The sequence below is a fragment of the Enterovibrio norvegicus FF-33 genome, assembly GCF_000286835.2.
Taxonomy (GTDB): Bacteria; Pseudomonadota; Gammaproteobacteria; order Enterobacterales; family Vibrionaceae; genus Enterovibrio; species Enterovibrio norvegicus_A.
Map to the genome: position 1 here is coordinate 3,058,312 of NZ_AJYD02000038.1, position 87,320 is coordinate 3,145,631.

At 46.9% G+C, this 87,320-nt stretch carries 85 protein-coding genes, 2 tRNA genes and 1 pseudogene (1 of these 88 running past the window's edge); 43 read left to right on the plus strand and 45 right to left on the minus strand.

Annotated features, from left to right (window positions below; all coding sequences use genetic code 11):
• Positions 1–767, minus strand: the 5' portion of a protein-coding gene (locus A1OO_RS21605) for a flagellin (RefSeq protein WP_016960118.1). The gene continues 376 nt to the left of window position 1, outside the view; only the first 767 of its 1,143 coding nucleotides appear in the window; the start codon lies at positions 765–767; its stop codon lies beyond the left edge, outside the window.
• A 479-nt stretch (positions 768–1,246) separates the two neighbouring features.
• Here A1OO_RS21605 and A1OO_RS21610 point away from each other — a divergent pair, with 479 nt between their 5' ends.
• Positions 1,247–3,346, plus strand: a complete 2,100-nt coding sequence (locus A1OO_RS21610) for a tetratricopeptide repeat protein (protein ID WP_017004415.1) — start codon at positions 1,247–1,249, stop codon at positions 3,344–3,346.
• Positions 3,347–3,473: 127 nt separating this feature from the next.
• Here the strand turns inward: A1OO_RS21610 and A1OO_RS21615 are convergent, their stop codons facing one another.
• Positions 3,474–4,688: a sugar efflux transporter gene (locus A1OO_RS21615; protein WP_017004416.1), complete on the minus strand. Its 1,215-nt coding sequence runs from the start codon at positions 4,686–4,688 to the stop codon at positions 3,474–3,476.
• A gap of 209 nt (positions 4,689–4,897) precedes the next feature.
• Between A1OO_RS21615 and A1OO_RS21620 the strand changes: the two genes are divergently transcribed.
• Positions 4,898–5,782 (plus strand): AraC family transcriptional regulator, encoded by an 885-nt coding sequence (locus tag A1OO_RS21620; RefSeq protein WP_016960115.1) that lies wholly within the window; start codon positions 4,898–4,900, stop codon positions 5,780–5,782.
• 71 nt (positions 5,783–5,853) lie between these two features.
• On the opposite strand, the gene flgL is transcribed toward A1OO_RS21620, so the two are convergent.
• The 14 genes from flgL to A1OO_RS21690 all read right to left on the minus strand — a co-directional run bounded on the left by flgL (position 5,854) and on the right by A1OO_RS21690 (position 19,251).
• Positions 5,854–7,047, minus strand: coding sequence for a flagellar hook-associated protein FlgL (gene flgL / locus A1OO_RS21625; RefSeq protein ID WP_016960114.1), 1,194 nt, complete (start codon positions 7,045–7,047; stop codon positions 5,854–5,856).
• 11 nt (positions 7,048–7,058) lie between these two features.
• On the minus strand, positions 7,059–8,936 hold the full coding sequence (gene flgK, locus A1OO_RS21630) for a flagellar hook-associated protein FlgK (protein ID WP_017004417.1): 1,878 nt from the start codon (positions 8,934–8,936) through the stop codon (positions 7,059–7,061).
• A gap of 159 nt (positions 8,937–9,095) precedes the next feature.
• The gene (locus A1OO_RS21635; RefSeq protein WP_017004418.1) at positions 9,096–9,581 is read right to left on the minus strand and encodes a hypothetical protein; all 486 of its coding nucleotides are present in this window, start codon (positions 9,579–9,581) and stop codon (positions 9,096–9,098) included.
• Positions 9,582–9,637: 56 nt separating this feature from the next.
• Entirely contained in the window at positions 9,638–10,633 is a 996-nt protein-coding gene (flgJ, locus tag A1OO_RS21640) for a flagellar assembly peptidoglycan hydrolase FlgJ (protein WP_017004419.1), read from the minus strand.
• Positions 10,634–10,636: 3 nt separating this feature from the next.
• The gene (locus A1OO_RS21645; RefSeq protein WP_016960110.1) at positions 10,637–11,728 is read right to left on the minus strand and encodes a flagellar basal body P-ring protein FlgI; all 1,092 of its coding nucleotides are present in this window, start codon (positions 11,726–11,728) and stop codon (positions 10,637–10,639) included.
• A gap of 26 nt (positions 11,729–11,754) precedes the next feature.
• Positions 11,755–12,540: a flagellar basal body L-ring protein FlgH gene (locus A1OO_RS21650; RefSeq protein WP_017004420.1), complete on the minus strand. Its 786-nt coding sequence runs from the start codon at positions 12,538–12,540 to the stop codon at positions 11,755–11,757.
• Positions 12,541–12,569: 29 nt separating this feature from the next.
• Positions 12,570–13,358: a flagellar basal-body rod protein FlgG gene (gene flgG, locus A1OO_RS21655; protein WP_016960108.1), complete on the minus strand. Its 789-nt coding sequence runs from the start codon at positions 13,356–13,358 to the stop codon at positions 12,570–12,572.
• 16 nt (positions 13,359–13,374) lie between these two features.
• Entirely contained in the window at positions 13,375–14,124 is a 750-nt protein-coding gene (locus A1OO_RS21660; protein ID WP_017004421.1) for a flagellar basal body rod protein FlgF, read from the minus strand.
• A 209-nt stretch (positions 14,125–14,333) separates the two neighbouring features.
• Positions 14,334–15,641 carry a flagellar hook protein FlgE gene (gene flgE, locus A1OO_RS21665; RefSeq protein WP_016960106.1) on the minus strand — a complete coding sequence of 436 codons (1,308 nt, stop codon included), beginning with the start codon at positions 15,639–15,641 and terminating at the stop codon, positions 14,334–14,336.
• Between the two features lie 21 nt (positions 15,642–15,662).
• A complete protein-coding gene (locus tag A1OO_RS21670; RefSeq protein ID WP_016960105.1) occupies positions 15,663–16,415 on the minus strand; it encodes a flagellar hook assembly protein FlgD in 753 nt (250 codons plus the stop codon).
• A gap of 17 nt (positions 16,416–16,432) precedes the next feature.
• Positions 16,433–16,849 (minus strand): flagellar basal body rod protein FlgC, encoded by a 417-nt coding sequence (gene flgC, locus A1OO_RS21675; protein WP_016960104.1) that lies wholly within the window; start codon positions 16,847–16,849, stop codon positions 16,433–16,435.
• Positions 16,850–16,852: 3 nt separating this feature from the next.
• On the minus strand, positions 16,853–17,248 hold the full coding sequence (gene flgB / locus A1OO_RS21680) for a flagellar basal body rod protein FlgB (RefSeq protein ID WP_016960103.1): 396 nt from the start codon (positions 17,246–17,248) through the stop codon (positions 16,853–16,855).
• A 236-nt stretch (positions 17,249–17,484) separates the two neighbouring features.
• On the minus strand, positions 17,485–18,312 hold the full coding sequence (locus tag A1OO_RS21685; RefSeq protein ID WP_016960102.1) for a CheR family methyltransferase: 828 nt from the start codon (positions 18,310–18,312) through the stop codon (positions 17,485–17,487).
• Between the two features lie 3 nt (positions 18,313–18,315).
• Positions 18,316–19,251, minus strand: a complete 936-nt coding sequence (locus tag A1OO_RS21690) for a chemotaxis protein CheV (RefSeq protein ID WP_016960101.1) — start codon at positions 19,249–19,251, stop codon at positions 18,316–18,318.
• A gap of 68 nt (positions 19,252–19,319) precedes the next feature.
• On the opposite strand from A1OO_RS21690, the gene flgA reads away from it, so the two are divergent.
• The 3 genes from flgA (at position 19,320) to A1OO_RS21705 (ending at position 20,919) form a co-directional block, all read left to right on the plus strand.
• On the plus strand, positions 19,320–20,081 hold the full coding sequence (flgA, locus tag A1OO_RS21695; protein WP_241819221.1) for a flagellar basal body P-ring formation chaperone FlgA: 762 nt from the start codon (positions 19,320–19,322) through the stop codon (positions 20,079–20,081).
• A gap of 85 nt (positions 20,082–20,166) precedes the next feature.
• Entirely contained in the window at positions 20,167–20,478 is a 312-nt protein-coding gene (gene flgM, locus A1OO_RS21700; protein WP_017004422.1) for a flagellar biosynthesis anti-sigma factor FlgM, read from the plus strand.
• A gap of 9 nt (positions 20,479–20,487) precedes the next feature.
• Positions 20,488–20,919 carry a flagella synthesis protein FlgN gene (locus A1OO_RS21705; protein ID WP_017004423.1) on the plus strand — a complete coding sequence of 144 codons (432 nt, stop codon included), beginning with the start codon at positions 20,488–20,490 and terminating at the stop codon, positions 20,917–20,919.
• Between the two features lie 216 nt (positions 20,920–21,135).
• On the opposite strand, the gene A1OO_RS21710 is transcribed toward A1OO_RS21705, so the two are convergent.
• Positions 21,136–21,564, minus strand: a complete 429-nt coding sequence (locus A1OO_RS21710; protein ID WP_016960097.1) for an LPP20 family lipoprotein — start codon at positions 21,562–21,564, stop codon at positions 21,136–21,138.
• A 17-nt stretch (positions 21,565–21,581) separates the two neighbouring features.
• On the minus strand, positions 21,582–22,217 hold the full coding sequence (locus A1OO_RS21715) for a FlgO family outer membrane protein (RefSeq protein ID WP_016960096.1): 636 nt from the start codon (positions 22,215–22,217) through the stop codon (positions 21,582–21,584).
• 204 nt (positions 22,218–22,421) lie between these two features.
• Between A1OO_RS21715 and A1OO_RS21720 the strand changes: the two genes are divergently transcribed.
• A complete protein-coding gene (locus A1OO_RS21720; RefSeq protein ID WP_016960095.1) occupies positions 22,422–23,555 on the plus strand; it encodes a flagella assembly protein FlgT in 1,134 nt (377 codons plus the stop codon).
• Between the two features lie 80 nt (positions 23,556–23,635).
• Positions 23,636–23,711: transfer RNA gene (locus A1OO_RS21725), tRNA-Arg, on the plus strand.
• Between the two features lie 111 nt (positions 23,712–23,822).
• On the opposite strand, the gene A1OO_RS21730 is transcribed toward A1OO_RS21725, so the two are convergent.
• Entirely contained in the window at positions 23,823–24,860 is a 1,038-nt protein-coding gene (locus A1OO_RS21730) for a porin (protein ID WP_016960094.1), read from the minus strand.
• A gap of 730 nt (positions 24,861–25,590) precedes the next feature.
• Here A1OO_RS21730 and A1OO_RS23855 point away from each other — a divergent pair.
• A complete protein-coding gene (locus A1OO_RS23855; protein WP_241819222.1) occupies positions 25,591–25,767 on the plus strand; it encodes a hypothetical protein in 177 nt (58 codons plus the stop codon).
• Positions 25,768–25,839: 72 nt separating this feature from the next.
• Here the strand turns inward: A1OO_RS23855 and gltX are convergent, their stop codons facing one another.
• Positions 25,840–27,264: a glutamate--tRNA ligase gene (gltX, locus tag A1OO_RS21740; protein WP_017004424.1), complete on the minus strand. Its 1,425-nt coding sequence runs from the start codon at positions 27,262–27,264 to the stop codon at positions 25,840–25,842.
• 235 nt (positions 27,265–27,499) lie between these two features.
• Here gltX and A1OO_RS21745 point away from each other — a divergent pair, with 235 nt between their 5' ends.
• Positions 27,500–28,186 (plus strand): YccT family protein, encoded by a 687-nt coding sequence (locus A1OO_RS21745; protein WP_016960091.1) that lies wholly within the window; start codon positions 27,500–27,502, stop codon positions 28,184–28,186.
• A 207-nt stretch (positions 28,187–28,393) separates the two neighbouring features.
• Here the strand turns inward: A1OO_RS21745 and A1OO_RS21750 are convergent, their stop codons facing one another.
• Together A1OO_RS21750 and ligA are read right to left on the minus strand one after the other, a co-directional pair.
• Positions 28,394–29,572, minus strand: a complete 1,179-nt coding sequence (locus tag A1OO_RS21750; RefSeq protein WP_017004425.1) for a porin — start codon at positions 29,570–29,572, stop codon at positions 28,394–28,396.
• A 532-nt stretch (positions 29,573–30,104) separates the two neighbouring features.
• Positions 30,105–32,117 carry an NAD-dependent DNA ligase LigA gene (ligA, locus tag A1OO_RS21755; protein ID WP_017004426.1) on the minus strand — a complete coding sequence of 671 codons (2,013 nt, stop codon included), beginning with the start codon at positions 32,115–32,117 and terminating at the stop codon, positions 30,105–30,107.
• Between the two features lie 162 nt (positions 32,118–32,279).
• Here ligA and A1OO_RS21760 point away from each other — a divergent pair, with 162 nt between their 5' ends.
• From A1OO_RS21760 to A1OO_RS21785, 6 genes are all read left to right on the plus strand, one after another.
• Positions 32,280–32,741: a hypothetical protein gene (locus A1OO_RS21760; protein WP_241819223.1), complete on the plus strand. Its 462-nt coding sequence runs from the start codon at positions 32,280–32,282 to the stop codon at positions 32,739–32,741.
• A 127-nt stretch (positions 32,742–32,868) separates the two neighbouring features.
• On the plus strand, positions 32,869–34,683 hold the full coding sequence (gene secD, locus A1OO_RS21765; protein WP_016960087.1) for a protein translocase subunit SecD: 1,815 nt from the start codon (positions 32,869–32,871) through the stop codon (positions 34,681–34,683).
• Between the two features lie 2 nt (positions 34,684–34,685).
• The gene (gene secF, locus A1OO_RS21770; RefSeq protein WP_016960086.1) at positions 34,686–35,582 is read left to right on the plus strand and encodes a protein translocase subunit SecF; all 897 of its coding nucleotides are present in this window, start codon (positions 34,686–34,688) and stop codon (positions 35,580–35,582) included.
• A gap of 333 nt (positions 35,583–35,915) precedes the next feature.
• The gene (locus A1OO_RS21775) at positions 35,916–38,027 is read left to right on the plus strand and encodes a protein-disulfide reductase DsbD family protein (protein ID WP_017004427.1); all 2,112 of its coding nucleotides are present in this window, start codon (positions 35,916–35,918) and stop codon (positions 38,025–38,027) included.
• Complete coding sequence (locus tag A1OO_RS21780) at positions 38,020–38,589, plus strand: protein disulfide oxidoreductase (RefSeq protein ID WP_017004428.1); 570 nt, start codon at positions 38,020–38,022, stop codon at positions 38,587–38,589. The genes A1OO_RS21775 and A1OO_RS21780 overlap by 8 nt, the downstream gene beginning before the upstream one ends.
• 298 nt (positions 38,590–38,887) lie before the next feature.
• Entirely contained in the window at positions 38,888–40,456 is a 1,569-nt protein-coding gene (locus tag A1OO_RS21785) for a lytic polysaccharide monooxygenase (RefSeq protein WP_017004429.1), read from the plus strand.
• 84 nt (positions 40,457–40,540) lie between these two features.
• Here the strand turns inward: A1OO_RS21785 and zipA are convergent, their stop codons facing one another.
• Positions 40,541–41,542 (minus strand): cell division protein ZipA, encoded by a 1,002-nt coding sequence (zipA, locus tag A1OO_RS21790; RefSeq protein WP_017004430.1) that lies wholly within the window; start codon positions 41,540–41,542, stop codon positions 40,541–40,543.
• A 266-nt stretch (positions 41,543–41,808) separates the two neighbouring features.
• On the opposite strand from zipA, the gene cysZ reads away from it, so the two are divergent.
• The 5 genes from cysZ (at position 41,809) to crr (ending at position 46,652) form a co-directional block, all read left to right on the plus strand.
• Entirely contained in the window at positions 41,809–42,570 is a 762-nt protein-coding gene (gene cysZ, locus A1OO_RS21795; protein ID WP_017004431.1) for a sulfate transporter CysZ, read from the plus strand.
• Positions 42,571–42,772: 202 nt separating this feature from the next.
• Positions 42,773–43,741: a cysteine synthase A gene (gene cysK / locus A1OO_RS21800; RefSeq protein ID WP_016960080.1), complete on the plus strand. Its 969-nt coding sequence runs from the start codon at positions 42,773–42,775 to the stop codon at positions 43,739–43,741.
• Positions 43,742–44,058: 317 nt separating this feature from the next.
• Complete coding sequence (locus A1OO_RS21805; RefSeq protein WP_016960079.1) at positions 44,059–44,316, plus strand: HPr family phosphocarrier protein; 258 nt, start codon at positions 44,059–44,061, stop codon at positions 44,314–44,316.
• 56 nt (positions 44,317–44,372) lie between these two features.
• Positions 44,373–46,100 carry a phosphoenolpyruvate-protein phosphotransferase PtsI gene (gene ptsI / locus A1OO_RS21810; protein ID WP_017004432.1) on the plus strand — a complete coding sequence of 576 codons (1,728 nt, stop codon included), beginning with the start codon at positions 44,373–44,375 and terminating at the stop codon, positions 46,098–46,100.
• A 42-nt stretch (positions 46,101–46,142) separates the two neighbouring features.
• Entirely contained in the window at positions 46,143–46,652 is a 510-nt protein-coding gene (crr, locus tag A1OO_RS21815; protein ID WP_016960077.1) for a PTS glucose transporter subunit IIA, read from the plus strand.
• A gap of 75 nt (positions 46,653–46,727) precedes the next feature.
• Here the strand turns inward: crr and A1OO_RS21820 are convergent, their stop codons facing one another.
• From A1OO_RS21820 to A1OO_RS21840, 5 genes and pseudogenes are all read right to left on the minus strand, one after another.
• Positions 46,728–49,175, minus strand: coding sequence for a beta-mannosidase (locus A1OO_RS21820; RefSeq protein WP_017004433.1), 2,448 nt, complete (start codon positions 49,173–49,175; stop codon positions 46,728–46,730).
• Positions 49,176–49,486: 311 nt separating this feature from the next.
• Positions 49,487–50,386, minus strand: coding sequence for a Dyp-type peroxidase (locus A1OO_RS21825; protein ID WP_017004434.1), 900 nt, complete (start codon positions 50,384–50,386; stop codon positions 49,487–49,489).
• A gap of 123 nt (positions 50,387–50,509) precedes the next feature.
• Positions 50,510–50,905: a hypothetical protein gene (locus A1OO_RS21830; protein WP_017004435.1), complete on the minus strand. Its 396-nt coding sequence runs from the start codon at positions 50,903–50,905 to the stop codon at positions 50,510–50,512.
• Positions 50,902–51,381 (minus strand): DUF2919 domain-containing protein, encoded by a 480-nt coding sequence (locus A1OO_RS21835; RefSeq protein ID WP_017004436.1) that lies wholly within the window; start codon positions 51,379–51,381, stop codon positions 50,902–50,904. Before A1OO_RS21835 ends, A1OO_RS21830 begins: the two co-directional genes overlap by 4 nt.
• Before the next feature lie 171 nt (positions 51,382–51,552).
• Positions 51,553–51,873: pseudogene (locus A1OO_RS21840) on the minus strand (heavy metal-binding domain-containing protein).
• 123 nt (positions 51,874–51,996) lie between these two features.
• On the opposite strand from A1OO_RS21840, the gene A1OO_RS21845 reads away from it, so the two are divergent.
• The 3 genes from A1OO_RS21845 to A1OO_RS21855 are packed head-to-tail and all read left to right on the plus strand — an operon-like array spanning position 51,997 to position 53,156.
• Positions 51,997–52,338, plus strand: coding sequence for a DUF2956 domain-containing protein (locus tag A1OO_RS21845; RefSeq protein ID WP_016960071.1), 342 nt, complete (start codon positions 51,997–51,999; stop codon positions 52,336–52,338).
• Positions 52,339–52,355: 17 nt separating this feature from the next.
• On the plus strand, positions 52,356–52,796 hold the full coding sequence (locus A1OO_RS21850) for a DUF1499 domain-containing protein (protein ID WP_017004439.1): 441 nt from the start codon (positions 52,356–52,358) through the stop codon (positions 52,794–52,796).
• Entirely contained in the window at positions 52,797–53,156 is a 360-nt protein-coding gene (locus A1OO_RS21855) for an MmcQ/YjbR family DNA-binding protein (RefSeq protein WP_017004440.1), read from the plus strand. It begins immediately after the preceding gene.
• A 38-nt stretch (positions 53,157–53,194) separates the two neighbouring features.
• Here A1OO_RS21855 and A1OO_RS21860 read toward each other — a convergent pair whose 3' ends face one another.
• Together A1OO_RS21860 and A1OO_RS21865 are read right to left on the minus strand one after the other, a co-directional pair.
• Positions 53,195–53,476 (minus strand): winged helix-turn-helix domain-containing protein, encoded by a 282-nt coding sequence (locus tag A1OO_RS21860; protein WP_016960068.1) that lies wholly within the window; start codon positions 53,474–53,476, stop codon positions 53,195–53,197.
• A gap of 200 nt (positions 53,477–53,676) precedes the next feature.
• Positions 53,677–54,027 carry an ArsR/SmtB family transcription factor gene (locus tag A1OO_RS21865; protein ID WP_017004441.1) on the minus strand — a complete coding sequence of 117 codons (351 nt, stop codon included), beginning with the start codon at positions 54,025–54,027 and terminating at the stop codon, positions 53,677–53,679.
• 197 nt (positions 54,028–54,224) lie between these two features.
• Here A1OO_RS21865 and A1OO_RS21870 point away from each other — a divergent pair, with 197 nt between their 5' ends.
• From A1OO_RS21870 to A1OO_RS21890, 5 genes are all read left to right on the plus strand, one after another.
• Positions 54,225–54,575 (plus strand): ArsC family reductase, encoded by a 351-nt coding sequence (locus tag A1OO_RS21870; protein ID WP_016960066.1) that lies wholly within the window; start codon positions 54,225–54,227, stop codon positions 54,573–54,575.
• 24 nt (positions 54,576–54,599) lie between these two features.
• A complete protein-coding gene (gene dapE, locus A1OO_RS21875) occupies positions 54,600–55,736 on the plus strand; it encodes a succinyl-diaminopimelate desuccinylase (protein ID WP_016960065.1) in 1,137 nt (378 codons plus the stop codon).
• Entirely contained in the window at positions 55,733–56,404 is a 672-nt protein-coding gene (locus A1OO_RS21880) for a M15 family metallopeptidase (protein ID WP_017004442.1), read from the plus strand. Before dapE ends, A1OO_RS21880 begins: the two co-directional genes overlap by 4 nt.
• Before the next feature lies 1 nt (position 56,405).
• Positions 56,406–56,618: a DUF2897 family protein gene (locus A1OO_RS21885; RefSeq protein ID WP_017004443.1), complete on the plus strand. Its 213-nt coding sequence runs from the start codon at positions 56,406–56,408 to the stop codon at positions 56,616–56,618.
• 212 nt (positions 56,619–56,830) lie between these two features.
• A complete protein-coding gene (locus A1OO_RS21890; RefSeq protein WP_016960062.1) occupies positions 56,831–57,934 on the plus strand; it encodes a phosphoribosylaminoimidazolesuccinocarboxamide synthase in 1,104 nt (367 codons plus the stop codon).
• Between the two features lie 79 nt (positions 57,935–58,013).
• On the opposite strand, the gene bamC is transcribed toward A1OO_RS21890, so the two are convergent.
• Entirely contained in the window at positions 58,014–59,039 is a 1,026-nt protein-coding gene (bamC, locus tag A1OO_RS21895) for an outer membrane protein assembly factor BamC (protein ID WP_017004444.1), read from the minus strand.
• Between the two features lie 18 nt (positions 59,040–59,057).
• The gene (gene dapA, locus A1OO_RS21900; protein WP_016960060.1) at positions 59,058–59,936 is read right to left on the minus strand and encodes a 4-hydroxy-tetrahydrodipicolinate synthase; all 879 of its coding nucleotides are present in this window, start codon (positions 59,934–59,936) and stop codon (positions 59,058–59,060) included.
• 358 nt (positions 59,937–60,294) lie between these two features.
• On the opposite strand from dapA, the gene bcp reads away from it, so the two are divergent.
• Positions 60,295–60,765, plus strand: coding sequence for a thioredoxin-dependent thiol peroxidase (bcp, locus tag A1OO_RS21905; protein WP_016960059.1), 471 nt, complete (start codon positions 60,295–60,297; stop codon positions 60,763–60,765).
• 89 nt (positions 60,766–60,854) lie between these two features.
• Here bcp and A1OO_RS21910 read toward each other — a convergent pair whose 3' ends face one another.
• The 3 genes from A1OO_RS21910 to A1OO_RS21920 all read right to left on the minus strand — a co-directional run bounded on the left by A1OO_RS21910 (position 60,855) and on the right by A1OO_RS21920 (position 63,710).
• Positions 60,855–62,339, minus strand: a complete 1,485-nt coding sequence (locus tag A1OO_RS21910) for an FAD-dependent oxidoreductase (RefSeq protein WP_016960058.1) — start codon at positions 62,337–62,339, stop codon at positions 60,855–60,857.
• Between the two features lie 108 nt (positions 62,340–62,447).
• Positions 62,448–63,530: an AI-2E family transporter gene (locus tag A1OO_RS21915; RefSeq protein WP_016960057.1), complete on the minus strand. Its 1,083-nt coding sequence runs from the start codon at positions 63,528–63,530 to the stop codon at positions 62,448–62,450.
• A gap of 12 nt (positions 63,531–63,542) precedes the next feature.
• Positions 63,543–63,710, minus strand: coding sequence for a sulfurtransferase TusA family protein (locus A1OO_RS21920; RefSeq protein WP_017004445.1), 168 nt, complete (start codon positions 63,708–63,710; stop codon positions 63,543–63,545).
• Positions 63,711–63,948: 238 nt separating this feature from the next.
• Here A1OO_RS21920 and A1OO_RS21925 point away from each other — a divergent pair, with 238 nt between their 5' ends.
• The 4 genes from A1OO_RS21925 to A1OO_RS21940 are packed head-to-tail and all read left to right on the plus strand — an operon-like array spanning position 63,949 to position 66,824.
• A complete protein-coding gene (locus A1OO_RS21925) occupies positions 63,949–65,406 on the plus strand; it encodes a M48 family metalloprotease (protein ID WP_016960055.1) in 1,458 nt (485 codons plus the stop codon).
• A gap of 56 nt (positions 65,407–65,462) precedes the next feature.
• Entirely contained in the window at positions 65,463–65,813 is a 351-nt protein-coding gene (arsC, locus tag A1OO_RS21930) for an arsenate reductase (glutaredoxin) (RefSeq protein WP_017004446.1), read from the plus strand.
• On the plus strand, positions 65,813–66,394 hold the full coding sequence (wrbA, locus tag A1OO_RS21935) for an NAD(P)H:quinone oxidoreductase (protein ID WP_017004447.1): 582 nt from the start codon (positions 65,813–65,815) through the stop codon (positions 66,392–66,394). Before arsC ends, wrbA begins: the two co-directional genes overlap by 1 nt.
• A gap of 16 nt (positions 66,395–66,410) precedes the next feature.
• On the plus strand, positions 66,411–66,824 hold the full coding sequence (locus tag A1OO_RS21940; RefSeq protein WP_016960052.1) for a DUF2069 domain-containing protein: 414 nt from the start codon (positions 66,411–66,413) through the stop codon (positions 66,822–66,824).
• A gap of 80 nt (positions 66,825–66,904) precedes the next feature.
• Here A1OO_RS21940 and A1OO_RS21945 read toward each other — a convergent pair whose 3' ends face one another.
• On the minus strand, positions 66,905–68,086 hold the full coding sequence (locus tag A1OO_RS21945) for a DUF2066 domain-containing protein (protein ID WP_016960051.1): 1,182 nt from the start codon (positions 68,084–68,086) through the stop codon (positions 66,905–66,907).
• Between the two features lie 210 nt (positions 68,087–68,296).
• Here A1OO_RS21945 and A1OO_RS21950 point away from each other — a divergent pair, with 210 nt between their 5' ends.
• Positions 68,297–69,538, plus strand: a complete 1,242-nt coding sequence (locus tag A1OO_RS21950; RefSeq protein WP_026023989.1) for a uracil-xanthine permease family protein — start codon at positions 68,297–68,299, stop codon at positions 69,536–69,538.
• A gap of 90 nt (positions 69,539–69,628) precedes the next feature.
• On the opposite strand, the gene upp is transcribed toward A1OO_RS21950, so the two are convergent.
• Positions 69,629–70,255: a uracil phosphoribosyltransferase gene (gene upp, locus A1OO_RS21955; protein ID WP_016960049.1), complete on the minus strand. Its 627-nt coding sequence runs from the start codon at positions 70,253–70,255 to the stop codon at positions 69,629–69,631.
• A gap of 179 nt (positions 70,256–70,434) precedes the next feature.
• On the opposite strand from upp, the gene purM reads away from it, so the two are divergent.
• Together purM and purN are read left to right on the plus strand one after the other, a co-directional pair.
• A complete protein-coding gene (purM, locus tag A1OO_RS21960; protein ID WP_016960048.1) occupies positions 70,435–71,478 on the plus strand; it encodes a phosphoribosylformylglycinamidine cyclo-ligase in 1,044 nt (347 codons plus the stop codon).
• Between the two features lie 2 nt (positions 71,479–71,480).
• Complete coding sequence (gene purN, locus A1OO_RS21965; protein ID WP_017004448.1) at positions 71,481–72,116, plus strand: phosphoribosylglycinamide formyltransferase; 636 nt, start codon at positions 71,481–71,483, stop codon at positions 72,114–72,116.
• Between the two features lie 111 nt (positions 72,117–72,227).
• Here purN and A1OO_RS21970 read toward each other — a convergent pair whose 3' ends face one another.
• Entirely contained in the window at positions 72,228–73,043 is an 816-nt protein-coding gene (locus A1OO_RS21970; protein WP_017004449.1) for a class II glutamine amidotransferase, read from the minus strand.
• A gap of 22 nt (positions 73,044–73,065) precedes the next feature.
• Positions 73,066–73,644, minus strand: a complete 579-nt coding sequence (gene lpcA / locus A1OO_RS21975) for a D-sedoheptulose 7-phosphate isomerase (protein WP_017004450.1) — start codon at positions 73,642–73,644, stop codon at positions 73,066–73,068.
• A gap of 287 nt (positions 73,645–73,931) precedes the next feature.
• On the opposite strand from lpcA, the gene fadE reads away from it, so the two are divergent.
• Entirely contained in the window at positions 73,932–76,382 is a 2,451-nt protein-coding gene (gene fadE, locus A1OO_RS21980; protein WP_016960044.1) for an acyl-CoA dehydrogenase FadE, read from the plus strand.
• Positions 76,383–76,510: 128 nt separating this feature from the next.
• On the opposite strand, the gene A1OO_RS21985 is transcribed toward fadE, so the two are convergent.
• Positions 76,511–77,794, minus strand: coding sequence for a TIGR03503 family protein (locus tag A1OO_RS21985; RefSeq protein WP_016960043.1), 1,284 nt, complete (start codon positions 77,792–77,794; stop codon positions 76,511–76,513).
• 11 nt (positions 77,795–77,805) lie between these two features.
• Positions 77,806–78,534, minus strand: a complete 729-nt coding sequence (gene dnaQ / locus A1OO_RS21990; RefSeq protein WP_016960042.1) for a DNA polymerase III subunit epsilon — start codon at positions 78,532–78,534, stop codon at positions 77,806–77,808.
• A gap of 51 nt (positions 78,535–78,585) precedes the next feature.
• Here dnaQ and rnhA point away from each other — a divergent pair, with 51 nt between their 5' ends.
• Complete coding sequence (gene rnhA, locus A1OO_RS21995; protein ID WP_016960041.1) at positions 78,586–79,053, plus strand: ribonuclease HI; 468 nt, start codon at positions 78,586–78,588, stop codon at positions 79,051–79,053.
• A gap of 4 nt (positions 79,054–79,057) precedes the next feature.
• Here the strand turns inward: rnhA and A1OO_RS22000 are convergent, their stop codons facing one another.
• Positions 79,058–79,654, minus strand: a complete 597-nt coding sequence (locus A1OO_RS22000) for a methyltransferase domain-containing protein (RefSeq protein WP_016960040.1) — start codon at positions 79,652–79,654, stop codon at positions 79,058–79,060.
• A gap of 163 nt (positions 79,655–79,817) precedes the next feature.
• Between A1OO_RS22000 and gloB the strand changes: the two genes are divergently transcribed.
• Both gloB and A1OO_RS22010 read left to right on the plus strand, forming a co-directional pair.
• A complete protein-coding gene (gene gloB, locus A1OO_RS22005) occupies positions 79,818–80,576 on the plus strand; it encodes a hydroxyacylglutathione hydrolase (protein WP_017004451.1) in 759 nt (252 codons plus the stop codon).
• Between the two features lie 72 nt (positions 80,577–80,648).
• On the plus strand, positions 80,649–82,211 hold the full coding sequence (locus tag A1OO_RS22010; RefSeq protein WP_026023992.1) for a lytic transglycosylase: 1,563 nt from the start codon (positions 80,649–80,651) through the stop codon (positions 82,209–82,211).
• Positions 82,212–82,276: 65 nt separating this feature from the next.
• On the opposite strand, the gene A1OO_RS22015 is transcribed toward A1OO_RS22010, so the two are convergent.
• Positions 82,277–83,182, minus strand: coding sequence for a LysR substrate-binding domain-containing protein (locus A1OO_RS22015; RefSeq protein ID WP_016960036.1), 906 nt, complete (start codon positions 83,180–83,182; stop codon positions 82,277–82,279).
• 217 nt (positions 83,183–83,399) lie between these two features.
• Between A1OO_RS22015 and focA the strand changes: the two genes are divergently transcribed.
• Positions 83,400–84,854 (plus strand): formate transporter FocA, encoded by a 1,455-nt coding sequence (focA, locus tag A1OO_RS22020; RefSeq protein ID WP_026023993.1) that lies wholly within the window; start codon positions 83,400–83,402, stop codon positions 84,852–84,854.
• A 34-nt stretch (positions 84,855–84,888) separates the two neighbouring features.
• Here focA and A1OO_RS22025 read toward each other — a convergent pair whose 3' ends face one another.
• On the minus strand, positions 84,889–85,728 hold the full coding sequence (locus A1OO_RS22025) for an endonuclease/exonuclease/phosphatase family protein (protein WP_017004453.1): 840 nt from the start codon (positions 85,726–85,728) through the stop codon (positions 84,889–84,891).
• A gap of 195 nt (positions 85,729–85,923) precedes the next feature.
• On the opposite strand from A1OO_RS22025, the gene A1OO_RS22030 reads away from it, so the two are divergent.
• Together A1OO_RS22030 and A1OO_RS22035 are read left to right on the plus strand one after the other, a co-directional pair.
• Positions 85,924–86,451: an HPP family protein gene (locus A1OO_RS22030; protein WP_017004454.1), complete on the plus strand. Its 528-nt coding sequence runs from the start codon at positions 85,924–85,926 to the stop codon at positions 86,449–86,451.
• Between the two features lie 3 nt (positions 86,452–86,454).
• A complete protein-coding gene (locus A1OO_RS22035; RefSeq protein WP_017004455.1) occupies positions 86,455–86,871 on the plus strand; it encodes a universal stress protein in 417 nt (138 codons plus the stop codon).
• A gap of 290 nt (positions 86,872–87,161) precedes the next feature.
• On the opposite strand, the gene A1OO_RS22040 is transcribed toward A1OO_RS22035, so the two are convergent.
• Positions 87,162–87,238, minus strand: a tRNA-Trp gene (locus A1OO_RS22040).
• Positions 87,239–87,320 lie beyond the last annotated feature (82 nt).

The window sequence follows — 87,320 nt, forward strand, 5'->3', positions numbered from 1 at the left end:
TTGCCTTGCAGCTTCTCTTCCGCAACAAAGATTTGCAACTGACCATCGTCATCGACAGACGCAGTGACCATTTCATCCGATTGACCGTTAATAAAGGTAGCGACTTCTTCGATGTCATCACCCGCTTTAGTATCAATCGACAGGTTAATGGTGTTACCCGATTTCGTGGTAAAGGCCATGGTGAGGGTTGCCGCAGCAGCAGAAACTTCCCAGCCCGCTGATTTACCAGAGGTGCCCGTGAATTCAGTGCCGCCCATGCGGTAATCGTCTGCACGAATACTGGACAACCCCATGATAATTGCTTCACCCGAATCTGAACCGATCTGGAATGACGCCTCACCAAACGAGCCATTTAAAAGACGACGACCACCAAATGCAGTGGTTTCAGCAATACGATTCAATTCGTCTTGCAGCGCAGATACTTCTTCTTGTATCGCAATTCGTTCTGAGCCACCATTCGCACCGTTAGCGGATTGCAGTGACAAATCACGCATACGTTGCAGAATATTGGTCGATTCCTGCATTGCACCTTCAGCCGTTTGCGCAATGGAAATACCATCGTTAGCGTTTCGCATAGCGACATCTAAGCCACGGGTTTGGGCAATGAGTCGGTTTGAGATCTGCAGACCAGCAGCATCATCTTTTGCGCTGTTGATTCGACTACCAGACGACAAGCGTTCCATCGACGTATTGAGATCATTTGTCGATTTGTTCAGGTAACGCTGCGCAGTCATCGCAGACACGTTGGTGTTAACTGTTACACCCATTTTGCTCTCCTTTGACTTTCGCATACTTTGCGAAACAGCCTACCCGCGACAAATAAATCCGATTGCTTAGCGGGACCAGCCTTCAGTTCGTTATTAGGGACGCATCAACCAATGTGATACTTTCTTGCTCAACCTAATACAAATAGTGTGCCAATATTAAAAAGTAATATTATTCAATAACTTAAGAAAGACCACTGATAAACACGTTGCTTGGGCGGCAAGATTTTTATCTTTTATCAATTGAAAAACGGCAATTCGCCGCCCCCACAATCCTGCCTGTTAATCTCATCACGCAACCATCTTGTTGGATTGATTAACAAAAGATATCACCTCACTAATGAGCGCTATCAATCAAAAACAATCAACCGCTCAAAAATGAAACAAACACACTTATAGTTATAGGCAATAGGCACGGTATTTGCTGCATTTCCTGCAATCGCCTGATGCGACCAAATGCACCTACTCTAAATGGATCCATTATGACAAACACCTCCCAACCTCAAGGTAATACATTGACGCTTGAACAAGCTTTTGAGCACGGTGTTAACTTGTACCAACATCAGAAAAAAGAGGAAGCCAGAGAGGTGTTTGAGCAGATTTTGCAGAAAGCGCCGAATGCCGTTCCTGCGCTGCAAGTGCTTGCTGTGCTTGATGTCGAACAAGGCTGTTGGCAAGAAGCACTGCGAAAACTCGATGCCGCACTCGACATAGAACCGGGAGAGGGCTCTCTGCTTTTTGATAAGGCACAGGTATTAGCGCAACAAGGCATGAATAAAGACGCGCTTGAAATCGTCGACAGTTTATTGGCGGTTGCCCCCGAGCATCAAGAACTGCTAGCCATGCGGCAACAGCTTACCGCCGCGACCGGTAATGTAGGAGAGAGTCGACGCACGGCAAAATATCACGCCAATGTGCGGTCACAAACGGCAAATGCCATCGATGCCGAAGTCGGCGAAACATTAACCCTTGCTGAGCAAATGCTCGCGTCGGGCAATAAAGAACAAGCCAAACAACTTTATCAAGCCGTAGTCAGCGTCGCTGGCGAGCAGCCAAAGGCGCTACTAGGGTTAGCAAAGCTTCAACTTGGCGAAGAAAATTTCGCCCTGGCAAGGCAAACCCTACGCCGTGCATTTGATGCGGAACAGTCTGATACCGAATTTTTCATCTTACTCAGCCACAGTGAAATAAAACTGGGGGAATACAAAGCCGCGCGTGATGTTTGTCGCCAAGGTCTCAAACACTGGCCAGATAATGCGTTGCTTTGCCGTTTATTGGTTCAAAGCTACGAAAAAGAAAGCAATTGGCTAGAGGCTTATCGCGTTGCGCTTGAGAGTATTCGCCTGCATTCACAAGATGCTGACTTGCGATACCGTTTAGCCACAGCGAGCTTCAATTTACTACGTTCGCGCCATAACTTCACCGCAACCGCCATTCTTGATTGCCAAAAACATATCGAACAGGCAGCAGCCATTGCCAGTGACGAGAATAAGCAGCGACTTTCACTCTATCTTGCGGAAATCTTTTGGTACAAAGGCGAAGCATTAGCATCAAAGCAATTACTGGAAGCACACATGAGCCGCTTCCCTGATGATATTGAAGCAGGCTTTAACGCCTGTTTTGTCTATCGCACCTTAGAAGAGTGGGATAACTATTACCGCACCAATGAGTTGGGCTTGGCCTGCGGTCGTCGTTTACGTTACCAAGGTGCTTTGCCGCAATGGAATCTTGATCGACCAAAAGATGACATCGTGTTAGTTATGCCAGAACAAGGCGTGGGTGATGAAATTCTCTACTTTCACAATCTCAGGCTGGTGCTGGATAACTGCAAAAAAGTCTATGTGGCATGCGACCCTCGCCTTGAGCCAATCCTAAGTCGCGCTTTTCCAGAAGCGATCATCGTGCCGATTAAGCGTATCGATCACCAAGATATCGATGTACCCAAAGAGGTGATGGATAGCATCACCTCCTGGGTGGCGGGCGGCAGTTTAGCGGCGATGTGTTACCAACAATTTGGCCGTCATGTTTATCAAGCGGGTTATGTGAATTTGAATACCGACGTGAAAGGCATTTGGCAGAATTGTCTCGATGCTATTCGCTCTGAAAATCCAAACAAGCCATTGATCGGGCTTTGTTGGCGAAGCGGTCTCGCTGCCGCCACACGGAACATGCATTATCTGATTGCCGATGAAGTGGCACATCTGGTTAAACAATTCCCTGATGCTCTCTTTATCAACCTTCAATACGGAGACTGCACCAAAGAACTGAACAAGATTGAAAAGCTCTCGGGCGTTCGTGTTGTTCAGTTAAACGGTTTGGACTTACGCGACGATTTTGAGGGTACAGCAGCTGTGATTGATGGATTGGATGCAGTGATCACCGCAGGTACAGCAGTACATCGAATGACCACCGCCGTCGGCACACCTTGTCATGTTTTCTTCGCAGGCAAAGAAGACTCAGACTTTTCGGTGCCACAAGCACTGTATTGTGACAATGAATTTGGCTACTTCTATCCACCGATGATGGAAAACAAATATCCGCTCATTGAAGCGATGGCGGCACATATTAAAGCCCGTTTTTAAGCGAGTTTAAAAATCCATCGTGTCTATATCCTAGCAACCTCAATGTGCTGGATATAGACCAACAAAATAGGCCAGCAAATGCTGGCCTCTTTTTGATTGTCATTTCGAGGGTTTTACCACTCGTGACTTAATGCCCTTCCAACGCAATATCAGGCGGACACGCTGGTCGCTTTTCTCTTACAGACAACAACAGCAAGGTTAATGCCGCGACACCTGCTAGCATCATCGCAATCATTACTGATTGATAATCTTGCCACTCGGCAATAACACCCACAGTAACGCTCGACATCAGGCTAGCCAATAATATGCCGTTGTTAAATAGCGTCGTAGCGAGCCCCAACTGACGCGGCATTTTATTTTGAATGACCACCATACCCAGACCAGCACTGATACCCACTGCGATACCATTGAGAATCTGAAGAGCATACATTTGCCACAACACTTGTGTACCAAACAACAAGGTGTAGAAAATACATGCTGCTGCTGCGCCAAATACCATCAACCTTTGCGGCGCAACCTTTGCCGCCCAAAGTCCGGCCAACACCATCACGGGAATTTCGACAAACGCGGCAAGACCAAGCAACTGACCCGCAATAGAACCTGCCATTTCCAGCTCTTTTGTCACATAAAGCGGAATCGTGGTCACATACATATTATTCGCCCAGAACAGCATAAACACGGCACCTAGATAGAGAGGAACCCCTTCTATTTTGCGCCACTTCTGCTGCGACTCAACGATAGCATCTTGTTTTTCAATTTTGACCGTCGGATACATGAACCACACAATCAGCACGGATATCGCCATCATTGATCCCGCAAACAAGAACGCGCCATTAAAGCCGTATGCGTCTTTGATGATGAACGCGAGCGGCGGGCCAATAACCCACGACAGCGACATCATGGCGCGCATCAATGATAAAAACAGCGTGCCATTATCACCAAGATACTCATCAGCATATTGGCGTCCCATGGTGAAGTTTTGTGGCATTGCCGCAGCGGTAAAGCTAGCAATTAAAACCATCACCAAGAGCGCCAGATAGTAATTTCGGATAAACACAAACAGCGCCATCACGATGATGAATGCCACTTGCGACCACATAATGATTTTGCGTCGATCCCAGCCCTGATCTGACAATTTGGCAATACGTTGTGACACCAACACACCGCTTAAAATTGATACGGCAAGGAATATCCCCATTTGTAATGGCGACGCGTTAAGTCCATCTACGACATAAATTCCTGATAACGGATAGAAAAAGCCACCGCTTAGGCCTGAGAACAGACTTACCAGCAAGTAACTAAGCGGAGCTTTTTGCGTTAAAAAACGACCATAGTTTTTCATTTATGTCTCTCGCAATAAAATATTACGGTTCTTGATTTGTTTATGAAGCAATTGGAGCAAGTTTAAGGATAAATATGCACTTCATGTGATAGCTATCAAGCAACCACTGATACTATTCATTCATAATCTTCCAACTAGCTGACAAGTTAACTAGAACTAGCGCTGATATACTCAAGTGGCTTTTCAATAACAGAGAGTGGAGAGGCGAAGTGCGACCAACCATCGAGCGTATCAATAAAGCCGTGAGCCCTTCTTGGCATTTTGTCGATTACCTGTGCGATCATGCGATCACAGGAACGCATTGCGGTTGGCACTATCACAGCGAAATTGAACTCGTGCTTTATCACGACCCTCACAAGGTCTCTCCCGGAAAAACCGTTCTGGATGACTATGTGGGCGAAGCGACTCATGGTTGCGCCTACCTTATCGGCCCTGGTTTACCGCACATGGTCACACGATCTTCAACGGCCACGCCCGAACGAGCCAGTAGCTCCCATGTGCTATGGCTTGATCAAGCTTGGCTTCAATCCTTGGTAACAACGGTGCCGGAGCTGTCGTCCGTGAGTGATTTATTGGTACGCGCACACAAGGGAATAAAACTGTCTGCTGCTTGTGCAGACGCATTGTTTCCTTTGATGAATGGCACGCCGCAGCTCAAACCCTCCGCACAATTTTTGCGAGTGGTCGAAATCCTTCTGCTGCTTAGTGAAGATAAAATGGCGCAAGCCGTGACATCTCGCCCGCTGTGTTTTTACGTCGCAAAAGAAACGCCCGTTATCGACAAGCTGGAAAAAGCGCAGCAGTTTATCGCCGACCATTACAACACGCAAATTTCTGTTGAAGACATCTGTAGGCATCTGCATGTGAGTGAAAGCTCACTCTACCGAATGTTTGAAAAACACTTTGCGGAGAGCTTTTCTGATCACTTAAAAAACTATCGACTCGGCAAGGCATGTGAATGGTTGGTGCGGTCAAATACGTCGGTGTCAGTGGTGGCGGAGCGCGTAGGATTCACTAATTTGTCGAACTTTAATCGCCAGTTCAAAACGGCAAAAAACATGACGCCGACTGAATTTCGGCGTTTGTTTAGATAATGGAATAGGAAATAGCTACTTCTCGCGACCCGCTCCTGCGCGCCTTACTTTTACCGATAAGACTAAACACATTAGATATAGTTAAACAGCGACAAATCTTTCGTTTTGGAAAACGCTTGCTGCGATGCTTTCAGTGCAAGCAGGTTTTCATTCATGTCGATCACTGCCGTGGAATAATCCAAATCTTCCATCGTACCCAGCGAGCGGTTGAGTACCAATTTGAAATCTTGGTGCATGCTTTCCTGACGATCAAGCGTCGTCAGGCGCGTACCCACTTCGGAGCGGGCTTTGTTCAAATGCTTAAATGCAGCAGAAAATTGCTCTGTGACCTGATGCAGTTCGGCGGTCGCAGACGCATCAAAAATGCTTTCACGGGACAAATCGATGCCTTTTTTAAACGCGTCAAACACATTGAACGTGTCCTGACGTTCTAGCGCTATCGTGTCGCCATCTAACATCTCACCTTCAAAACGCATGGTCAGCGTGCCAAACTCAACGCCAGTTTGAGGATCATACATACCCGTGCTGACCACGTTGCCATTTTGCATCAGTTCATATTGCGTTTGCCCATTAGCGTCAACGTTGAAACTCACCGCATACTCAGAAATATCGGCATTATTGGTGTTCGTTGCGCTGGCCAACAGCAGCAAAGAACCGCTTTCCAACTCATATTCAGGCTGATAATCACCAAATGGATTTTTAATTTCCATGAAGACCTGATCACCCGGATCGCTGGTTTGAACTTCTACCGCAGGGGCAACTTGTGCGGTGCGATGATAACTATCGCCCGCGTAACGAACATCACCTGAGCTGTCTCGATAAAACGGCTGTTTACTAGATTGAGTGCCTGCAAACAAAAAGTTGCCGGACTCATCTTTTGCGTTCACCAAGTTCATGAAGTTGTCGTACAGGCCTTTCAAATCTTGACGGTGTGCGGTTCGATCATCGTCAGACAAAGAACCGTTAATCATTTCCATGGTTTTTCGTTTTGCGCTGTCGGTCAATTGCTCTGCGTCATCAATGGCAATTTCAGCACGAGTTTGACGATTTCGCGCCAGCGTAATGGAATCAACATACTGATCAAGCTGCTTGTCTTGCTGACGGAAATTTTGAATATAAATAGAAGCAACAGGGTCATCACCCGACGTGAGAACACGTTTGCCCGTCGCAAGTTGATCTTGGTTATCCTGCAATTTTACCTGCTGGCGCATCAGGTCATTCGACACTGATTGATAATTGTGAAAACTGGCAATGCGGCTAATCATCACTCACATCCTTATCGGGTTGCATTTAGCAGGGTTTCAAAGGTTTCATTTGCCGCCGTCATAATTCGGGACGACGCCATATATGCGTGCTGGAACTTCATCATGTTGGCTGCTTCTTCATCAAGGTTAACCCCTGATATTTCAGCCACACGTCCTGCCGCTGCGTCGTGCTCTACACGACTAATATCTTCAAGGCGCGCAAATGACGCTTTCTGCACACCCAGATCGGTATTTAGGCCTTCGTAGACGTCGATCAAACTTGAACGACCACCATCCATGACTTTTTGAGTCTGCAATTTTTGCATGCGGATCAGGTTGCCGTTTTCACCATCAGCGGCAATCAAGCTCACCGAGAATACATCTTCTGGCGCTGCCCCTTCAGACAGTTCAAACACAGTGCCATTCACATTGACCGGAGACGCTGGCGGATACGCTTGAGGTGCAAGCAAGATATTGCCTTTCATGTCCAGCACCGCAAACTGGGACGCATCAGGAGAAATAGCCACCTGAAATTCTTGTTGAGCGCCCGATTGCAGTACCGTCAAATCTCCCTGACCGGTGATCACAGATTTGGAGCTGACATAGCTTTGCGCGGCAATTTTGGCGGGGTCTTCCATTGTCACACCAATTTGACCCGCAGCCTGACGCACTGGGCGAATCACCACCCGCTCACCGGCACTTAAGCCAACATCGAGCTGAATTTTCAGGCCATCTACGCTAATCGATGGCGGCGTGCCTGTTGGGGTAACAGACATCATATTCTTTTCGGGATCGACTACAGTGTATTGGCTGCCATCATACTTCAACTGATAATCACCGATTTTCAGTTTCGTTAAATCATCGATGTACACTTTCATATCAGCTGTCGATTCTGGACTTTTTATCACGCGATCACGTGCAATGTTGTCACTGTTAAAATCAACAAAGATATTTTCGCCAACAGCGCCACTCAGATCATAGCCCTGATTTTGAAGATCATTAATAGACATCGCAAAACCAGCAGCAAGCCGTCCAAGTTCATCACGCGCCTGCCCCAGTGTCTTATCACGGTACTCGAACATCGCGCCAAGCTTGCCGCGGATGTCGCCGTTATCGATCGGCTTCAGCGCCTTACCTTCTACCAAGGCCAAGCGACGTTTTTGATGATCCGGCACGCCTGGTACAGTTTGAAGTTCACTGGAATGCAGACCCGACACCAAGGTGTGTCCGCTGCCGATAATAACGTTATACAAACCATCGTCACGCTGGTTGACACTCACCTGAGTGAATTCCGACAACTCGTTAATCAATCGTTGGTGACGGTCCAGTAAATCGTTGTCGACAGTCTGGCTTTTCACAATGGCTTTGTGGATATCCACAATTTCTCGGCCAATGTCATTCATACGCGTCAACGTGGCATCAATTTCTACCGAGGTATCCATCTCTTGGGACTGAAGTGCGTTGTTGATATCATTAAGGCCTGCAGCAACAAGACGCGATTTTTCTAACACCACTTTTCGAGCCCCCATGTCACTCGGGCTATCTGTTAAGCCTTTTACCGCGCCGTAAAATTCATTCATGTTTTCCGGAATTTTCTTGGCTGAGTGCGACATCATGTCGTCGAGCATGGTGAGCTGGCCATTTCGAGTGGCCGCGTGAGCTAACGAGGATGTGGTGATATTAAATTCGTTAACGGCAAACTTGTCATAGTTACGCCTAACCGCAGCGGCATGAACCCCTGTGCCCCATTGGTTTGCAGACCAATAGGCAGAATCGTTGGCATGCTGTTCAACGGACTGACGGCTATAGCCTTCAGTGTTCACATTCGAGATGTTGTGACCCGTTGTATTCAGTTGCCGTTGTGCTGTCAAAACGCCCTGAGAACCAAGCGTCAGCAGATCAAACCCCATTCTGCCCCCGTATGCGGAAATGCATAGCCTACAAAAGTGTGTATTAGACTTTTAATTCAAGAATCATGCCATGAAATTATATTGATTTATTTCAATGGGATAACGGAATTTATCAGTACATTAAGTAAGGGGGATGTGCAGGCAGGCAAGAGCTTGCCGTTAGGAGGAAAGCCATGTCCAGAAGCCAAAGGAAAATCGAGGGAGCAAATCAATGCCAGCGAAAGATTTAAGCAGATATAAGGAAATAATCACCATAGAAAACAGCGCAAAGCTGCCCACCAGCAACAAAACGACGCGCCATGCATTCGCCACTTTTTGCTCTGTACGTGAAAGATCTCGACGGTTTCGACCAAAAAGGAACACTAAATAATAGTTCCAGCCAAATCCCCCCATCACGGTTCGAATATCAACAGCATGGCTCGCTTTTCCTCGCGTACCAAACATCATCTTAAGTTGCAGTAACTGAGAGTCAGTGAATGTGGAAGCAACATCTTTGGGGATTTTATCGAGGAAAGCACGAATGAAAGGGTCACGATGAATAGAGCCAGCCTGATTAAGCGATTGTTTTGGTGTTATCTTTTCAGTGCCGGTCAGATCGGTACCTAAGTGCTCGGTATCGGATTGCTTGCCTGATTGTTCCACCATCGGGATACCTTGTCTAGATAGATCGTTAACCAGCGTTATCCCATTAACCAAGGAATTTATTGATCCATTAATCCTTTCACACGATCAAAAACACTGAGTACTTTGTCTGAATATTGCGGATCGGTGGCATACCCTGCCTGATGCAATCCACGAATAAACGTTTCAGGTTCTTCTGTACTTTTCAGTGCCGTTGAATAGCGTGGGTTTTTATTTAGAAAACGCACATAATCATTGAAACTGTCTTCATAGGAAGCATAGGCACGAAATGACGCCATTTCCTGTACGGGGATATCATCATGAAATTCAAGGGTTTGTGTCGCGACCTTATTCCCTTCCCAACGTGGATCTGCTTTGATATTGAAAAGGTTGTGGCTACTGCCTCGCGCATTAGCAATCACTTTTTTACCCCAGCCTGTTTCAAGTGCTGCTTGTGCAATCAAAATCGCAGGGTCAGTGCCCAAAGTTCGAGCGGCTTTTTGTGCATAAGGCGTTAAGCGTGAAACAAATTCATCCGGTGTTTCAAATGGCTTAGGCTGTGTTGCTTTAGGTAACGCGTTTCTTTGCGCCAATATGTGTGGACTTGGCACAAACATATCTTGGGATGAGAAAGCCTTCCTTTCCAGTCCCTCTTGCGCCGCTTTTTGTTCTTCATCTGCCAATGCTGGAGGAAGTGGCGAGATAGGCGCAAGCTGAATGCGATCACTGGCAGTATTGCTACCCGTCTCCATTGGTTCACTACTTTGTGACCCTTTAAACTGCTGGACAATCAAATCAGCCAGACCAAGCGAGCCTTCTCGCGACAAGGCACTGGAAAGTTGTTCATCTGCCATTTGCTGATAGAACTTGGAAGTGCGGTCGTCGACAAGATCAGATTCAAACGCTTCGTTCGCCTGACGCATCGATTTAAATAGCATTTGCGTAAACAAAGCTTCGAATTGTTCTGCCGCTGCACGCATGGCATCGTCTGATTGCTCACCGCTTGCGGCTTTCTGACGCAGTATGTCCAGTCGGCTAATATCGTGGATAAATCCCGTATCTAATGGTGTTTTCATGGCTTAAATCACTATTAGTTGACCGTCAATGGCGCCAGCCTGCTTTAATGCCTGCAAGATGGCCATAAGATCGGAAGGGGCTGCGCCCACACCGTTCACTGCGCGTACGAGATCGTCAAGTGTCACACCTGGCTTGAAGTGGAACATTCGTCCATCTTCTTCTGTTACTTCTAGGCCAGAATCCGGTACTACCACCGTTTCACCGCCTGAGAACGCGCCAGGCTGACTCACTTGTAGGTTTTCCTTGATGGTCACGGTCATGCCACCATGCGTAATGGCCGCAGGGCGTAAGCGAACATTTTGGCCCACCACAATCGTACCGGTGCGACTGTTAACAATGATTTTTGCTGCCGCATCAGCTGGCTGAAACTCGAGATTTTCAACGGTAGAGAGAAAAGCAACACGTTGAGACAAATCCCGAGGGGCGCGCACGCGCACAGACATCGCATCCATCGCAAAGGCCGTGTTTGGCCCTAAAAAGCTATTAATGGAATCAGACATACGCTGAGCGGTCGTAAAATCAGATTCAAACAAATTGAAGGTAATATGGTCACCACGACCAAATGGGCTCGGCACTTCTTGTTCAACCGAGGCACCGTTGGTAATTCGTCCTACCGTAGGAGTATTCCCCACAATCGATGAACCATCAGCGCCTTCGGCGCTAAATCCACCCACAATCAAATTACCTTGGGCAACCGCATACGTTTTTCCATCAAGGCCTTTGAGGAAGGTTTGGACCAATGTGCCGCCACGCAGGCTTTTCGCAGAACCAATAGATGACACCGTAATGTCAATTTTTTGACCTTGCTTAGAAAACGGAGGTAACTCTGCACTTACCGCTACGGCTGCAACATTCTTGGTTTTTGGTTTAGTACCGGGCGGCAATTGGATGCCGAAGTTTTTCAGCATGGCGTTAAAGCTTTGATCGGTAAAAGGCGTGCTCTCGCCCGTCCCTGCAAGGCCGACAACAAGTCCGTAACCCACTAATTGGTTACTACGCACACCCGCGACTTCCGACACATCTTTAATTCGGGCAGCTTGTGCGACGGGGCTTGCCAAGATGGCAATCAAGAACAGCTTTAACCAATACTTCACGTCAAATCTCCGGCAGCGTATACGTGTTAAAGAACGACATTAAAGAATCGTGCCAACCATCCCTGATCTTGCGTATCTTGTCTGTCACCCGTTCCTGAATACTGAATACGTGCGTTAGAAATACGGGTCGAGGCGACGGTGTTTTCTTGGCTGATATCATCAGGACGAATAGTGCCACTCAAGCGAATGTATTCATCACCCGTGTTCAAGGTAAGCCATTTTTCACCACGAATAATGAGATTGCCGTTCGACAGCACATCAACCACTTCGACTGAAATAGAGCCGCTAATGCTGTTACTCTGATCGGCACTTGTCGAGCCACTGGTTGAATTATCATGACTGGCTGCGTAAGACAGATTAGATTCACCAATAGTGACTTCCTGCCCGCCCATTTCTAACGGATCCATGCTCAAATCACTCGATTTTGCCGCATCGCTACTGGCGCTTTTTTTCGCCTGTGTTTTTTCTTCCAGCAAAACAGTGACAATATCGCCGACGCCACGTGGTTTAGTGTCATCGTAAAGATCTTGCGCTTTTACCGAGCTAAATAAAGAGCCTGTCGCCGTTGCATAGTGCTCCGATTGGCGTGTCGGATGAAGTGGCACCCAGTTTGGGTCGCCGGCAATCGCATCTTCACGATCGCGCAGTAAACCAATCAAACCATCGCCACTCGGCTCAGTGTTACCTTCAACCGCATCAGTGTCTGTCGTGCCTTGCACAATGTCGCTTTGCGCCAACAAAGCTTGTTCGTTTATCAAGCCGCAGCCTGACACGGTGGCTAACACCAAGCTTATGATCAGTAACTTCTTCATCCGGGCTTTACTCCTGTCTTAGCTATCGCTTATAGCTGCTGGGTAACGTAACTCAGCATTTGGTCGACCGATGAAATCACTTTCGAGTTCATTTCATAAACGCGCTGCGCTTCGATCATGTTGACCAGCTCTTCTGTCACATTCACGTTGGACGTTTCCAGCATGGATTGTCGAATGCTGCCTAGACCGTCAATGCCTGGCACACCTTCTTGTGGGTCACCACTCGCGCCTGTCGGTAAGTAGAGGTTTTGACCAATCGGCTCAAGGCCACCAGGGTTGATGAAATCCACGGTCGTGATCTGACCGAGTACTGCATTCGCCGTTTGGCCTCGCAGCCTTGCAGAGACTTCACCGTCGGTGCCGATGGTCACTTGAATCGCATCCGGTGGAACAACGATTTCTGGCTCAATGGAGTAGCCAGCTCCCGTTGTAACTAGGACGCCTTCATCATTCAGTGTGAATTGACCATTGCGCTGGTAGCCAATGTTGCCGTCTGGCAGCAGCACTTGGAAAAAACCGTCGCCTTCGATCATCAGATCGAGTGCGTTATTCGTGGTTTGGGCGTTGCCGTTGGTGTGGACACGTTGTGTCGCGACCACTTTTGAGCCCGCACCCAGCATCAAGCCACTTGGCAGCTCTGTATTTTGCGAAGACTGACCACCTGGTTGGTTGATGTTTTGATAAAACAAATCTTCAAATACCGCACGAGATTTTTTGAAACCCACGGTTGAAGCATTCGCCAAGTTGTTGGAAATGGTCGAAATATTCGTCTGTTGTGCGTCTAGGCCGGTTTTACTTACCCATAAAGCTGGATGCATGATAATTCCCTCTTAATTAACCCATGCGCAGCAGAGAATTAGATGCTTGATCCATTTCTTCTGCAGTCTTCATTAGTTTTACTTGCATTTCAAAGTGACGCTGAAGGTCAATAAGCCCTGTCATTTCGCTGACGGCGTTAACGTTACTGCCTTCCAGCGCACCAGTGAGTAGCGTAACGCCAGCATCAGCGTTATACACTGTGCCAGGGTTTACAGGCTTAAACACACCATTCCGGTCTTTGAACATGTCTGCGTTATCTGGGCGAACGAGCTTAATGCGGTCAACTTCTTCCATTGCTTCTGGTGGTGCACCTTGCGGTAAAACAGAGATAGTACCGTCAGTGCCAATTTCGATTTTGGAAACAGGCAGTGGCAAGAAAATCGGTGCTCCCCCTTCGCCAAGGATCAAGTGCCCATGACCATTCTGAAGTAAGCCGGTTTGGTCAACTTTCAGGTTACCCACACGGGTATAGCCTTCTTGACCAGTGCCATCGAGTACCGCCAGCCAACCGTCACCTTTAACAGCAACGTCAAGTTCACGCCCAGTCGTGATGGTCGAGCCTTGTGCAAAGCTATGCCCAGGGCGCTCCGTCATGTTGAACACACGCGTCGGTAAACCTTCACCATAAGCTTGCATGGCACGGGCTTGCTCTAAGTCTGCTCGAAAGCCTGTGGTGCTGACGTTTGCCAAGTTATTGGCACGCAGTTGCAAGGCTTGCATATCTTGTTTGGCGCCACTCATGGCAAGGAATAATGCGCGATCCATTTAGACGTTCTCCTGTCGCTTATGACTTGTATAAAGCAAGAAGAGTGCCAATATGTAATTAGAATGTTTTACAATAGGTTAGCGTAAGAAGTGTTCAGTGGAGCTCTAGGTGGGTGGCTGTATTGAGAAGAATATTAGGAAGACAATTGCCGCTCGAGTGTCGAGCGGCAAAAAAACTGCAATCAAGAAACAATAACAAAGACGCTAAATTATCGAATTTGCAGAATCGTTTGTTGCATCGAATTGCCCACTTCGAGTGAACGCGAGTTCGCTTGGAAGTTTCTCTGTGCGGTAATTAAGTCCACCAGCTCTTGGGTCATATCAATGTTTGATTGCTCAATGGTACCGCTTTTCACTTTACCAAAGGCACCTTGCATGGCTTCGCCCCAGACTGCCTCACCAGATTGCTGCGTTACCTTCCATTGAGTGTTGCCCGCTTGAGAAAGACCTTGCTGGTTAGATACGCGAACCATGGCTACACGACCAAGTGCAACGTTTTCACCGTTACTGTAGGTCGCCATAATGGTGCCTTTCGGGTCGATATCGACTTTTGCAAGATAACCCGTGGTTGCGCCATCTTCACTAAACTTACGCATTTCAAACGGAGAGGCGTACTGAGTCGGGTCTTCAAAATTGATGGTCAGTGCTTGCGCACCATCAGCACCATTCATTTCAAGGCCTGCACCGTTAGCACCAAGCTCAACAGTTTGGATAGGTTGACCGCCATTGACGTTATTTACCGAACCATCACTGTTAAATTCGAGTGAATGGCCGACATGTCCTGCAGCATTGGTAAATTCACCGGCAGTAAGGCTGACTGGTTTTTCACCCGTTGGATCTGTCGCCGTGTAGTACACCGCCCACTTGTTCGGCGTGACGTTGTCTTTAACGTAATAGGTGGTCAATTTATATGGCTGACCAAGGGAGTCAAAGATAGTCGCTGATGTTGCTTTGTTATACGTATCCGGATCTTCTGGATTAAACAAAGCAGGATCTTTTTCTGCGCCGCCCGCAGGCAGGTTTAGACCAATATCAACATTCTCAGACGCACGAGGCTGTCCAAATTGATCAGGAACACTCAACGCTTTAGGCTCAAACGATCCCACTTGCAGTGTTTCGTTGTCCACGTTGTAGCCCAGAAGAAACTGGCCTTCAGAGTTAACAATGTTGTTGTTTTTGTCGAGGTGGAACGCACCGTTACGCGTCAACTGATTGTTCTGCGTCGCGAGGTTATCATTCGCCACGGCGAAGTAACCGTTGCCGCTGATACGTAAATCAAGCGGGTTATTGGTGTAGATGCTTGACCCTTCATGGAACTGTTGCGCCACGATAGAGGTTTGCACACCACTACCTGTCGTTGTTTTCGCATTCGAGAAAATCGAAGCAGAGTAAACATCACCAAATTCAGCGCGCGATTCTTTAAAACCAAAAGTGTTGGCATTCGCAATGTTGTTACTGGTGGTGTTCATGTCTTTTTGAGCTGCCGCTAGGCCACTCAGTGCGATGTTCAATGCCATTGCTGGAACTCCTCTGTCCTTTTAGCTCTTACTCGCGCCGCTGACGCCAGCTTTACCTACTTCAAGCACTTCGGTGAGTTTGACCGGAGATGCATAACCCGCGATGTTTAACATCACATTGCCGTCACCATTGCCCAGTAGGACACTGTTAACGTTGGCATACGTTGAGAGCTCAAGATCTTGTGATTTGCCATCAATGTTGCCGCTTACGTTCATGCTGTAATTGCCTTCCGGCAATGGGTTGCCTGTATCATCTTTTCCATCCCATTCAACGCGATGGTCGCCTGGAGATTTTGCTCCCAGGCTAAAGCTTCTTAGCAATTCGCCTCGGTCATTCTGAATTCGAACAATGACATCGTTCAATGCTTGCGGCAGTTTTACCATCGCAGCAATGCCACCTTCGGCAGTTTTAAAGCCATCATTGCCAGGGACCAATACGTCTTGGCCGACCAATGACGACGCCTGAAGGGCTTGGCTTGATGTCATCGCAGCATTCAATGAACCAAACTGTTCATTCATCTTGCCGATGCCATCTACCGTCGCAAACGATGCCATCTGGGCGATCATTTGCTCGTTATCTACGGGTTTAAAAGGGTCTTGGTTGGCGAGCTGCTTCGTCAACAGAGAAAGAAAGTCTTCTTGTTTCAGATCGGTCTGACCGGTGACTTTTTCACCTGAGTCGCCACGTTCCGCACGTTGTTTTTCCTGTAGCGCCTTGAGTTGGTCAATGTAGCTTCCGCCACCTGCTCCACCTGCGCCATCAATCGGATTCATAGTGCCGTCCTCCTACCTTACTTGCCCATCTGTAGTGTACGCATCAGCATTTGTTTGCTGGCTTCTGCGACTTCTACATTGGTTTGATAAGAACGGGATGCCGAAATCATATTGGCCATCTCTTCCATTACGTTGACGTTCGGTTTAAAAATATAACCCTCCGCATTCGCCATCGGGTGATCGGGGTTATATTCCGCGCGAAGTGGTTTTTGGCTTTCTACAATGCCAGCGACACTAACAGGAACACTCGCGCCTTGTTGACCATTGAATCGGTTCAATTCAGCAGCAAAAACAGGGTGGCGGGCTTTATACGTCTCAGCCGCCGAACTGCTGACTGAATTCGCGTTCGCCAAATTACTGGATGTGGTGTTAAGTCTCACAGACTCTGCACTCATGGCAGAACCCGTTACATTAAACACATTAAATAGACTCATCCATTATTCCCCTTTCAATGCCTTGGACATGTTTTTAAACTTTGACCCAAGGAAATCCAACGACGCTTGATACTCTAATGCGTTTTGCATAAACAGGTTTCGCTCTACTTGCGAATCAACTGTATTGCCATCACCCGTATCAGGCTGGTTTGGAATACGATACATTTTCTGGCCGCTCACTTGCGTAGAGGCAGTAATATGCCGCCCATCCGTTCGACTTAGGCCAATGTTTGCCCCAGAGGTTGCAGCTTTCAGGGCGCGTTCGAAGTCTACATCCTGCGCTTTATAACCCGGAGTATTAGCGTTGGCCAGGTTACTTGCCAAGGTTTCAGCCCTTTGACCACGCACACCGACAGTGTGTTGATGTATACCCAGCGCTTTGTCGAACGATATCGCCATGAGGCAACCTCCTAAACTTTCCTACTTGAATAAAAGCAATAGTGATGCCAACTTTGTCGCAAACTCTTCCGGTCGATATAATATTTATTTTTTTCAGTCTCTTAGGCCTGTACTGCTTAACAACCACGAGAACAATAGGGCTCAATAGATACAAAAAAGCGGCAACTTTTGTGCCGCTTTTCTAGTGAAGTGATGTATTTCCGCGCTCAATGGCGTGAATTGAGTGAGGTGTGTAGTTACTTCAACTTATAGATAATGCCTGGGTTACAGCGAATCATCTCAAAGCGATCGGTCAGACCTGTCAGTGACTCAGATGCGCCCAGCAAAAGATAACCACCTGGGTTCAAGTTGCCCGCCATTTGATTCAACACTTGGGACTTCATCTCTGGCGAGAAGTAGATCAGCACGTTGCGACAGAAGATAATGTCAAACTTACCCAGCATGCTGTAGCTATCCATCAAGTTTTGAGGTTTGAAGGTCACCATGCGTTTAAGCGGATCTTTAACCTTCATTCGGCCTTCGCCCGCATCTTCAAAAAACTGACGCTTACGCTCTGGTGACAACCCTCGGCTTAATGCCAAGTTGTCATAAACGCCCGCTCGACAGTTTTCTAACATGGTGGACGATATGTCAGTCGCTGTAATAGAAACATTACTTAGCAAGCCCGGCTTTTTTGCCTGCACTTCTTGGATTGTCATCGCAATCGAGTAAGGTTCTTGACCTGACGAACTTGCCGCTGACCATATCTTAATCGGGCGCCTGCTTTCAGCCACTTCAGGAAGAAGTTTGTTAGCAAGCACTTCGAAAGGATAGGTGTCACGAAACCACAATGTCTCATTTGTGGTCATTGCGTCAATGGCTGCAACAGCAAGATCTCTGTTTCTATTTGTTAGAACAAGCTGAAAAAGCTCCGATATTGAAGCCAATTTATAGCGGCTAATTAAAGGGCTAAGTCTGCTTCTCACTAGATACTGCTTGCTGTCACCGAGAACGATGCCACATTTGCCTTCGAGATATTTACAAAAATCTCGATATTCTTGTTCGGTGATCGCTATATTCGTCATGGATTATTTTTCTCGGCCTTTAACCGCGTTTATTACTGCAGCACTTAATTCATCAGGATCAAACTTCGGAATAAATGCATCAGCACCAACTCGCTTAACCATGGCCTCATTGAATACACCGCTGAGCGAGGAGTGCAATACTACATGAAGATCTTTTAGACTCGCATCCTTTTTGATTTCAGTTGTTAAGGTGTATCCGTCCATCTCTGGCATTTCGATATCTGAGATAACCAACGCCAATTTGTCAGTTATATTGCCTTCTTGGGCCATTTCTTGAAGTTTGTTTAATGCATCACGTCCGTCGTGCGCCAAAAGGACTTCATAGCCAATGGTTTCTACTGCACGTTTTACCTGTCGGCGTGCAACACTCGAATCATCAGCCACCAAAACAATGTTAGGCGCGCTGCCACCTTCTTCAAACACCGGTTTTTGCGCCAACACCTCTTCGCTGATCACTTCGTTAACCGGCGAAATCTCGTTCAGGATTTTTTCAACATCCAGGATTTCAACAAGCTCACCCTCAATTTCAGTCACGGCGGTCAAATAGTTTGACTTACCGGTACCTCCAGGTGGCGGCAAAATCGATTCCCAATGCATATTCACAATGCGCTCTACCGAGCCCACTAAGAAAGCTTGCGTGGAACGGTTAAATTCGGAAATGATAATGAAGCGATTTTCTGGGTCTTGAATCGGCATTCCGCCTGTCGCCAAACTCATATCAATGACAGATAAGGTTTGTCCTCGAATATGCGCGACGCCTTTTACTAGCGGATGAAGGTTTGGCATCAGCGTCAGCTTGGGGCACTGGAGTACTTCTTTTACTTTAAACACGTTGATGCCGTAACGCTGCTTACGCATCAAACGAAAGGTCAATAGCTCTAATCGGTTTTGACCCACAAGTTGTGTGCGCTGATTGACCGTATCAAGAATCCCTGACATAAGATAAACTCCATATTGCCCTGTTATTGTTATCGTATTGCAGCAAGCAACGTCGTTGACGGCACACGTTGGCACGCAACTTGAAGGTACACTGCAGCTATTTAATTTTTATACTAACCAATTTGAGACGTATGTGTTATCAACGATTAGCCTGGCTCTTTATCGGCACATTTCTCAGCGGCTTTAGCTCAATTATAGCCGCTGCTCCAACAAGTCAACTTGAAGCAGTGAAAGAAGCTGCAGAGGCGCATGTTCAAACGCTTGTCGCGGTGCCCGAATATGGCAAATTGGAGGTAAGCGCCGGAAATATTGATTCTCGACTCCGTTTGTCCGATTGCCCTTCATCACTTCAAGCTACCGTGCCTGGTCGCCAGTCTTTAAACAAAAGCGTGACGGTCATGGTCAGCTGCAAAGAAGACAATTGGCAAGTTTATGTTCCCGTTCAAATTCGACTGCTCACACCGATTGTGGTCGCGAAACGACCAATGGATCGCGGTGTTATCATTAATCACGATGATTTGATTGTGCAATTGGTAGATTCACGTTTTCAACGAGGCCAGACGTATACGAATGCATCGACTATCGTTGGCTCAAGAATCAAACGTGTGGTTGGAATGGGTGAGCCGATTCAAGGAAACGACATTTGTATGGTCTGTCGAAACGACGTGGTCGTGATAACAGCCAGTGGTAACGGACTGAATCTTATTGCAAAAGGAACAGCATTAAGTGATGGCGCTCTCGGTGAACAAATTAAAATTCGCAACAGCAAATCGAATCGAATTGTGGATGGTACAATTACCTCTGTTGGGCAAGTAATTGTAAAATTCTAGTTTGTTGCAATTAAGTGCTAAAGTTCATATAAGCACGGCCGATACTGTGAGCAACAGAAGGTTCGGACATTTATAAGGCTTTATTATGGCAAGTATCGATCATTTGCGTTCTGGTCAACCCATAAATACGAACAGAACCAATCAAGGCAAGTCACAAAGCAACTCAGTGGAATCTGGCGCGAGTGAAGTGAAAACTCAACGCACCGACGCATTTTCGATGAGTGATGGAAGCAAAGCAATTGGCGCGCTGAATCAGCAGATGGCCAGTGAAAGTCATTTTGACAGTGCTAAAGTAGCCGCCATTAAAACAGCGATTGCTAATGGCTCTTACAAAGTTGATGCCGATCAGCTCGCAGCAAACATTTTAAAACATGAAGATGACTTTCGTGGGATTTAGTGCTTCTTGATGTATGAGAAAGCGTCCGATTTCGAGCAATTCCTAGAAACGCAGACAGATAATGTCAGTGCGCTTCTTGATGTCATGAAACAAGAAACGTCGGCGATTGCAGCAAGACAATCCCCCGACATTGCGGCAACTGCCAAGCAAAAACTGACGCTGATCCAGCGAATTCAATTATGCGACGCTCAAATTTCCAAATGCCCTGAGTCAACATCTCCTTCTAACGATGCAACGCAAAAAATTGCTGATATAAAAGCCATTCTGGAACAATGCCACCAATTAAATGAAGCCAACGGCATCGCCTTGCAACGCGCCCACCTAAGCATTCATAAGCTTCGCAATCTATTCCAAGAAGCCGCTGGTAAGAATGAAATGACTTACGACAGTGACGGTAAAGCATCAGGTAGTCGCACATTAGGCACTAACGTTAAAGCCTGAACCTTAAGTAAATCCGCCTCAGCTTTCATATCCCAGAAGCATATACTCCCCCTCTCTCGAAGACTCCATGCTCGCACCAACCAATATGCCTTTGTCACAGTAATGGTTTCACTCTTTGTAACGCAAACTGCTAAAAACCAAAAAAAGCTGCCATAAGCAGCTTTTGATACCCAAATTCATATTGGATCTAACTATTGAGCGTTAGTTGAATTTACGTTAGAAGATAATCGCATCGTTTCTAGGAACATGATGGGATTCCCCATACTCTTTCATTTTGTTCATTTTCCGAAGATTAAGTTGAAGTTCAGTCACGTAGCTGTCGCCAACTTGATAACTGGCTATCACTTCGGCAGCACGGATTATCCCATCGGAAGCGCCACTCGTACGATCGTGGCCAAGTTGCTGATCATCAACTTGTGTCAAGCCACTCACACGAACCCCATATACTTGCTCCGACAGCTCTTTATAAGCTTCTAGCTTTGATGCTCGCATGGCGCGAAACTGTTTTTCTTCTAACGTATCGCCACGCTGTGCACTGACAGATGCAGTCCCCACAGCAGAAAGGAGTTCGTCTGAACGCATTTGAGTAATTGGCTGACATGCAGTGAGCAGCATCAATATCGCCAGAGATAACCAAGTTTTCATCTTGTCTCCGTGAACCATTAAGGCTTCAAAATTATGGTGTCTGGTAAATGTTTACGTTGATCGCCGCGAATGATCACGCCATCTTCAATCCGCACTTTACGCAATGTATCGATATCCCTGCCAATACGTTCTGCAGGCAGAAAACCTTGCGCTGATGCCACAACCACACGTGATCGCATTCCCACAATACGTGCGTTCACTAATACGCCACCGCCTTGACGAAGCATGGTACCCGTTAACACATAATCGATTTGCTGTTCAGGATTAAGCTCTTTCCAATCACGACTTAGCGAGAAGTCACCATCTTGAGTCACACGAATTGTACCCGTGTTCTTAAAGTCGATAAGGGTAAAGCCACGTCTTTGCATTTGGTAAATCATGCCTTCTGTGACTGAATTACCAAGCCAATTGGTTTGATCCATTTCTTCGATATCAACAAAGGACACGATCGCTAAAGGTGTTCTTGCGGTCAGATAGTTGTTGGTTTCCAATAGCTCTTCTGCAAGACCATCTAGAAAATAATCCAGGGTATGCCTTGGTGTTTGCTGCAACAGAAACTCACTTCCCGCATACGGTTCTTTGCCGTTATATATCGGGTTGTATGCACATGAAGCCGTAGCAAGGCTCAGTAATATCACTATCCAGTTTTTCATCGTTGTCTGGCTCCGGACACATTTTAAGGTTGGCATTGGGCTCAACCGAGAAGAAACAAAGACAAATTCATTGTTTCAACTTTTAGGAACATTATTTGCATCAATGGGGTTATATTTTCGCTGTCATTGTTAACCGCATTGCCGCTTTTCCCGCGATGTTATCTGGTCTAGCAATTATTGTACCTACTATTGGAAGTCAGGGTCATGCGCAAAAAAATTATTACTCCGTTGATCGCCTGTATGGCGCTAGCAAGTGCCACAGCAAACGCTGCATGGTATGAAGTGACAGGTGCCAGTACCATTCTGGAAAGTAAAGACCAAGCAAGAGAGCGCGCATTAGAAGATGCGGTTTATCAAGCGCTCAAATATTCAGGTGCGGATATTGCTGGCCTGGCAGACATTCGCCCCTACTTGGCAGAGTCACGCAGTGACTACCAATTCAGCGGTAATGAAATCCGCCACATACAGGTGCTTGAGACCAAAGACCGTGGTGGCGTCATGAAATTGACGGCTCGTATTGATATCTACCCCGCGGCAAAAGCTTGCCACAAGAACCAATACAAAAAAGGTCTGCTGTTAAGTCGGTTCGATATTGTTTCGCCACAACAAGCGGCACTAGGTGGCATATTTCAATTTGGCGATGACTTCACGGTGCTTCTGCAGCGTCAATTTGAAACTCAGGCTCAAAGTTTTGTTGTTCAAGGAATCACGCCGCATAACGTTTCTCCAACGCAACCTGATATAGCAACAATGATTGCCGAAGACGCTGGCGCGCAATATGTCATGATTGGTTCGATCACCGACATGTCGGCAACCATCGACCAAAAAGTGCTGAGGGATGACAAAACTAATCGACAACTGGCACTGTCCATCGACGTTCTGGATGGAAAATCGGGAGACGTTATTTACCAAAACATCTATCGAGACATCGCAGCTTGGCCGTTTGAGCGACAAAGTAAAGTCGACACCAAGACCGCACGGTTTTGGACTTCCGCTTACGGGGAGATGGCACAGCGAGTCAGTCGCAATATTTTGTTGGATTTGGAAAGTAACCTTTCATGCCGAGCTACCACGCCGGAAGTGATATCAATCAATGGTCAGTCTGGGCAGATCAATGCTGGTCGTGTGCATGGTGTGAAATACGGTGATGAATTGTCACTCTGGCACAATGCGTCGTTTACCGACCAATATGGCGTCAACCGCACGCAACTCAAGAAAAGTGACATGGTATTAACGGTGACACGTGTTTATGACAACTCAGCAGAAATCGCCGTATCCCCGGTTGAGCTCGGACCAAGCATTCAAATTGGTGATATGGTAACCAAACACACGTTATAGCGTCATGAAAACCTTAACCTCAAGATTCTTTTAGGTATACTAACCACCTAGCGCCGCTCAATTCCTCCGCGGCGCTTTGCGCTCCCATAGCTCAACAGGATAGAGCAGTCGCCTCCTAAGCGATCGATCGGGGTTCGAGTCCCTGTGGGAGCGCCATTTCTTATTTACCTCTCGCTATTTCAAACAGCCTTTAATCTTTCAATAATACAAAACGAAAAAAAACGGGCCATAAAGACCCGTTTAGATTTAAGGACAACTAATTGGAGATTAGAAGTACCATTCAGTACCGATACGTACCATGGTGTCGTCACCTTTGTAGCTGCCTTCAGCATCGCTTTGCTGTGCTACGCGCAGGAAGGTGTAAACAGAGTTAAAGCTGTGGCCTACTTCACCAGTAATCGTTTCACGCTTCAAGAACTCGTCTTTCGTTCCGTTAGTTTCACCATCTTGAGATGCGTAACCTAGACGGAAGTTTGTTGCACCCATGTAGTAGTTAGCTTGTAGCGAGAATGCATCGATGTCACGGGTGTTGTAACCGTTGCCAGCACTAGCTGCATCTTTGTCAAACTCACCCGTCTTATAAGCACCAGCAAGCATAACGTTGTCAATTGGACGAATTTCGAAACCAGCGAATAGGTTGTTTGTATCACCCACAGTGTTAGCATCAAAATCTGTGTCAGTTGTATTTTCCATCGCTAGGTGCAACGTCAACATTTCTACCGGATTGATAGAGAAGCTCGCACCGAAGAACTTAGAATCATCTGTGTTTTGACTGCCGTTACCTACTGACGCAGAGAATTTAGCCATGTCACCGATTTTCGCTGAGTCAAAACGAATTTGCTGGCTCTTACGGTCAAAATGGAAACGCTCACCTGCACGCCAGCCGCGGTCAAAAGTCGTACCCATGTTTGAAGCACTGTATGGCCAGTCAACCAATTCATACATTGGAGTCAGCATACGACCGAAGCGCACTTGGCCCCAATCATCACCACGCATACCAACGAAGGTATCACGGTTACCAACTTTCGCACCGTCATCCAGCATCCAGCCAGATTCCATCTGAACAAAAGCTTCTACAGAATCAGTCATAACTTGCGAAGCACGGAAACCAATTCGTGATTCATTCTCAAGAACAAAAGTGCTATCAGTTGTGCCGTAGTCAACAGCAGAGATAGAAACAACACCATACATTTCAACTGAATTTTCGTCAGTTTGCGCAATCACATATGCGCTTGCCGCAGAAGACGCTAAAACTGCGGCTGCTACTGCAGAGCCAATTACAGAACGTTTAAAGAATTTATTCATGGAAAACTCCTAAATAGAAATTATTTCGTTCAATGGTGTCATCACTGCTTAAAGTTGGCCGCCAAGCTGCGATATACATGAACGGTGATTGATTATGTTTATCAACGGCGAGAAGGATAATTTTTTTCTCACCAAATTAAACATCGTTGGAGTTGAACTTTGAAGATGATCAAAGTAAACAACAAAAAAAACATTAACCACTAAAAATCAGTTACTTAAACTAAATGAAACTTAAAAATATAATGTAAAATTTATATTTACAACCATTTTTATGATGAGAGTCACATTGGAATTAAAAGCCAACCCCTTTTTTTTTATTTTTTTTATTTAAGTGATCAGGTTTATTTGACTTGGTTCGCACAAAGAAAATAATAAACAAAAAACAACGAGATCGATCATTAACAAAATAAAAACATACACACCCACCCGACGCATCAATTACGAAAAATTAACGTAACAAAAATAAGGGATCGGGGACATGTCTTTAGAGTAAAGGCATTAAGTATGGGAGTGGCTGAAGAGTCATAAGATTCATGCAATCGCAACAGCAATCGGAGTGATCAAACAGGCGGTAATTTAGCGCCAATGGAGGTGACTCCCCTTCCAAGTAAAAATGCAACAGCCTTATTTATTCACGAAAAATATGATGCTCATCTACATTATGAGAGTGGAGGTATATCTGTATGTCTTTACTAACTTTCAATTTTTCTTGATGATCATGAGGTCAATAATGAAATTCATTTACACTACTTTAGCCGCTTTGTTGTTTTCAGTAAGTATGGGCGCATCAGCTTACGTTCTTGAAGGCAAGCAAGTCGTCGTTCCAAAAGACATCATGCAATACTGTGCGGGTGCTAATAATTTTTGGGTTTGTGTACAAAGCCAAGAAATGTTACGCGGCGACTAACGTGATTATCGCGTCGGGCAAAAAAAAGGCTGCCCATTTCTGAGCAGCCTTTTTAATTTGTCCGTCAAATCACTATGCGTTAGCTTCTCTCGCCGAGATAAAATTCAACGCTTTCGCAATTCTGGTCACCACTTTGTCTTTACCCAACAGTGCCATCACTGCATCGACAGATGGGGATTGACCTTGACCGGTGACCGCAACTCGAAGTGGCATGCCTACCTTACCCATACCAAGTTCTAGATCAGAACAGGTATCAGCAATTAATTGATGCAGGTTTTCCGTTGTCCAATCTTGCAAAGATTCAGCTTTAGACAATGCAAGCTCCAAGGCTTCTTTGGCAACAGGACGAAGATGCTTTTTCGCGGCACCTGCTTCGAACTCTTCAAAATCTTGGTAGAAGTATCGGCTTTGCTCTGCAAGTTCGATGAGCGTGTTACAACGCTCACCAACGAGTTTGATCACCTCTACAATAGAAGGGCCATTGCTGGTATCGATCGATTTAGCGTCAAGATGCCACTGAAGATACTCGGCAACGTACTCAGGCTCAGCAGTCTTAATATAATGATTATTCAACCAAAGTAGCTTGTCTGTATTGAATGCAGATGCTGATTTACTGATTGATTCCAAGCTGAACAGCTTAATCATCTCATCCATAGAGAAGATCTCTTGGTCGCCGTGAGACCAACCAAGGCGAATCAAATAGTTCAACAAGGCTTGCGGCAAGTAACCTTCATCACGATATTGCATCACGCTGACTGCACCATGGCGTTTAGACAGTTTTGCACCGTCATCGCCCAAAATCATTGAGCAGTGTGCAAATTCAGGAACGGGAGCACCAATAGCTTCGTATATGTTAATTTGACGAGGCGTGTTATTGATGTGGTCTTCACCACGAACAACCTGCGTAATCCCCATATCCCAGTCGTCAATAACAACACAAAAATTGTAGGTTGGGCTGCCATCAGTGCGACGAATGATCAAATCATCCAGCTCGCTGTTTGCGATTTCAATGTGGCCACGGATTTTGTCGTCAAAAACCACCGTCCCTTCTTTAGGATTGCGGAAACGAATACAGAAAGGCGAACTTTCTGTTGCTTCAGTATTAGCAGCGACAACCTTTGGATGATTAGCGTCGTAGCGAGGCTTGTCGCCAGCAGCCATCTGCTCTTCACGTATCTCATCAAGAAGCGCTTTGGGTGCATAACACTTATAAGCTTTATCTTGGGCAAGCAGTTGGTCAACCACTTCATTGTAACGGTCGAAACGTTTGGTTTGATAATAAGGACCTTCATTCCACTCTAAACCAAGCCACTCCATCCCCTCGAGGATCGCGTCAATAGCCTCTTGTGTAGATCGCTCGATGTCCGTGTCCTCAATACGAAGCACAAACTCACCACCCATGTGTTTAGCGTAAAGCCAAGAGTACAGTGCGGTGCGAGCACCACCTACGTGCAAGAAGCCCGTTGGGCTTGGTGCAAAACGTGTTTTGACCGTCATTTTGCTGCCTTATTTAGTTCAACGTTCCGAATAGGAATTCTACAATTTTGAATGACACATTGTACCACCATTGTTTAAGCACACAATTGTAGCTTGGATAGGAACAAAAAATAATTTTCTTAGCCGTAGCCCTCATTTTAACTGACATTACCTACCTTATTTCACGTCGCAAACGTAGAATCGAGTCGACGATATTAGGACCGACTGGGGAGCCAGCGGCAAAAAGGAGTTAATGATGTTTAAAAGAACTGTAATCGCAGCTGGTGTACTAGCTACAAGTTCTGTAGCTTTTGCAGATGTCACTATCGACATTCCATCGGGTGTTCAAGTCTTGGTTGAAAATGGTATTGATTCTGACTATTCAAACCTTGGCTTTGATAATCAAGATAAAGTCGTATTGCCAAATGGTGAAAGTCAAATTTTGTTCCGGCTGTCTCATATCGTACGCGAGTCTGGCAGTAAGAAAACCAAGTATAAATCAGTACCATTGGTTGCCACATTCACTGCTGCTGATGCAGCATTGACACTGAAACTACCACGTATCGATACGCTCGATGATGGACGCATGTTTGATAAAAAACCTAGCTTTACGCTAAGTGAAAATGGCAAACCAATAGACATCAAGCAAGACAAACTATCGATTGGTTTTGAGCTTATGCCTGACTACGTGAAAGAAATTGAAAAATACAATCGCGCAAACAACATTGCCAGTTGGCAATCCACAGGCGCAGTTGCAACGGTAGCAGCAACCATTCCGGTAGTGAGCAGCACATCAAACGCTGAAGTATCAAAAGTAACATCAGCCTCAGTATCTCCGGATGCAGGTGTTGATACTGAACAAATGCTAAAGTTTTGGTTCGCACAAGCTGATTCAGAGTCTCAAAAAGCCTTCCTAAGCTGGGCCATCCAAAACGTTAAATAAAACTCAGATTATCAAACGTTAAAAAGCAGCGTAAATCGCTGCTTTTTTCGTTCTTGCAACCGGAGTAGTTATGTTCACATCTCTAAATCATAACTGTCATTTAGTGCCCACTATCTAAACAGCAGTCTACTTTTTTATGATTGACGACGACAAAAAAGAAAGCCCGGCAAAAGCCGGGCTATTTTTTATATTATCTGACTACTTGGATTAGAAGTAGTATTCAAGACCTAGACCGTAACCAAACTCGTGGTCAGAATCGTTTTTAGAGATTACGTATGGACGTGCATACACAATCGCTGCTGGGTCAAGGAAGTACAGAGCTTGTACAGAGAAGATGCTGTCTTCAGTACCAGTTGCTTCAAAGCTAGAGCCATCGTTGTCTACGTCGGCATTAAAGTTCGCCGCATAGTTTGCTTTGAACTGCCAGTTTTCAACGCCGCCGTATACTACACCAACAGAAATGCTATCTTGGTCGATCGATGCGCCTTTCAAAGCAATTTCTTTCTTATTGGTGCTATCTTTTACGTCTTCATTAAGGGTAATGGTCGCATCGTCGTAGTCTGCCGCTTCCATCTTATATGCAGCATAAACACCGAAACCATTATCAAAATAGGCTTCAAAACCAATCAACGCTGCATTTGTGTCAGAAGTTGTTGAACCTTCGATTGTTTTGATTTTATCGAAACTAGGCTTATTACCTGGAACTTGGTTCAAGTAGCTATTGTAGAAACTATCTAAAGATGAGTTTGAACGATCAGAACCGGCTTCATAACCTGCATGGAAAGTAACAATACCCACGTTGTAAGATGCGCTCAGACCATAGAAGTTAGAACCATCATCGCTTTCCGTACCACGACCAGCAGCAACAGAGAAGTTCAAACCACCCATTTTAGCTGAATCATAGCGAATCATGTTTGATTGACGGTCATAACGTCCACCGCCTAAAACATCACCGCCCCAGTCGAAAACAGCACCAGCACGCTGACCAGAGTAAGGCCAGTCAATCATTTGATAAAGAGGAGTCAGCATACGACCTACGCGTACTTTGCCGCCGTCTTCGAATTCAAAACCTGCAAATGTGTCACGAACACCTAAACCGCTACCAGCGCCAGCATCACCGACGTTACCGCCTTCCAACTGCCAAATGAACTTAGGAGCACGCTCTAAATCAGCGCTGCCACGAAGACCAAAACGTGATTCATTTTCAAAAGTAATTGGCTGGTCACCGCCACCGATAGCATGCTCGCCGTACTGCCACATAGAGACAGCAACTTGACCGTATAAATCAACAGTTTCTGTAGCAGGCTTAGCCATCGCTACAGTAGACGCAAGTGCTGCAGCAGTTACTGCAGTCGCTACGATTGAACGCTTAAACATTTTTTCCATGGAAAATAACTCCTAAAGGGATGTTTCAAAATTCCAGTTCATTGCTTTAAAGGTTGGCCGCCGAAAGCAATGAGCCGTTTATTCGATTGACTAAAACGACACGTTTATCATCGATTTAGATATTTACACCACCGATTGAACTCTCCCTCAACCGATGTGTCCCAGACTACTTGCCTGTAAAAAAACATCAATGAGAACTTTATTTGTTATTAAAAAAATATGACTGGGTGCAAAGTTCCCTGCATCTTCGTGATCCAGATCTCGCATTTATATAAAACACTAAAAATAAAAATATAAATTCATATTTATCATAATGTTACATGTCAATGACTACTCCTGAATTGAGGGAATCAAGTGTAATGAGATCGTTATCACACACTCAACAATGCTATTAATGTTTCGTTAAAGAAGCATTTTCTCACCATAAATTCGACAAGAGAATTATCTGAAGTCACTCGCAAAAGGCCTGAATTCGAGGCATAAAAAAACACCAGCACTTGGCGGGTGTTTTAAATGGGGTTCGCAAAATTAGTTAGCGTGACAAAAGTCTCAGCATCCCGTCTTCATCTAAAATCTCAATCCCCAACTCTTGCGCTTTGGTGAGTTTAGAGCCTGCCGCTTCGCCTGCTATCAACAAATCTGTTTTCGCTGACACACTGCCCGTCACTTTGGCGCCAAGCGCCTGAAGTGCAGCTTTTGCATCACTCCGTGACAGTTTTGACAAGGTGCCTGTAAGAACAACGACCTTATCTTCTAGTGGTTGTGGTGCACTTTCATCGCGCTGTTCAATGTCAGGCCAATGAATGCCACATTGCAACAAGGCATCAATAACGTCGATGTTGTGCGGTTCGGTAAAGAAAGACACCACATGCTTAGCGACTATCGCCCCCACGTCTTGGACTTGAATCAACTGCTCTTCTGTCGCAGTGCGAATCGTTTCAAGATTAAAGAAGTGATTCGCTAAGTTAGCCGCGGTGGCTTCGCCCACTTCGCGGATCCCCAAAGAATAGATAAAGCGTGGCAAGGTGGTTTCTTTAGAAGCCGCTAATGCATCCACCAGGTTTTGAGCCGATTTGGGCCCCATACGGTCAAGCATGGTGGCTTGCCCCGCCGTCAATTTGAAGAGATCTGCAGGTGTTTGAATCAACTCTTTGTCTATCAACTGCTCGACGATTTTGTCACCCAGCCCATCAACATCCATCGCCTTTCGCGATGAGAAATGTTTAATCGCTTCTTTACGTTGGGCTCGGCAAATCAATCCACCCGAGCAACGGGCAACGGCTTCGCCTTCGATGCGCTCTACATGAGATTGGCAAACAGGGCATTCAGAGGGGAATACAACCGCCTTGGCGCCTTCCGGACGACGGCTTTCAACCACACTGACAATTTGCGGGATAACATCACCAGCACGACGGATAATCACAGTATCGCCAATTCTCACACCAAGACGTGCAATTTCATCCGCGTTATGGAGCGTCGCGTTTGATACGGTTACACCACCAACAAATACTGGCTCAAGCTTGGCAACAGGCGTAATCGCGCCCGTTCTTCCCACTTGGAATTCCACATCTAACAAGGTAGTAATTTCTTCTTGAGCCGGGAATTTATAAGCAATCGCCCAACGCGGTGCACGGGCAACAAATCCCAGTTGTTCTTGAGTCGCAATATTGTCGACTTTAATCACCACACCGTCGATTTCATAAGGCAGTTCATTTCGGCGGGTCATAATGTCTTGATAGTAAGCAATCACATTATTCAGTCCATCCACTTTCTTCACTTCAGGACTTAGCGGAATACCCCATTGGCGAAGCTGCTCTAAACGGCCAATGTGTGAATCACCAAATGCTTCAGACATGACGCCCACGGAGTAGGCATAAAAGCGAAGTGGACGTGTGGCTGTGATTTTAGGGTCAAGCTGTCGAAGGCTGCCCGCTGCAGCGTTTCGCGGATTGGCGAAGGCCTTTTCACCTTTTTTTAGGTTTTTCTCGTTCAGTTTATCGAAGCCATCTTTGAGCATGAACACTTCGCCGCGCACTTCTAAACGCGCAGGCCAACCCGAACCTTGCAACTGAAGCGGAACATTGCGGATGGTTCGTGCATTGTGCGTAATGTTTTCACCGGTATTTCCGTCACCGCGTGTTGCAGCTTGAAGCAACACACCGTTTTCATACATCAAACTAACAGCAAGGCCATCCAATTTTGGTTCACAGCTAAAGGTGAAGTCGGCCGCATTGCTTAGCCTGTCTTTCATGCGCTTTTCAAACGCCATGAGTTCTTCATCGTCGAAGGCATTATCAAGTGACAGCATGGGAATTTCATGACGCACCTGAACAAACGCACTCAAAGGTTTACCGCCGACACGTTGGCTTGGTGAATCAGACGTCATCCATTCAGGGTGCTCTGCTTCAATAGCCAATAACTCTTGCATCATGCGGTCATATTCCGCATCAGGGAGTTCCGGCTTGTCTTCGACGTAATAAAGGTGGCCGTGGTAGTTCAGCTGCGCTTTAAGCGCCTGCAGTTTTTGTTGGATATCCGTGGTCATCAATGCTGCCTAGTCAATCGTCACCACTCGCTCATGACAGAGTGGTTGATGGATAAGAATGGGCAGTAGTATATCTCAAGATGACTTCAGACTGACAATTAGCACTTGTTGCAATCGCAGCTCAGGATTATGATGCAGCCAAGCATTAAAATGAGTGGTCTTATGCGAAACCCAACGTTGAAACAATCCAGTATCATGGGCGTATTGCTTGCGCTGGTGCTTGTCGTTTTTTCAACGTCCTCATTTTCTATTCCGAACAATACTTACACGTCAGTGCAAACAGATCACTCTGTTAGCCTTGATGTTGAAAATCCACAATCCGAAGACACGCCAACGTCCCTGCATAGCGAAAATCGCTTACCTGCCAAATCGCTGGCCCCTAACTTGGCGCAGTTACTTCGTACTGGATCTTGGCTTCCAGATCGCATCAACAATGTTGAGCCCAAATATGAATTGGTGATAGACCTCACCAGCGCACTGCCATCTGCATTTCATCCTCATTATCGAGTCTCGCTAACCCATTGGCGTGACTGGACAAGAAGTCCACCAAGCACCTCGTATCGTGTTGCTGGCTGGAAAGAATCTAACCTCCTCTATCGTTTCATCAGTCAATCTCCCGCCTGACGCGTCGCCAAATATCTGAGCAAAGTCTCAGCCATTAAACACGTCTTAATTTAGACCGTCATGCGGTTCAATAGACGCCGTTATTGACGCTAGTTTGCCACATATCATTGTGGCCAAGAGTTTGACTATGAAACCAAAAACGTCTCGAACGACCATGCTGAACCATTACCCAGCATGGAAGTATGTGGTGCTCATCACCACACTCATTATTATGCTATTCAGCGCCTTACCTTCTTGGTTTGGTGAAAATGCTGCCGTTCTGATTTCTCACAAAGGAACAACGCCTTCTGCAGTTGTCATCCAAAAGGCGCTCTCAAACAAAGATATTGAGATTAAACGCATCGACCAAGCAGGTAATAAAACCACGGTTGTATTGGATAACGTCGCGCAGCAAAATGCGGCCAAAAACATACTTGAAAAATCATCAAACCCTGACGACACAGTAGCCCTCGCCATGGTACCAGCCGCCCCAGGTTGGTTGTTGGATATGGGATTTAAACCGATAAAACTTGGACTGGATTTACGCGGTGGGGTGCAATTCTTGCTGGACGTGGATATGGATCAAGTATTCCATGCTCACGCCAATCAGGCTGCGGATTCAGTGCGAGATGAAGCGCGAGAACTGCGCATTCGCGGCGTTCGTGTGCAGGTCACGGCAGATGACTCACTTCGCATCGTCACACCTTCAGGTAAAGCTGACGGCGACATTCGTCAATATATTCGAGAACAGTATCCACAATGGGATGTAAAAGGCAGCGGGGATAATGCCCTCGTCATGCACCTAAAAGACTCTGAGAAGCAAACACTGACTAACTTAACGGTTCAACAAAACCTGCAAACCATGCGCAGCCGAATCGAAGAGCTAGGCATTACGGAAGCGGCGGTACAGCGTCAAGGCGAACATCGTATCCGCATCGAACTTCCCGGTGTGCAAGACCCTGCATCGGCAAAAAATGTCATTGGTGCAACCGCAAGCCTGGCATTTTACGAAGTGGTGAGTGAGGCTAAACCCGGTTCGATAGCACTCCCAGACAGCAACGGGCAATCGGTTTACGTCAATCGAAAACCTGTTCTTTCCGGCGAACACATAGTCGATGCTCGCGGCAGCATGGGTGAAATGGGCATGCCAGAAGTTAACATTTCGTTGGATGCCACTGGCGGTAAAACAATGTCTGACTTCTCTGCCAATGCTATCGGCGAACCAATGGCGACCGCCTACAGCGAATACAGCCGCAATGCGGAAGGGAAAACAGAACAAACCACATCTATCATCAGCGTAGCGACCATTCAATCCCAACTAGGGAATCGCTTTCGCATCACTGGCGTTGGCTCTTTGGCGGATGCACAAGATCTCGCGCTGCTGCTTCGTGCAGGTTCACTGACAGCGCCTGTTACCATCGTGGAAGAGCGCACCATTGGCCCATCTTTAGGTGCGGAGAATATCCAAAACGGCTTTGCGGCACTCGCACTCGGTATGGGTTTAACTTTGCTATTCATGGCCGTTTGGTACCGTAAACTCGGGCTAGTTGCAAACCTTGCTTTGGTCATCAATATGGTCATGTTGCTCGGTTTGATCGCCTTACTACCAGGGGCAGTGTTAACACTTCCCGGTATCGCAGGTCTTGTGCTCACCATCGGTATGGCCGTCGATACCAACGTGCTTATCTTTGAACGAATAAAAGAAAAAATGCGCGAAGGAAGAAGCTTGGCCCAATCCATCGATTTAGGTTTCAGCAGTGCTTTTGGGACCATTCTCGACTCCAATATCACAACCTTAATTTCAGCCGCCACTTTGTACGCAATCGGTAATGGCCCGATTCAAGGGTTTGCATTAACACTGGGCTTAGGCTTGCTCACAAGTATGTTCACGGGAATTTTCGCGTCTCGTGCAGTAATTAACCTATGTTGGGGCAAAGATACTCGTCGTGGAGTGAGGATTTAACCATGATTACTATGAAAAACATGACCAAATGGCGCCATGCAGGCAGCTTACTTTCCTGCGTATTTATGCTGATTTCCATTTTCTTTCTTTCAACCAAAGGCCTAAATTTCGGATTAGATTTCACCGGCGGCATGATAAGTGAAGTAAAAATCGATCAATCACTGACTGCAACAGAGATTCAATCCAAACTTGAAGCGGCACTGAAGCAACCTGTTTCTGTGGTTGCTGCAGGCGATCCCGGAGAGTGGGTACTGCGCTACGCCGCGCCCGAAACACTCAGCGATCAACCTGAAATCAAAACCCTACTCACGGGTTTTTCTAACCATGTTGAAATGATTAACGTGAGTTTAGTTGGCCCGCAGGTTGGTCAAGAGTTGGCTGAACAAGGTGGCTTGGCCGTTCTGATTACATTGCTCGTGATCCTCGGTTACTTGAGCATGCGCTTTGAATGGCGATTGGCATCTGGGGCACTGTTAGCTCTCGTCCACGATGTGGTTTTGCTACTGGGCTTCTTCTCCATCACGGGTATGGAGTTCAACCTCACCGTACTTGCTGCATTGCTGGCAGTTTTGGGTTATTCGCTCAATGACTCCATCATTATTTCGGACAGGATACGCGAACTACTAAAAGCCAACGTGACTCTGCCCATTGCTGAACTGAATAACCGCGCGATCGTATCCACTCTGTCGCGAACCTTGATCACTTCAGGAACGACTTTAATTTCGGTCGGCTCTCTTTGGCTGCTTGGTGGTGAGCCTTTGTATGGTTTCTCAATCACCATGCTCATTGGTATCGTTGCGGGCACATGGTCAACCATGACTATCGCAACCATCATCCCTGAAATGACCAAGCTAAACCCGCAGCATTATATGCCTGCCGTTATCTCTGATGCGCCATAGGCCGTTCACTTAGCTAAATTTGCTCATTCATCAGGCCCGACTCTCGGGCCTGATTTTTATACCCGACTGCTCTCTATCACTCTTTGAATTCATCTATTTAGATGTTTTTACAAAAATAAGATGAACCAAACTGCACTTGTCCTTTCGAACTCACTTCATAGTACGCTACATTCAGCACATAGCTGAACAAGCGACGAATGTAAAAATGTACGCGCAGTGAGCACTCACCTTTGCCTATTGAGTCGTACCATGTGTCTTTAGATCGTAAACACATCAAACAGCGTTATTTAGCCAACCGTGTTGATGATTAGTTTTATTTTCAAGGAATCATTGATGCACGCAGCAAAAATCATTAACCGACTTTCACTCATGCTAGTTAGCAGCCTTTGTCTCGCACTGCTCATTGCTACGCCAGCCAGATCAGAAAGCCCATCAACGGGCTGGCTCACTGACGCTAATCATCCCCCATTGACATCGCGTGTTGTGATAACAGGCGCTGCCGATCCCACGTCCAGCACGGTAAATGGTTTTTTAGAGATTCAACTTGAGGGTGAGTGGAAAACGTATTGGCGAACGCCCGGTGAAGGCGGTGTCGCCCCGAGTCTCAATTGGCAAGCGTCAAAAAACATCAAAAACATTGAATGGCATTGGCCTGCACCGGAACGTTTTGATTTATTAGGCATTGATACGCTGGGCTACAAACATAATGTGGTGATCCCACTCACTTTTACCCTTGATGATTTCAACCAAACCACGCTTTTCAACGGTACGTTTACCCTTTCATCTTGCACAACGATATGCGTACTGAACGACTACCCAGCAAATTTGACCTTCACGCCTTCCGAGCTGGAAATCAATCCTGAAGCCCTACATCGCTATGCTCAAGGCATGAGCCAAGTACCACAGCCATCTCCTTTGATTGAGCACCTATCAACCACATGGGATGAAGGCGCACAGCGGTTAGAAGTCATTGCGCAAAAAAAGATGGGATGGACATCGCCAGACGTGTTGATTGATGGTGAGTCACAGGCTGTTGCGGATGTTTTTTTCTCGGTTCCTCAAGTCGTCGTCAATGGCAATACGCTTCAGGCAACGTTTGATGCCAGCAGTTGGATGGGCAAACCGAACCTTAGTCATACCGCTCTCAATGTGACCTTTATTGATGACAATTTCCTTGCAGAACAGAGTAGTGTCCCCAAAAGTGGCATTGTGACTGCGTCAACAACCTTGTCATTATCCTCCGCGATTCTTTTCGCGCTGCTCGGCGGGTTAATCCTTAACATCATGCCTTGTGTGTTGCCTGTATTAGGCATAAAACTCAGCGGTGTTGTTACCGCGCAAGGGTTAGAAAAAACGAAAATTAGACGCCAATTTATCGCGTCGGCATTGGGTATTTTATTTTCCTTTTGGCTGATCGCAGCGTTTCTTAGCGTACTGAAATTAACTGGGCATGCCTTCGGTTGGGGTATTCAATTCCAAAGTCCTATCTTTATTGGCTTGATGGCCACTATCACTGCGTTGTTTGCTGCCAACATGTTGGGTCTGTTTGAAATCCGCTTGCCGCCAAATGTAAACACATGGATGGCAAGCAAAGGCAACAATTCCTATGCAGGTCATTTCATTCAAGGGATGTTCGCCACACTTCTAGCAACCCCATGCTCCGCGCCATTTCTCGGTACTGCCGTTGCATTTGCACTAACCACCAACACCCTCATGCTTTTTGTGATTTTCACTGCATTGGCTATTGGGATGGCACTACCTTGGCTACTTGTTGCCCTATTCCCTTCTGTTGCCAAGCGGTTACCCAAACCCGGCCACTGGATGAAAGTGGTAAAAATAGCCTTTGGTTTCATGATGCTAGCAACTGCCACATGGCTGTTATCGCTACTAGCAAACCATTTATCATCGGGATGGGTTGTCTCGCTTGTCTTGTTAGGCGCCATGTTGTTGCTGCGGCGAACGTCGTCTGTCTACGGTAAAAAAATCGCCGTCGTCATGGTCGCTATCGGCATCCTGTTCTCGGCGACGGCGTTAATTGCAGCTAGTTTAACCGCTTCACGCTGGGCAACGCCATTGCCTGCTGATATCGCATGGGAAAGGTTATCTGAACCTCGAATCGCCAAAGAAGTGGCACAAGGAAAAACGGTTTTTATCGATGTCACTGCGGATTGGTGTATTACCTGTCAAGCCAACAAAATCGGTGTTCTACTACAAGACCCTGTCTATAGTACCTTGGGCAGCGATGGCATGATCGCGATGCAAGGCAATTGGACAGTGGCCAGCCCATCTGTCACTCAGTATTTACAAAAATATGGCCGATTTGGCGTACCGTTTAACATTGTTTATGGCCCCGGTGCACCGCAAGGAATACCACTACCCGTCATTTTATCTAGCGACGTGGTTTTAAACGCGATTGAATTAGCGAAAGGAAAGACGAATGAGTGATCCCTCTCAATCACCGTTGCCAGAAGATCCAAAAACAGAATTACAAATCAGCAAGACCAAAAGTAAGTGGCGTAATCCCGTCTGGTGGCTAAAAGAAATCGCAACAATCATCGTGCTATTTATCGTGATCACATTTGCGTTGGATTGGTGGCAAAGCCGAGATATGCCAAACGGCAATGTCCCACATACCATTTTGACAACCTTATCCGGTGACACCTTTGATCTTGCCACTGCCAGCAAAGATGAACCTGTGGTGTTGTATTTCTGGGCGACGTGGTGCCCTGCGTGCAAGTTTGTCACACCCACAGTAGATTGGCTGTCTGATTCTTATAAGGTCGTCTCCGTTGCAATGACATCAGGCAGCCGTGAACGTGTTGCTGGCTACCTACGCAGTCATGACATCTCTTTTGAAACGGTCAACGATGAGCAAGGTCGCTTAGGCCAGGCATGGGGGATCCGATCGACGCCTACGATTGTCATTGTGAAAGATGGGGAAATCACATCCATCACGACGGGGATTACCACACCGCCAGGTTTGTTAGCGCGCCTTTGGTTACCTTGACATCCACGCGCTAAAAACAATCGAAAGAAAGGGAAGCCATGTTTCCCTTTCTTTGTTAAAAATCTCTCTTCTACTCAAGCACCTTCGCGTATTCCTCTGATTTATCCGCCTTCCACATTTAGTGATTTGGCTTCCTTGTCGCTTCACATTTTTTCACGCCTTTGAAAATCTGCATTTTCTTTTTCGAGTGACCATCCATTTGTGCAATACACCAATGGAACAGCGCCAAAAAAATGACAAAACCTCTAGTGCACAAACATAAAAATACTAAAAACAACCAACAACAAGAGGAAATAAGATGTCACGAACTCGACTTTTACCCTATGTCGCCGTTGCATCCGCGGTGTCATCAGTGATGGTTCCACAGATAGTATCTGCGCATGGATACATGGATTACCCACCGGCACGTCAAGAAGTGTGTGCCCGTGATGGTGGCTATTGGGATTCAACAAGCGGCTCCACGATTCCCAATGCCGCGTGTCGCACTGCGTTTCAGGAATCTGGCTGGTATCCGTTTGTTCAAAAGCCTGAATTTGCCAAGCTCGTATCCAATTTCAACAGCCAAGGCGCAGTCGAAGCCGCTATTCCTGATGGTACATTGTGTGCAGCAGCTGACGCTAAAAAAGCCGGTATCGACATTCCCTCAGCGGAATGGCAAACCACCCCCATTGATCCAGCAGCTAACGGTAAACTCACCCTACTCTACCGCGCTTCCACACCACACAATCCGAGTTTTTGGAAAATCTACCTGTCAAACCCTGGCTATAGTCCAGCCGCAGATGCACTAGCATGGACAGATTTAGAACTCATTGCAGAGTTCGACAATGTTCCCGTCGTTGTTATAAACGATACAAAGTACTACCAAATGCAAGTCACGCTTCCGACCGACCGCGCCGGTAACGCCGTTCTTTATTCACGTTGGCAACGCGATGATGCAGCAGGTGAAGGTTTCTACAACTGCAGCGACATCAGCTTTGGCGGTGACGTCATTGCACCGACGTGGTCCAGCATTGGCAGCTTCATTAAATCCACGGACGACGCCTTAGCAGGAGATACCGTTTGGTTCCGAGTGTTTAACGGAAATGGCTCAGAAACGGTATTTGAAAAACTTTCGATTGATACAAGCAACGCGGCTGAGTCAGTATGGGCAGCGCAAATTGCCGAAGCTGTTAACACGGCATCAGCCTCTGCGCAAATTGGTAAACAAAACCAAGACGGCACAGTCACGTGGGACAACGCCGATCTTTATGGCAATTTGGTCTTTGTGAAAAGCAAAGATGCTAGCTTCCAATTAGAAGTGAAGAAACCAGCCACCAATACCGCGCCGACCCTCAATGCGCCAAGCGCAGTCAATGTTGATAGCGAACAGCGAGTCAGCGTTTCGGTATCCGCCACTGATGCTGAAAATGACGCGATCTCATTCACAACTAGCACTGGTACGCTCGCAAGTAATGGAAATACAGCCACCATTTCTTATCTAGCGCCAAAAACCACCACTGATATCATAGAGCAAATCACAGTGATCGCTTCAGATGGAACAACCACCTCACAAGCTGTTATCACCATAAACGTAAAAGGCTCAGGCCCTATCGGGGATAGTGATTGGGAGTTAGCCAAGGTCTATGTGGCAGGAGACAGTGTCTTACACCTAGGTATCACCTACACAGCACAATGGTGGAACAAAGGCGAAGAGCCAGGCGCATCATCAGCCTGGATAGCAGAAAGCGGTGCAAGCCAAAACTGGAGTAAAAGCCTCGCTTATTCGGGCGGCGATATCGTCACATTTAAAGGAAAAAGCTTTAAAGCCAAGTGGTGGACGAAAGGGGACTTACCATCCAATGGCGGCCCTTGGGCAGAAGTAAACTAATCTAAGTCAGACAAATCAAACTGTAGATAGCAAAACGCCCCAGATGTGTTGGGGCGTTTTTATGTTTACACCTAGGTGTCAGGTTTAAGCGTGGGCATGAAACTGCTTGATTTTCTCGCGGTAACTGTCTAAACGCTGAGGCGTCATCATCGAGCGCTTATCATCGGTCACTAGCCCCCCAAGCTGATCAGCCACTTGTTGAGCCGTTTGCAGCATCAGCTTGAAGTTTTGCTCCGCTTCGCCATAACACGGTAGCGTCATAAACAACGTAATACCTGGCGTCGTAAACTGGTGAATCGTTGCCAACGGGAAACTACCCGGGTTAAACATATTGGCAGCACTGAACAGCACTTGGCCCGTTCCTGCGAGATCCGCATGGCGATGGTAAATCTCCATCTCACCAAAAATCATCCCATGTTGCTCAAGGCAATTGATCAGTTCTTCACCATTAAACTCTTGGTTAGTACCCGCCTGAACATTAAGTATTAGCACCTGCTGTTGGGGCGCTTTTGGCGATTCATCAATTGGCGCAGCAGCAGACTCTTCATCCACGGCTTCAATCACGTCATCAGACGGCGGTCTTTCTTCTGCTTTTGACTCAACCTTTGGCGCTTCAACACTATGGTTGATATTGGCATCGTCTTCATCATCTGCATCAGATTGATAAAAGTCCACGGGCGACGACTTTTTCACAAGTTCAGTCATTTCTGCCGTCGAAGAGTCAGCCTCATCGGTGTCCGACGCTGAAAACGTCGGCAAGTCGATCTCGTGTTCTTTCTCAACATTAGAGCCCACATCAGAATGAGTAGCGAACAGAGGATCAACATCAGGTTTATCACCAAAACTCAAACCAGGCTCTTTACGATCAGCTTTTGGTTTCTCTTCATTGGCAGCTTTAATAACGCGAACGGAACCAATACCATCCTGATCAAATCCAGCATCAGCAGGATCGGTCAACTTGCCAATAGGCTTCTCACCGAACTTAGCAGGTTTTTCTTTTCTACTGGTCCATAGTCCATGCAACAACAATGCTGCAATAGCTACAGCTCCCAAAATGATTAAAACAAGGCGCAATTCCTGCATCATTTAATCTCAGCATCTATCCAATTAACGACGAATGGCGTACCTATCTAACACCTTGGTACAACCTTTGGCAATGTCGCACATACATTTTGCTGACTACTGTACCAAAAAGCGTATGAAAGTTAACGTCCATACCGTGAGAACACTAAAAAAGTCACTGTTCTTTCGAGCTTTTGACACTCAGCTCACCCAAAAATTCATCTCATTCGTAAATTGCCAATCTCATCGTGAAACCGTTAACATTGAGCGAGCAAAATCGAGGAGAGACTATGACACCTAACCAATTAGCTAAACAACCCGCTTCTGGCGCGAGTTATTTTCTGCGCGGCTTTTCGCTGGCATTGACGCCAGGTATCCGTCGCTTCGTTGTTATTCCGTTGATAGTAAATCTGCTACTAATGGGTGCACTGATTGGCGTTGTATTGTCACAACTGAGCGACTGGATCAATGGCTGGCTGGCATTCCTACCTGACATGTTGAACTGGCTGTCTTATGTACTATGGCCGCTACTTGCCATCGCCATCCTTGTCATCTGCTCCTACTTTTTTAGCACGGTCGCCAACTGGATTGCTGCGCCATTTAATGGGTTACTCGCGGAGCATTTAGAAGCAAAACTCACCGGAAAACGTCCACCCGATGACGGTATTGCCGACATTATTAAAGATCTTCCTCGCGTATTTAAACGCGAATGGCAGAAGCTTTGGTACTACCTACCAAAAGCACTCGGTTTGCTTTTGCTGATGTGGATCCCTGTCATCGGTCAAACATTGGGTCCTGTGCTGTGGTTTTTGTTTAGCGCATGGATGATGGGCATACAGTATTGTGACTACCCGTTCGATAATCACCGTGTTTCTTTCCACAACATGAAGGCCACATTACGCGAACAAAAAGGCGCAACAATGAGCTTTGGCGCATTAGTGATGGTGTTTACCATGACGCCCATTCTGAATTTGTTCGTCATGCCCGCCGCAGTGTGTGGTGCAACCGCCATGTGGGTGGATAAGTACCGCAATAATCTCGCCCGCTACTAACCCTTTGCTTTACAAGCGCTGTTGCCGGATAGCGGAATGCATGACGGCAACAGAAGCTTTCGCTATTGCTCACGCTAAATTTGAGAACTTCATCTGAAACCAAATCGATAACAATAAGATATAACTAACGATTCCTTTGCAATTTTCGAAAGAAAGTTATTCTCTTAGTCGTACTCCCTTACAAACCGAAGGAACGAAGAAGATGGGTAAGATTTACGAAGACAATACAACCACCATTGGCAACACCCCTCTTGTGCGCCTAAACCGCGTATCAAATGGAAAAGTGTTGGTGAAAATTGAAGCGCGTAACCCTAGCTTCAGCGTGAAATGCCGTATCGGTGCCAACATGATTTGGGATGCAGAAAAAACCGGCAAACTAAAACCTGGCGTTGAATTGGTTGAACCAACCAGTGGTAACACAGGTATCGCGCTGGCATACGTTGCTGCAGCTCGCGGTTACAAGCTAACCCTAACCATGCCTGAGTCAATGAGCCTTGAGCGTCGTAAGCTTCTTAAAGCACTGGGTGCAAACCTTGTTTTGACCGAAGCTGCAAAAGGCATGAAGGGCGCAATTGCAAAAGCAGAAGAAATCGTTGCATCAGACCCAAGTAAATATCTGTTGCTACAACAGTTCAACAACCCAGCAAACCCAGAAATCCACGAGAAAACCACAGGTCCAGAAATCTGGGAAGATACTGATGGCGAAATCGATGTGTTTGTTGCAGGTGTAGGTACGGGTGGAACACTGACCGGTGTTAGCCGTTACATCAAAAACACCAAAGGCAAAGCGATTACTACCGTTGCCGTCGAGCCAGCAGAATCACCCGTCATTACTCAAACCGTTAACGGTGACGATGTGCAACCTGCCCCGCACAAGATTCAAGGTATCGGCGCGGGTTTCGTGCCAGGCAACTTGGATTTGTCGCTGGTAGACAAAACCGTACTGGTGACTTCTGAAGAATCGATTGAAATGGCGCGTCGCTTGATGGAAGAAGAAGGCATTCTGGCTGGTATTTCATCAGGTGCTGCTGTTGTGGCTGCTAACAAAATTGCCGCATTGCCTGAATTTGCCGACAAAACCATCGTTACCATTCTGCCAAGTTCTGGTGAGCGTTATCTAAGTACTGCACTGTTTGCAGGCATCTTTACTGACCTAGAAAACCAACAGTAACAGGCTTTCTCAGCTCAGATACAATCGCATGATTGACAACAAAAAAGCCCTGTTTGGGCTTTTTTATTTGATTTTTCCAGCCTGCTCTAGTAAAAATTCCCCGCCCTTTATTTTCCAGCTCGAAATTAATCCCCGCCTCGATGATGAGCCATATGTCGATTTGGAGGAAAATGTCACAAAAAATTGACTTGGATTAAGCTAGGGCACTCAAATCTTGGTTAGTTTAACGTCCATCGATAGCCAAAACTGGTCATTCAGTTTAAGCTATCCACAGATTTAATACATAAACCTAAATAAATAATGTATCGGGGTAAAACATGTATCAAAAGCAAGTAGAAATCACTGCTGAAAACGGTCTGCACACTCGTCCTGCTGCTCAGTTTGTTAAAGAAGCAAAAAGCTTTGAAGCAAAAATCACTGTGGAATCTAGTGGTAAAGAAGCTAGTGCGACTAGCCTGTTCAAACTGCAAACTCTGGGTCTGACCAAGGGTACTGTGGTTACTATCAAAGCTGAAGGTGCACAAGCTCAAGAAGCAGTTGATCACCTAGTTAAGCTGATGGACGAGCTGGAATAATCCGGCTCTTTTTCTATCCATTAGTTATTTCCATTGATCAAATGTAGGGTAAGGCTATGATTTCAGGTATCCTGGCATCTCCTGGTATTGCTTTTGGCAAAGCGCTGCTACTTCAAGAAGATGACATCGTCATCAACAAAAATCCGCTTCCAGCTAACCAGCTAGACGCGCAAGTCGAGCGCCTATTCGAAGCGCGCGAAAAAACCAAACAGCAACTCGAAGTGATTAAAGACAAAGCTCGCGTAACTTTCGGTGAAGAGAAAGAAGCGATCTTTGAAGGTCACATCATGCTGCTTGAAGATGAAGAGCTAGAAGAAGAAATCATAGCTTTCATTAAAGACAACAAAGCATCTGTTGAATACGCGATTTACAGCGTTATCGAAGAACAAGCAACAACGCTTGAATCTCTGGATGACGAATACCTAAAAGAACGTGCTACTGACGTCCGTGACATTGGCTCACGTTTCATCAAGAACGCACTAGGTATCAACATCGTGTCTTTGAGCGCTATCAATGAAGAAGTGATTCTGGTTGCTAACGACCTAACTCCTTCTGAAACTGCGCAAATCAATCTCGACTACGTTCTAGGTTTCATTACCGACATCGGCGGCCGTACTTCACACACCTCTATCATGGCGCGTTCTTTGGAACTGCCTGCGATCGTTGGCACCAACGACATCACTAAGCGTGTGAACAATGGCGATATGCTGGTACTTGATGCAATCAACAACAAGGTTGTCATCAACCCTAGCGAAGACGAGCTGAACAAATTCAAAGCGATCCGTGATGAATTTATTGCTGAGAAAGAAGAACTGGCAAAACTGAAAGATTTGCCAGCAATTACTCTTGATGGTCATCAGGTAGAAGTTTGCGGCAACATCGGTACTGTTAAAGACTGTGACGGCATCAACCGTAACGGCGGTGAAGGTGTTGGTCTATACCGTACTGAATTCCTGTTCATGGATCGTGACGCACTGCCTACTGAAGAAGAGCAGTACAAAGCGTACAAAGACGTTGCATTGGCAATGCAAGGTCACCCAATCATTATCCGTACTATGGATATTGGTGGTGACAAAGATCTGCCATACATGGATCTGCCAAAAGAAATGAACCCATTCCTGGGTTGGCGTGCAATTCGCATCAGTCTTGATCGTCGTGACATTCTACGCGATCAACTGCGTGCAATTTTGCGTGCTTCTGCCCACGGTAAACTTCGTGTGATGTTCCCAATGATCATCTCCGTAGAAGAAATCCGTGAGCTGAAAAAAGCCATCGAGGAATACAAAACAGAACTACGTGCTGAAGGCCTAGCGTTTGACGAGAACATCGAAATCGGTGTAATGGTTGAAACGCCAGCGGCTGCCGCGATTGCTCACCACCTAGCAAAAGAAGTCGAATTCTTTAGCATTGGTACAAACGACTTAACCCAGTATACTCTTGCGGTTGACCGTGGTAATGAGATGATCTCGCACCTATACAACCCACTGTCTCCAGCAGTGCTGACCGTTATCAAGCAAGTCATTGACGCTTCTCACAAAGAAGGCAAATGGACTGGCATGTGTGGTGAGCTTGCAGGTGACGAGCGTGCAACTCTGCTGCTGATGGGTATGGGTCTGGATGAATTCAGCATGAGTGGTATTTCCATTCCACGCATCAAGAAAATTATCCGCAATGCTAACTTTGCTGATGTTAAAGCGATGGCAGAAGAAGCACTGGCGATGCCTACCGCAGATGAAATCACTGCGCATGTAGATAAATTCATTGCTGAGAAAACTGTCTGCTAGAATACGGCAGCAAAGTATTGATAACGCTTAGGAGCATACACTATGGGTCTGTTTGACAAACTGAAGAAGCTGGTTTCTGACGACAGCAGCGATGCTGGTGTCATTGAAATCATCGCACCACTTTCTGGTGAAATCGTAAACATCGAAGATGTGCCAGATGTTGTTTTCGCTGAGAAAATCGTTGGTGACGGTATCGCAATCAAACCAACTGGCGACAAAATGGTTGCACCAGTTAACGGTACCATTGGTAAGATTTTCGAAACCAACCACGCTTTCTCTATCGAATCTGAAGACGGCATCGAGATGTTCGTTCACTTCGGTATCGACACGGTTGAGCTGAAAGGTGAAGGCTTCAAGCGTATCGCTGAAGAAGGCCAAGAAGTTAAAGCGGGTGACACGATCATCGAATTCGATCTGGCTATGCTAGAAGAAAAAGCGAAATCGACTCTGACACCTGTTGTTATTTCTAACATGGACGAAATCAAAGAGCTGAACAAGCTTTCTGGTTCTGTTGTTGTTGGTCAAACACCAGTACTGCGCATTAAGAAGTAATTCTCTTTGATGTGTCGAAAAAGCGCAGCCCAAGGGCTGCGCTTTTTTATTTCTGTTACATTCTGCCTTTTTCTATCAATAGGTTCCCGCCAATTGATAAACCGTCAATCCCGCTTCTAGCTGATCAGCTGTGGCATTGCCAATGTACTCGACAGTGACCGGAGAACAAGGCATTAAGGTGAAACTGGCATCGCTAAACCGCCCTTCCCCGCTAAACTCTGGCTGCACAAAGAATGCTGGTACACTGCTCGACAAGGTAACGACAATTCGCCCATCGGCATGCGTTTTCACTTCTGTACAGATATCTGACTTGCGCAATGGTAGACGTTTGTACGCATCATCAAACCAAACATTGGTTGCGGTTTTCCCCTCACAATCCATCACAACGTAGAAAAAACCCTGATGCTTGCGCTCATTGATAATATCCAGATCACAATGCCAAACCAGCTGGTTATCATCTTCTGACAGTTTGGTCTCAAATGGCCAAGTATCAATCACTTCGCCATGCCAGTCATACCATGTAACTTGCCCTGTAGCCGCTACACGTCGGTGTTCATCATTGATGAAACGTAAACTTAACGTATTCTCTTCTTCAACAAACACTGCAAGCTGCGGTGCAAAAAAGCGTTTTGCATGGTAGTGAAGTTGCTTCCATCGACCATTGTATTCAATACTCGACCATGAGCTCACCGGCCAACAATCGTTGAGTTGCCAGTACAATATGCCGCGGCACAAAGGTTTATTTGCACGCCAATATTCACTGGCAGTTTTGATTGCCAGTGCCTGTTGAACTTGACTGAGATACAGCATTTGCGCGAAGTCTTTCGGGAATCGGAAATAGCGGGTAAACATCTCGGTGATGATGCTGTTTCCTCGCCCATTTTTTTGATGTTGTTCAAAGGTTGGGGAGGTGACGTTCCACTCTTCTTCCGCCGCAAAGGTCTTTACCGTAGGTAATGACGGCCATGACTGGTAACCAAACTCACTGCAAAAACGCGGTTTCACTTTTTGGTAAGCATCAAACGACTTACCGGAATGCCAAACATCCCAAAAATGCATGTCGCCTTTGTTATCGTCATGCCATGCGTCGCCAAAGTCGAGTTCACCATTACACGGTGAGCTCGCCCAAAAACGACGCGTTGGATCTTCTCGCTCTACCACTTCCTGCAATACGCGGTTTAAACGATCATAATTCACCACGTATTTTTCTCGATTCTCACGAGATTCGGGATACCAGCCAATCGCACCGATAACTTCATTGTCACCACACCATAATGCCAACGAGGGGTGATCGCTGAGACGCCTGACTTGCTCTTGTACTTCCTGTGAAACGTCTTTTAGAAACGCTGGCGTTGACGGATATAGCGCGCAAGCAAACATCAAATCTTGCCATACCAGTAAACCGAGTTCATCACAGAGGCGATAGAACACACCACGTTCATACATACCACCGCCCCAGACACGGATCATGTTCATGTTCGCGGCTTTCGCATCTTCCAGTAATTGGCGGTAGCGCTCCGGTGTTTGTTTGCCGGGCATAGCATCAAGCGGTATCCAGTTTGCGCCCTTTGCCATAATAGGTTTGCCATTAACAACAAATGTCATCGCTGAGCCGGCATCATCTTCTTGCGTATCGAGGTGTAACTCCCTCAAACCAAGTCGCTTTTCAACGCGCTGTCCGTCGACGATTACTGTGAGTGAATACAGCGGCTGCTCACCGTAACCTGCGGGCCACCAGCGATCAGGTTGAGAAATCATAAAGCGGCATTCAAGCTTGTCGCTATCAAGTGCGATCGCGTGACTGATCCGCTCACCTTTCGGTGTTTCCAACACACACTCAGCGATAGCATCAGAATCAGGCGTCAATCGCTCTGAGGCGAGCGTAACAATCACTTCGCAGCTTCCGTCACTGTGCCATTGCTGTGAGGTTCTCACGCTGTTTAAGCGCACATTAGAGATGGGCTGTAAGCGAATGCTCTCATACACCCCGCTTGCCATGAGGCAAATTCCCCAATCCCATCCGCTGTGGCATTGCGTTTTTCGCAGCGTATTCATGTGCGGGATTTGGTTGTTGCCTTCAGCCCATGGTACTGGAAACGGCAAGCGCTCGGCTCTGGCTTTGGCTTCTAGGTCGGCGCGTTTTAGCGTAATGCGAAGTGTGTTGATACCAGCATTCAAAAATGGGCGTACATTGCAGCGATAGTTTCGGAACATATTGCTACAAAGCATCACCACTTCATCGTTGAGGGTGATGGTTGCCACGGTATCGACCATGTTGAGGATCAAATCGACTTCTTTTGATTCGAGCAGTGTACTTTCGACCTCAAACTGCTTTTCAAGCAGCCAGTCGTGCTCGCCAACCCATTGTATGTCGGTCTCATTGCAACCGAGATAAGGATCGGGGATCACGCCTGCCCCTAATAAGGCGCTATGAACATCGCCCGGCATCTTAATAGGCACTGAAATGGAAAGGTCTGACAGCGATGAAAGCGTCCATTCACCATCGAGTGTTATTTGCGACATGGCATCTCTCCTATTGCAAAAATAGAGAGTGCGTAGGGTTCTTTTTGATTGGTATTGCTAGCGTTATTGGATAACACGCGCATTCAGCGACTCCGTCAATGTGTATCATCTGTCGGAGAGAAAAACACAGAAAAACCGTGCCGTCGAGCGAGTTTGGATAGAAGAAGAAAGCCAAATTTCAAAACCGAAATCTGGGTCAAAAATTAGTAATTACAGAGCATTACTCTCATCACATTCTGACAAACTAAAAAGCACCGACTTGCGGTGCTTTACAATTCACTCATGTGACAAGTGCTGATTAAATCATTGAACTAAATGATATTATCCATCTCAGCCATTGAAGGCGCATAGAAGTAAGCCCCTGTCACTGCAGTGGTAAAACGCAGCATCATGTCTGTTTTTCCATCGCGCTCACCGAACATGCTTTCTAGCATCGTCTTGTGGACATGCTGAGTATGGCAATACGCCAAAAAGAGCAAACCATGATCGCCCGACACTGAGCCATAAGGCAGGCTGTGTCGCACCATTTTTAGCCCTTTGCCATCTTCTTTAATATCAACACGGCCAACGTGTGATGTTGCAGGCACATCTTCCAGCTCAATCGAATCGGGTTTGGTGCGGCCAATGATTTTCTCTTGCTTAGCTACAGACATTGGCTCCCATGCATTCAAATCATGCACATAACGTTGCATCATCACCACACTGCCACCAGCACAGTCGCCGTCAGCAATAATCGCCACATCACGACGTGCGTCATCACCGTCAGGGTTTTCAGTGCCATCTATGAACCCAGTCATGTCGCGCGAATCGAGGTAACGATAGCCGTAGGTTTCGTCCACAACGCTCACGTCAGACGAGATGTCAGAAAGAAACTTACGCAGTAGGAAGAAATTCAAATCGTGACGGGTAGAGTGCGCGTGCAGCAGGATATCGCAATCGGTAGCAGGCGCTTGAGTATCACCCTGACCTAGAGCGCGAAAATCAATGAAGTCTTCAGGAGTAACAATGCCATTTTCTTGGCAAAAAGCCGCTGAAAACGACAGTGCCGCTTTCAGGTTAGCACCGGGTTGGTTCGCGTTAATCTCGTCAACCAGCGAGTGGATTACGCGACATTTGTTCAGTACCGCTGATGTTGAGCCTGTGACTTTCAACACAGTGTAAATTGCAAACGGCCCAGCATCGGCCACGATTGCTGGCTGTGAAACCGCCATTGTTACCTCCAGATAAATACAGATCGATCAGCTTGTTATGTCTGATAGAAAGAAAAGTCTAAGCATACTGCCAACATTGTACTCAGACTTTGTCTCAGATCTGTAAAGATATCCAAGAGATGATTAAACCGACGTAATTTCCACCTGAAGTGATGCAGATTCGTCCAAAAATTCGTTAATTAAATTGACCGATGCCGGTGTATTTAGCCCTGCACATATGGTCGGCGCCATAATGGTTCGCCATTCGCCATCTGGACATTGCTCTTGAACGACCAATGATATCTTCACTTCATCTGCCGTTACCTCTAACAATTGAGCGGTGCCGACAAGAGATCGGCCCGAGGTGTCGTTATCAAATATAATGGTTTCTTCACCGGGAATGAGTGATACCGAGGTTTGGGCGCGGTGCTGTTTGCCTGCGCGATCCATTTCAAAATTCACATCAACTTGCCAATCCGCCATCGCCAATGGACTCAGCATGGCGCTAAACAGGACAAGTCCTTTCTTCCACTCGTTCATTTTTCTTCTCTTAAGATTGGCGCTTTGAATAAAAACTGAGTGCGGCGACTTTTAAAAAGGTAAATAACCAGCCAAAGCGCAATCAGTAAGGTCACGGCACTGCTCCAATGGAAACGCCAATGCAACATCATCAAGTGCTTGATTTGCAGTATCAAGTCAGCAAAAAACGCCGTGATTAAAAAGGCTTTACCCCAAAACCATATCCGATCAAAAAACGCCGGATAGCGGTGAAGGTTGCCAGCTAGCAGCATCAACACCACTGCGGGAAATCCAACACCTAAGCCTATATAAAGGGCATCGTGGCTTGGGTAGAACAAGGCAAGGAGATCTTGTCCCTGCTCTCTGCTTACACCTGCAATCACAAACACCAGCCAAGCTCTTGCTAAAAAGACGCAGCTCAGCCAGAAAAGGAGGTTTGGCTTTGCATTGCCGTGCTTATCGAAATAATCAGGTGATTGGTACAAGTGCGTATTCATCTATATCTATCATTGTCAGGGGCTGAGAGTAATAAAACATTGTTCACAACCCATAGCCGAAATGTCTCAGTATTCGATGCTGGCGCAAAGCCCAAGCACGAATAATTGCGGAGTAGCTCAGTAAATTTCGCGACGAGATTCTAGTGAGTTCACACTTATCCTCACCATGCGCTACCCCAATGTTACCGCTGTTCCGCTCACGCTTACCATCAACATGCCACCGTTTGGCCCTACTACTTCATAATCGAGATCGATACCAACAACGGCATTCCCGCCAGCTTCCACTACTCGCTCCCGTCATTCTTCAAACGCAATTTCCCGCGCTTTTGCTAACTCGCGCTCATACGCGGCAGAACGGCCACCAACGATGTCGCGGATACTGGCGAATATATCTTTGAAGATGTTCGCGCCGAGTATTGCCTCACCAACAACAACGCCATGACAGTGGGTAATGTCTCGTCCTTGTACTGTCGGTGTCGTGGTTAAGATCATTTTCTATTCTCTCTATTTGGATTACTGGAACTTTGACACATTTACCGCTTTTAGGTTTCGTGACAATTCCTTATCAACGGTATAATTGCACCAAACGCCCTGATCGCGAAAGAATGATAAACCATGACAAACCCAACACCTTCGCCTGAAACCCAAAACGAAGCGATGCAAATCGCCAAAGCCACCCAGAAATCGAATCAAACAAAAGAACAAACTAAGCGGGTTGCACAAGGCATCGAGAAAGGTATCGCGCTTTATAAGAAGCAGCAAAAAGTAAAAGCCCGTGAACGCGACAAAGACAGGAAAAAACAACTGCGACACAAAGAACATCATACAAGCCAGGGTGACCTCGATGTGACAGAGTCATCAACGCCTGAGTCTACGTCAGGCCGTAATAGTCTACCATGGGTGTTACTGGTGTTAAGTTGGGTGGGATTTGCTGCCTACCTATTGATGGTGCAATAGAAAATCGGGAGTAAACAATGAACAAATCACTTATCGCATTATTAAGTGGCGCTGCGTTGCTGGTCCTGCAAGGTTGCGCACAAGGAGATGGAACAGTGAATGACAAATCAAGAACGCCATGTGGCGACAAGCCAAATTGCGTATCAAGTATCGATCCCCGTGAAGAATATGCTGTCGCGCCGTTTGTTCTGGTCTCAGATGAGGTCTCAATTCCACGCCTGGTCGACGCAGTTCTGACTTTGCCTGGCGCACGAGTCGGTACCCAAGAACCGGGTTATGCGCGTATTGAATTTGTCAGCAGTATCATGCGATTCGTCGATGATGTTGAATTAAGAATTGACAGTGAAAACCTGATCGTTCGCTCAGAATCTCGTGTGGGTTATTCCGATTTTGGCGTTAACCGCAAACGCGTGGAAGCGCTTCGTACCTTGTTGCAAGAAAAAGGATTCATCCAATAAATGAACGTGATCACGCTGCGTCGCCATTGTGAGGCGTTGGTCGGAATCCGCCATGACGTGAAATGGGGCGGCGTCGATGTTTACAGCGTGCATCAAACCAAAATGGTATGCATCTTTTATGATGGCAACAAAATGGCGTGCAAAGTCCCTGACGACTTATTTTTGATGATGGCCGAAATTCCGGGATGTCGTCCAGCACCGCATTTAGCGAGAGTCGGGTGGATTGAGTTTGGCCTTGAGTGCACTCTGCCCAATGCGGAGATAGAGAGTATCATTACCCGATCGTGGCATTTGGTGGTTGATAAATTACCAAAATACGTTCAAAAGGCGTTACGGCAAAACGACAGCCATCACGGTTAAAAACATAAAAAACGCAGTCTGTTCACTGCGTTTCTCTTTTAGCCTGCGAGGGTGCCAACAATATCTCTTTTACGGTTTTCTACCCATTCGCGCTTGAAGGGACCCCAATCAGTCAGACGATAGTAGCCATCGTTATGACGACGTCCGTCTTGAATAAATGCCAACTCGATACCTAAACCAGCTAACGACTTAATCACGTCTTGAATGGTACGACGCGGCCAACCGGTCGCTTCTATCAAACGCGGAACGTTCGGGCGTTCCATTTCTTCTACCAAGAAAGCGAGATACAGTCTTCTTGCAAAAACCGGATTCAGTTCCATTGAGACCTCCTAATATGACTTTCCCCATTATTCAATGAATAGCATTTGACGTATTGCGCTTGATCAATATGAATGCGCATTCACGGGGACGCACTCGTCACTTAGAGAACTCCGACCCGTTCTCCTACGTTCCGCTCAACAGAAAACAGAAACTGCCACCCGCAAAGGGGCAAAACACCAATAGTTATCGACTCACAAAATTACACCGCTATTGTTTGTACTCCCTGAGTGCTCATACCACCTTGAGTGACCGATCCCTGCTCTGCGCACCAAGCGCCTTGAATGGCATTGATCAAGTTCTCTACTCTTGGGTCATCAATGCGGTAGAAAACTGATTGAGAAGATTTACGCGTCGCCACGAGTCCCGCTTGGCGTAACACGGTTAGGTGCTGAGAGAATGCTGACTGGCTCAATGCACTGTTTTGCAATAAGTGGGAAACATTACGCTCCCCTTCGCGCAATTGGCAAAGCACCATCAGCCGTTCAGGATGCGATAAAATACGCAGCACTTTTGCCGCTTCCGTTGCTTCATCTAAAAATTCTTGCGCCATATTTTCTTTCTCACTCAAAACGTCACTACATTAGATTTAACTAAAGTTAACTATATTAGTCAAACCTAATGTAGCACTTTCGATATTGCTGTTTTAACGAAAGGATTGTTTCTGAATCGATAACTGAGAGTGCCTTGCTTTCAAAACGTTGGAATGTCAATCTACGGCAAAAGACGACAAGTAAGAGGAAGCCGTCAATGACCACCATGGTTTACGGGATAAAAAATTGTGACACCATCAAGAAAGCGTTGAAGTGGCTCGAGGCGGAAGATAAAGCTTTCACCTTTCACGACTACCGTAAAGATGGCATCGACCAAGACATGCTGAAACAGTTTGTCGAAGTGCTAGGTTGGGAAGCGATGTTGAACAAACGTGGCACCACTTTCCGTGCCTTGTCTGAAGAGCAGAAAAGCAACCTCGACGAGACCAATGCCGTTGCACTGATGTTGGTGCATCCTGCGATGATCAAACGCCCACTTCTGGCGCACAATGGCAATTACTACCTTGGCTTTAAGCCCGACGAATACACCACCATTTTTAGCGAATAATCGAAAGTAAGGACACTTCTACTCATGACAGACAGCGCTGTATTGTCTTTGGCCAAGGATTTAATCGGCCGCCCCTCCGTTACCCCCATCGATGAAGGTTGTCAGGAGCTGATGATTCAGCGTCTTGAAGCACTCGGTTTCACCATTGAACGCCTCGTGTTTGAAGACACCACCAACCTATGGGCACGCCGTGGCACCGCATCGCCGCTGTTTGCGTTTGCAGGCCACACAGATGTCGTACCCGCGGGTCCTTTAGAGCAATGGCACACGCCTCCTTTTGAACCGACTTTGATTGATGGCTATCTGCATGGTCGCGGCGCAGCGGACATGAAAGGCTCACTGGCCGCCATGGTCGTTGCTGTGGAGCGTTTTATTGCTGATAACCCTGATCACACTGGCTCGATTGCTTTTCTGATCACGTCAGATGAAGAAGGCCCGTTTATCAACGGCACCACCCGCGTGGTTGATACATTAATGGCGCGCAATGAAATTATCGACATGTGCATAGTGGGTGAGCCATCAAGCACACACGCCGTTGGTGATGTGGTAAAAAATGGCCGTCGTGGCTCTATTACAGGCGATGTCACCATTAAAGGGATTCAGGGCCACGTTGCTTACCCACAGCTGGCACGAAACCCTATCCATCAGGCACTACCTGCACTCACAGAGCTTGCGGCTATTCAGTGGGACGAAGGCAATGAATACTTTCCGCCCACCAGTTTTCAGATCCCAAACCTGTCATCAGGTACTGGCGCAAGCAATGTGATCCCAGGTGACTTCAAGGTGCAGTTTAACCTGAGGTTCAGCACAGAATTAACCGCTGATGATATCAAAGCGCGTGTTCATTCCGTGTTGGATGCGCACGGCTTAGACTACGATCTAGCTTGGACCTTTAGCGGTCATCCCTTTTTGACAGACACGGGCTCTTTGCTTGTTGCAGTTGTCGATGCGGTTGATGAAGTTAACCATCAAAAACCACAGCTTTTGACCACTGGCGGCACATCTGATGGTCGATTTATTGCACAAATGGGCACACAAGTGATTGAACTTGGCCCCGTCAATGCCACCATTCACAAAGTGAACGAGTGCGTAAAAGTGGCGGATCTTGAGAAGCTGACCGATATGTACCAAAAAGTGCTGGAGAAACTTTTCGCCAAATGAGTTGGACCATTTCGTCTCTGACAGGCCAAACACGCGATCATCTGGTAGAGCTGGATGATCGCTTGCTGCACCGCGACATTGTGGATGATTTTGTTCGCCTACAAGAAAGCGCAAAAGCCGCCGGCTTTGAACTTGTCATTGCCAGCAGCTTTCGCGATTTTGATCGTCAGAAACTGATTTGGAACAGCAAATTTTCAGGTGATCGCCCGATCTTGGATGATAACGGTAATACTCTTGAACCAAGCACGCTGACCGATGATGAAAAAGTGCAGGCCATTTTACGCTGGTCTGCGCTACCCGGTGCTAGCCGTCATCATTGGGGCACAGACATGGATATCTATGCGGCAAACTTGTTACCAGAAGGCGTGAGCATTCAGCTTGAACCTTGGGAGTATCTATCCGGTCATCAAGCTCCTTTTTTTGCATGGCTGGAAGCAAACCTAGCCAGCTTTGGCTTTTTCTTTCCCTATCGTGAAGACAGAGGCGGCGTTGCCTTTGAGCCATGGCATATCAGCCATCAGGTCGTCACCTCTGGATTGCTCGACTCGTTAACGGAAGAGGTTTTACGGGACGTTATCGCAACGTCTGACATCGGTGGGCGTGACGCTATCCTTTTGTCACTCAAAGGGATATATTCAAAGTACATTGCCAATGTGTGCGAGGCCTGACATGGACATTCTCACTAACCCCTACTTCATCATTTTTATCGTGGTCGCGGTGGTGGTCAGCAATATCATGGCGTTAAAGTACACCGCAAAATCCAAATTTGGTATGCGACAGAAAGACAAGATAAAAGACGTCATGGTTGGCAAAGAACAACAAAAGAAAAGCGCACCAACTGACGACGATAACCATGATCCTGATAACAAGTCTTCATCCTGATGATCACGTTCAATGAGGCGACCTAAGGTCGCCTTTTTACTTTCATTTTTTCATCCCCACTCTACGTACATTCCGCACATGGATTTTTTAGGCAAGCGTTTGCTTTTTCACTAACAGCACAAAAGAGTTCTGGTATGATGCCAACAAATGGGTGATGTGAGCTCTCTCATCACTTTGTGTTTTGCCGTATAACCCTAGATAGGAATGTCTCAATGAGCCTTGCGGATCAAGTTCTCGCCGTTAACGACGATCTTCCCATTCGTACCCACCAGCCTGTTCACAGCGGAAAAGTACGTTCTGTTTACTGGCTGACTGAAGAAGACAGTCAGCGCCTTATCAAAGAGAAAGGCTACGATGTCGCCCCTGATGCGCCGCTCGCCATCATGGTGATCAGCGATCGTATCTCAGCATTCGATTGCATTTGGCAAGGTGAAGGTGGTTTAAAAGGCGTGCCAGGCAAAGGCGCAGCACTCAATGCGATTTCCAATCATTGGTTCAAGCTGTTTAAAGAAAATGGTTTAGCAGACAGCCATATTCTCGATATTCCCCATCCTTTTGTCTGGATCGTGCAAAAAGCCAAACCCATTAAAGTGGAAGCCATTTGCCGTCAGTACATCACGGGCTCTATGTGGCGTGCGTATGAAAAAGGCGAACGTGAATTTTGCGGTATCGCATTGCCAGAAGGCTTGGCAAGAGACAAGAAACTGCCTGAGCTTTTGATCACGCCTTCGACCAAAGGAATTCTGAAAGGGATTCCGGGCGTGCCAGAGGCCGATGACGTGAATATCACCCGCAAAAACATTGAAAACAATATCGCCGCGTTTAATTTCTCATCCGTGGATGATATAGCCCGCTATGAGACGTTGCTGAAAGAAGGCTTTGGCGTGATCAGCAAGGCGCTGGAAGAAGTGGGGCAAACGTTTGTCGATACCAAGTTTGAATTTGGTTACGTCACCGATGCTACAGGTCAGGAGAAGCTGATCTATATGGACGAAGTAGGCACGCCTGATTCATCACGCATCTGGGACACGGCAGAATACAACGCTGGCAAGATTGTTGAAAACTCAAAAGAAGGGTTTCGACAGTTCTTGCTCAAGTACTTCCCTGACCCAGACATTCTGTTGAATAAAAACCGTATGCCTGAGCGTGAAGCATTGGCTCGCGACAACATCTTGCCTGAAGAAGCCTTGATGGATATTTCTCGCACCTATATTGGTATTGCTGAGAAAATCGTCGGTCATCCGATCCATTTAAGTGAAAATCCTAAGCAAGAAATTGTTGCTATCTTGAAAGCGGATTACGGTTTGGTTGATTGAACTTACGCCGAGTGACCTAACAAAAAAAGAGAGGACGCCAAGGCGTCCTCTCTTTTCATATCAGTAATCAGTAAGCAAACTAGTTACGATTCAAACGCTCAACAGCTGCAACCAGTGCAGGGCTAAGGCTTGCCAGTTGCTCTTCTGGCACAGGTTTACCTGCACTGTCTGTCACATTAATTGACGTACGGTTGCCCAAATCACCGAGCAGAATACTGTAATTCTTACGCTCTAACTGAAGCGGTTGAACACCCAAATCTTGCCAGAACTCATCATCCTGATCTTTAAGCGCCACATTCAAGGTACCCTGAGATCGGTTACGATCTTCAATGGTAAAGCCAAGTTCATTGAGAATATTCGGCAAACGCTCCCAGAACACATCGTATGGAGCACGTGCGATGATAACAGGCAGACCACTGCGGTCTTTACCTAAGCTGATCGGAATATTCTTCACCAGCTCCTGTGCTTTCAAACGGGCTTCTTCACGCAAGTCGTTGTCATAACGCGCAGTGATCAAGTTAGTCATTTGAACGTTGTAACGCTCGCGGGAAGCCAAACGCAGATTCTCCGCTTCGCCGTTCCGTTTCCATTCCACCATTTCGATGCGGAAACCGTAACGAGCACGCTCTTCAATTGGCGTGAGGATATAGCGACTTTCGATCACTTCCTCATCATCTTCAATGGTCCACACAATCCAATCGGTTTCGATGCTGTCCGCAGATGCAGAGCGAACCGGAATTTGGGTTAACGAAGCCATTTCTTCAATCGTTTGCCACAAGCGCTGTGCTTGCTCAGCGCGCGGCATCCAAACGGTGACACCTTCAGCATCTTGTTCGTAACGTGCGCCAGGGATCAACTCTAGAATTTGCTGAGGTGGTCGAATATCAATATCACGCCCAATTGGGCCATCGAATTCACGCTCTGGAATACGATAAGCGCCAGAAAACTCTGGTTGCTGATCTGGCAATGTTTCCCACTGAGACAATGCAGATGTATCGAGATACTCGAAATCATCCGACGCTTGGCGTCGTTTATCGGCACTTGAACAAGCCGCCAATGAGGCGACCAGTACTACACTCAAGCCGAGTTTAAAAACAGGTTTCATTAAATCTCCAAAGAAGCGTTACAGTATGCCTGCATCAAGCAATGCCTGTTTCACTCGAGGCTGTAAGTCAGCATTCAAAACAGTGAGAGGCAAACGCAGCGTACCATCAGCAATCAAGCCCATTTCATGCAATGCCCATTTTACAGGGATTGGGTTCGCTTCTACGAAAAGATCGTTGTGCAGCGGCATCAGCTTTTCATTGATTGAACGGGCTTCATCCATTTCACCTGCCAGCGCTAGCTTCATCATTTTCGCCATTTGCGCGGCAGCAATATTGTTCGTAACAGAAATCACGCCATGACCGCCCGCTGCGACGAAATCAAGGCCAGTGAAGTCATCACCACTTAATAAGAGAAAATCTTCACGACAAAGTTCACGGTGTTGACGCACACGATCGAGATCACCGGTCGCATCTTTGATGCCAATGATGTTCTTGAACTCAGAAAGACGACCCACGGTTTCAGGCAGCATGTCTGCGACGGTACGACCTGGCACGTTATAAAGAATCTGTGGCAGTTCGCTAGACTCAGAGATGGCTTTAAAATGCTGATACAAACCTTCTTGTGAAGGTTTGTTGTAATAAGGCACCACGCTCAAGCAACCCGCAATGCCTGAGCCTGCGAACATTTTGCTAAAAGTAATGGCTTCATGCGTTGCATTTGCACCTGTCCCTGCAATGACAGGAATACGGCCATCTGCAAACTCCAGTGTTTTCAGAACAATCTTGATGTGCTCTTCGACGGTGACAGTTGCAGACTCACCCGTTGTTCCCACAGAAACAATGGCGTCAGTTCCAGCATCAACGTGAAAATCAACGAGATTTTTTAAACTGGCGTAATCAATCTCACCAGAGCTATCCATCGGCGTGGCAAGTGCCACGATACTTCCTGAAAACATTTCCTTCTCCAAAAATGCGTTTTCGACCATGGTACTTTTGGCGCAGGGCAAAAACAAGCGTATAGAGTAGGCCTATTCCTTGTGTTTGCGCGGTTGATCACCGTGAAAATGAACGATATTGTTCATTGAAACGTATACCTTTTCTCTAAATGACTAAATGCGTTTTTTCTTATAGTCGCATTTTCGGTGCAGTTGAAGCAGAAAACACGAATTTCTTGCCTCAATGCTATTGCTGCACCATGAGAGATTGGGTCAAAAAACATCGCGTTTCCATGCCAAAATGCATCGTAACGATCAGGCATTGACTGGCATTGTCGATCAATGAGCCACGAATGATAAAAATGAAAAAGGAAGACACATGCAAACGTTAACCGCGGGTGTAGCTGCACCGGATTTTTCGCTGCAAGACCAAAATGGAAACACCGTTTCGCTAAGCCAGTTCAAAGGCAAAAATAAGGTGCTGGTATATTTCTATCCAAAAGCGATGACGCCAGGTTGCACCACTCAGGCCTGTTCACTGCGTGACAGCAAAAGTGAGTTAGAGGCGTTAAACACGGTTGTTTTAGGTATTAGCCCTGATCCAGTAAAAAAACTGAAAGGCTTTGAAGAGAAGAAAGCGCTTAACTTTACGCTGCTGAGTGATGAAGACCACGCGGTGGCCGATACCTTTGGTGTTTGGGGACCGAAAAAATTCATGGGTCGTGAATATGATGGCATCCATCGCCTGAGTTTCTTGATTGGTGAAGACGGTAACGTTGAGCACGTGTTCAACAAATTCAAAACCAAAGATCACCACGACGTCGTCATTGGTTATCTCAAAGGCGAATAACACCAAACGCGGTGTTACCAACTGATAGAAAAGAGAAAGCCGACGATTGTCGGCTTTCTCTTTTCTATCATAGCTTGTCGCTTACTCTCTCATGACCGCTGAAAAATTGATTGCTCAGCAGGAAAAGGAAGCGCTAGTGCATCAGGAAACTCGCGATTTCGCGCAATCAATTTAGCTTTCTCTACAATCGCATCTTGTTGCAGCGAGGCTGTGAGTATCAAAGACGGTGTTTGCCAACCGACGGGCAATGAAACCCAGCCCTTAGCTTCACAATGAGCAATAATACGGTCTGCAGCCTGAAGCGCCGACGAGGCTTTGACTAGCTCGACCCGCGCGTAACGCTCACCCTCAAATGTTGCATCTGCGGCGCGCAAACTAGGGTCGTTACCCGGTATCTGCTGAGCGCCACAAAGTGGTTTACCACCCACTTCTGCATGTTCAAAATCAGGCAACCATTGACTGAAATGGGAAATAGCGCGTTCTGTTCGTTGACGAATGTCGCCCCACTCCCAGCCACCATCGGCTTTCACCACCATATGTTCTGGCAAATTCGGTTGTGCTGACTCAGCAGTGCTCGACACCAAACCACCTTCAAACAACGTGATGTCTTGGCTCATGCCGTGCAATTGAATAAACCCTTGGGCGTAGGGTGTCAGTTGCGCCATACCCTGCGGTGTGCCACGTTCGCCGTGTACGATGACCTCTGGCCACATACCCGGCTGCGATGGCCAATGCGCCACATAGGCAGCTTTGTATTCCACCCAGCGCTGGCGCGGAAGCGATACTAGGTCGTCCAATACACCAGTACGAAAGCCACAAGCATTAATCACAAAATCGACCTGATGAGCCAGTGCATTGCCATCAGTATCCTGCGTTCGAATCGTCCAACTGTCTTGCGACTTATCAAGACCTGTCACTTTTTGGTTGAGGTGTACTTGGCAATTGGGCGATTGCGCTAAACCAAGATCAGCAGTCGCAGCCATACGAAACACACTGAGTCCATATTCTTGCACTACGACCAAAGGAAACTTGAATTTGTCATGTGGCATAAACTTCGCCACAGGGATCAACCAGTCGTCAGGCGTTTGAGGGGTTTCTGGCAGTGGGCGCTGCGCCAAACGTACCAGATCCTCTTTCTCGTAGAGCGTGAAATATTGGTCAGGCTCCCCCAAAACAGCGTTGTTTGGGTCACATTCAATAAGCGTACGGTAATGTTCAGTAAGCAGTGCAAGACGGCTCAAAATGGCATCTGGCTCTCCTGCATCTGTCGTTGGGATAGCAATAACGGTAGGGCGACGATTCACAGAGTGAGGATACGCACGTACTGTCGCAATAGATTGCTCCAGTAAGGCGATACACTGCGCTTCGGAAATCTCACGATAGAGATTACCGCCGGCATGTAAATGGCAAATCGGCGGACCACTGACCAAGCTCTTTCCCGCTTCAATCAAAAGCGTTTCAATGCCCAACCCTGCCATTTTTAATGCCGCAGTCGCACCTGCAACGCCGCCTCCGACAATACCGACTTTAAACGGCGCTTTTGTCGTCGCCAACCCTGAACGCTCATTACCCATCAAGATCGAAACTCTCATTTTAATTGTTATTAATGTTTATCTGCGTAAACAAGAAGAGACCCTTAAAGGTCTCTACTTATTACCTTGTTCTAACCATTACGGATCATTTTAGTTGGAAGATTCTTCCACTGCATCATCTTCAAGATCATTCGATGGCAATGCATTCCATACAGCCTTAACCAATGTGGCCAGAGGAATCGCAAAAAACACCCCCCAGAACCCCCAAAGACCACCGAACACCAAAACAGCCACAATAATGGCGACAGGATGCAGGTTTACCGCTTCAGAAAACAGAACCGGCACCAGCACATTGCCATCAAGGGCTTGAATAATGCCGTAGGCAAGCATCAAATACCCGAGTTCGGGGCTGATCCCCCATTGGAACAAGGCCACCATGAAAATCGGTAGCGTAACCGCTGCAGCACCGATATAGGGGATCAACACTGACAATCCTGTTGCCACGCTCAGCAACGCGGCGTAACGCAAATCTAATAGCGAAAAGGTAATGTAGCTGGCGATGCCAACAATGATTATTTCTGTCACCTTGCCGCGAATATAATTGGAAATCTGCTCGTTCATCTCTGTCCCAACACGATTAGTCAGGCGACGATTTCGCGGCAGCACCGTGCTGAATGACGCCAGCATTTGATCTCGGTCTTTGAGCAAGAAAAACAGCAATAATGGCACCAGAATCAGATATACCGCCAACGTTGCTAAACTCACTAGTGATGCCAATGAGCCTTTCACTGCCGTTTCCCCTAAGCCAAGCACGCGACTTTGCAACGTATCAATGAAAGCTTTGACCATCTGTGGCTGGATAACGTCTGGGTAGGCTTCCGGCAAGTGGGAAATGTAATTCTGTAAATCGTTGAACATGGTAGGAATATCGGCAATCAGATTGATCACCTGCGTCCAAATGGTAGGCACCAGACCGAAACAGGCCAATAGCATCAAGCCAACAAAAATTGTTAGTACCAGAATGACAGAGGCAACACGAGGCAAGCCAAATGACACCATCTTTGACACAGGCCATTCCAATAAATACGCCAATACAATAGCCACCAGCAGCGGCGCTAACAAATTGCCAAAGAAGTAAATGACAACAAAGCCCACAACAAGCAAAGCGATCAGGCTGACCGCATGGGGGTCAGAAAATCGTCTTTGGTACCAGCGGTTAAGCATTTCTAGCATGTAAATTCCCGTTTAAAGTTTGGTGACGCAAAACACCGTCACTCCATGAACAATCTGCTGTTCGAAATCAAACCCATTACTGTTCAAGTAGCGAGGAATGTCTTTCAATGCACCGCTGTCCGATACATATAGCGCTATTTGCTCTCCCTGCCCCAACGTTGCACAGGCTCTTTTGGCCATTGTTCACGCCATAGGACAACGTTGCTCACGCAAATCAAGGGATTGAATTTCCATTCTTTCTCACTGATCGCTATTATCGACCGCATTGTATACTCAAACGGCGCGGAGAAGTAGTTTGGGTAATAGTGACATTGGGGTAATTTGGGTAAACAATACAGAACCTCTCAATAGGTTTGGTGTCTACTTCTAAGATATCGCATTCTTACCTTTCCGCGTGCTGGAGGCACTCACGTCAGTTATGCAGCTGTTCAAAAAAATGACGACTAGCCTGCTTGTCGCATCTCTCTCGCTGTCTTCACCTGTTATGGCAACAAGCTACAGCGAACTGCCGGATATTGGCACCGTAGCGGCAGGCACTTTATCGGTCGAGAAAGAGATAGAATACGGTAATGCCTACATGCGTATGTTGCGTGGTAGCCAACCGATCGTTACCGACCCTCTTCTTTCGGAGTATATTTCATCGCTCGGTGCGACATTAGTTGCAAATGCGAATGATGTGAAAACACCGTTTGAATTCATTCTAATTCGCAATCGTGACATTAATGCATTCGCATTCTTTGGTGGTCATGTTGCTTTGCATACAGGTCTGTTTCTTCACGCTCAAAGCGAAAGTGAATTAGCCTCGGTTGTCGCTCACGAAATCGCACACTTAACCCAACGCCACCTTGCTCGCGCGATGGAAGAGCAAGCAAGACAAACACCGCTCACCATGGCAGCCCTCGTTGGATCACTCATGCTCGCGATCGCGGCACCGCAAGCGGGTATCGCGGCAGCACAAGCCACGACAGCAGCATCCATTCAAAGCCGAATCAATTACACGCGAAGCAATGAAAAAGAAGCGGACCGCGTCGGTATCGAAACCCTTTCTCGATCTGGGTTCGACGTAAATGCCATGCCGCGATTCTTCACACGTTTGTCTGATCAATATCGCTTTGCGTCAAAACCACCCCAGTTTCTGCTCACGCACCCAATGCCAGATGCGCGTATCACAGATTCTCGTGAACGGGCGCAACAGTATCCGCAAAAAACGGTCCCTTATTCGCCGGAATATCAACTGGCACGATCGCGCGTTATTGCAAGGTATGCCGGTATCGATGCAAGCGCGGCGTTAGATGGTTTTAATCGTGATTTGAAGAAAGCCTCTCCCGCACAAGCGCAATCATTAAATTACGGCAAGGCGCTGGTCTATATCGATAGCCGCCAATTTGACAAAGCAGGGGCACTACTGACGCCACTTTATAAAGCGCAGCCAAACAACCGCTTTTTCCTCGATGCAATGACCGACCTTGATGTTAGCCAGAAACATTTTGACCAAGCATTGAAACGCCTTAACACCGCATTGGAAAGCCAACCCAATAATCCTGTTTTGTTATTGAATCGGGATTACGTGTTGGTGAAAGCGGAAAAATATAAACAAGCCACGTCTGGGCTCATGCAATATACCCATCGCTACCCCAATGACACCAATGGCTGGTCGCTGCTTCAAGAAGCGTATGACAATCAAGGGATACGTCATGGCGCTCTAGCTGCACAAGGCGAGCTATACGCGTTACAAGGACGCTGGCACAAAGCCATTAACAATTACACACAAGCTAGCCAGCTCGTCGATCTTGGCAGTCTTGATCAAGCTCGTTACGATGCACGTATTGACCAGCTTAGGGTTGAAGAAGCGCGATATGCTGCACTTCAGCGCTAACACTAAGATAATAACAATAAACATTGCGACGACGAACGCAGTAAAAAGGAGCTTTCATGTCAGTCACCATTTATCACAACTCTCGCTGCTCAAAGAGCCGTCAAACACTTGTACTTCTTACCGAGCGAGGCATTGAACCTGAGATTGTGGCGTATTTGGATACACCACCTTCAATTGAAACCATCAAAACTCTGCTGTCTCAGCTAGGTTTTGACTCTCCGCGCCAAATTATGCGCACCAAGGACGATATCTATAAAGAACTCCATTTAGGCGATGCTTCCGTGACCGACGAGCAGTTAATCGTTGCGATGTCAGCTAACCCGAAACTGATTGAGCGCCCAATCGTGGTTGCTAATGGCAAAGCCGCAATGGGACGTCCACCTGAAAGCGTGCTTGATATACTCTAATGACTGACATATTGGTGCTCTACTATAGCCGCCATGGCGGAACAAAAAAGCTTGCGCGTCTCATTGCCAGAGGCATCGAGTCAACGGGCGCTGTCGCTAGACTACGCACCGTGCCAGAGCTAGCCATTACGGGTGAAAATCCGATACTGACTGAACCTGAGGACCCATTTGTCACCCTTGATGATCTGACGGCTTGTGATGGTTTGGCACTGGGGAGCCCCGTGCGTTTTGGCAATATGGCAGCGCCACTGAAGTACTTTATCGACAGCACCAGCAAAGCATGGCTAGCAGGCACCTTGATTGGCAAACCTGCCATCGTGTTCAGTTCAGGTTCAATGCTTCACGGTGGACAAGAAACCACACTGCAATCAATGATGCTGCCATTGCTGCATCACGGCATGATCATTGTGGGTCTCCCGCATTCAGAACCTGCCTTACACACGACATCAGGCGGTGGTTCACCCTACGGCCCATCTCACGTGACGGGCGAAGGTCGTCGTCAACCCGACAGTGATGAAAAAGCACTCGCCATGGCAGCAGGTAAGCGATTAGCCGGTATCGCCACCAAGCTGAAACATTGATAAAAGGAGTTATCCGTTGTTCTCTTCTACCTCTCGCCTCAGGGCGACTGCACTTTCTTCCTATCTCGGTTTGTTTGTCTGGGTTGCCCTTTGGCACGGTGTGTTATCGCCGCATGTGCACGTGAACCCCTATGGTGTAACCATTGCGTGGCTACTGCCTTTGCTTTTGCCATTGAAAGGTATTCTCACGGGTAAACCCTACACCCATGCGTGGGCAAATTTCATTTTGATGTTTTACTTCATCCACGCATTAACGATCCTTTGGGTCGATCAAGGTGAGCGCTGGCTAGCATTGGTGGAGTTGCTTCTGACGTCTATTTCATTTGTCAGCAACATCTATTTCGCCAAACGCAAAGGACAAGAATTAGGATTGGGTCTGAAAAAGCTGTCCCAAGTTGAACGCGAGGAAAAGGCGCGATTTGAGAAGTAATTGTACTTAGCAATCAAATAGACATAAAAAAAGCAGATGACTAATCATCTGCTTTTTTTTCGCTTAGTTTAACGAATCCGCTAGCCAATCCACTGATAAGTAATTGCTGGCGTTACTGGCACAACAGCATCAGGAACAACCAGTGACGGAACAACAACGCCATCGATCATCTCACCCGACTCGATACTTACAGGCTGAACAGGTACAGGAATCACTGACGGTTCAGGCAAAACCTCAACACGACGTAAGCGACGATCTGTCATCATCTCATTATGAAAGATCTCTTCATTCGCCAACAAGCTGATACGGAACGTTGCCGTCCCTTCCTCGATTGACTCCAAACGGAGCGCTGCAACAGAATTAAGCCCTTTGAGGGTACGTTCAACCACGAAGAAATCTTCAGCATCATTTAAGCCTGAGATTCGCAGCGCTTTGGCACTGCTATCTGCCACACCCAAGTTAATCGCCAAACGATCAGCATAATAATCCGAGATATCGTCGATCATTTTTGCAAAAGCCTGTGCAGGTGCACCCGCAGCCTGACCTTCTATCGGCGCATCATTGCCAATGCTTGCAGCATTTGGGAACAACTGCCAGCTCAGGCGATTATCGCGCACTTTCACCACAGCTACGCCAGTTGGGTTATAACGCGCACTGGCTTGTGAAATAGGCGCCGCAAAGCCACCCCACAGATCTGGAATAGACACCGCGACCACATCATCAAAGTCGCCCACAGGCATAAGCACAGGTAAACCACGGCGCTCACCTTCCGCTTTTAGGGTATCAATAAGCGCAGAGCCCGATTGTTCCCACACCACGTTACGCTGCGACGCATTGTCTTCCACCAACCAGAACAAGACTTCTGGACGCGGTAAGCCCCAGTAAGGAGCCTGCGCCTGTGTCAGTAAGGTACGAATTTTGGCATCATCAAATGCCAGCACCAATGTGCGCAATCCCTCTGATTCGCCATAACCCAACTGAGTAATGTATTGATTCACAGACGGCAGCGCTTTTTGAATAACAGCATTGTCACCCAACGCAGATTCGCCCGACGTGCGCACCAGCACATCAACAAACGCTTTTTGTTTTGCCGCTTGCTCCGTTGCTCTGTCGCTATCATCCAGCACCACTTCTGTACTGAATAGAGACGCGGCCATTGCGCTGGTTTGCCCAAACGCTAACGCTAAAACGAAAAAGAAGATCCGTAACATATATTTGCCAGATAACTCGATTTTTAAACGTTGATCATAAATTGAAGCCACACTGTCAGCAATGGCAAAAGACCGAATTTGAGTGATATACCCAAACCACCGACGATGGGCTCAATACCTCGCACATATTCATTGACCGCATACTGAGCAAAAAGTTAGCAACAAGAGGTGCAACTCGTCGACAAGATGACGAGTGATGCTGCAGTGCCCTTACTCTTCATGATAGTATCCGCCGATTTTTTTATTTCAGGAAGGAGCGTCATGATGCAATTCTTACTCGGAGCACAAATGTTATTTGTAGCCTTCGGCGCGTTAGTACTGGTTCCGCTACTCACCGGACTAGACCCTAACGTCGCGTTGTTTGGTGCTGGTGTCGGCACTCTGCTTTTCCAACTCGTGACAAAACGCTCCGTCCCCATTTTCCTCGCGTCCTCTTTTGCTTTCATCGCACCTATCATGTTTGGCGTTCAAACTTGGGGTATTCCTGCCACCATGGGCGGCCTAATGGTAGCTGGGGTGGTTTATGTCATCATGGGTGGCATCATTAAAGTCAGAGGTGTTGGCTTTATCCACAAACTACTTCCACCTGTAGTGGTTGGCCCCGTGATCATGGTCATTGGCCTTGGTTTAGCCCCAGCAGCCGTCAATATGGCACTGGGGAAATCAGGTGACGGCGCATTTCAGTTAGTTGATGGGTCAGTCGCGCTTTGGATTTCAGGTATTTCACTGGCAACGACCATTGCGATGTCTGTATTCGCCAAAGGCTTCTTCAGGCTAGTGCCTATTTTGGCCGGTATTATTTCAGGCTATGTGACAGCATTATTCTTTGGCGTGGTCGACTTTTCACCTGTACTGAACGCCGCTTGGCTCGCCATGCCTGCCTTTACCGCGCCTGCATTTAACATTAACGCGATTCTGTTCATGATCCCTGTTGCCATTGCCCCTGCCGTTGAACATGTGGGTGACATGCTGGCAATATCGAATGTCACCGGTAAAGACTACCTGAAAAAACCAGGCCTGCACCGCACCATGGCGGGCGATGGTGTAGCAACTATCGCCGCATCCATGTTTGGCGCTCCACCAAATACTACCTACAGTGAAGTGACTGGCGCGGTCATGCTGACACGTGCATTCAACCCAGCCATCATGACGTGGGCAGCAGTTACCGCCATTATCTTGGCATTTGTCGGTAAATTGGGCGCAGTGCTGCAAACTATTCCAGTTCCTGTCATGGGCGGCATCATGATCTTGCTGTTTGGCTCAATTGCCACTGTCGGTCTTAACACCTTGATCAAAAATCAGGTCGATTTGCACAAAGCCCGTAATCTGACCATTGTGGCGGTCACGCTGGTATTTGGTATCGGTGGCATGGCATTTGGTATTGGTGAATTCAGCCTACAAGGCATCAGCCTTTGCGGTATCGTCGCTATCTTGCTGAACCTTATTCTGCCGCATGACATGGGTGAAACCCACGTTGTTGATAATGCCCAGATGGAAGACTAAGCCTCTGAGCGCATTTCACTAAGCACAAAAAAGGCTTCCCTCGGGAAGCCTTTTTTACATATCGCGTTTCCGCTTTCGATTACCGCACGATTACTTAGTACCGAAAATCTTGTCGCCTGCATCACCCAAGCCAGGAACGATATAGCCTTTGTCATTCAGCTTTTCATCGATTGCAGCGGTGTACAGTTCAACGTCTGGGTGCGCTTTTTCCAAGGCATCAAGACCTTCAGGTGCCGCAACCAGAACCAATACTTTGATGTTGTCACAACCATTTTCTTTCAGCAGATCGATCGTCGCGATCATTGAGCCACCGGTTGCTAACATTGGGTCAACCACCAGCGCCATACGCTCTTCGATGTTGCTTGCGAGCTTGTGGAAGTAAGGCACAGGCTCTAGCGTTTCTTCATCGCGGTAAATACCAACAACACTGATGCGTGCACTTGGAATGTGCTCCAATACGCCGTCCATCATGCCCAGACCTGCACGCAGGATTGGCACAACCGTCACTTTCTTACCTTTGATCTGGTCAACTTCAACCGGGCCGTTCCAGCCTTCAATAGTGACTTTTTCCGTTTCGAAATCTGATGTTGCTTCGTACGTTAGCAGGCTGCCAACTTCGGTCGCTAATTCACGGAAACGTTTGGTGCTGATATCACCTTCACGCATCAAACCGATTTTATGCTTAACCAGTGGGTGCTTAACCTCAACGACTTTCATGACAGACTCCTGAAAAAAACAAATTCCCCGCATTATACACAAGAAAAATGGGTGGAATAGTTACATACAACCAGTTGCGGTTTTTTGCTGCAATTTGCCTTACGCAAACGTTTTCCTTTTTAGAATGTCGCTGTTAAAATGGCGCGGCTTTTAAGTCCACAACTCGGTAAGGATCCCCAGTGAGCGATAATAAGTCTTCTCTAAGCTACAAAGATGCAGGTGTAGATATCGATGCAGGCAACGCCCTGGTCGACAGAATCAAAGGCGTAGTTAAGCGCACTCGTCGTCCTGAAGTGATGGGTGGTATCGGTGGCTTCGGCGCACTTTGTGAACTGCCTACGAAATACAAACATCCGGTACTGGTATCAGGTACTGACGGTGTAGGCACCAAACTTCGCCTAGCGATGGATCTGAAAAAACACGACACCATTGGTATTGATTTGGTCGCGATGTGTGTCAACGACCTGATTGTTCAAGGTGCAGAACCGCTATTTTTCCTTGATTATTACGCAACAGGTAAGCTGGATATTGATACCGCAGCAAGTGTTGTTACGGGTATTGGTGAAGGTTGCTTGCAATCAGGCTGTGCACTGATCGGTGGTGAAACCGCTGAAATGCCAGGTATGTACGAAGGTGAAGATTACGACGTGGCAGGTTTCTGCGTCGGCGTTGTGGAAAAAGAAGACATTATTGATGGGACGAAAGTCAGCGCTGGCGATGCCATCATTGCTATCGCTTCATCAGGCCCTCACTCAAACGGTTACAGCTTGGTTCGCAAAATCATCGAAGTGTCTAACGCCGATGTCAATGCAGAGCTGGACGGTAAAACGCTAGGTGAGCATCTGCTAGAGCCTACCCGCATTTATGTGAAGCCTGTTTTGAAGATGTTGGAAACCTGCGATGCGCATGCGATTTCTCACATCACCGGTGGTGGTTTCTGGGAAAATATCCCTCGCGTATTGCCGCAAGGCACTAAAGCCGTTATCGACGGCAACAGCTGGGAATGGCCAGCGATCTTCACGTGGCTACAAGAAAATGGCAACGTAACGGATCATGAAATGTACCGCACCTTCAACTGTGGTGTAGGCCTGATTGTTGCTCTACCGGCAGAACAAGCTCAACAAGCGATCGATATTCTGAATCAAGAAGGCGAAAACGCGTGGTTGTTAGGCAACATTGAAAACGCTGCCGCTGGTGAAGAACAGGTAGAGATCAAGGGGTAACCATGAAAAAGCTGGTTGTTCTGGTTTCAGGGAATGGTTCTAACCTTCAAGCAATTATCGATCGCTGTCATGACAGAAATGACATGCATATCGCGGCGGTGATTGCGAACAAAGAAGAGGTCTATGGGCTAACACGCGCAACGGATGCGGGTATTGATGCAGTCGTGGTTGCCAGTAAAGGCATGACTGATCGCAGTCAATACGACAACCAGTTAATGGCGACCATTGATGAGTACGCGCCTGATTTAATCGTACTTGCGGGTTTTATGCGTATTTTAACACCGGAGTTTGTTCGTCACTATGAAGGCAAGATGTTAAACATCCACCCTTCACTGTTACCCAAATACCCGGGGTTAAATACCCACCAGCGCGCGATTGATGCAGGCGATACCGAACATGGCACGTCAGTACACTTTGTTACCGAAGAGCTAGATGGTGGCCCTGTTATTCTTCAGGCGCGTGTACCTATCTTTGAAGACGACAATGCAGACAATGTCTTTGCTCGTATTCAAGAGCAAGAGCATCGCATCTACCCTCTTGTCATTGAATGGTTCTGTCAAGGTAGGCTAGAAATGACCGAAGGTAATGCAGTGTTAGACAGTGCAACGCTCGGTCTGCATGGCTATGCGTTTGAGTAACTAAAGCTATTTTATTATTCAATGACGCCGTGCTCAGCGAAAATTAGCGAATAAAAAACGCGCCCATTCAGTGGCGCGTTTTTTATATCTCAGATTTTCTATCAAAGTTCCCTAAGCGTTTTGTACTGCACTCATCTTCTGCGCGATTTCTGCCTGATTACAGGTAATCACCTCACCCAAATGAAACACACAATATTCACCCGGCTGCATTTTATGCCAGGTTTCATTGTTGGTCAGTGGTTGAGTGGCGATCACTGTGACGACATCATTCGGCGTGGTTTCTTGCTGAAAATCCACCGTCACTTCTTCGTCAATTAAACTGGCTTTGCCAAATGGAGCGCGGCGCGTTATCGAGTGCAGATTATTGGTGCAATACGCCATGACATAATCACCATCACTGAACAGCATGTTGAATACCCCCAGTTCACGGAGTGTGTCACAACGGCTCGCGATAAAGCGAAATACTTCCGTCATGTCTTCAGGCTTGTCCGGATAGTGCTTTTCGATCTCACACAGCAGCCAACAAAATGCCTTTTCACTGTCCGTTTCACCAACAGGTTTGAAATGGCCTGTCGGTAAGTTTTCATATCCTGTCAGCTGCCCATTGTGCGCGTAGGTCCAATAACTGCCCCAGATTTCGCGAGTAAATGGGTGAGTGTTCACCAAATTCACATCACCACGGTTAGCTTGACGAATATGACTAATCACGGCACAGCTTTTGATCGGATAACTCTGCACCAACTCAGCAATTTTCGAATTACAGCTTGGGTTGGGATCTTTAAACGTACGAAAGCCTTTGCCTTCATAAAAGACGATACCCCAGCCATCACGATGAGGGCCAGTATTGCCCCCTCGCTGAATTAGACCCGTAAAACTAAAACATATATCGGTGGGTACATTGGCACTCATACCAAGAAGTTCACACATATTCCGTCACGCTTTCCTTGGATTATTTTTCCATTTCTTTTTCAACTAACTGGATCAAGATATGAATAATCTTGATATGTACCTCTTGGATACGATCAGCATAACCAAAGTGAGGGACGCGGATTTCAATGTCCGCCAAACCCGCCATTTTGCCGCCGTCTTTACCCGTTAGCATAATGGTTTTCATGCCTTTGGTTTTTGCAGCTTCAATCGCTTTCAGGATGTTACCTGAATTACCAGACGTCGATAGACCAAACAACACATCACCCTTCGAACCAACAGCTTCTAGGTAGCGTGAAAAAACAAATTCGTAGCCAAAATCGTTACTCACACAAGAAATATGGCTTGGGTCAGAAATCGCAATCGCAGGATAGCCTGGACGATTTTCACGGTAACGACCGGTCAACTCTTCAGCAAAGTGCATCGCGTCACAGTGCGAGCCACCGTTACCACATGACAACACTTTTCCGCCGGCTTTGAATGAATCTGCCAGCAAAGTTGCCGCCGCTTCAATATCAGCAATATTTTTGTCGTCACTAAGAAACGTATTTAGCACGTGAGCTGCTTCATTGAGCTCGGAGCGAATCAGATCTTGGTACATGGGCAATTCTCTTTATTGATTGTTGACTGTTTGCGGAGCAAGCCGCCGGCCTATCGAAGCAGTGTACCTGTAAAAGCCAGAAGCTGTCGATAATCAGGCTCACCTTCTGATTACTTCATAAAAACAGATGCCTAATAATTGCACGGCGTTTAATTGTCTCTCAGTGTGAAGCATTGTGCACATTTTTGCTGGTCATCATTTTACATTTCATTAAAAACCTGCTTACAATTAAGTGGTATGACCTCTTACCATTTAAAGATTGGGTTGATGGAGAAGGAGAACCTGACATGGCAACAACCCTGTACCTTACAACGTTCCTAGCAGTACTGGCGCTTTTGGCGTATCACCGCGCAGGACTGAAGATGTTCACCGCTGCAGCCGCGAGTTTGTTAATCGTTGGATCTCTAATGGGCAATATTGGCCAGCTTAGTTGGCTAGTTTTCTTTGCCGTGGCAATCCCCCTAAACGTGCGTTCTTTCCGCGAAAGTTGGTTAAGCAAACCTGCACTTAAGATGTTTAAAGGCGTGATGCCTGAAATGTCACAAACCGAAAAAGAAGCGATTGATGCAGGCACGGTATGGTGGGAAGCCGATCTTTTCCGAGGCGCCCCTGATTGGAATAAGTTACACGATATCCCAGCACCGCGTCTGAGTGCGGAAGAACGAGCCTTTCTTGATGGCCCCGTGAACGAAGTGTGCCGAATGGTGAATGACTACCAAGTGACACACGAGCTTGCTGATCTTCCTGAAGATGTTTGGCAATTCCTGAAAGATCACAAGTTCTTCGCCATGATCATCAAAAAAGAATATGGCGGCCTAGAGTTCTCCGCCTATGCACAGTCTTTAGTGCTGCAAAAGCTGACTGGCGTATCTAGCGTACTGTCTTCAACGGTTGGCGTACCAAACAGCCTCGGTCCTGGTGAGTTGCTGCAACACTACGGTACTGGCGATCAAAAAGACTACTACCTTCCACGCTTAGCAAAAGGCCTGGAAATCCCGTGCTTTGCACTGACTAGCCCAGAAGCAGGGTCTGACGCAGGCTCGATTCCTGATGAAGGTTTTATCACTAAAGGCATGTGGCAAGGCGAAGAAGTTCTGGGTATGTCAATTACTTGGAACAAGCGCTATATCACCCTTGCACCTGTTGCCACCGTTCTTGGTCTGGCATTTAAACTGAAAGACCCTGATAGCTTACTCGGCGACAAAGAAGATCTAGGTATTACCTGTGCGCTCATCCCGACCGATATTGACGGTGTGGAAATTGGTCGCCGCCATTTCCCACTGAACCTGCCGTTCCAAAATGGTCCAACGCGCGGTAACAACATTTTTGTCCCATTGAGCTTCATCATTGGTGGTCCTGATATGGCAGGACAAGGCTGGCGCATGCTGGTTGAATGTCTGTCAGTGGGTCGTGGCATTACGCTGCCTTCAAACTCGACAGGTGGCCTTAAATCCGTTGCATTGGCAACAGGCGCGTATGCACGTATCCGTCGTCAATTCAAATTACCTATCGGTAAAATGGAAGGGATTGAAGAGCCTTTAGCACGTATCGGCGGTAATGCTTACGTCATGGATGCAGCCAGTGCGCTAACCGTGACGGGTATTGATTTGGGTGAGAAGCCCTCCGTCATTTCGGCCATTGTGAAATACCATTGTACTCACCGCGGCCAACGTGCCGTGATTGATGCCATGGACATTGTGGGCGGAAAAGGTATCTGTTTAGGGCCAAAGAACTTCTTGGCTCGCGGCTACCAAGGCTCGCCGATTGCGATTACCGTTGAAGGTGCCAATATTCTAACGCGCTCAATGATCATCTTCGGTCAAGGTGCAATCCGCTGTCATCCTTTCGTCTTGACGGAAATGGAAGCGGCATACAATGAAAACGAACGTGAAGCACTCACTGCATTTGACCAAGCTTTGTTTGGCCATGTGGGCTTTGTGATCAGCAATCTAGTTCGTTCAGTATGGTTAGGCCTGACTGACGGTCGTACCTCGAAAGCACCACGTAAAGATGAAACGGCTCGTTACTATCAGCAAATGAACCGCTATGCGTCAAACCTCGCGCTTCTAGCCGATATTTCGATGGCAGTGCTGGGCGGAAACCTCAAACGTAAAGAGCGCCTTTCTGCACGTCTAGGAGACGTATTGAGCCAGCTCTACATGGCATCGTCTACCATGAAGCGTTATGCCGATGAAGGCTACCAAAAAGCCGACCTTCCTTTGGTTCATTGGGGTATGCAAGACGCTCTCTACCAAACCGAAGAAGCGCTCATCGAGTTTCTAGCAAACTTCCCAAGCCGTTGGATAGCTGCACCACTGCGTGTCTTGTTGTTCCCATTTGGTACACGTCGCACCAAACCAAGTGACAAGCTCGATGGCAAAGTTGCTCAAATCCTGCAAACACCATGCGACACACGAAGCCGTATCGGTCGTGGTCAGTTCCTTGAGGCCTCAGAGCACAATCCCGTCGGTAAGATTGAGAAAGCGCTCCTCGATATCTTGGCGGCCGAACCTGTTTATAAAAAGGTCTGTGACGCAACCGGTAAAAAACTACCGTTCATGTTCTTGGATAAAGTGGCGGATGTGGGTTTGAGTGAAGGTGTTATCACTGAAAAAGAAGCTGACATTCTGCGCATTGCAGAAGAAGGTCGATTGGAAACCATCAACGTCGATGATTTTGAGTCTGATGAACTTGCAGCGGCAAGCAAAGCATTAGATAAAGTGACTCACGCGGCATAACCTGCCACACAAGCAAAAGCCAAAAAGGAGAAGCCTCGCTTCTCCTTTTTTTTGTCTCCCCTCAACGTGTCGTATCTGCAGTTAACCGTTGTCGCTAGCTGTGTGACTAACGCAGAACACTCATCGTACTACGCTGCTTTGTCAGGCTCTTCAGGTGGCGGCGCCTCTAACTCTTCTTCCGTTTCGGCGGCTAGCTTCTTGGCTTTAATCTTACGAATGATGAACCACGTCAATATCGCCAGTATCAACAGCAAAATATTGCCGCCAATGATGGTGATCATCGCCATCTTGCGGTCTTCTTCACGCTGTATGGCTTGGCGTTTTTCTTCTTCGATACGCGCACGTTCAGCCTCACGCTCTTCGCGCTCAAGCTTCGCCTGCTCTATCGCTTCATAATCCGCTACCGCAAAAGTCTGCTCGGGTAAATGGAAGACAAGAGGACGCCCTGATAATTTGTCCGTTCCGTAAAGCCAAGCAAACCATTTGTGTCTTCCAGGTTCGCCAAAGTTATCTATCTCAACATTCAGCGCGGTGTAATCCTTATTGGATACGCCTTGATAAACCGAAAGTTTACCGTTGGTATCCGTAAATTCAGCGTGCGCTGCGATGGTGCCCGTTTCAATGCTGGCGCTGTCAGATTCCACCAGCAAATGATGTGGCAGGGCTTTTTTACGACTTTGCGTAAAAGTAGCCATCAGCGGTGTTGGATAAACCAGCACTTCTTGTTCAAGGGTACGGAAGAACACGCCATTGCCCGATGTCACCCGAGCACGGTATTTCCCTGGAGGGGCGTTAACGGGCAATTCAACAGTGAAAATGCCATCACCCGCGGTTTCATCAAGTCCTGATCCGTCATCCACAAATAGTCCAAGAGACATTTCCTGAGGACGTTGGTCAACCGGAATGTCATCAACGCTTTCTATGTATTCAGTAAAGGTGACCGTCAACTCAACACGATCAAGGAAATCCCGCAGATTTAGGGGTTCATTTGCTTGCATCAGACGGGCAGTAAATTTGAGGGTCTCTCCCTGATAGAGCCTACTAGGGAAAGTGTCTACTTTCATGCTGAGTTCGGAAAGTATGCGGATCTTGTTCTCGGGCGTGACTTTTCCAATGGCCTGCCAAGGGCCGGGCATCGGGTTAAGAACAGACACAATATCCATATCTGATTCTTGATGCCAAGAGACACTGTCTGGATGTCTCCACGCATATAACTTAGTGCCATCAGGCTGAACCAGCACAACAGGTTGACTTGGATTCTGCCGATAGATAACAAAGGCGACCTGAGTGATGGTGGAGTCGATCCGAAAACGGTTGTTGAGCAAACGAATATCACGATCAGATGTCTGTTCCGCTGCGACGTTAAATACCGTCAACAGCGCAAGCAGCACGCCAATCCACCCAGTTTTCATACCTTCTCCTGTCACCGCCAGAGACAACTACCGTTTTTCGCAATAACGTCTAGCTGCGCTTCATGTTCTTTTAGTTCATCGGCAGATGCATGGATGATCTTTAGCTTTTTCGTACCGGCTTCGACACGACGAATGGATTCGCCATTGGCATCTTGATCATTTGAGTCTCTTCCACTGAATGCCAAGGTTGTCTGGCCGCCTGTCATCAGCAAATAAACGTCAGCAAGGATCTCAGCATCCAACAATGCGCCGTGCAGCGTTCGGTGTGAGTTGTCTATGCCATAACGATCACAAAGCACATCAAGGTTATTGCGTTTCCCAGGGAAGATTTTCCTTGCCATGGCAAGGGTATCCGTGACCTTACAGTAGTCCGTGGTTTTGCCAATTTTGGGGTTTAATGTCTGGAATTCATTGTCCATAAAGCTGACATCAAAGGGCGCATTGTGTGCTACCAATTCGGCGCCTTTAATGAACTCTAGAAAGTCTTGATGGATCTTTGCATAGTCAGGCTTATCAACCAGAAATTCATCAGTAATACCGTGGACAGAAATTGCCTCAGGATCTATTTGACGATCGGGTTTGATGTAGACGTGGAAATGTCTCCCCGTTAACTTACGGTTAACGATTTCCACGGCGCCAATTTCAATGATTTTGTGCCCTTCATAAACAGGGCCACCTTCACGGTTCATACCCGTGGTTTCTGTATCGAGAACGATTATTCTGTCGTAACTGGCTTTCATGACGTCACTTGTGTCAGACTTATTGATTAATTTAAGTAGATACTAACAAATATGGTCAAGCAGGTAGAAATTTTCACGGATGGTTCTTGTCTCGGTAATCCGGGCCCGGGTGGTTATGGGGTCGTTTTACGCTACAAACAGCACGAAAAAGAACTAAGCGAAGGCTTTGACCTGACCACCAATAACCGCATGGAGTTGCTCGCTGCCATCGTGGGGCTAGCCAGTCTGAAAGAGCACTGCACGGTGGTACTCACCACCGACAGCCAATACGTTCGTCAGGGCATTACACAATGGATACATAACTGGAAAAAGCGCGGATGGAAAACAGCCGATAAAAAACCAGTGAAAAATGCCGACCTTTGGCAGAAATTGGACTTGGAAGCACAACGTCATACGATTGATTGGCAATGGGTGAAAGGCCATACTGGGCACCCAGAAAATGAACGTTGTGATGAACTAGCAAGAACGGGGGCAGAGAACCCAACAGGCCCGGACACAGGCTATCAACCTAGCGAATAGCGTCTTACGCGCCGCCAGTTCGGTAATTGATACCCACTGGCGATAGTTGCTTCTTTAGTTTCAACTTTGCTTTTATCAGTTTTAAAGGGTAAGTGCGTTTTCGCGCCACGATGAAATACAGCGACCCCATCGCTGGCAACAACCCAGAGCATGCATTTTCAAACCAAACCCCGCAGGTACGATGCTTTGTAACCGGAATAAGCCCGAAACAGGACATTTCGACCAGCTCATAATTCAGCAGCCCTAACCAATCTCGCACTCGAAGCGGAGAAAACATTCGCCCATTCCACGGCAGTTGATTCTTCCGCCACGGTATTATGCGGCCGATCCCCATCAAACTGCTAGGATTCACTCCCGATATGACTAAATAGCCATCATCTATCATTACCCTATCGATTTCGCGTAGAAGCCGGTGGGGATCATCCGAATAATCGAGTTGATTGGCGAGAATACAAACATCGAAAGCTTTATCAACAAACGGCAATTCGTAACTTTCAGATTCAACATTTCGCAGAGGATTTAACTTATCAATGCAGACCTGATGATGAATGTTACAATGCCCACTGGTTAATTCGATGCTTAAACCACCCAGTTTGAGCATGTGATAGCCGAAGAAGCGAGGGAGCCATTCATCCAGCCGTGTCTGTATGTGTGAGCACGCCCACTCGCCATGAGCGAATTGATCCCATGTATAAGGGTATTCCAGTGGACGTTGACTGCGTGCTGGTTTCATAGTGTATTTGAGTTATAGCTGGAGAGTTTAAATGCTATCTGTATCAAGCATACCCGCATTAAATGACAATTACATCTGGCTGATAAAAAATGATGACAATCATTGTGTTGTTGTCGACCCAGGAGATGCCACGCCCGTTTTTGCGTTCTTAGAGAACCACGGCCTTATCTTAGACGCAATATTGATTACCCACCACCATGACGATCATGTTGGTGGTGTGCCTGAGCTCACATCGCATTACCCGAACACCTCGGTTTATGGCCCAGCGACCGCTCGCTTCCCTCAAGTTACTCACCCCCTGAAGGACAAATCAACATTTACCCTTTTCGGTAGTGAGTTCGTTGTGCGCGAAGTGCCAGGGCATACCCTTGATCATATTGTCTATTATTCAGAGGATATGCTGTTTTGCGGTGACACTCTCTTTTCAGGCGGTTGTGGCCGATTGTTCGAGGGCAGCCCGGCTCAGATGCACAAGTCGTTATCACTCCTGTCGTCTCTGCCTGACGATACATTGGTGTTCTGCGCGCACGAATACACACAATCAAACCTAAAATTTGCTCAAGCCGTTGAACCCAGCAATACTGCGCTTAAGGATTATTCTTTGAGCGTTGATGTGTTGAGATCTAACAACAAGATCACGTTGCCATCAACGATTGGAAAAGAAAAAAATATCAATCCATTTTTGCGCGTTGATCAAGCCTCAATAAAATCGGCAGTTCAACATCGTGCAACGGATAGCTCAGAAACAGAAACGTTTGCGGCGCTCCGACGCTGGAAAGATGAATTTTGACGCAAGTCACTTGTAAGCAGCATTGAAGGCCGATTACTATCATCGGCCAATTTTTGAAAGGTTAGGTTATTAATGAAGTTCCGTTATGTATTAGTGGGATCGATGTTCCTCGCAGGATGCCAATTGACTGGGCAAGATGACGTCGCGACAACGACTAATACGCCAGAACAGCAGGAAGCGTTGCTGACCCACGAGAAAGCTGAAAACACTCAGGTTGAAGCAGTGGTCGTAACACCTGTCATCACCCCGCAAAGTCAGGAGGATGTCTGGGATCGGATTACCATGCAGTTGGAAATGCCCGTACCAGAAAACAAGCGGGTGCAATATTACCGCAACTGGTATTTGAAAAACCCTCTGCATCTACAAACAGTCGCTAAACGCGCAGAACCTTTCCTCCACCTCATCACAGAAAAAGTCGAAGAGCGCGGAATCCCGCTCGAGATTGCTTTACTTCCAGTCGTGGAAAGCTCATTCGATCAGTTTGCATACTCACATGGTCGTGCGGCAGGTTTATGGCAATTTGTGCCGGATACAGGTCGTCGATTTGGACTAGAGCAAAACTGGTGGTATGACGGTCGTCGAGATGTGGTCGCATCGACTGACGCAGCGTTAGATTTATTGGAATATCTTCACAAAAAATTTGATGGTGATTGGCTACACGCACTAGCGGCATACAACACCGGCGAAGGGCGAGTATTTCGCGCCATTAGAAACAATAAAGCCAAAGGCCTGCCGACTGATTTTTGGTCACTGTCGCTACCGAAAGAAACCCGAGGGTATGTTCCTAAGCTGATTGCTGTCGCTGACGTGATTAAAAACAAAGACAAATACGGCTTGTCTATACCTGAGGTTGCCAACAAACCAGTGGTTGAATTGGTAGAGCCTAACGTTCAAATGGATTTAGCCCTTGCTGCGAATTATGCGGGACTGTCTCTTTCTGAACTTCAGAGCTTAAACCCTGCATACAACCATTGGGCTACAGCGCCTGATGGTGTGACTCATCTTCTGTTGCCAAAAGAAAACATAGCTCGCTTTAATGCTCAGCTAGCAGAGAATAATAACCAAGGTATCAAAGTTACCCGTTACAAAGTTAAAAGTGGTGATTCTTTAGGTCTGGTCGCACAGCGTCACAATACAACAGTAAAATTGATACAACGTGCCAACAGCATTAAAGGAACCAGTATTCGTGTTGGACAACACCTTATAATCCCTGTCGCACTTCAAGACGAAAGCCAATACGCCCTAAGCGCACCGCAACGTCTAGCCAAAATGACCAGTAAAAAACGCGGAGATTACAAACTCACACACACCGTTGCCAGAGGTGACAGCTTTTGGACCATATCGCGTAAGCATGGTGTCTCTCATGGAGAACTCGCACGTTGGAATGGCATGAGCCCGAAAGATCCATTACGTATCGGCCAAGACCTGGTGGTTTGGAAGAAAGGGGAAGATGGAGCACGTATCCGCACTATTTTTTACAAAATCCGCGAAGGTGATTCATTGAGCAGTATTGCTTCACGCTATGGCGTGTCAGTGACGGACCTTGTTAAATGGAACGCTCTGAAAAAGAGCGCTTATATCAAGCCAGGGCAAAAACTGAAGCTGCATATCGATGTGACTAAAGTCAGCGCATAACACGTCTGGCATCTACATTGAAAAATATAAAAAACGCGTTGTATTGATACAACGCGTTTTTTATATCACATCACCATAGGGTGACGTTTCATCATTCTTATCCCTTCCCGCTTGAAACAATCGACTAACGGGTTCTCTGCCATATCGACTCGCCAAACAAACGATAATGAACGTGAAATATCGAGTTCAGGTACATTCAGCGCAACCAATTTACCGTTTTCAATGTAACGTTCCACATCTAGATACGGCAAGCAGGTTAAATATGAGCCATTCGCGACAAGGCTCCGAATGACAGGAACATGTTCGTATTCCCGCCAAACATCCAAGTCTGCAATGTGATTGGAAATCGCACTTTCAAACGCGGTTCGCGTGCCTGAACCATGTTCTCGCAATACCCATTTCGCTTGCTCCAACTGTGCAATGCTGACGCGATCGTAACGCGAAAAAGGGTGATGAGCAGAGGCGACGATTTTCAGGTGATCTGTACACAAAGATTCTTGATGAAGGCGATTGTCATCGCATCGCCCCTCAATAATACCCAAATCATAGCGGTAATCGAGGACACCAGATATAACTGAACTGGTACTGTGAACACCAAGCGAAATGCGAATTTCCGGAAAGTCATTATCAATAATACTGATAAGGTCCGGAACTAGGTGCTCTGCGGGGGTTTGACTTGCTCCTAAGCGAATTTCACCACTCAGTAAGTGCTGATCATAAAACCCCATTTCAATGTGTTGAGCATCTCTCAAAAGACGTTTGGCTTTAGGTCTCAACCAACTTCCCCAGTGCGTAAGGAGTAACCGTTTCCCCTTACGTTCAAATAATGGCCTACCAAGCATTTTTTCTAACTGTGCCAGTGACATACTGGTTGCCGACTGTGTCAGAGACAGCACTTCAGCGGCCTGACTAACACTGCCAGTATCTGCCACAGTGTCAAATACTGCTAACTGTTTGAGTGAATATCGCATCGCTTTTCTTCCCTAAAAAGAGTCACTGAAATAACCCTAAAGACATCATGTCTCCATTGTACCTACCACGGAAAAATCATCAATAAATCTGAATATAATTCAAAGAATTATCAATTGTACTTGATCAACCATTCCCCATTACGCTGATTAAGAAGCAAGGCAATCGCCAAGCTAAATCACAAGGAGAATGACATGAATACATATGGGAGGCATTGCGATGACGACGGCCTACTCTGATCACGAATTCGTTTCAGTCAAAGGTTTTTCTGCATCAGAAATGATGAATGAAGCGGAACGTTATGCGCTAAAGAAAATTAGCAAACGCAGCGGTGCCACACTCAGTTTAGCCATTCTGGCTGGTGCCTTTATCGGTCTCGCCTTTCTGTTTTACATCACAGTAACTACAGGCAATGACAGCACAAACTGGGGCGTTAATCGACTGATCGGCGGTTTCGCTTTTAGCATGGGACTGATCTTGATTGTTATTTTTGAAGGCGAGCTATTTACCAGCACAGTGCTGTCGAGTATTTCATGGGCCAATAATCAGGTAAGCATCAGCAAGCTGCTTTCAACCTGGGGAAAGGTCTACCTTGGCAATTTCTTAGGGGCAACACTCCTTGTCATCATGGTAACCGCGGCAGGCTTATACCAGCTTGATGGCGGTCAATGGGGCTTAAATGCGCTTAATATTGCCCAGCATAAACTTCACCACACTTGGCTCGAAGCCTTCACTTTAGGCGTTTTGTGTAACATTTTAGTTTGTACTGCTATTTGGCTCACTTTTTGTTCTGCCAACCCCATTGTCAAAGCTGTAATGACAATGTTGCCTGTCGCAATGTTTGTATCTAGCGGTTTTGAACACAGTATTGCCAATATGTTCATGGTGCCATTAGGCATCGTCATCGCCAATTTTTCTCCAGATACCTTTTGGCTTGGACTTGGCGCTAATGCAGCAAACTATGCTGACCTCACCTTCAACAACTTCATCATCAACAACCTGATCCCCGTTACCTTAGGCAATATTGTTGGCGGCGCCGTGCTTGTCGGTCTAGCTAACTGGGGGATCTACCGAAAACAAATGCAACAACCCGACATGCTGAGCATTAACACGCCAGTGACTATCGCTAAAGCCAGTAAGGACTCTGCCATGATTAACTCCGTGAAAGTAAAAGATCTAATGAATACAAACCCTATCGTCTTGAAAGCAAGTGACCGCACGGCTCAAGCCATTGACACCTTGCTTTCTAATGGCATAACTGGTGCGCCAGTTTGCGACAGTCAAATGCAGGTTGTGGGTTTTTTCTCAGTACATGATGCGATGGTTAATCTTTGGTGTGAGGACTATCTACCTGATGCGAAACAAGTCGTTGGCGAGTTGATGTGTGATGATGTGACGGCGTTAAATGCAGAAGAAAGCTTAGTTGACGTCGCTGAATTCTTAGTCATGGACAAAGAAAAGGTTTTCCCTGTATCTCCGATGGGTATCGCAACAAGCTTCTCCAATTTATCGCTAAAAGAGCGAGTTAAAGAGGCTAAAATAAGTAAACCGCATATTTTGCCGGTTATCACTAATGGCCGCTTAGTCGGTGTGATTTCAAGATCTGATGTGCTGCAGGCATTAAGACCACTTTATGAAAACGAGCCGTTAGTTGAAGTAGCAAAAGCCATTTAAAGACATGAAGGGCAGTAGCAATACTGCCCTTTTGTTATTGAGAAAGAAATGTCAGTGACGCTTCAATGAATGCGTGGTCAGACGCCGTTGTCTTTTTTGACAAAGATACATTAAGTTCAAGATCTCGGTAGAACAAATGATCAAGTGGATGACCAAAAACTGTCAGTCGATCGTCGCTGCTATATTGAGCCTCTTTCAGTCCAAGCTCATCAAGTTCTTTTTTAACCACATTCAGACGTTCATCGCTCCAAGTATTAAAGTCTCCAGCAATGATGAGTGAACCACTGATATCGCTCACCGCATCAACCAGCGACTGAAGCTGCTCTCGGTATTCTTCCACTCCAAAAGTAAAGTTAATACTGTGTAGGTTAATAACAGACAGAGTATTTCCATCAGACAAGGAGAATGCACTGTAAAGAGCACTTTTCGGTAAGCGCAGGTATGGCTCAACTTTGGTATAGGCGCAGACTTTTGATGGCTTCACTTCAGACAAAGTCATCACGCCAGCAATTTCACCATTGATCGCGAATGCGTATGCCTGATTACTGTGCCACCCTTCTCGCTCTATGTAGCTGAGAAGCTGAGGTTTAGATTGAGCTTCTTGAAGTAATATCAGTGAGTTTTTTTTCGATAGATCCGAAAGCTCAGTCTCCCAACCATCTAATTGTTGTTTGTAGATATTCCATACCGCGATATTGAGTGGTTTGGTCACATCAATCGTTTCGGTCTCTGAATAGTCACGACAGCGAACGCTTGCCTCTCCTGATGCCAAGCTCGCCTCCGTCGGTACATCAACAACCATATAGACCGTTAGAATGCCGCTGATTAATAATAATGCGCCAAGGATTGCCCATCGGGATCTAAGTTGTCTCATAAAAAGCGGCACCTTATTTATTAGTTTAACATTCGATCGATCTATCTAAGAGCAAGGGTATTTCGCTCTCCCCTGATAAATATTGTCGATGAACTCATAACAGTCGTTTCAATAGCGGGACACAGCGCTCTAATTCACATGTGCAACATTCAATTGCCCCTATACTCTCTCGACTCGCACATTCAGGAGCAAAAAATGGTTAATGAATCTAAAGGCATCTATTACCGTATTTTACACCCAGCTCAAAAACCTTGGATGATTGCCTTCGTTGCAGCGATTGGCTCTGCCATTTGTATCGCCTTGCTGGCATTAATTGATGAAAGTGCGAAAGGTGATTATGTCTTAATGGCGCCTTTCGGAGCAACCATGGTTCTGGTTTTTGGATTACCCCAAAGCCCCCTAGCACAACCTCCCAATGTCATCTTAGGCCATCTAACAACAGCCATCGTCGGCGTCATTTTTGCCAATCTCTTTCCTCCTGAATTTTGGTCACTCGGGTTAGCTGTAGGTACAGGGATTTTCTTTATGATTCTGTTTAATGTCACTCATCCTCCTGCCGGCGGTAATCCGTTGCTTATCATGTTGGGTGGACACACAAGTTTCACGTTTGCGCTTTACCCTGTGCTAGCAGGTGCGTGTGTCATCGTGATTGTTGCTCTGATTTATCACGGTTTTGTATCGCGATTAGAGTATGCATGGGTCAACAAACCGAAGAAGGCATAGGCTATGTACAGCAAAATACTTTACGCACTTGATCTGGACTCTAAACCCCATTTACACAAAGCTCTCGCTATTGCGGTGCAACTCAACGCGGAACTTTACGTCGGATATGCTACCTACATCGGTGAAGACTACACAGATGACGAGATTTATTTCGGCAAAGCAGATGGCGACAAGGTCGTTGATAGCAAGAAAAAAGAGCTCGAAAATAAGCTGGAAGCATTGCTACTGGGAACCGAACTATCAAAAGAGCATGTGTACGTCGTCGATGGCCCAATTGGAAAAGCCATCGATCATTTAGCCCAAACACTGAGTGTAGAGCTTGTCCTTATTGCAAAATCTCATCACCACTTCAGCTTGTTGATAAAGCCTGACACTTTAATACGCTATACATCCCACTATGACTTGTTGAGCTTCAACTAGACGAATGAAACCTCAGCATTGTTTCAGGGACGCCCAGTGTAAGGCTTTAGTTTTGGCATGAGCAAATAGAACTGGCAGGGGTGTAGAGATTCGACCGGGCTGATGTTCCAGCTCCTAACATCGCTTTGAAAAAGGGACAAATACAAAAAAGCCCCGACATTGCTGTCGACGCTTTCGAAGGTGGCAGGGGTGGAGAGATTCGACCGGGCTGGCGTTCCAGCTCCCAACATCGCTTTGAAAAAGCGACAAATACGAAAAAGCCCCGACATTTCTGTCGAGGCTTTCAAAAGTGGCAGGGGTGGAGAGATTCGAACTCCCAACACGCGGATTTGGAATCCGCTGCTCTGCCAATTGGAGCTACACCCCTGTAGTTGTTTTAAAGACTTAACTTTGTCTAAATAAGTGGCGGAGCGGACGGGACTCGAACCCGCGACCCCCGGCGTGACAGG

Bases quoted from the DNA above. Each gene is read 5' to 3' on its own strand.
- A1OO_RS21610 (WP_017004415.1), top strand. From the start codon at position 1,247: ATGACAAACACCTCCCAACCTCAAGGTAATACATTGACGCTTGAACAA.
- A1OO_RS21615 (WP_017004416.1), bottom strand. From the start codon at position 4,688: ATGAAAAACTATGGTCGTTTTTTAACGCAAAAAGCTCCGCTTAGTTAC.
- flgL (WP_016960114.1), bottom strand. From the start codon at position 7,047: ATGATTAGCCGCATTGCCAGTTTTCACAATTATCAATCAGTGTCGAAT.
- flgK (WP_017004417.1), bottom strand. From the start codon at position 8,936: ATGGGGTTTGATCTGCTGACGCTTGGTTCTCAGGGCGTTTTGACAGCA.
- A1OO_RS21635 (WP_017004418.1), bottom strand. From the start codon at position 9,581: ATGGTGGAACAATCAGGCAAGCAATCCGATACCGAGCACTTAGGTACC.
- flgJ (WP_017004419.1), bottom strand. From the start codon at position 10,633: ATGAAAACACCATTAGATACGGGATTTATCCACGATATTAGCCGACTG.
- A1OO_RS21650 (WP_017004420.1), bottom strand. From the start codon at position 12,540: ATGAAGAAGTTACTGATCATAAGCTTGGTGTTAGCCACCGTGTCAGGC.
- flgG (WP_016960108.1), bottom strand. From the start codon at position 13,358: ATGCATCCAGCTTTATGGGTAAGTAAAACCGGCCTAGACGCACAACAG.
- A1OO_RS21660 (WP_017004421.1), bottom strand. From the start codon at position 14,124: ATGGATCGCGCATTATTCCTTGCCATGAGTGGCGCCAAACAAGATATG.
- flgE (WP_016960106.1), bottom strand. From the start codon at position 15,641: ATGGCATTGAACATCGCACTGAGTGGCCTAGCGGCAGCTCAAAAAGAC.
- A1OO_RS21670 (WP_016960105.1), bottom strand. From the start codon at position 16,415: ATGAATCCGATTGATGGCGCAGGTGGAGCAGGTGGCGGAAGCTACATT.
- flgC (WP_016960104.1), bottom strand. From the start codon at position 16,849: ATGAGTCTATTTAATGTGTTTAATGTAACGGGTTCTGCCATGAGTGCA.
- flgB (WP_016960103.1), bottom strand. From the start codon at position 17,248: ATGGCGATATCGTTCGACAAAGCGCTGGGTATACATCAACACACTGTC.
- A1OO_RS21685 (WP_016960102.1), bottom strand. From the start codon at position 18,312: ATGACGAATATAGCGATCACCGAACAAGAATATCGAGATTTTTGTAAA.
- A1OO_RS21690 (WP_016960101.1), bottom strand. From the start codon at position 19,251: ATGTCAGGGATTCTTGATACGGTCAATCAGCGCACACAACTTGTGGGT.
- flgM (WP_017004422.1), top strand. From the start codon at position 20,167: ATGGCAAGTATCGATCATTTGCGTTCTGGTCAACCCATAAATACGAAC.
- A1OO_RS21705 (WP_017004423.1), top strand. From the start codon at position 20,488: ATGTATGAGAAAGCGTCCGATTTCGAGCAATTCCTAGAAACGCAGACA.
- A1OO_RS21710 (WP_016960097.1), bottom strand. From the start codon at position 21,564: ATGAAAACTTGGTTATCTCTGGCGATATTGATGCTGCTCACTGCATGT.
- A1OO_RS21715 (WP_016960096.1), bottom strand. From the start codon at position 22,217: ATGAAAAACTGGATAGTGATATTACTGAGCCTTGCTACGGCTTCATGT.
- A1OO_RS21720 (WP_016960095.1), top strand. From the start codon at position 22,422: ATGCGCAAAAAAATTATTACTCCGTTGATCGCCTGTATGGCGCTAGCA.
- A1OO_RS21730 (WP_016960094.1), bottom strand. From the start codon at position 24,860: ATGAATAAATTCTTTAAACGTTCTGTAATTGGCTCTGCAGTAGCAGCC.
- A1OO_RS23855 (WP_241819222.1), top strand. From the start codon at position 25,591: ATGAAATTCATTTACACTACTTTAGCCGCTTTGTTGTTTTCAGTAAGT.
- gltX (WP_017004424.1), bottom strand. From the start codon at position 27,264: ATGACGGTCAAAACACGTTTTGCACCAAGCCCAACGGGCTTCTTGCAC.
- A1OO_RS21745 (WP_016960091.1), top strand. From the start codon at position 27,500: ATGTTTAAAAGAACTGTAATCGCAGCTGGTGTACTAGCTACAAGTTCT.
- A1OO_RS21750 (WP_017004425.1), bottom strand. From the start codon at position 29,572: ATGGAAAAAATGTTTAAGCGTTCAATCGTAGCGACTGCAGTAACTGCT.
- ligA (WP_017004426.1), bottom strand. From the start codon at position 32,117: ATGACCACGGATATCCAACAAAAACTGCAGGCGCTTAAAGCGCAGCTG.
- A1OO_RS21760 (WP_241819223.1), top strand. From the start codon at position 32,280: ATGCGAAACCCAACGTTGAAACAATCCAGTATCATGGGCGTATTGCTT.
- secD (WP_016960087.1), top strand. From the start codon at position 32,869: ATGAAACCAAAAACGTCTCGAACGACCATGCTGAACCATTACCCAGCA.
- secF (WP_016960086.1), top strand. From the start codon at position 34,686: ATGATTACTATGAAAAACATGACCAAATGGCGCCATGCAGGCAGCTTA.
- A1OO_RS21775 (WP_017004427.1), top strand. From the start codon at position 35,916: ATGCACGCAGCAAAAATCATTAACCGACTTTCACTCATGCTAGTTAGC.
- A1OO_RS21780 (WP_017004428.1), top strand. From the start codon at position 38,020: ATGAGTGATCCCTCTCAATCACCGTTGCCAGAAGATCCAAAAACAGAA.
- A1OO_RS21785 (WP_017004429.1), top strand. From the start codon at position 38,888: ATGTCACGAACTCGACTTTTACCCTATGTCGCCGTTGCATCCGCGGTG.
- zipA (WP_017004430.1), bottom strand. From the start codon at position 41,542: ATGATGCAGGAATTGCGCCTTGTTTTAATCATTTTGGGAGCTGTAGCT.
- cysZ (WP_017004431.1), top strand. From the start codon at position 41,809: ATGACACCTAACCAATTAGCTAAACAACCCGCTTCTGGCGCGAGTTAT.
- cysK (WP_016960080.1), top strand. From the start codon at position 42,773: ATGGGTAAGATTTACGAAGACAATACAACCACCATTGGCAACACCCCT.
- A1OO_RS21805 (WP_016960079.1), top strand. From the start codon at position 44,059: ATGTATCAAAAGCAAGTAGAAATCACTGCTGAAAACGGTCTGCACACT.
- ptsI (WP_017004432.1), top strand. From the start codon at position 44,373: ATGATTTCAGGTATCCTGGCATCTCCTGGTATTGCTTTTGGCAAAGCG.
- crr (WP_016960077.1), top strand. From the start codon at position 46,143: ATGGGTCTGTTTGACAAACTGAAGAAGCTGGTTTCTGACGACAGCAGC.
- A1OO_RS21820 (WP_017004433.1), bottom strand. From the start codon at position 49,175: ATGTCGCAAATAACACTCGATGGTGAATGGACGCTTTCATCGCTGTCA.
- A1OO_RS21825 (WP_017004434.1), bottom strand. From the start codon at position 50,386: ATGGCGGTTTCACAGCCAGCAATCGTGGCCGATGCTGGGCCGTTTGCA.
- A1OO_RS21830 (WP_017004435.1), bottom strand. From the start codon at position 50,905: ATGAACGAGTGGAAGAAAGGACTTGTCCTGTTTAGCGCCATGCTGAGT.
- A1OO_RS21835 (WP_017004436.1), bottom strand. From the start codon at position 51,381: ATGAATACGCACTTGTACCAATCACCTGATTATTTCGATAAGCACGGC.
- A1OO_RS21845 (WP_016960071.1), top strand. From the start codon at position 51,997: ATGACAAACCCAACACCTTCGCCTGAAACCCAAAACGAAGCGATGCAA.
- A1OO_RS21850 (WP_017004439.1), top strand. From the start codon at position 52,356: ATGAACAAATCACTTATCGCATTATTAAGTGGCGCTGCGTTGCTGGTC.
- A1OO_RS21855 (WP_017004440.1), top strand. From the start codon at position 52,797: ATGAACGTGATCACGCTGCGTCGCCATTGTGAGGCGTTGGTCGGAATC.
- A1OO_RS21860 (WP_016960068.1), bottom strand. From the start codon at position 53,476: ATGGAACTGAATCCGGTTTTTGCAAGAAGACTGTATCTCGCTTTCTTG.
- A1OO_RS21865 (WP_017004441.1), bottom strand. From the start codon at position 54,027: ATGGCGCAAGAATTTTTAGATGAAGCAACGGAAGCGGCAAAAGTGCTG.
- A1OO_RS21870 (WP_016960066.1), top strand. From the start codon at position 54,225: ATGACCACCATGGTTTACGGGATAAAAAATTGTGACACCATCAAGAAA.
- dapE (WP_016960065.1), top strand. From the start codon at position 54,600: ATGACAGACAGCGCTGTATTGTCTTTGGCCAAGGATTTAATCGGCCGC.
- A1OO_RS21880 (WP_017004442.1), top strand. From the start codon at position 55,733: ATGAGTTGGACCATTTCGTCTCTGACAGGCCAAACACGCGATCATCTG.
- A1OO_RS21885 (WP_017004443.1), top strand. From the start codon at position 56,406: ATGGACATTCTCACTAACCCCTACTTCATCATTTTTATCGTGGTCGCG.
- A1OO_RS21890 (WP_016960062.1), top strand. From the start codon at position 56,831: ATGAGCCTTGCGGATCAAGTTCTCGCCGTTAACGACGATCTTCCCATT.
- bamC (WP_017004444.1), bottom strand. From the start codon at position 59,039: ATGAAACCTGTTTTTAAACTCGGCTTGAGTGTAGTACTGGTCGCCTCA.
- dapA (WP_016960060.1), bottom strand. From the start codon at position 59,936: ATGTTTTCAGGAAGTATCGTGGCACTTGCCACGCCGATGGATAGCTCT.
- bcp (WP_016960059.1), top strand. From the start codon at position 60,295: ATGCAAACGTTAACCGCGGGTGTAGCTGCACCGGATTTTTCGCTGCAA.
- A1OO_RS21910 (WP_016960058.1), bottom strand. From the start codon at position 62,339: ATGGGTAATGAGCGTTCAGGGTTGGCGACGACAAAAGCGCCGTTTAAA.
- A1OO_RS21915 (WP_016960057.1), bottom strand. From the start codon at position 63,530: ATGCTAGAAATGCTTAACCGCTGGTACCAAAGACGATTTTCTGACCCC.
- A1OO_RS21920 (WP_017004445.1), bottom strand. From the start codon at position 63,710: ATGGCCAAAAGAGCCTGTGCAACGTTGGGGCAGGGAGAGCAAATAGCG.
- A1OO_RS21925 (WP_016960055.1), top strand. From the start codon at position 63,949: ATGCAGCTGTTCAAAAAAATGACGACTAGCCTGCTTGTCGCATCTCTC.
- arsC (WP_017004446.1), top strand. From the start codon at position 65,463: ATGTCAGTCACCATTTATCACAACTCTCGCTGCTCAAAGAGCCGTCAA.
- wrbA (WP_017004447.1), top strand. From the start codon at position 65,813: ATGACTGACATATTGGTGCTCTACTATAGCCGCCATGGCGGAACAAAA.
- A1OO_RS21950 (WP_026023989.1), top strand. From the start codon at position 68,297: ATGATGCAATTCTTACTCGGAGCACAAATGTTATTTGTAGCCTTCGGC.
- upp (WP_016960049.1), bottom strand. From the start codon at position 70,255: ATGAAAGTCGTTGAGGTTAAGCACCCACTGGTTAAGCATAAAATCGGT.
- purN (WP_017004448.1), top strand. From the start codon at position 71,481: ATGAAAAAGCTGGTTGTTCTGGTTTCAGGGAATGGTTCTAACCTTCAA.
- A1OO_RS21970 (WP_017004449.1), bottom strand. From the start codon at position 73,043: ATGTGTGAACTTCTTGGTATGAGTGCCAATGTACCCACCGATATATGT.
- lpcA (WP_017004450.1), bottom strand. From the start codon at position 73,644: ATGTACCAAGATCTGATTCGCTCCGAGCTCAATGAAGCAGCTCACGTG.
- fadE (WP_016960044.1), top strand. From the start codon at position 73,932: ATGGCAACAACCCTGTACCTTACAACGTTCCTAGCAGTACTGGCGCTT.
- A1OO_RS21985 (WP_016960043.1), bottom strand. From the start codon at position 77,794: ATGAAAACTGGGTGGATTGGCGTGCTGCTTGCGCTGTTGACGGTATTT.
- dnaQ (WP_016960042.1), bottom strand. From the start codon at position 78,534: ATGAAAGCCAGTTACGACAGAATAATCGTTCTCGATACAGAAACCACG.
- rnhA (WP_016960041.1), top strand. From the start codon at position 78,586: ATGGTCAAGCAGGTAGAAATTTTCACGGATGGTTCTTGTCTCGGTAAT.
- A1OO_RS22000 (WP_016960040.1), bottom strand. From the start codon at position 79,654: ATGCTCAAACTGGGTGGTTTAAGCATCGAATTAACCAGTGGGCATTGT.
- gloB (WP_017004451.1), top strand. From the start codon at position 79,818: ATGCTATCTGTATCAAGCATACCCGCATTAAATGACAATTACATCTGG.
- A1OO_RS22010 (WP_026023992.1), top strand. From the start codon at position 80,649: ATGAAGTTCCGTTATGTATTAGTGGGATCGATGTTCCTCGCAGGATGC.
- A1OO_RS22015 (WP_016960036.1), bottom strand. From the start codon at position 83,182: ATGCGATATTCACTCAAACAGTTAGCAGTATTTGACACTGTGGCAGAT.
- focA (WP_026023993.1), top strand. From the start codon at position 83,400: ATGACGACGGCCTACTCTGATCACGAATTCGTTTCAGTCAAAGGTTTT.
- A1OO_RS22025 (WP_017004453.1), bottom strand. From the start codon at position 85,728: ATGAGACAACTTAGATCCCGATGGGCAATCCTTGGCGCATTATTATTA.
- A1OO_RS22030 (WP_017004454.1), top strand. From the start codon at position 85,924: ATGGTTAATGAATCTAAAGGCATCTATTACCGTATTTTACACCCAGCT.
- A1OO_RS22035 (WP_017004455.1), top strand. From the start codon at position 86,455: ATGTACAGCAAAATACTTTACGCACTTGATCTGGACTCTAAACCCCAT.